Below are 115343 nucleotides of genomic sequence, written 5' to 3'. Positions count from 1 at the left end.
GCGCTATCTAGGGCCGATGCTACTGGCCCGCCTCAAGCTACTCATCGTCGACGAGGCGCACCAAGTGGTGCTCGAAGACAATGATCGAGAGCGCAACTCGCTCGCCGATCACATGAACCGCGCAATCCGCATCGAAAGTTTCATCTCGCGCCTCCTGTTGCGCAAGCCAAATATTGTTCGCATCGCGCTAACAGCCGTTGCTGGAGGAGCAGCCCCGCCCGTCGCCCGGTGGATAGAATCCAATCCTAATGCACAGCCAGTTGGATCAAACTATCGTAGTACAAGACAGGCGATCGGCGTGCTCGAAGTCGGTAAAGGTTCGCCACGTATCGAACTACACCGCGTGAATGATCATTCGCTCGGCGTGCGGGGAAGAGGTGACGTCTACATCCCGCTTAGGATCGATCCTATGCCTGAACCGCTTTCGGGGATCCGCAATAGCCTCAATCATTTCACACAAAACAGCATCCTTTGGGCCGCATTGCATTTGGTGGGCGACGACCGCCGCATCTTGATCTCAATCTCCCAGCGTCCTGAGCAAACGATGGCATGGTTTGCTGAGGCGTTTGACCTCGCGGGATGGGAGGACATCCCGGCCTTCGAGCCACCAACTGACGGCGATGACGCTGCATTGTTTGCCGAAGCGCGGACGGTCTGCATAGACTATTGCGGCGAAAATTCTTATGAGCTTCGCCTTCTCGATCGTGGGATCGCGACGAACCATGGTCAGATGCCGCAGCGCCTTCGACGTCTGATGGTGGCGCTGATCGATCGATCGATCTGCCCCATCACTGTAGCCACAGCGACCCTCACCGAAGGGGTCAATCTTCCCTTCGACATGATCTTCCTGCCGTTGCTGAAGCGCACAATGTTCAATGTCGCAACGCAAACCCCTGAAGAATACCCGATGACTGCCGCCGAGTTCCGCAATCTTGCGGGTCGCGCCGGCAGGCCGGGGGCTGCAAAAGGCATGGAGGGACTCACGTTGGTCGCTTTGCCGGTGGCGCCGTCGACGACGGCCAATGGGCAGCTTCCGACGCAGCGAAGGCAGGTTAGGGATCGGCGTCAAGAGTATGACGACCTTAATCGACGGTTAGAAGCGGACGCCGGCGGTGATGCCAATACATCGAGCCCGCTCTCCGTTTTGCTTCGTGCCATCAGGGAGCATGCGATGCGCCTGCCGGGCATCGATGATAATGACGACTTCTTGGAGTGGCTCGAGGTGACCGCGCCGGAGGAAGTTTCCCCCGACGCGGGACAGGCTCAGGCCACCACCGCAGCCCGTTTAGCTGACCGGCTCGACGAGCTCGACACCATGCTCCTGGCGGCTGTCGAGGAGACGGCCGCCATTACCGAAATGGCGACAACGCCCGCCAATGCCGAGGCGATGCTGAAAGAACTTTGGCAGCAAACGTTCACGCAGGTTGCACAAGCGACAGAGGCTTGGATGGAGCAGGCCTTTGTCAAGCGGGGACAGGGGTTGGTCGAGACTATCTATCCCGATGCAGACGAGCGCAAGAGGCTCTACGATTACGGCTATTCTCCTTATGTGGGCCGACGGTTCGAGCCGGTCGCGAGGACAATCCTTGAACTCATTCAGGATACTGAAGGTTACGGAACAATGGAGCCCGCTGAGCGCCTCGCAGTTTTCGATTCGCTTGGAGAGGCGGTGGCCGACGACGGCGGCTATGGATTTTCCATACGTGACACCGAGATGGGCCGTACCCTATACGCCAACTGGCATGAGGTCCTTGGCTGGTGGATGGGCATGCCGGGCGCAGCGTCGCCGGCGCCCCGAGACCTTCGCGCGTGGCAAATATTCACCTCGGACAATTTTGAGTTTCGGCTTGGCGTTGCCATAGGCGCTGTCGTCGCGCGAGCATGGTCGCAGGGCACCGACGATCCGCTCGACACCCCGACAATTGAAACCTGGAAAGAAATAACCGGGCTTCCGTGGTTCGCCTTCTGGGCAAAAGAGCTGCTGCGCTGGGGAACGCTCGATCCGTTTGTGGCTTTTGCTCTTTCTCTCGGTATTGCGAGATCCCGCCCCAAGGCCGAAGAAATGCGCGGGCAGTATCTTGCTTGGCTTGACGAAGAGTTGTTGGTTTGGAACAGCGAGGACCAGATCGACCCGAGCAACCTTCTGGCGTGGTCGAGAACGCTAAGAAACCGCGAAGCAGGTGCGGCCAGACGCGCTCCGATCGCTGCGGAGCTCGCTGGTACGGACGGTAGGGCAGGCCGGTATGCTGTCATTCCCGTGCGTTCTGAGAGGCGCATTCGATGGCTTGACGCATCAGGATTTCGCCTTGCGATCTCGGCTATTCCCGAAGGATTTCCAACTGGATTCCGACAGTCCAACGACTATGATCTTTTGATCCAGAACGGTGAGGTCACGGTGCTGCGGATCTCTTAAAGGTGACGGCGCTTTGGTCAGTGGCCCGACACGAACGGCCCGCGGCGCTCGCCGCCAGCGGACCAAAGTGATTGCCATCGTGAGCCAGTATTGTCGATCACGGGAAAAGATCGCGCACGCGCACAAAGGGGTTTCCCGTTTCAACGGCCCGACGTGCTTTCAAAGACAGGACTTCGCCGAGATTCAAACGTTTCGACAACGTATCATGCAGATCGAGGCCATCCATGCAAATGATCGACGTCGATGCTTTGCCAAAAGCGGTCAAGCCGTCGGGGGTAAAACCCGTGTTGCTGATCAGGAGGCCCCTTGCCCACTTGGCCTGGCGACTCACCTTGTTCGCGAACCGATCGAGGTCACCTATGGCGCTGGCAGCGTTTTGCCATTTCGCCTCGAGCAAATACGTTTCACCTTCTAGCACAAAACTACCATCGATCTGCTCGCCAGGATTTCGGAACGATGCACGTGGTGCGAGACCGTAGATATGAAAAAAATCCCGCAAGAATGTCTCGAATGCATAACCTCGCGGCTGGGGAGCTAATCTGCTCACCTCGAGCAATTGAAGCGCCAGAGATGCCAATGCTTCCTGCGAGGGCCCATTTTGTGCGGCCGCTGCTTCTACCACCGGCTCACGACGGGGCAGGGTATCAAGGAACTCAAGATCGGAAAGCTCCGGGATCCGAAACGACACCCTGAGAAGTAAAGCGTTTAGCTGATCGACTTCCTCACGAGTCAGAGGTTCGTTTCGCCCTCGGCGCCACGTCATCGATTGGCGGATGATGGCGAGGATCAGCGGGCAGAAACGGTTTCTCCGATGCTCAAGCGTCTGGCTCAAGAGATTGGTGAGCGACGGAAGTTTGCTTCCAGGTTGCCAGAACTCGCCCACCCCGGCCTGACCGGCGGCAAGCGGGAACGCCGTTTTTGAATTTCCGCTGCCCGGCAGGAAGCTGTACATAATATCGGCGATCTCGCTGATCGCGCTCGCTTCTTTCATGTTCAGTGGCACCGCGCACCTCATCTTAGATTAATTGACGTCGGAATCGTGTTCGAAGCTCGGAGCGCTATCCGGTCTTCACCGGACCGAACATTCCGCTCTCAACCATTGCCAAATAGACTTTCTTCATCGCGAGCGCCGTCTCCTGGCTGACGAATAGCGAAGATCTGCTCCCATGCGGCGCGCCGAGCAGATATGGGCGCATGGTTTCCCAGCTTTCTGCTCTTGATGACCATCTCCAGACCGGGAGTTCCTGCTCAAGCATAAGCGGGACGGCAAGCGACTTCGGCACCATCTTGCTCGGCTCAAGGATCGCGTCCCATTCGCAACGAACGAGAACCGGCTGGGTCCCCGTGTTGTAGAACGGGACGTCGAGGATTTCGGCCGAAATCGTCGCGCGGGGATGATGGGGTATGGTGTGGGCGGATGCGACGACCTTCTCGGCATCGACATACGGACATGTCAGAAACCCGTGGGCAAAATAGACTGTATGGTCGAGCCCCTGGTATCCGCAGCGATCACTCGGGTAGGTCCCCGGATTGTGCTCGTCCTGATGGGAAACCAGCGGATGCCAAGTGGGGTAGCCGTCAACAACAGGGCCGCAATCGTCGATGATATCCTGAAGCGCTCTTTCGCTTCGCGCCCGATCATCGGGCACGAAGTTTCTCGAGACAAGATAGCTTTTCGCCCGTTCATAGCCGTTCATCATAGCTTCATCCGCTCGGAATGCCATTAACTCGCTCCAGCTTGCCCTATGCATGAAAGATAGTAAATTTGCATGAAAAGTCGATTCTATGCGCAATAGTTCGTTTGAGTGCGAAATCATCACATGTGTCTTTGCTGCTTTGCGCGGCAGAGATGCGACGGTCGGGCAGTTTGCAATGGCGAGAAGATCGATGACTACCGCTGCCTGCCCATTGGGAATGCAATCAGCAAGAGATGACGGTAGATTCGGCACGAACGCACATATCATCGTGCCTTCCTCACTGATTCGTGGGCAATTCACATACTGTTTCAAAAGGGCCCGCGGGTTAGGACGATTGTAGAATGATGGACTTATTTGAGCCCAGGCTGCCCGAGAGAAAACTCCATAAGAGCTTCTGTGAAATTCGGACAAATCCAAGCTATGCGCCGGTGATGTCTGTAATTCAAAGCTGGGCAGCCGGCCTGCTTGACCGCAAGGGCGAGGCGGAAAAATTCGTCAAGGAATTTCAATCGACGTTTAATTCATCCATGTGGGAGCTCTATCTCAATAAGGCTTTGACCGATTTGGGCTGTAGCGTGGACTATTCTAAGCCGTCACCGGATTTCTTCGTGACGGCGCCCGGGAATTATGAATTTAACATCGAAGCGGTGATATCGGACCAGCCTGCGAGCGATAAGGAACCGAAGCCTTGCAGCGATCAGGATTTCAAAGATCGCGGTGCGCTCAAGCTGGTCGGAAAAATCAGAGACAAGGTAAAGATATTTCGAGGCAGTGACGGCAAGAAGTATCCATACTCTTCGCTGAGCCACGTCCCGGGTCGGCCGTTTGTCATCGCGATTGCCCCTTTTGACAGCAACCAATCCCTTTTGCAAAACAACGAGCTGATCAACCTCGTCCTATTCGGCATCGGTGCGCCGATGCTAGAAGGGTCCGAGCTCAGACAGGACAAAATAGCGTCGATTGCGACGGCGTCCGGTGCGCCGGTCCAAATGGGAATCTTCACGAACGATTCCTTCAAGGAAATCAGTGCGGTCATCTTCTCTACAGTCGGAACTTTTGGGAAGGCAGTTGTTGAAAGCAAGATCGAGCGACTTGTCAGAGCAACTCGCTTTAGATCGATAGAGAAGGAAAGGATTCCGCTCGGCTCACCAATGTGGGACCTCGGGACCCATCGTTTTCAAGTCGACAAGCTGAACTACCTTTTGACGCAGAGGTGGGATTTCGGTCGCGATGTTATAGGCGCCGACGTGCACATCCAGCATTCCTCATTCCTTCGGGAAAGCCATCTAGATGGACTGCATATCTATTTTAATCCGTATGCTGAAGTGCCATTCGACCCGAGCTTTTCGTGGCCGGGCGAAGTTTCCCTGAACTACTATGACGTGGCTATCGGCCAACCGATCCAAATACACCCCGACCGCGCGTTAGTCTCCCGGCAGGTTTTTGAAATTAGCCCGTTCTGGATCCACCAACTACTTACAAGCTACGGCTTCGTCTGATGTCCCCATCCTCCATGCGGCCATGGCGGCTGCTTCGAATGCTCTCAAGGCGTTCACTCCGGTTAAATCCATAGCGCTCGCCTTGTCTGACGCTTCACCGATGCGCGGCTATGGCACGAAGCGTTCTGCTCCACGTAGCGGTTTCAGCATCGTCCGAAGGCTGGAAGGATCGATGGACGCTATGGCATAGGCAGACATGGCGTCTTCGCGCCAGAACATATCGCCTGGACCGGGGAAGGTCGTCCGCAATCTGCGCACGACCGCCAGTGCATTCAATGCCCAGTTGCGAAACTGATCTACCGGCCAGAATGCCACCTCCTGCAGGTGGATTGCGGCATCTCTGTCGGCACCATTAATCCCACTTACTAGCACGGGTATGATGTGCGTACTGTTGGCTAGTCCAAGGTGGCTTCGTAGCCAAATCGGATGAGAGGCGACTTGCCGGGCCTTATTGACAGACAAAAGTGACGTTTTGAGTGCCTCCGTATAATCTTCAAAAACGATGGCGAAATCGTCGTCGGCCAGCCACCAGGGATCTGGAGAGCCTGCGGTTTCGATTTTTCCCGCCGCGAACCCTAGGAGATCGCCAAGTTCCTTTTGCGCGTTTTCGAATGCCGACGCCTCATCCTTGCCAAGCCCTTCTATTATGGCGCGCTCTACCTTCGCGAATTTTTCATCATGCCGTGTTCCAAGCTCGTCGAGCCGTTGTTCGAGCCGCTCTATGAGTGCAGCCGCAGTCGCCCCCGGCTTTGCCTCGGAAACCTCATCGGGCCGTAGCCCCGCGATTTGTCGAAGCCAATGAATGCCGGTCGTGGCCTTCGATGACGCTGAGTAGTAGTCTCGAGCTATCCCGTCCTGGCCCGAAACGCCCTCACTTGCCAATCGACTGGCGGAGTCGCCTGCGAGATAGTTCCAAAACGCGCGGTATCCCTTCAACCCTGCGTCTTGCAAAACAGTAAGCACTTGGCGTGCTTTCGCCAGCGCGCCTTGGTGATCTCCATCCCAAAGCGCGTATTGATAGCCCACTTCATGAAATGAGGCCTCGCGGAGCTGGTCAAGCATGGGCAGCTCAACTTGGATTGACTCACCGCGGAGCCGACGGATCTCGTTGTCCGCAGCTCTCCATTCTGGCCCTCGAGCATAGAACAGCTTGAGGTTCTCGATCATGTCTTGGGTAGTCCCCGATTGTTCCAGCCCGAATGTGATTTCTGCCTGCAGCTCAGGATGTAGCGCCACCCTCGTCTCGCGCTTGCTCACATAGGTCTGTAAATCCTCCCCAAGAAGAATCACTGCTGAGTAATCTGTCGCCGATCTCGTACAGCGTCCAACCGCTTGGACGAACCGTGTTCTAATTCGATCTGCCAGCAGGGCGCGTGCGCCCATGCGCGTTACCAGGAATTTTTCCTGTAGGTTTGCCGCACTTGGAAGTCCGCGCATGATGAGCAGGCGGCATTGATCATCGGGAAAATCCATCCCGTCGTATCTGTTAGCGAGCAGTGCTACAGCTCGCTCTGAATGCAAGAACGGCGTCTTTGTCTCCTCGATTTGTGTCGCTGAGAATATCGGAATCTGAACAGTCTGAGCGATATCACTCTCGACGGTTCTGGCTGTCCTGAGGTCAGGGACCAAGACAACCGCTCGTTTTGCCTCGTCGATCGCGGCACACTGAAGCATGTGCTGCTCGTCAGCACCTAGCGACCGGCCAGGCATGATAAAAAAGCGACGACCAACGCCCAGAGCGTTGTAGTCATCCGATACACTAAGGCGATGGATGCGAGGAACGCCCGTTACGCGTTCGAGATCTCCGCCGGATCCCAACGTGGCAGACATATAGATCCGTTGGGTAGCGGCTGCAAAGGGCTTGTAGCGGAGCGTCGGCGGCACCAACGGCCTAATGCTGATCTCGTTTGCGCTGATGTATAGTCTGCACGCATTAAGATGATTTCGGATTTCGCCCCAGCGCCATCGTAAATCATTGTGGGCGACGTGTTCGTCAATAACCGCAATAAACTGCTGCTCGATCGATGAAAACAAAACGAAAGGGAGCATGTCGACCCAGGTCGCGTCCCAAAGGTTTTGGGTGGCATCGCGCATTCGCTTGGCGTCGAAGGGCGAAAGGATCTGGGCTAAGACATTGGCGCACGCGCTAAACAAGGCAGGATGCGTGTTCCGGTCAATGTCCAAGGTCCAATGTTGGGCCATATAGTTTTCGGCGGAATGCGCATCGTCGAAAATCAGGCAGTTCGGCTCGTCGAAAAATGTGCTGGCATTGAAGAATCCGCCGTATGTCGTAACCGCGATGACCTCTCCAGATTGATATCTGCCTTTGTCTGAGGGATCAAAATCCGCCTTCTTCCCGACAAACCCGGCAATCGAATCTCGCATGCCATATTTGGAACGGGCTTCCTCGACCACTTGGTGTACGAGTTGCTTTGTCGGGCAAATATAGACCACCCGTTCTGCGCGACTCCGCCGCCGCCACTCGGCAATAAGCGTTCCGACAAGGGTCTTGCCACTTCCGGTTGGAAGTTTAATGGCGACGTCCGCTTGGGACATTGCGGTCGTCTGATATTGAGCAAGGACATGACCCTGATGCGTTAGCAACCCTTTGAAGGCACGGTCGCTGAAATCAAGGAACATGCGTTCGGGCGTTTCGAGCGATACGCTTGATGTCCCTCCAAGTTTAAAGGCCAAGTTATACTCCCCAGACAAGTCGCTATTGCGAATCAACTCCGCGCCAAAGGTGTATCAATGGAATGGAGACAGCAATTGTTATGCGATCGGGATATGCCTATTGGTGGGTTCTAGTTTGAAGTGCGACTTGCGAATGATAACAATGAGTTATCCAATGCAAGGAACCTGTCATGGACCGTACCTATTCGCATATTGATTTGGATGAACGTCGCAGAATAGCACGCTGGCGCGCTGCAAAGCTTTCCGTTGACGTTATTGCTGAGAAGCTTGGAAGGCATCGCTAGACGATTTTTCGTGAACTGAAACGCAATCAGTTTAACGATGATGAGATTAAGGATTTAAACGGCTATTACTGTACGATTGCTGACCAGAAATGCCGCGAGCGGCGTTCGAAGCAACGCAAGCTCATTCGGTATGATGAGCTACGGCAGTCCGTGATCGATCACATCAGCGATGGATGGTCGCCGCAACAGATTGCTGGGAGAATGCGGTTGGAGCAACATCCCATCTCTGTCAGTCACGAAACAATCTATCAGTTTGTGTATTCCACCGACGGTCGAAAAGAAGAGCTTTGGAAATATCTGCCGGAACGTCGTGCCCGACGCCGCCCACGTCATGCCCGGCGTCATCATGGACGCCGCTTTCCACCCGAACTGAGCATCCTTTATCGTCCAGACATGGTTGCCAGGCGCAAGCAGTTCGGTCATTGGGAGTGCGACCTCATCCAGTTTCGCAAGAGGTTCGGCAAAGCCAATGTGACGTCTCTGGTCGAGCGGGTGAGCCGCTTTACGGTTTTGTTGCGCAACAATGATCGGCAGTCACGGCCGGTGATGGATGGGGTGATTAGGGTACTCCAACCCCTGCCCCAAATGGCCCGCCGATCAATCACGTTTGATCGTGGTACTGAGTTTACAGAATGGTCGTATCTGCAGAATGGGATAGGGTCTCAAACATGGTTCTGTGATCCGCAGTCACCTTGGCAGAAAGGCACTGTTGAGAACACCAATAGGCGCACAAGACGCTGGCTTCCCCGAGACCTTGATCCGCTCACCCTCAGTGATCGAGACCTCGCATTCATCTGTCATCGGCTCAACAATACGCCGCGCAAATGTTTGGGGTACAAAACGCCTGCAGAAGTCTTTCGGCAAAAATTAATCGCAAACAGACATCGTTATGCGTAAGCACAAACGGCAAAAGTCGCGCTTCAGCATGACCTCACAATTCGAGAGTCATTTCTGACAAGAAACGCCTTGGGGTCTATGTTTCTGCCCAGTTTTCGTTTCATCGGCATAGATGAACATTCGCTTTCGGTTCCTCCCAGCATAAGCTTGAACCGCGCTTAGAAGGCCCACCGGATTGCATCGACAAAGTCTGAAAGATTGGGGCGTTCGCTGTTGCGCTCCGGAATTTTCAGCCTGTCTCTAAGTGCAATTGTCATTTCGAACTGAACCCCCATCCCGGATTGGCCGCGATTGCAGATGTTGGCAATGTTGATGCCTTGCAGATCTAGATCGTTGTGACGGGCTACCGCAAAGCCGATGTCCAAAAGATTCTTAGCCATCTTCTCGATCAGCTGCTGATGTCGTCCGCCCAAAAAGATGGTTTCTCCTTCTCCGGAACAGCCATGGAATGCAATCGCAACCTCACTTTTACGGACGAGGGCATCACCTCTCGGCTCGTCAAAGTTTGTAGACGTAATGTGCAGATCCCGGTTTCCCGAATTTTTGCGGCCTTCGAACAGGTAGAGGCTCCAGGTGTCAGAAGCCACAGCTCGGGCAAGTTCGGACGTGCCGGGTTCGATTTTGCCGCCATGCGGAGCAATGACGCACGCGGTGCTGCCTCGATCCAGAGCCGTAATCGAAAAGGCACCGGGTTCCGCATCTGCCAGGGCGGCGAAGTTGGTGTATTTGTCTTTCATGGAACTCGCTCTTTGGTCGGTTGATCCGGCGTCGACGACTCGCCGATAAGATGAATGTTGACATGTCAGATAAAAAATATCAACCTATCTGACATTAGGAGATTCGAATGAGCGACGGTCCCCATAAAAGTTTGCCCTTGCGACCGAAGTACAAGAGACTTGCAGAGTGGGCCTACAAGCCTGCCTTTCCGGTCGAGCAGGTCTGCGAAGCGGCAGAGGCGGCAATTCTTCGCGACGCGCGCACCGAACTCGCGCCTGTCGTTGCGCGCATCATCAGGATTGCCGACGGTGAAGACTTGCTGACGCGACTTCCTGGTTTTGTTCAGGAGCAGCTTCGAGCGTTGCGCGACGAACCAAGCCTTTCGCCTTTAGCGGCCAGCGCCATCGAATGCACGGTAATGGCTTGTCAACAGGGGCTGCAGGGGAGAGCGGCCGTCCAGGAAGGCGTCGATACCGCTCTACGAGAGCGTCTTGCAGCAAACGCGCGGACGACCGAGGAACACTACCTTGTCGAAGCGGGCCGGCGTGCGTCGCTCAATATCCGCGAGCGAATGAACGAGACCATGAATGCCATGGATGCAAACGGCTCGTTTTCTCGCATCGCTCGCTCGGTGAGCGGAGACAAGACGGCTGCTGTCTCCCACGCTCCTGTTGTGCGCGACAGCCTTGAGGAAGGAGTGCCGTTTTGAAAGTTCTTCAGGGAGAGTGCCCGCGGATCCGTGTCGCTGTGGTTGAGCAAGGTGCAGGTTCGATGCCATCGTGGCAGACGATCGAAATCGACAGCACGATCGTTTTTACGATGGAAGATCTTGATGACTATCGGACCAAGAACTGGGACAACCGCATCTATGACGTCATGGTCCTGATCGCGGCTGTCGAGTTTTGCGACAAAAGCTGCAAACGCCCGGCTTGGGGCTGGATGCGTGAAATTGAACTTCACTTGCCGGTTCATGACGTCGACCACTGGGAAACGCCGCAGGTAGGATCCGCGCTCATGTCAGCGCTTAAATTCCTGACGGGAGATGAGTGGCGGATTTCCTTTTATAAGCGCCGATCGCCCATTGAAGATATCGGCCGGCAAAGCAGGCTTGAATTCGGTGACCTGTCCAAGGTCGTGACGCCATTCAGTGATGGTTTGGACTCGCGCGCCGTCACCGCGATGATGACGGCAGGCGGGCGCTCCGATCGGCTGATCCGTGTCCGTGTCGGTGCAAAAACAGATGATCGCCCCCTCACTGAACATCGAAAGGCGCCGTTCCTTACGATTCCTTTCAAGGTCAAATCAGGAGACTGCCCTTTTGCCGAATCCACTGTCCGCAGCCGCGGTTTCAAATTCACGCTTCTCAGCGGGATTGCTGCCTATCTCCTCGGTACGCACGACATTGTCATGCCGGAGAGCGGGCAAGGCGCGCTTGGCCCGTCGCTTGTGCAAACCAGTCACGGTTATGAGGACTACCGCAATCATCCACTCTTCTTCGGCAGAATGGAGCGTCTTGTAGCGGCAATTTTCAATTATCAGGTCAGCTATCGCCTCCCTCGACTTTGGAAGACGAAGGGGCAGACGCTGGGTGAATTTGCCGCCCTGCCGGTCAATCCCGATGAATGGGTAAGAACGCGGTCGTGTTGGCAGCAGAACCGAAACTCATCTGTTGATGGCAAGCGAAGGCAGTGCGGGATCTGTGCCGCATGCATGTTGCGTCGGCTCAGTTTTCATGCCGCCGGTTTGGAAGAGCCAAAGGAGAACTATATCTGGGAAGATCTGCGTGCCGGTGAGTTTGCGCAAGGTGCTGCTCCTGGCTTCAACAAGATTACCGGAGCCATGGAACATTATGCGATCGCTGGCACTTTGCATCTTGATCATCTGGCAGATTTGCGCTCTTCACCTGTACACCGGAAACGCGTGGCCCGGCACGCTTGGTTTTTGTCTCAAGAACTTGGAATGACGCCGGCGGAAGCCGAGGACGACCTCCACGGGTTGCTCCAACAGCATGAATTGGAATGGAAGGCTTTTATGAAGGATCTTGGACCCATGTCGTTTGTAGCGCAGTGGCTGGCCTGACCGCAATGAGTGAGGTCATTGACCAACTGACGCAGGACGAGCTCGGCGAGCGGCTTCGGCGCGCCCGCGAGAGCGCCGCTAAAACGCAGGCGGATGCAGCCGAAGCAATCGGCGTTGCCAGAACCACGCTGGTTGCAATGGAAAAAGGCCAACGCCGCGTCAAGATCGGTGAAATGCAGCAGCTCGCGCGGCTCTACGGGACGACCGCAAACGCAATTATGCGGAAAGAATCGGTTCACATTGAACTTGTCCCAAAATTCCGCAAGCTCGCCGAAAATGAGGAAAAACCGGTTGCAGAAGCTGCCGAGCTGATGGCGCAGCTTGTCCGTGCCGAGGTCGAACTCGAGAATTTGCTCGGCGTCGAACATACTCGCAATCTTCCGCCCGAGCGCCGCATCCTGTCCGGTGACGTGCGGGAGCAGGCTGAGCAGCACGCATTGGAACTTCGTCACTGGCTAGGTCTGGGACTGGCGCCGGTGGCCGATATTGTTTCGCTGCTCGAAATGCAGATGGGTGTCCGAGTCTATGCTCGCAAGCTTGCGGCAAAGATCTCGGGTCTGTTCGCCTTTGATGAAAAGGTCGGGGCATGCATCCTATTGAATGCAAATCACCCTCTTGATCGAAGGACGCAGACGGCCGCTCACGAGCTAGGGCATTTGGTGGCGACGCGAACGGACGCGGAAGTGTCTGAACTCGACGAGTTGGAAAATTCCCGCGAAGAAAAATATGCCAATGCATTCGCGCGGGGCTTTCTGACCCCGGCTCAGGCGGTGCGACTAAAGTTCGCCGAAGTTACTGCTGGCTCGACGAGCCTTACTCGCAGGCACGTCATCGTGCTCGCGCACATATTCCATGTATCCCGGGAGGCGATCGTTCGCCGGCTTGAGGAGCTGAAGCTCACGAAGAAAGGGACATGGGACTGGTTCCTGGCTAATGGCAATATTACCGATGACCAAGCTCGCCAGGTATTGGGTGACGCCGGAAAAAGCGATCGCCTTAAGGACGAGGCCGCTTTGCCCGTCTCACTCAAAACGAGTCTGATGGCGTACCAAGCCGCCAAGCGCGGCATTCTCAGTGAAGGGCAGATCTCACGCCTCCTGCATCTCGACCGCATCCAGGTTCGCGATATTTTGAGTGACATCGACGCCGAGGAAAGCGGGGCCAATGCGGCAACCTCAATCCTCCGCTAGGTCGCATGCTGCGATTGTCGTTGACACCAGTGTCATCATCAATCTCAACGCCACGGCCAATGCCACTGAGATTATCCGTGCATATGGCGTCACCTTATGCGCCAGTGATGTCGTACGCGATGAACTCATACTTGATCGCATCAATGGAAGGAACGATGGCGAGTTGGCCCAGCGCCTCGTTCAGGAAGGGTTGCTGGAGTTCCTGGCGTTTGATGAAGAGGCTGAGCAGTTGTTCGAAAGCCTCGTGAGTGGACCGGCAGAAATGACGCTTGACGACGGTGAGGCCGCCACGCTTGCGGTCGCTGTTTCGTTGAACCGAACTGCCGTATTCGACGAACGCAAGGCAATCAAGATCTCCGGCGAGCGCTTCCCGGGCCTTGAACTCATGGCAACTGCCGACATCCTGCGTTCCGATGAGGTGTTCGCCGCCCTCGGTTCCGAGGGTATCGCCGATGCTCTCTTCAGGGGACTGAAGGGTGCTCGCATGGCTGTTCCTGAGCGTCTCCATGATTGGGTGGTAGAGCTCTTGGGTGAGCGCATTGTTGAGTGCCGGAGCCTGCCGGCTGCCTTGCGCTAGGTCCGGAAGTAGCTCGATCTTACGCGGACATTCCCTAGGTGAGCGCGCCCTACAGTTCCAGCAGCAGCTGACCCTTCGCCACTCTGTCAAGTGGTGTGAGAGAAGAAAGCGTTACCCCGAGAAGCCGCACAGGCTTTCTGAACGGGGCGACGGACGTCAACAGCTGATTGGCAATTTCGAGGATGTCTTCGCCGGACGAGACCGGTGCGTTCACGGTACGGCTGCGAGTTACTTGCTCAAAATCAGAATATTTGACCTTCAGTGTCACCGTCTTGCCGCTCAGTCTGTGCGCCCTGCAATGGCGCCACACTTTCTCGATCAGTGGGGGGAGCTCACCACGCGCGAAGTCTATCCGATCTATGTCTTCCATGAACGTATCTTCGGCACCAACCGACTTTCGCTCTCGGTCAGCCCGAACCTCGCGACCATCGATCCCGCGGGCAATCCCGTAGAAATAGGGACCGCCTTTGCCAAAATGTTGCTGCAGGAAAGCACGTGATTTTGATCTTAGGTCAAGGCCAGTCGCAATCCCAAGTTGCCTCATTCGTTCGGCCGTGGCAGGCCCGACGCCGTGAAATTTATTCACTGGCAGCACTTCGACAAACCCCGGACCGTTTTTTGGCGTAATCACGAACAGGCCATCGGGTTTTCGTTGATCGCTTGCCATCTTTGCCAGGAACTTATTGTAGCTGACGCCGGCAGAGGCTGTCAGACGGGTCACCTCCTTGATCTTGGCACGGATTTCCTCGGCGATTGTTGTCGCGATGTCGATACCCTTGTGGTTTTCGGTTACATCGAGGTAAGCCTCGTCGAGCGAAAGCGGCTCGATGAGCGACGTGTATTCGGCAAAGATCTCCCGAATTTGGTTTGAGACCGTTTTGTACATATCGAAACGAGGCTTCACAAAGATAAGGTCTGGGCATTTGCGTATTGCAGTCACAGACGGCATCGCCGAATGAACACCGAATTTGCGCGCCTCGTAGCTCGCGGCAGCCACCACACCACGTGCTTCTCCATGGCCGACCGCTACGGGCTTGCCACGCAGGTTGGGATTGTCCCGCTGTTCAACGGACGCATAGAAGGCGTCCATATCGATGTGAATGATTTTCCGCTGGGGCGGCTGCACAGCCACTATGTGTCGACTATCGTCCGACCCCTGGCTAGGGGCATCGGTAGGAGTTGTGAAATTGTCAAACACGATAGTCACTCTCGCAAGGTGAGTTAACGAGACAGAGCTCAGCGGGAGCGCCGAGAGGGGTTTTCGATCGCAGCCTTTCCCTGACATCAACCTGATTCTCCTCAATGAATCGTAAACTGATGGTCCGGACTAGATCATCAAACCAAATGGAACAAAAAGAGAACATATTGCATTTTTCGAGCAATGGAAATAGGAGAGTTTGCGGGAGCTCGGGCGAGCGGAGTGTCAGGGTCCGCCGAAAGAGTTAGGCTAAGTCACAGGCAGCTACATTTTCCGCCGACACTGTGCGGCAAGATTCTAGTCGGAGATCAATGCGTTCGGTCCGTTGAATTGCGCGTCGCCAGTTCGAATTGGTTCAAGTTATATCAACCTCTTCGCCGACGGCGAAGGACAGCCATGGAGAATCTTGACTGCAATCTGAAACTGAAGCCACATGTAGCTGTCGAGATTGAAGAAGGTCTGTTCTTGACTCCAACTCTAAATCAGAAACATCCTACCGGATTTGCCCCACGTACCGCGCCAGCGAAGCTTTGGCGCGTCTGGATGAGCGGCTTGCCCATTCGCCAGTCGGTCAAGCTCTGATCGAACGGTTTCATTCTGCCGATGCCGGCGCGTCGCGGTGGAACGACGGCGACCTGGTTGAAATAGAAGATCTAATCCTGCATGACGCAGCGCGCGACATCCGCTCTCCCGGTCACGTGCTGACCATTGCCCGGGATGTGCCGCAGACGCGACGGCGCATTGTCGCGCAGGCCCGGACCGGGCGTTAAGCCCAAACGGTTTGCGCAATCTTCGGCAGGCGTGGCCTGCTACATCGCTTGGTAGTGGCATCCTCGCGGGCAGCGAAAGTATGGCGGTGTCCGATGCGGCGGTCGACTGGCAGGACCGGGGCGGGGAGGGGAAGCAAAATCGTCTGGATGACGGGCTTGATCTGCCCGGCATCGATCTCGACGCCATTGACGCGGTGCTAACACGCTCCGAAGACGTTCTGGCCAAAGCGAAACAGCCACAGCGGTTGCCGAAGCCGGAGACAGACCCGCTGATCCGCGATCTCGATTGGGATGAGGAGGAACGCCTCAACGAATGGCGAACCGTGTTGCGTTCGATTAGCAATTTGCCGCCGGTCTTGCAAGCAATCCTGGCGCTCGATACCTGGAATGAGTTCGCAGTGTTGCAGCGTGAGCCGTGGTTAGGTCGTTTACTGGCGGCGTCCCTGTTGCGGCGCGAAGGGCTGACAAGCCAAGCGCATGTGCTGGTCTTCAACACCGGCGTGAAAGCTGTCCGTGTCGAACGACGGCGGCATCGCAATTTTGAAACCCGGCTACTTGCCTGTCTCGAAGGTCTTATTGCCGAGATAGAGCTCGGTTTCTAAGAACATGACCGGCTGTTGCAGGCGCGGCAGATACTTGTGCGGCGCCTGACGAGACGCCGCGCGTCCTCAAATCTGCCGGATCTGCTGAGCTGGTGCTGGCGAGGCCATTGGTTTCGACGGCCTCATCGCCGCGGAACTCGACATCACACCCCGCGCCGCCCTTTGCCTTGTCGAAGAAATCAGCTTGCGGGAGATGACGGGGAGGGGGAGATTTCGGGCGTGGGGGGATATGATTATGAGTAATTTTCTGGCTGAAGAGGCTTACATCGTGCTTCGTGCTTCGTCAGCCAAATAAACTGGTCGCCCTAGTCTGTGACTGTAAGCTGCCAAATGACCCTTTTATCAAGGCCCGTGCCAATCACGATCTGCCAGCGTAAACGCCGCGCTGAATGCTCCAGCCGAAACACAGCCAGACTGCAGGCGCTACGATTGAGATGGGAAAGCGATGGTTTTTGTACGTCGGGGTTTGCTCATTCATGAACAGAAAATACCGCAATCATATTGATGAATAATCAATGTTACAGCACCGTTTTTCCAGTTATACAGTGTCGGCCTGCATACGCCGAGCTTTTCAGTCAACGCGCGCGCGCTTTCTTGCCGGTTATAAAGTCCGACGACGCCAGCCTTCTTCAACGCGTCTGGATATCGCGGACGTCAGTTCTTCCGGTAACAGCTTTGCTAGTTTCGGGAACCGCCTCACGAACCCATGCTGTCAACGTCGCACGCCCGGGATAGCCCCAACGCGTGCATCGTTTCAGAAACATAACTACCATGCAGTGCTCAAGAGCCGATTCAGGCCAGTATAAATTTTAAGGCTCGGGGCACAAATCCAAAACGCAGATCAAGATGGTGCTCATATTCCAGGTATCATCCCTTCAAAGCATTCTTGCTTGGATAACCCAGCTGGCGAATAGTCGCTTTCGGGCGCTTGCCCAGCTTGATGTAAAGCGCAACGGCTTGCATCCGATCTTCGTAGGAATACATGAACCACCCCCATGATAGTCCAAGTTTTTATCCGCACGCCCTGCGGTTCAAATCCACCGGAACGTTTCACACTCAAACCGATCCATCAAATGTCGGGACCGAACATCTAATAACCTTAATAACGTAACATTCATGTTACCGTATGTAACTAGCTTACACATTCTTCAATGTATCACTCTTCCAGAGCTCAATTTTGGGAGAACTATATGCGTTTACTGACAGAAGAAGAAATGATGGCCGTATCAGGCGGTAAGGGCCTGGACTCTCCGGGACGAAGTGATGCTAATTATGGTGGTGGTCGTGGCGGCGCCAGTGGTTCTAACAGCTCTTCGGGCGGTAGCGGTAATAGTAATCGTCCTTCAAATTCTGGTTGGGGTGCTAAAATAGGTGGAGCAATAGGTGGAGCAATAGGCGGATTCCTTGGTGGAAGGGTGGCTGGACCATTTGGCGCTGCAGGAGGAAAAACCCTGGGCTCAGCACAAGGAGCTGTGACCGGGCACTTAGTCGAAAACGCGTTTGTAAGGGGCACGAACAAAGCGATTGATAGAACGCTGCACGATGCTCAGAACGCAGCAGGACGAGCTGCAGCCAGCGGTTCTAGATGGGGTAGCAGATAACTGAGGACAAACTCGATGAGAGGTCAGATGATCGGACCTCTCATCCAATTTACTTTATAAATTTAAATTATGAAAAAGGTTAGGGAGTTTTGGATATGAGAGAATATATTAATTATATTATGATATATTTTTTTAGGCCGCATGGAAAGATTTACAGTATTCTAAGCACTTTGTTGTTCTTGGCTATATTTTCTACATTCACTATCTTTGCAGATTTATACAGCATAAAGACATGGGTTATAATGTCTTTATCTTTTTTTGGTACTGAGATTGCCCTGTTAACAATACGGTTTTTGTTGAGAAGCAAGATATAGATTCGTTATTAGATTTTCTCTAAAGCAGAATACACTATATCAATATGATGTTTAGTTTGAAATATTTTTTCGATGAAAATTAGAAAAGGCAGTCAAAGTTTTCTTTTCCGTACTGAATCTATTGCTGCGCAGCGTAGTGCGTGGCTGGGCAGCCCACGGCTGATCCAACCCATTTCAGTTCAGCTTGCGACTGTGATAGGAATCGTTGTCATATCGCTCATTTTGGCTGTTTTAATACTCGGAGAATATACCCGCCGTGTTAGGGTATATGGAGCGGTCGTGCCAAGTGCGGGCGTGCTGCATGTCTTTACGCCGCAAACCGGACGTTTGGTGCAAGTTCATGCGACTGAGGCCGGCGTTGTAAAGACTGGCGACCCATTATTTCTCATTGTTACTGATGCAACCACGGGCCTAGGTGAGACCGAGAGTGTCGTCAAGGAGCAGCTTCAAAGCCGTATAGATGAACTTCGTGAAGCTATGAGGCAGCGCGTTCTACTCGATGAGGTTGAGAAGCGTGCTCTGGGTGAACGTTTGCGTTCCGTTACACGTGAGATTGAGCGTGTTGATGCACAGATAAAACAAAACGAAACATATATCGCCGTGTTAAAACCCCGCGCTGTCAAATACCGAGAATTGGCAGATAAAGGCATTACGCTTGAACGCACTTTTGAAGCCACTGAACAAAGCTATATGCAAAACCGGCAGGAGCTCGAAAACCTCCGCAGGCAGCGTGTCCAGCTTGAAGGTGTAACCGCAGACGTTCACTTTAAGCTGGATGGGTTTGATGCTTCAGCTGCAATCGTTCTTGGCGAAATGCGCCAGCGAATTGCCACGCTCAAAGAACAACTGGCTCAGTCAGAAGCGCGCCGGGCCATCGTGATTACAGCACCAGCCGACGGCACGATTGCAGCAATTCTTGCGCATTCTGGACAGTTAGTGGCTGCCGGTGCGCCGCTCGTTTCGATTTTGCCTATCGGCGAGGAGATGGAAGTTCATCTGCTTGCCGACAGTAAGGCAATTGGCTTTATCCGGGAAAATGCACGTGTATTGTTGCGCTATACTGCCTTCCCCTTTCAGAAGTTCGGTCAATATGGTGGCAGGGTTACAAAGGTTTCGCGCGTTACCTTGCGGCAGGGAGAAGCCAACGCCGATGCGCTGGCAGCTCAGCTCAGGCCGTCACAGGCGCAATATCGCATTACGGTTCAGCCAGATAGTCCAAACGTTATGGCCTACGGACAGGCTGAACAACTTAGAGCAGGGATGAGCGTTGAAGCTGATCTGCTACTCGATACGCGAATTCTCTACGAATGGATACTTGAACCGCTATACAGTTTGAGTGGTCGTGCTCCTGATCAGGCGGTAAATAATCCATGACGAGCAGACTAAACTTTTCCCTCTCATTCAAACGTCAGTTACCTGTTGTCTTGCAGACAGAAGTCGCAGAATGCGGGTTGGCATGTCTGGCCATGGTGGCAGGCTTCTACGGCCATGAGACGGATCTGAGCAGGTTAAGACGCCGGTTTGCCGTTTCGGCCAAAGGTCTGTCGCTTCTCGATATATCCCGTATCGCAAGTGGTCTGTTCTTGGCCACACGTCCGGTGCGGATTGAACTGGATGATCTTTCGAAGCTTCAGACACCCTGTATTTTGCATTGGGAACTGCGTCATTATGTGGTGCTTGAACAGGTTACCGGAAAAGGCGCCTATGTTCATGATCCGGCAAGAGGTCGCCGTTTCATTCCAATGAAGGAATTGTCCGAGTGCTTTACCGGAATCGCCCTCGAACTTTGGCCATTGAAAGGTTTTGAACGAAAGGTCGAGAAGGAACGCATAGGCCTTATCGATCTGTTCCGTCGTGTTACCGGGCTGAAACGCGGACTAATCCAGATATTCGTGCTCTCACTCTGCCTGGAAGCGATAGCACTGCTTACACCTGTTGCATCGCAAATCATTTTCGATGAAGTGATCGTGGCGTCAGATCGCAATCTTCTAACATTGATCGCGATCGGCATGGCCGTCCTCACCTTTCTTCAGCTTGTTTTTGGCCTAGCTCGGACATGGGCCGTGCTTATAATGGGCACCAATCTTAGTGTACAATGGACGACAGCTTTGTTCGACCATCTGTTGCGCTTGCCACTTTCTTATTTTGAAAAGCGTCATGTGGGAGATGTAGTATCCCGCTTTGGATCGCTCGGCAGTATCCAGTCAGCCTTAACGACTGACCTTGTGAGTGCGGTACTCGATGGCATCATGACGATAGGAGCACTCATTATGATGGTGCTCTATGGCGGCTGGCTAGCAGCGATCGCATTCATTACCCTGTTCTTACATTTAGCTATACGTGTCGTCGCTTATCGTCCGTACCGCGAAGCCAGTGAAGCTGCAATTATTCAAAGCGCGAAAGAGGATTCCCACTTCATAGAAACCATTAGAGGTGTTGCCAGTATTAAAACAATGGATCTGCATGATCGCCGCAGAGGAGCATGGCTCACGCATCTCGTTAATGCGATCAATGCTGACCTGCGTATCAAGAAACTCGACATGCTGTTCGGTATTCTTGGCACTTTCCTTGTAGCGGCCGATGGCATCGTTATGCTGATACTCGGATCCTCCGCAGTTATGGACGGAGCTATGACGATTGGCATGCTGATCGCTTTCCTGGCGTACAAGGATCAGTTTGTTGGCCGCGTCGGAGCATTGATTGATCTGGCAATCAATCTGAAAATGTTAACGCTTCATACTGAGCGAATTGCCGATATTGCGCTGACGCCACCAGAGACCACGGCAACTCAAACTTTAACAATCGGACAAAAGCCTTCTGACCATTCTCAACATCTGCGAGCTGAGAATATTCATTACACTTATGGTGAAGGCATGCCGAAGATTCTCACCGGGATCAACCTTGTCATTGAGCCTGGCGAGTGCGTCGCTATCACGGGCGCATCTGGTTGTGGTAAAACCACGTTGCTCAAAATTATGGCTGGCCTGATTGAACCAAGCGAAGGGCGTATTATTCTGGGCGTTTCAGATATCAGGCAAACGGGCCTTGTGAACTACAGAAGGCAGATCGCTACGGTATTACAGGATGATCAGCTGTTTGCAGGTACCATAGCGGAAAATATTTCCTGTTTTGATCCTGACGCCGATCAGGCATGGATCGAGGAATGCGCCCAAATAGTTGCGATGCGTGATGAAATCATGTCCATGCCCATGCGCTACGATTCACTTATTGGCGATATGGGGAGTTCGCTTTCCGGTGGCCAGAAACAGCGGTTATTCCTGGCACGCGCTCTCTACAGACGACCTTCAATCTTATTCCTTGACGAAGCCACAAGTGCTCTTGATGAAACGAACGAAAACCGAATTAATGCCGCTGTTTCAGCTTTAAGGATCAGCCGTATCCTGGTCGCTCACCGACCATCGACAATCGCACAGGCATCAAGATGCATTGAGTTATGAACGCTTGAAGATGGACCAGAAGGATTTGGGCCGTAGATCAGAAATGATCTTAACGACAGCTGCTTGACCTTGCCAGTCATCACGTTCTGTACGCAAATTATCTATGCATTCTGTGAGCAGTTTAACTTCCCGTTTGAGTGCTAATTTCCATCTCAAGGCGTATAAATTCCAATGCGTTATAGGGGGTGGAAAAGCTACTCCAAGTGCATCATGCCGTTGGTAAAGCTATCTGATTATGCTGGTTCCTGCAAAAGGGTAGTAAAGACCTCGGCTGGCGTCTTAAATCCAAGACACTTGCGCAGCGTTGCATTGAGATTGTGGGCGAGGGCAGTCAACTGAGCCTGGCTGACCTGCGCCAGATCCGTATTGCTAGGTAAATACCGTCGGATGCGCTTGTTGATGTTCTCAATAGTGCCTTTTTGCCAGGGTGAATTTGGATCACAAAACCAGCTTCTTGCCCCCATTCCATCCTCCAAAGCCCTATAACCCATAAACTCGGAACCACGATCAAAGGTAAAACTGCGGCGTGCATGATAAGGCAGCGCTGCAAAGGCCTGAATGATTTTGTTGATGATAGGCTTTGAGTGCCGACTGCTGTTTTTAATGATGACGCAGTAACGACTTTTGCGTTCAACAAGTGTCATGACATTGGCTTCTCCGAGGTCACGATCAAAGATGATCAAATCACCCTCCCAATTGCCGAATTGCAGACGATTGCCAATAAAATCAGGACGTTGATGAATGCGAAACGCTTCTGGAATGCGGGAGCTGCGCGATCTTCTGGTGCCGCGTGGGCAGCGCTTTGTGCGCATCTCGGCCAGATGCTCATACAGCTTTAACCCATATTCTTCCTTTGAGTAAATGAAGCGATAGATCGTTTCTGCGCATAGACGTATCGCGCTCAGACCATGGCTAATCAGTCGGCCGCAGATCTGTTCTGGTGACCAGTGTGCTTCCAATTGTTCAATGACAAACTTGCGCAGCTCTGGGTAACGTCTGAGCTTGCGCAACCGCGTTCTGCGGTCTTTGCTGATGGTGTCGGCTGAGGTGCTTTTGCTGGATGAGCCGACCAGTGCACTTGATCTTAAGTATCAGGTATTTGTGATGCAATCCGCCGCGCGGCTGGCGCGTCTGAGAGGCGCGATTGTGGTGGCGGTTCTGCATGATGTTCCGCCCGCTTTACGCTATGCAGATGTGATTGCCGTTCTGAAAGAAGGTACACTTCATGCCTATGGAATGCCGCAAGTCGTTGTAACTCCTGCGATGCTGGCAAATGTTTACGGCACTGACGCTCGCATTGAGTCCTGTAGTCAGTGGCAAAATGCAGATCATTGTCGATGGTATTTCATAGTGCATTTCCATAGCACCCCTGCAATTTTGCGTCGGTGTTATCACGTCAAACCGGATTTGCCGTCCGTCAAGCTTGGTAACCACATCCCCTCATTTAGTATAAGGATGGGCGATGATCTGCGATGGGAAACGGTGCTTCTTCTAGTTGATGGCCATTGTCTTAACTCCAATGCGGATGTCTTCAACAAGGTAAATGCTGTCAAGACAACGAAGCTCATTCGGCTTGACGACTGGCATTGTTAATGGCCAAAAGAAACTGACCTGAGGAAAAGGCCGGCGGGGTAGCGTCAGACCAGTGTTGCTGCTGCTGGGTGTCGACAGCAACGATCCTATGGATACTCTTCTTAGAGCTAAAATTTGACCCGAAAATCGGCTTTGACGCTGTTGCTTGCGGTTACCTCATGAATTGCCCAGTCTCGGAGGCAGCAAAACAGGCGAATTAATTTGTCGATCACAGATGGGCTTTTGGCCCATCTGTGATCGACGCGGACCGGTTTAGAAACGTACGTTCAAGTTAGCCTTCATTCCATGATCTTGAAGGCCCGAAGCTGTAACCGATTGATATGCCAAACCGAACTTGGCGTTGTCCGTTAGACTAAGGTCAAACCCAGTCTCAATGACGAGGCTGTCACGTGCGATTGGCACGCCGGCGATCGTGAATGCATCTCCAGCTGAAAACGCTTGCGTGGTCATTGGTGTCGTATCACCGAAAGCGTGACGCCAACCGAGCATACCGTTGAATGTGGTATCGAGGGCGCCAAGCGACACATTATGTTCCGCACGAACACCGATCGTCGTGAAGGTGACTTCTTGGGAGCCGCTAGTGCCTGTGAGCGATGCTGCCCCGCCGTGTTCGGTAAATCCGCCGGAACGAAGGTTCACATAGGCGAGGTTTGCGAAAGGCTCGAAGCGCATTTCGGTTTCGAAGTTCAAGCTGTAGGCCAGTTCACTGAATGCCTGGAACGTCCGTGCATTGTAATCTGCGGTCAGGCTGTCAGAGAAACCGGGAATGGCAACGGCACGACCAGCCTCAATGTTGTGCCAAGTGTAAGCCGCCCCGGTGCGTAGCGCCAGGCTGTTCCATTTTTGACCACCATAGAGACCAAGATGATAGCTGTCGCTCGCCGCTGAAGCCGCTCGGTCGCTGACTTTGTAGCTTGAGTGGCTGTAGCCCGCCAGCAAACCAACACGCCAATCAGCTACGGTGGAATCTGCTCCGACGAGCATGCCACCGATGCTGCGATCCAGGGTGGCAGCATTACCGTTGCCATCATTCGACGCCCATGAACCAAAGCCGTGGCTCCAGAACACCGGGCCAGCGTGATTGGCCACGACAGAATGGGCTGTTCCATCAGGCCCATAAGCCAGAACAGGAGCACCGGATGCACCTGTATCGCCAAAGGCTGCACGGATACGGTCGTTGGCAGCCTCACGGATAAATCGGCTGTCCTCAATCATAGCGGTTTTGACTGATGCATGGACTTCACCGGAATGTGCGTCGAAGCTTGCCCGGATGAGTGTTGCATCGTCTGGAAGCGTGACAACAGTCTCATAGACTGGATTACCAGCATCAGGACCAATACTGTCAATCGCCTCCGCGGTGGCTTCCTGGTTTCCAGTCTCGGCGACAGAGGACAGATCCCTGTCGTTTCGCTGAAGGACCAGATCGACCCCGCTGTCGGCATAGTCATAAATCAGCTCTGGCGACAGAAACGCAAAGACCGAGGTCACACCATCGAAAGCGCCAGACAGTGTGCCGTCGGCTGAAAGAATGGTGTAGGTCGCACGCGGCTTATACTGGCCGGTTGCGCCGATATGAGAAACGGTTCCGCCATTGAGTGTGACGTTACCGGTGACGGTGACCAGATCGCTTTCAGTGCCCTCGGGGTTAACCTCGACGTCAAAGCGTGAGCCGGCATCAAATACAAGGTCGCCATCGATGGTGAGCGTGCCGATAGAGTTCCCTGGCGCGAGAACTCCATCTGATGCTACAGTTACCAGCGAACCGGTGCCCGATCCGACCGTGCCCGAACCCCCAAGCATCGAGCCGCCCAACACGTCGAGCGAACCGCCGAGCGAACCGATGCCATTTGCATCGCCCACAAACAATGTTCCGTGGCGCAGCGACGTGTGCCCTGCAAAGGTTGAGCTGCTTCCGGTCAGAAGCACTGTCCCGGCGCCGTCGAGCACGAACTGGCCGTTGCCCGAAACTTCGTGTTCGAAAGTGCCATCGGCATCGTTGGTCAGCGTGAAACCGGTCGCCTCGCCGCTGAGTACGACATTGCCCGGAATCGTTCCGATCGACCCAAAGACAGTGCCTGCTTCAATCCGGGTATTGGCGTACGCGTTATCGCCAGACAGCCGGAGATCGCCCTCGCCTTGCTTGATGAGATCGCCTTCGCCACTGATCTGGTTGTTTGCGTGCAAAGTGTTGCCGGCCTCAACAACATCGAACACACCGCCGCCAGTTCCGATGGTGATGGCGCGGGCAGTCGATAGGCCTTCGGAGCCAGTCACACGCAGCGTTCCGCCGTCAAAGAACAGTTCCTGGCCTGGAGCACCGAGGCTCTCGTCCTGCGACACGGACAAAACTCCGCCGAGCATCCTGGTGCCGCCGGTGTAGTTCTTCACACCTGTCAGAACCAAAGTACCGGCATGCACCGCGACCCCACCGCTATGCGTCGTCGTGCCCGCCAGCGTCTGGTGGCCGCCATTCATAACGATGCTGAGCGCACCTTCGCCACCGTCCTGGATAACACCGGAATATCGACCCGGACCAACATCCAACGTGTTGATCGTCAGAGTACTGGCGCTCGTACCGCCGTTCTCAATTCGGCCGCCATAAACGCCATCTCCGGGCGCATCGGGATGAAAGTTAAAATCAATATCAGAAAACCGGCCAATCGTCGTGCTGAAGCCGTTCAGCTTCAGTGTGCCACCATGGCCATTACTGGTGTTTTTCCAGTCATCGGAAAACAGGATGTCTGAGCTAGGTCCTAGCGCATTGTCGGCGAGTACGTTCAACACACCAGACTGATCAAGGATCTGCTCACCACCATTCACTGCGTTTGCTGTTCTCGCATTAAGCACACCATTCTCATTGATCCGCTGCAATCCGCCTGTGATCGCGTTCTCCGCTGTTGCTTCAAGGACGGCATCTTCATAGAAAATCTGCTCTCCGCCTACGATCGCGTTGCTGACCGACGCCTTCAGTGTGCCGCCAATTTCCGATCCGAATATCTGTGTTCCACCGCTGATGGCACTTTCCGCTGAGGCGTTTAGAACACTTTGCCGTTCAAAATTCTGAAGTCCGCCACTCACCGCCCGTGGGGCCATTGCATTCAGCGTGCCAGCTACCGTGAAACGCTGGTAACCTCCGCTGATCGCATTCTCTAACGAGGCATTCAGGCTGCTCTGTTCAAGGAAGTACTGATCACCTCCGCTTAGTGCGCGAGCGGCTGATGCGTTGAAAGTACTGCGTGCGTGGAAATCCTGATTGCCACCGATAACAGCATCCGAAGCATAGGCATTGAGCGCACTATCGTCGTGAAACATCTGAAAGCCGCTACTCACCGCGTTCGGAGCAGTAGCGTTGAGGATGCTTGAATGGGCAAACTGTTGCGTACCTCCGCTAACTGCGAGCGACGCGGATGCGTTCAAGGTGCTTGTCCCGGCAAAAGTCTGAGTACCACCGACGATCGCTGCCTCAGCTGTGGCGTTCAAAATGCTTGAGTCGGTAAATCGTTGGAAGCCTCTACTGATCGCGCCTTCCGCCGAGGCGTTCAGCGAGGAATTCTCTCTAAGATCTTGCGTGCCGCCGTTGATAGCGTTCCCTGCAGTAGCGTTCAGAACACTATTGTCGCGAAGCGTGGCAGTGCCGCCAGAAATAGCACTAGCTGCCGATGCATTCAGAACGCTTCTGTTCAAGAGCGCAACGGTCCCCGTACTGAGAGCGTCCGCGGCCATTGCGTTGAACGTGCTGGTGTTACGCCAGAGATTGGCGCCAGACAAACGCCCAGTCTGCGCCGCGGTCACGTTGAGCACGCTGTTCCCGCTAAAGCCAACAGTGGCTCCGCTGAGTGCGTCAACCGCTGACACATTCATTGTGGCATTGTCAAAGAAACTGAGTACTCGGGACTTCTTACCTGAAGATATTACATCGGTAGCAGATGCATTCAGGACGCTATCGCCGCGAAATTGCAGTGTCCCGTCACTGATGGCGTTTGCGACGGATGCGTTGAGAACGCTGTTATCGTTGAACGTGAGAACGCCCCCGCTGACGGCCTCGGCTGTCAAAGCATTTAAGGTGCTATTCTCTAGAAACCTGTGTTCGCCTTCATTAAAGGGACCGCTAGTGGTTTCGGTTCCCTGAAATGTTTGGCTGAATGCCGGATGCGCGCAGAGCGAGATGAGAGTAGTAGCGCTTAGTGCAAAGCGGCGCGAGTATTGAGCTTTTGAGTCAGTCACAAGAAATTCCTTATTCGGTACTTCCTGCTAGGGCAATAGTACCGCCTTTTAAATCACCCAGTGGGATATCCAGAACACAAAATAAAAACCGCACGGCAATACAAGAATCGTAGCGGTCACATACCGTTACACCGGCGTTGGTGCATAGACGTGACAGGGCTGCCCTACTGATCCGGTGGGTCATGATGCGTGCCCTGGGATTTCCGCAATCGCGATAGTACGATAATACTGACGCTACGACTATGACGTCGAACAGCTTCGTACGTCTCGTCGCTGTCATAGGCTCCATCGCTGGTGAAACTGGCGATTGGCATGACAATCTGACCGAGCAATGCTGCAAGCTGGCTGGAGTCACTTGTGTTCTGATCGTTCAGGATCTCGGCTATGACTTCCTTCTTAGCATCCATAGCAAGATGCAGTTATGCCAAAGTCTGTGGGATTTGCAGCCAGACTTGTCCTCACACCACTGGCCCGCGCCATAGATCTTCAGTCCCGTGCTGTCGATGAAAACATGGAACGGCTGTGTCGTAAATTTTTTAGCAGGATAGATGTGCGTTTATTTCTGGACAAATTTATGCTGCGAGTTCCGCAACGACCTGAAATGGCGATTGATTGTCGTTGACGAATTGGTTCTTGCGGATCATATGAGCCACCTCGATCCCTGCAATAGTTGCTGAGGCGGAATGGAATGCTTTGAAGCCCATCGTCGGCCGGGTGATCCGCTTAATGAATCTTTGGTCTTGTTCAAGGATATTGTTGAGATATTTGATCTGGCGGATTTCAATGATCTTGCCGGTACCGGTGAATTTCAGGACCGTGTTCACTGAATGAAGCCCGGCCAGACTGGTTCCGCTCTTGTCAATGACAACCTTCTCCGGAACGCCATTAGTTACGATCGCCTTCTTGAAAAACCGGCCGGCCGCAGCCATATCCCGTCGCTCTGACAGCACGAAATCAAGTGTTTGGCCATTGCGTTCAACTGCTCGATACAGATAGGTCCATTTGCCCAGAACCTTGAGATAGGTCTCGTCGACACGCCAGGAACGGGATGTGGAGCGCTTGCACATCTGAGCCTGAGCGGCGATCTGCGGTGCGTAGCGAACAACCCATCGGTTCAGCGTTGCATGATCAACCGAGATGCCTCGTTCATCGAGGACCACTTGCAGTTCGCGATAGAAACGGGGTAGCGAACGTGAAAGAACGCCGCATGCAGAATGACGTTTTCTTGCGAAGATGCGCACCTTTGAAATCGACCGCCTTCCGCTTCTGCCTCACTCAATTCCTACATGGGGTCATGAGATAACTCATCAGATGTGAACAATTTGCGAGACAGCCTGTGATCTCTCTTCGTCAAAAGGTCGGTGCTTACAAGTATAGTATTGATCGAAAGCCGCTCTGATCTCTATCGTTGCGAAACTGCAGTTTCGAGATTTCAGACCGATCTTCCATCCTCGGGAGCTAGAGCGATGCGCATTGTGCCTCTGGTCCTATACTTTCGCAGCTTGTTGGTGATGCGCCCGGCGCTGCCTTGCGGTTTTAATCTCCTAACCAAAAACGCCTTGCCACCTCAAGATTCCGGCTTGACTGAAAACGCTCCGTGAGAAAAGCGAGTCCCGAAACAAGAGCTCTTCCCGCCCATGTCATCTTCCCCGCACTTCCACTGACGGCTTCACGTCTTCAGAACCGGCTTCATTTCATGCGATTTTTTACGTTCGACAAACCCTATTGACTTCTGCTAAAATATACTTAGAGGAGCTAAGTAACAAGACAATGGGTGACATAGTTTCAAGGGCCTTCACGAATGTGAGCATTGGCGTCGACGGGAAGATATTCGTCGATTGTGAATTCCGTTTCTGTATCTTCACCTATACAGGAGGAGTTCCACCGCTGTTCAATGGATCCTTTCTTGATCACTGCGAGTGGCGGTTCGAAGGAGCTGCGTTGAATACAGTCAGATTATTGCGAAACCTCCACAAAAATGGAGGTGAAGATATTATTCAACACTTGCTGGTATTAGGGAACATTTAGAAATTCCCTGCTAGCCTCGAGCGTCTTTTTTAGTAACTAGCGTTGGAAGTGTTCTCTACCAAGATTTAGATATAGCGGCATGTAATTCTGCATTCATTTGAATCATAAGGGGAAGATTCTATGGCAGTCTGTGGCTCATATTTGTGCAAATATTCGGCAATATTGCTGCTTGCGATTCTCAATAGCGTGGTAGCTGGCCCTGGGTTAACACAGACTTCAACAGAAAACGTCGAAAGGCGCTCACCAGGCGTACCTTTACAGCTTGAGCGGTCGTCGCTCATCAGTCTCGTCCGGTACACACTAGTCGCGCTGGATCAAGCCAACAGGACCGGAAACTACAGCGTTTTACGAGAGTTAGGTGCACCTGGGTTTATGCAGAGCAATAATCCAGCCCATTTGGCCGAGATTTTTGCCAACCAGCGCAAAGACTTATTGGACATGTCCGCCGTCACCATTTTGGAACCTCAGTTTACGTTTGGCCCTCAGATTGAGCAGAATGGGATGCTGCACGTAGCCGGTTTTTTCCCCGCTGGTACCATGCGACTGAGTTTCGAGTTCCTGTTCCAGCCAGTTGAACGTCAGTTTCGCGTGTTCACCTTAGCCGTGGCGTTGCATGAACCGGCAAAGGAAACGGCATCGACTGAAAAGAACGAGAACTCTGGAAAATCAAAGACAAGTGCCAAAACGGAATCGGTTAATCAAAAGCCAGTTAATGCGCCTGAGCGGGTTCAAAAAGAAAGTGCTGCCAAAGTGGCGGTACCGAGTCAAAAGCCTTCGCCCAAATCCGACGGTTTATACTGACTGCTTAAATTTGCTCTTTTCCCGTTTTCCCGAGCGTCGCACATTTTCAGCTAGATCAAGAAATTTGCGTACCAAATTCGCATGAACTACAACTTTCGATGTAGTTGCTAAACCACTTGCTGGTTATTACTTTGAAAACCTTGCGTACCTGTCGTTAAAGATTACACATTCGATGCAATTGGCGTGACATACAATCATTCACTCTCTGATCATGAGGTGCCAACTTATGCAGTCCATATGCAATCAACAGCAACATCTCCATTCCAGAGCATTTCTACTAAATTGCACATCGGCTTTATCACGCGGTATATTGGGGATCGGATGCGGAGTTACCGCATGGTTCTTCTTCGCTTCACCAAGTGACGCTGGAACGTGCATCCAGCTTGATGCACTTGGTGTTAACTCGGTCATGGGTAATGGTGGGACAGTCGCCGCGACTTGCGGAGCTTTCTCGATAGCTGTAGGAGCAGGAAGTGGCGCGCAAGCCACTAATTTCGGGGTCGCAATTGGCGATGCTGCCATATCAACCGGCTTGAATTCGGTTGCAATTGCCAGGCAAGCTGAAGCGACGGCTGCGCAAACATCGGCTTTCGGACGCAACGCTGTGGCAAACCAAACAAATGCCACCGCAGTCGGTGAAACGTCGCGCGCGACCGGTGCCAACTCCACCGCGTTGGGCCAGAATGCGAGAGCAACGAATACTTCTACTCTTGCGCTAGGTCATTCGAGCAGCGCGTCCGGTGTAAATGCGACCGCTTTGGGCGACAGTTCTGTTGCCTCGGGTGCGAATGCTATTGCGCTGGGTAACGCCGCTGCAGCCTCGGGTGTTTCATCTTTTGCGGCCCTGCAAAATGCACGTGCGTACGGCCAAGGAAGCATAGCTTTGGGGGCTGATAGTTTCGCCGGTGTAAATGGGCAAGCCGGCCTCATTCACGACATCGCAATCGGTAGCGGGGCGTGGGCTGAAGGTGGACAATCAATCGCCATGGGGTACCAGTCTCACGCTATGTCTCAGGATTCCGTCGCATTAGGTCATGGAGCGTTGGCAAATGAGCCAAATTCCGTCGCACTTGGGGCATCTTCCAACACCGATGTGGGGAACGTGGTCGGCACGCCCTCTGCAATAATCAATGGCGCAACATATAATTTCGCGGGCGCTGCGCCCGTCGGCACTGTTAGTATCGGTTGGACGAATACTGAGCGTACAATAACCAATTTGAGCGCGGGTCGACTATCAGCGAGTTCTACAGATGCTGTAAATGGCTCTCAGCTTTTTGCTTCAAACCAAGCAATAAACGCTATCGGTGCGATTGCGAGCAGTTCGGTGGGTTACGATGACGCCTCTAAATCCAGCATCACACTAGGCGGTGTCGGTGCAACATCGCCAGTTAGCCTGAAGAATGTTGGCGCTGGCGACGTAAATGCTACGTCGGGTGATGCTGTAAATGGCTCACAGCTCTTTGCAACAAATGAAAGCATAACCGACTTATCAGACGGCGTTAGTAACGGGACAATCGGCATAATTCAGCAAACGGGTATTGGCAACCGCGTTGCTCTTGTCGCTGCGGGCGGGACCGGGGCAACGCCCGGCCAAGAACAAACGCTTTCAAATTTGGCAGCGGGTGCTATCAATGCGACTTCGACAGAAGCCGTGAACGGTTCGCAACTTTTTGCCACAAACGCGGCTGTGGCAAGTCTTGCAGACAATTTAGGAAACGGAACGATCGGCGCTGTCCAACAAACGGGCGTGTCCAATCAGCTTGCGGTGGTCGCTCCAGGAGGGTCCGGTACTAATCCCGGTCAATCGCAAACTCTGACAAATCTTGCAGCCGGCGCCCTGAATTCCACTTCGACTGATGCAGTAAATGGATCTCAACTTAATGCCACCAATCAAGTGGTAGCAACGCTGGGCACCAACACCGCGAGTTACCTCGGCGGAGGCGCTGTGTACGATCCTGTGACCGGGAGTTTTTCTGCACCCAACTACACGATCCAGGGAGGCAATTACGATAACGTCGGCGCGGCGTTCACCGCTGTTGACCAAAGTCTGTCAAACATAGCTAACGGTGGCGGTATAAAATTCTTCCATTCGAATTCTACACTGGCCGACAGCATTGCGTCCGGCACGGACAGTGTTGCGATCGGACCGGCTGCCGTATCTTCGGGAACAGCTTCTATCGCCATGGGCAGCGGAGCGAATGCAGCAAGCGACAATTCGATTGCAATAGGCCAAAATTCCAGCGCAAGTGGTGGTCAGGCCGTTGCAATCGGTAGTGGCCAAACCGCCATAGGAAATGGGGCCGTTGCAATCGGGGATCCAAATATCGCGAATGGAACCGGCGCGGTTGCTCTGGGCGCAGACAATATTTCAGCCGGCGACACCGGGGGAACGATTGCAGCCGATGGTGCCGTAGCTATCGGTAACGGTAACCAAGCAATAGGACGAGGTTCCGTGGCATTGGGAAATGCTTCAATCGCAAGCGTTGCTGGGTCAGTCGCATTAGGTGACGGCGCTCAGGCCTCTACACTCAATGGCCTTGCACTGGGTTCCGGAGCGAGCGTTAACACAGCCAATTCCGTGGCGCTCGGTGCGGGTTCTGCTACCTCTTCCGCAACGGCAGTTTCATCGATGACGATCCGAGGCACGAATTATCAAGTTGCTGGAGGTGCTCCGGCAGGCGTGGTCTCGGTCGGAGCAGCCGGCCAAGAACGTCAGTTACAGAACGTTGCGGCCGGACAAATCACCGCATCTTCAACAGATGCTGTAAACGGCAGCCAGCTATTTGCCACGCACCAAGCATTGGAAACCTTGACGTCGGGCGGCGCAGGCCTTGTTCAGTATTCTAATGCAGCCACACCTGATATCCCCAACGGAGGGATCGCATCAAACAGCTTAACCTTGGTCGCGGTTGGCGGCCCAGCGACGCTGAGCAACATTGCGGCCGGTGCTGTCAATGCTACTTCGACGCAAGCGGTGAATGGAGCCCAAGCCTACCAGTCTGCGCAGTCAGTTGCACGTGCAATCGGGGGCGGTTCCTCGGTCACCAGCACCGGTGAAATCACGAGTCCATCTTATACGGTAAATGACAGAGGCTACAGCGACGTTGGTAGCGCGATCGGCGCCATCGACAGTCAATTGGGCGGAATCGGTGATCGAATGGCGAGCGTTGAATCTTCTATTGAGGACAACCGAAAAGATTCCAACGGAGGTACAGCCGCAGCAATGGCAGTAGCAAATTTAGTTCAGGCAACCACTCCTGGCAAAAGCTTGCTTACGATAGGATTTGGGCATTGGCGGGATCAGAGCGCATTTGCACTAGGAGCGTCCCATCGCTTTGATAACAGCTGGACTGTCCGTAGCGCAGCCAGTATCGCACAACGGGGAGGCTCTGGCTTTGCTTTGTCCGCGGGGTACGAATTTTAGTAAGTTGCGATCTGCAAAGCAACTAACGACCGGGAAACGGCTCTATGAAAGTTATCCTGAACGGTGACCGGAGGAGGACTAAGAGGCTGCTTAAGCGGGCCATACGTCTCGACAAAGGATCGATAAAAGAATGGAGGAAGCTATTAAGATTAAGGGGGAAAATGTTTCCTCTTATCTATAATCTCTTCCAGTGAGCTACGGTTCAGCTCCACCTTTTTTGACGAATGCAATTCAGTCTCAACCGATTTGGGGCGGACTCGGACATTTCCGAAAACGGAAGCACCGTTGGCTAACAGCACGCGCCGGTCGTTGTCGCGAAGGACGGAAAGGAAAAAGACCTGTTCATCACGGTGATGCAACACAGGAACTCACGAGGGCTCGTATCACTTCCGAACCAGTATCGCCTGGAGGCATTCGGTAGCGTTATTTTGCCCTTAGCAAAGACTGTATTTGTTTGATGGCGTAATTAACGTTGTACGGCTTCGGAAGAAACTGAGCCCCAGGTGGCAGACAGTCAGGCTCCACCAAATCTCTACCCGATGTCACGATAATTTTCGTTGAAGACCACTGTCGGTGGACATGAGCCGCGAGTATCAAGCCGTTCATTGTTCCAGGCATGTCTATATCGGTAAAGACTAGCTGTATTTCAGGCTGAGTTTCTAAGATCGAGATGGCTTCGTCGGCTGATGCCGTCCCGACAACGGCAAAACCGGCGAATTCAAGTTCGTCAATTATTTCGATGCGAATTATGGCCTCATCTTCGACTACAAGGATTTTGACGCTCTGTAAGTGCAATAGCTTTCTTTCTGACCGTTGCTTGACGGTTTCCTGCGGCGACAGTTCATTACCCCCGCAACCGTTGGATACGTCGACCATCTCGCGGCACTGGCGTGGAATAGAAAGTCTCGCGTTTCGAGAAGAAAGAACTCATTATGCCGGTCGTCCGAAGCGGTGCCAAAGAGCACCAATTACGCGTTTGCTTGGCGTCCCTTATGTGCTGGTATGTGATAGACGAAAATTTGTCTCATCATAATCGTCTCTCATTTGGCATGGCAGCCTACAGTTGTACAACGTTTGACACCGCTAAATACGGTTACGAAGTGCTGAAGATTTTGTTTGCTCGATTTGAGTGCACAGGCTGATCAGCTTGAAAATTGAGTATACTGCCGGCTCCGATCGTTCAGGGGATAGCTTTGGGAGCGACGAAGGTCTTGCCAAGTTGTTTGTCATTGGTTGCAAGGGGGCGTGGTTGCTGCTTTTTCAAGCAGTCATTTCTGCAGTGTAGTCGGACCACAGGCAAAAGGCATCTGCACTGGCGTGGCGCCAGGAGCGGGCTGAGAGTTTATCGGCGGGGACGAAAGATGGTGTTTATCTGATCGTGGGTTGGCAGTAAGCGTCGCGCTTGATGCGGCGATTTGAACCGCCCAAATATCTTCTTCCGTTTTCGCGTTGGCCTATGCGACCCTTCGAGGGCGTTATTCAGGCCTTTATGGGCTCGATGATCCGCATCTGGTGAAAGGTTTTGTATTGGCTTGATGTGCGCAACTTATCCGTCACGACGACGCGTGGCTGACCGAATTGCCTCACCAATCTGGAGAAAAAGCGCTTGGCAGCCTTGGTGTTGCGGCGAGCTTGAACCAGAATGTCGAGTACGTCACCATCGGCATCAATGGCTCGCCATAGCCAGAATCTCTTTCCCCTGATCGTGATGACGGCTTCATCGATTTGCCACTTGTCTTTTGGCTTTGGTCGGTCCCTACGGACACAGTCGGCAAAATGGCGGCCAAATCGATTAGAGCGTTTCCCTTTCAAGTTGGATCGTCTCCGCACGAGTTGAAGTAATTCTGAGCCTCTTGCGGTTCGACCAGATCAATCAACTTGCCGATGCGATCCCAAAGCCCAGTGACTGTTCTCTCGGCAGCCTTTCGTAAAAGCGCCTTCAGCTTAGAGAAGGCCTTTTCGATGGGGTTGAAGTCTGGGCTGTAGGGCGGAAGGAACATCATTGTCGCGCCGACCGCCTCGATCAACTCCCTTGCTGCGGGCCGTTTGTGGCTGGACAGATTATCAAGGATAACAACGTCACCTGGTTTCAATGTAGGAACCAAAACCTGAGCGACATACGCCTCGAACCAGTCACCGTTGATGGGGCCGTCGATGACAAGTGGCGCGACCATTCCCGTGTTGCGCAGCCCCGCAATCAATGTGGTCGTCTTGCGATGACCGTGAGGAAAACCCATCCGCAACCGCTCACCTTTGCGGCATCGCCCATGACTACGGGCCATATTGCTCGCCGTCCAGGTCTCATCGATGAACACGAGCCGCTCTGGATCGAGATCGAGTTGCTCCTCAAACCAGCATTGCCGCTTTTCCAGAACGTCCGGACCGCTTTGCTCTACCGCATGCCCAGTCTTTTTTTGCGCGTTTGTTCGTGCCGGACAAGAAAGCGATGCAATGCCGACTTGCTGATTACGATGCCTTGGGCAGCCAAGTCATTGCGGAGTTCGAAAAGGGTGCCATCCCGGTGCGTGCCGAGCCAGGTCATGATCAAATCGGCATGGGCTTCTGTTTTGTAGGAATTGCGGTCACCGCCCAGTGGACCGGGTCGAACATTTCCCTGCTGGAGTTGCAGGTTACGCCAACGGCTAACGCTGGCTGCGCTCACACCGAAACGCTCAGCAGCCTCTCGATGCGATGCGCCGCCGTCAACGGCGGCAAGGACACGTATGCGAAGATCAATGGAAAGGGCTCGCGACATATCTGCCGACCTCCATCGGCAGATAGCTTGAAACAGAAAGTCACCGATTTGCAAAGCCATCCGATTCAATCAGTCAGGGAAACGCTCTGATCCAGACGCGAACTGTTTCCCAGCTGACAAGCACGCCACGCTCAGCAAGAACATCTTCCACATCCGCTGTGCTCAACGCTAATCGGTGATAGGTCCAGACAGCATACGCAACAATCTCACGCGGAAAACGAAACCCCTTCAACCGGGGAAAGGAGCTGGGTAATTTCATCGCGTATTGATAGCCCAAACGCACAGCTCAAACAACTTGCCAATACCCTGTTGAACCGGTCATAGACCGAATAGATAACTGCTGCTACCGTGTCGCTTTCAAGCTTTACCACTTTTGCAACCGCTGATGTGCGCGTGTAATCGGCATTGCCCATCCGGAAGCTGAAACTCAAATCTTGACTTGGTTCCGACAACTCTTGTTCCATATCCCCTAAACACGGTAAAAATGGCTCAGTGCACAATTCACTTGCTGTCGGCCGTTTGTGGCTGGATAGATTATCGAGCATGAAGCGTCGCATCTTGAACTTGCTAAAACAAGAGTCGTAGCCGCCCGCAATTCCAACGTGTCCCATGAAACAGAGAATGGGTTGAACTACCTGACCGTAATTTGATACCTGCAACGACGCCATGTGTAACAGTATCTTCTTAGATTGTATCGGTACTAACTCTTATGTCTGAGTAAGCATTGTTGCTAACCGTGGATTGGACACCCAACAGTGTTGTGAATCCGACTTCGTACGCTAGCGACACTATTACGTCAATTGACCTTAGAACCGCTCTGCTTTTTGGACAAATAAATAGTATTCTGCTGGACTAAGCAGGGTACCACAGGAGCCATATCTTGAAACGTTCTAAACTTTGTACAATGTCCATGTTGCAGAGATGCTCTTTACCAGCCGCAATGATCGTCTGCGGGGCGGTATTGGCATGGGTGGTTCGTATAACTGGAATGATGACAAGTATTCGATCTATGGAGAAGGTCTCGTCAATACCAGCGTCAACAATTTTGGGGACATTTATACACTTAAGGGCAATCGTGGCCTCCGTGTAAAGTAGTAAGCTGACGCTTCTAGACAAGCGACGCACCCCTTCCGTTGCTGCCGCGCTGCCCGTTCGAACTCAACATAACCCGGCTAGACGGACCTGGCCTTGTAGCGTTAGAGCGGATTTCGACCGTTATGAATCTATGAGGGTTCCCAAAAGAGCATGATTTTTGATTCAGAAACCATACTGGTAAAGGAGGCCAGTATGGATGAGTTAGCCTTTGTCGTACCGCTTATTGGCTGGTTAGTTTTGGTCACTGGTATTTATCTGGCATCCGCAATAGGCGACGCATCAGGGGTGAAAGACAATCGAAGCATTGTCATTGATGAAGTCGCAGCCTTTTTGCGTGGGCGTCACTGGTTTGCGCTTGCCACTTTCGCGGCGCTTTTCCTGCTGATTGATCGCATCAAGCCATGGCCTTTTTACTATCTGGAAAATCTGCCATCCGGCTATGGCGTTATGGTCGATGATCTGGGCCCGGCTCTCTTGTTTGGCGTGGTTTTCTATCTTGCACTTTCATTGTGGGATAAAGCCCGCGATGCCCGACCCAATTTCCTGTCCCAGCAAAATTTCAGACAGACATGTTTCCGAAAATCGCCTTGTGGCTTTCGGAGTGCATTCTTATTCGTTGCTGCGCTGTTCCACAGCGTGGCTTTTCCGTTTACCCCATAATAGAAGGATTGGCCAAACCCTTTTGGGTGGCCTTTACATTCCATGATTTTCGAATGGATGTCCGATCCAGCCGCCTGGGCAGGCCTTGCCACGCTGATCGTGCTTGAGATCGTTCTTGGTATTGATAATCTGGTCTTTATCGCCATTCTGGCCGATAAATTGCCTGAGCATCAGCGTGAGCGCGCCCGACTGATCGGTCTGAGCCTCGCGTTGATTATGCGTCTTGGCTTGCTCGCTTCTATCGCCTGGATTGTCACGCTGACAGCGCCATTGTTCTCAGTTGCTGGCTTGGAAATATCAGGGCGCGATCTGATCTTGCTTTTTGGTGGTGCCTTCCTTCTGTTTAAAGGGACGATGGAACTGCATGAGCGGCTGGAAGGGCATACCGGTCATAAAAGCGGTAAGATTGAACATGCTATGTTCTGGCAGGTGCTTGTTCAGATCGTGGTACTTGATGCCGTTTTCTCGCTTGATAGTGTCATCACAGCTGTTGGCATGGTTGATGATCTTTCGGTGATGATGATCGCGGTTATTGTCGCTGTTGGCGTGATGCTGATTGCATCCAAGCCATTGATGGCTTTTGTTTCCAAGCATCCCACGGTTGTTATTCTCTGCCTCGGCTTCCTGATGATGATCGGCTTTTCGCTGATCGTTGAAGGTCTTGGTTTCCACATTCCGAAGGGCTATCTTTATGCGGCTATTGGTTTCTCGGTGCTGATTGAGGCCTTCAATCAGTTAGGCCGACGCAACCGTGAGCGCTTTATGAGCACAGTTGATATGCGGGAGCGCACAGCCAATGCGGTGCTTTCGCTGCTTGGTCGCCGCCACGGCGATGCTTCCCTTGGTGAAGCAGCAGATGTGATTGCGGAACGCGCTACCGAAGGCGAATTGTTTACGTCCGTTGAGCATGAGATGATTGAAAGCGTACTGGCGCTGGCAGATCGTCCTGCAAAATCGGTTATGACGCCCGCACCTGACATTGACTGGCTGGATATGGAAGACAATCAGGATGAACTACGCCGCCAAGTGCTGTCGTCCAGTCATTCCCGTTTTCCGGTTGCCAAAGGGGGTCTCGACAACTTTGTCGGCGTAGCGATCGCAGGCGACATCCTCCGCGATCTTGTTGAAACTGGAACGATCGACTTCAGCCGGTTAATGCGCCAGCCTCTGGTGGTTCACGAAAGCATTAGCGCATTGCGGCTTCTCGAACATTTACGCCAGTCGCCTTTGCAAGTTGCTATCGTGCTTGATGAGCATGGGTCGGTGGAAGGCATGGTCACGCCAACCGATCTTCTTGAAGCCATTGCCGGTGAGTTTGCTGACGATGACGAAGATCAGTTGACCGTTATTCATGAAGAAGATGGCGCACTCCTAGTCGATGGATGGATCGACATCCGCCATGTTTCTCGCCTCCTTGAGATAGATCTCGTTGACGACACAGATCGCTATTCTACGCTTGCAGGCTTGATGCTCTGGCAGTTGGGGCATTTGCCTCAACCACGAGAAACTGTGCATCTTGGAGAATTGATCTATGAAGTCGTGAGCTTAGATGGTCGCAGCATCGAAAAAGTTCGCATCCGAAAACTAAGTCTGGAGTGAAGAAACGGAATGGCTGGTTGAGGGGTATTAAGCCTCTGACAGCTGGAATGGTTAGCGGTGGTTGCAGGAATGTAACCATCACCACGTGACATAGATTTTTAGAGAAAGAGGCTGCGCTGGATTTAACGGAGATCGTTTGGGTTAAGTTACGCGGCCATGGCTGGTTCGTCCAGCACGGCATATATCGTTCGTCGGCCTCGGCGGGCGGAATGTTTCCGATAGCCTCGAAAAGGCGGCAGTTGTTGAACCAGTCGACCTATTCGAGCGTGGCGAACTCACCGCTTCGACGTTGCGCCATGGTCCTCGTCGATGGATGACTTCTGCTTTGTAAAAGGCCGTTGATCGTTTCAGCGAGAGCGTTGTCGTGACCGTCACCGACGCTTCTGATAGACGGCTCTATGCCTGCCTCCGCCAGTCGCTCGGAATACTTGATTGACACGAATTGCACGCCTCTATCGGAATGGTGGATGAGCTCGCCGCGATAGATTGGCCGCCGATCATGAAGTGCCTGGTCCAGAGCGTCCAAGACGAAACCTATATGGGCTGTCCGGCTCGCTCGCCAACCGCCGATGCGGCGAGCGAAGGCATCAATGACGAATGCGACATAAACGAAGCCCTGCCAGCTCGCCATGTATGTGAGGTCCGAAAGTGAGAGCATATTCGGTGCTGGAGCCTTGAAGTCGCAACTGACGTGGTCGAGGGGATAGGAGCAGAGGTGTTCGCCGTCGTGGTTTTGACAGGCTTGCCGGGAATGATGCCCTGAAGCCCCATCATTCTCATGAGCCTTGAACAGTGCAGCGAGCGATATCCAAGCCTTCGCGCTGCAACTGTCGCAAGACTTTTCGTTCGCGGGCCCATAGGCGGCCCACGTCCGTGCGCTTGACGATAACCGCATAATAGGTTGACGGGGCAATCGGGAGCCTGCAGATCGGCTCGTCTCCGAGCACCGAGCGATGTTCGTCGATGAAGGAGACCATCGCGTCAGTGGGCGGTCGAGCTCCGCCTAGGTGAAATACGCCGCGTCACTTGGCAAACCTGCACGTTAGCCGCTATCGATGATATTGCCGCCCAGCGCGATGAATGCTCGGTTTCATGTTCCGTTACCATCAATACGGCACGAGCACGGACTGCAGGATAGAATTTGTTCGTCGTCTGGCTTGTCATAGACCCCACATCTCACCGGTTGGGGTCTCCGGTAAATCCGGGGCGGTTCAAAAGTCAGATCTACGCCTGCCAGGGAATCGGTGCCGGTTGCAACTCATTTGCGTTGTTTTTGATGCGGGTGGAGCTGATGAGGCCGCCAATCAAACGGATTCTCGTAATATCCGTGGCCAACGCCGCGGTGATAAGTATTTGCCTTGCGTAGCAACAATGCAGCCGCACCACATCAGCCGCTGTGCTCAATCTTTATATAGTTGGGTTCCTTGACTATGGAGTGGCGCGGACTGTGGAGCCAAGCAATGTGTGACTGTGAGCGTTCGTATCGATACGAGCCCCAATTTTCCAGCGCGCATGAAAGTGCCGGATTGTTATAAGGGAGTCAGTGCCACAGGCGATTGAACTGTATACAACTTGAAAGGACTGGTTACGGCCGAAAGCTTCCAACAATTGAACGCGCAGAAGCGGAACGGCATTTAATGGCATTTTTACGTGGTGCCCGACTGTAAACCACACGATGAATACAAAACGTTTGCAGTTTTTCTTGCTCAGTGTCTTTCACGTGGTGATCGGTTCAGGCACCGCGCTTCGGCGAACATTGCCATAGATGAGGTCATTGCGCATCTGGTCTTAGGACTTGTCATCACCGTCATCGTAGCATTTGGGGCCCTGATCCGAAAGGTTGAAAGCACCCAAATCCATTCACAAGATTGCCCTGTAACGGTACGACACTTATGTCGGATTTCCTGAAGTGTGTAAATCGACAGCCTAAGTCTACCGAAAGCATACCTGACATGATCAAGCGCGGTTATTTGAACCACAAACGAAAAAGCATCCTAAAATCCGGCATTTGCCTGAATTCGGTTTTGTGGGCCGTTTTGTTCAGTCATGCTGCTTTGGCCCAGGAGCGTAGAGAGGGCACCCCTTCCGGATCCTATGTGACAGCCCGCGAGCCCGTGAATACGACGATTTGGCTGAACGACGCCGAATATCTCGCAAACTGGGGGCTTAAACTCACCGGCTTTCATGCAGCTTATACTGCTGGCGCGTATGGTCAGGGCATTAAAGTCGGCGTGCTCGATGATGGAACCTGGGCAGGACACGCCGAATTTAGCATGCGCAATAACCTGGAGAGGTTCGACGACCCATTTGAGGCAAACGGGGTTCCCACGATCGGACCCTCAGGAACCTTGAATAATCACGGTCTACACGTTGCTGGAATAATTGCAGCAAACCGTGATGGTCACGGAATGCATGGTGGAGCATTTCAGTCGACCCTGTATGCTGGTGTGGGCGCTCATGTGGGCTCGAGGCTGACGCAACCTGGCGCCGCCCAGGCTATCATTTCGAGTGGTGTTGCTTTCGTGAACAACAGCTGGGGGAATGATTACGAGAGAGACTTAAGCCACCTATTTCCCGGCTTGCCAACTGAACCAATATCTAAGTACGAGATCCCGTTTACTATTGATGCCGACGGAAGCGCTCAAATATCGCAACACGGTCCAGATATCTTCACATCAAATAAGGTCTCCACGCATTTACTTTCCGGAAGTAGGGTGATGCTGGAGACTATGCTGGATGTTGCCCGTTCTGGCATCGTAAATGTGTTTTCGACCGGCAATGATCCGCATGCCAACAATCTATTCAGAGGCGTGTCACCTGGACCACTGACCGTCACTTTACCGAATGTGCTGGCGAATGGGGCATCGTTACTGGAGCAGAGTGTCTCTCCCGTTGGTGAGCGCTATATGAGGTTACAGGCCCGCTTCAGTTTGATCAGCAACTTATCTCTCGATACGACGGCAAAGCTTGCTGCTTTCAGAAGTCTCGCGGACGAGGTCGATGGACTGGACACTGTGGCCAAAAGCGACGCGCGAATAATCCGGTTCGCTGATCACTTGCGGCTTCTTGTCGAACCTGCTGAAGGTGCGAATACCGGTTTTGAAAGACTCCAGCAGCTTCAGCTGGACGCGGGTTGGAAAGATGCTGATTCTGCAGCACTTCGGCCGTTGAAAGCACTACAGGCCAGTTTCACGAGCAGAGTTTCGATTACGGAGAGCGATGTCGAAGACTACCTCACTGACGCAAAAGATCGCCTCGACAACATGGATTCCCAGTCTAGGCTCCATCCGTCGGTTGTCGCGTTTCAAACGGAATTGGCAAACCTTGAGGCAGCAGGTGACCTTTACCGAGCAGGAAAGTTCGAGCCCGGACCCGAAGACCGGGAGTTCCTGACGAGTGTACGCACACAAGACGATTTTCGGGAGATAGAGAAACGCTGGTTGGCGGTGACAAATCTCAGCAATGATGAGCGTATCACCTCGAACTCACTGATATGCGGTCCGGCGAAGTACTACTGCATCTCTGCGCCTGGTGGTTCGTATTCGCAATCGGCACAGGCCGAAGACATTGGTACCCCAGCAGTTCCTTCAGGCTTTGTCACCTTTGATCAGCATGGTGCCGTACTAGGAGATAAGGTTCGACCAGTCGACTACCAGATATTCAGCCTAGGTATCACCAGCAATGCGCCTTCTGGAAGTTCAAATCACCAGATCAAGGAAGCCGCGGTTTCTGCCTACCAGATGTTGGGCGGCACATCGATGGCAGCGCCACACGCTACTGCAGGATTGGCAGTCGTACAATCACGCTTCCCCTACCTCGATAATTCCCAGGTCAGGGATACAGTACTCTCAACGGCCAAGGACCTTGGCGCTCCTGGTATTGACCGGGTCTATGGCTGGGGCCTGTTAGATGTTGAGAAAGCTATGGGTGGCCCCGCGCAGTTATGGCAGTTGAAAAAAGATTATGATCTAACATTCGCAGAAGAGCGTGCTGCGGAAAAATATAATTCCATTGTTGCGAAGGCCGATTTTCTGTCACGGGATTTGCCGCGGATCATCAGCCAGGTCAACAGTGAAACAGCACCACTTATTGCGGCCCATACGGAACTGGCGTCAAGGATTAACGACACGATTGCCGAGGCCAGAGCGGCTGAAGCCCGCGCACTGTCGGCGCGTGATCAGTCGCAGCTCGATGACGCTCGGACTCAGGCTACGCTTGCCCAGACGAAATTTTCAGAAGCTCAAACATTGATAGATGAGGCAGGGAAAATTGCAGCGGAAGTTCAGCGAAAAGCAGCCGCCGGACAAGAGGCACAAAACCGCGCACGGACGGCTGAACTGACTCGCGATCATCCCAACGAGCCCGAAGATACGACTGCTTCGGCGTTCGACTATTATGACTTTCGTGTTGATCTTCCGGGGGCACGAACCGAACATTGCGATTCGGAAGCCTGTGTCGCGGACTATTGGACCAACGACATTTCCGGTCCAGGCGGACTGACGAAGCTGGGCAAGGGCGCGTTGGCCCTCGTCGGAGACAATACCTATGAAGGTGGAACCCGCATTGATGGCGGCGTTCTGCAGCTTGGTATGGGTGGGACGAGTGGCAGTGTGCAGGGCAACATCCTCAATAACTCGGTCATGGCATTTCATCGATCAGATGAGTGGGTGTTTCACGATGTTATCAGCGGGACGGGTTCAGTTGGTGTTTATGGCGGCACGCTACGTTTGACCGGTGCCAACATCTACAGCGGTGACACGACTGTGTCCGGCGGAGCCTTGGCGATTGACGGCAGCATTGCATCCACGGTGAATGTCAGGAAAGGTGGTAGACTGGGCGGAACAGGACGTCTCGGTGCTCTAAATGTGAATGAAGGCGGCGTGGTCGCACCAGGGAATTCTGTTGGGACATTAAAGGTCGTTGGCGATGCCCGTTTTGAACGGGGCAGCATTTTTGAAGTTGAGATTGCACCTGATAAAAGTAGCGCCGACCGACTGGAAGTGAACGGTACAGCCACACTGCTTGGTGGAACAGTTGCTGTCCGTATGGAAGGTGATACATACCTGCTGGACCAGATTACAACAGAAGGGTTATTTTCTCACCGGTTTGACATCCTCACTGCGGGAAATGGCGTAACGGGTCGCTTCGAAGGCGTGACGCCCCAATACAATTACATCACCGCTCAGCTCGACTATGCTGACCAACACAAGGTAATGCTTCATTTCGATTTGACTGAGGAGGCCAAATCGGAAGACGCAAGGAGACTGCAGGCAGAGCTGGATGAACGGCAGCGCGAACTGGGCGCTCTGGTCGATGAAGGGGGTGGGGCGGTTGAAGAGGCTCCCGTCTCGCCGCTCCCCGGGAGTGATTCAACCGACCAAACAGCGGCCGCTTCGCAGACGCAGGCGGTGCTGACCGAGCCGCTGGCGGATCTCGCCACTTCTCATCAGGGTTCTGAGGCCGAGCCTTCTGTTTCTCAGCCGGTTGGTGAAACTGACGTTATCCAATCCACAGCGGAACTGCCAGCCATTCCAGTTGAGGCAATTGACGAACTTTCCGACCGACCCACGGCCACACCGATCACAGAAGACAAGATGCAGCCGCTGGTGGAAGCGGCTTCCCAGGCCGACACAATCTCGGAGCTGGAAGCTGATATAGAGCGCAGAAAGCTGGAACTGTTCGAACTGCGCTTTCGCGAACTCGACCTCTTCGACGTAACCACACCAAATCAAGAGGCAGTGGGTGAAGGTGTGAAGTCTCTGGGGCTGAACGACGACAATCCGCTTGTTGGCAGGTTGCTAAGATCCAAGCTGGGGGAACGAGCCAATTTCGATAGCTTGAGCGGTGAAGTGCATGCGACCCTGGCAGGCGTTCTGGCGGCAGGCGGCAATCATGCCTCCCGGGCGGTCCTCAACCGTCTGCATTCTGCTTTTAACGAAGTTGATACGTCGGCGAGAATTCCGACAATAGCTTTGCCGTTCGGCGAGATAACGGAAGTTGAGCAATCAGGTCGCAGCCCGTTCAGCGCGATTGAAACTACGCGCGCGCGCCCGTCAGCCTGGGGCCAAGCTTATGGCGGACAGCTCAACACTGACAGCAACGGTAACGCGACGGGTTATACCAGCAACACCGGAGGATTGGTTGCCGGTATCGACGGTCTTAATGAGGATTGGAGATTGGGATTGCTGCTGGGATATGGCAGTACCTCGTTGGAGACCGGGCAGGGCTGGGCGTCAGCTGACAGTCACCGTTTCGGCATTTATGGTGGCACCCAAATGGGGGTACTTTCTGTGCGGCTTGGTGCGAATGTCGCTTGGCACCAGATTGAGACTGTTCGTCAGGCGTATTGGTTCGGTCTCACAGAGACGAACGACGCCGCTTACGCAGCCCGATCAATTGAACTGTACGGCGAACTCGGATATCGCCTTGACACCTCTTATACTACTTTCGAGCCGTTCCTCGGGATTGCACATGTTCATCTGGAAACGGAAGCCTTCAAGGAGTCGGGCGCTATCACAGGACTTTCAAGCAGTTCGGATAGTAATGGTCTCACAGCTACAACAGCCGGGCTTCGTGCGTCGCATGAATTCCTGTCCAGCGATGCGGCGACATTGACCGCACGCGGAATGATCGGCTGGACACATTATTTCGGTAAAACCACGCCTCAAACTACCGTTGGCTTTGGAGGTGGCGAAAAATTCGCCATCCACGGACTGCCGGTTGCGCGAGACGCGATCGACGTTGAACTGGGCCTCGATATAGGTCTTTCCAAAGCAACTAGCATTGGGATCAGCTACACAGGCCAATTCTCGGGACGAGCTGTAAGCAGTGGAGGGATGGCAGACCTTCGGATCAAATTCTGAAAATGCCACGCGCGAGCAGCGGGACAGCAGAGCTCCTAGGACGTGCACTCATAAATAGGCTAGTTATTTGAATGGATTGGTGATTCAAATAACCTCAAAACTGGGGGTGTTTGATGTCACGTCGTCGTTATGAATTGACAGAACGCGAATGGTCGATTATTGCGCCGCTGTTACCGTGCAAACCTCGTGGCGTGCCACGCGTTGATGATCACATGGTACTCAATGGCGTGCTGTGGCGCTTTCGCACCGGATCGTCATGGTCCGAAATCCCTGAACGCTATGGTATAGCAACGACCTGCTATAACCGATTTGTTCGATGGTGTCGTGCCGGTGTCTGGGATAGGCTGCTGGAAGCTGTTCAGAGGCCTATGACGGCGATATCGTGATGATCGACAGCACCTGTGTTCGTGTTCACCACCATGGAACAACAAGGAAAAAAGGGGATGCCGACGATGTTTGCATGGGACGTTCCCGTGGCGGCCTCACAAGCAAAATCCACGCAATTGTTGATGCAGAAAGCCGTCCGATCAATCTTGGCCTGACGGGCGGTCAGGTTGCTGACTGTTGACAGGCAGAGGCTCATAGAACGCATCAAATAGGCGGCGCACTGCTCGCTGACAAAGCTTACGATACCGATAGCATCAGGAAGAAAGCCGCAGAACGAAATGCATGGGCAAACATTCCACCCAAATCCAACCGCCGAGATATCTTCGCGTGCTCGCCATGGGTTTATCGTCAGAGAAATCTGGTCGAGCGCTTCTTTAACCGCATCAAACACTATCGTGGCATCGCAACGCATTACGACAAAAACCCGGCCAACTTCCTCGCAGCTGTCAAACTGATCGCCGTGCGCATCTGGTGCACCAGTTTATGAGCCTACGACGTAAGCTACAGGGTGTTGATTGCCGCTAAGAAGTGACCCAAGGGGGGTGCGGACGAAAACTTGGACTATCATGGAGGGAGTTCATGTATTCCTACGAAGATCGGGTGCGAGCCGTTGCGCTTTACATCAAGCTTGGCAAACGCCCGAAAGCGACTATTCGGCAGTTGGGCTATCCAAGCAAGAATGCTTTGAAGGGCTGGTACCTGGAATATGAGCACCACTTGATCTGCGTTTAGGATTTGCGCCCCGAGCCCCGCCTCACAGTCCCGATTTCAATCCAATAGAGATGGCATTCTCAAAACTAAAAGCAAATCTGCGTGCAAAAGCCGAACGCACGGTCGAAGCTCTATGGATGCCGTTGGCCAAGTCATGCGACAGCATCGTTCTCGCGATCTAAAGTCATTGCGGTCCCCGCCACCGGAAGGGAACTACCGAATACGGACGCCGCCAAAATTTGAGGGAAGTTTATGGACTCAGATCAATCAAGTACCATGTGTCCTTGAAATAATCATTCAGGCTTCTCAACGGTTGCGCCCGCCGCCCTCAGACCCACCGCAATGCTGTCAATGACATCTTCAGAGACGTTGTTGTGACGGAAATCGAAATAAAGGTGGCTCTCGTAATTAGGGCGAAGCTCGTGGAGTTTTAAAAGCCATGCGCGCGCTTCTTCCAAACGGCCGCACCTCGAATAGGTAATGGTGCGGATCAACGGAACAAGATAGTAGTCGGATACGCCTACACGTTCGATGAACTTGATGGCACTATCGCAGTCACCCATAAAGTAGGCCCTGTAGGCAAGCGACAGGAAAGCCAGACCCACTTCTTCTTTTGTCTGCTCAATTCCGCTTTCGACAAGTCTCAATCCTTCCTCGACCCGACCGATATTCATGAACGCATTTCCGATACGGATTTTCAAATGAGGATCCCTGTACTGATCAAGAATCCGATGCGCAATTGCGGTGAAAGCCGGCAAGTTCTTACTGTTATACATTTGATACATCGCCGCCTGTTCGGCGAGCAGCGACTGTGGCGCAAGCATTTTGGATTGGGTGGCTGCGTGATCGAGTTTTGCAGCAAAGCTTGATGTATCTTCCCCAAATGACGCAGTCCGGCGCCCCATGCGATAATAGATCTGCGCCAAAACCGCCCATGCTTCGGCATTATTTGGTTGCTGTTCTACGGTTTGCTCAAGACAGTCCATGACATCTTTCTGAAAGACCGAATGATAGATGAGAGCCAGCCGCTGGGGTTTCGTCAAACATCCGCGCTGATCGGTCGTTCCATCATACAAAATACCGATGATAGTGGGTATTGCGCCCTCCATGCCAAGTACCTTTCCCGCAAGATAGTCTACCGTACTGTCAATTGTCGCGTTAGCCGCCAAAAACTCCTCGGACGCCCAGGCAACTTCCCTGGACCTAAAATCATCCAATTGCCACACAATCGAAAGTTGCTGGTTAGCCTCTCTGACATGGGCATTGAGAACAAACACGTCGCTGTTCGTTTCTGCACCCACTATTTTATCGTCATTTCCGTCGCGTCCGTCAACAATCCTGGCATTACCGTAGCCCTTAAGGTGAGAGACCAGGAGTTCGGTCAGACCCTGCGCCATATGGGCCGCAGCTGGCAATTCTGAATAGGACGTCACAGGCGCCACCACCAACACCGGTTGCCCGCCAGCATTGATGACGGCTTTGTTTTCTAAAACGGCATAATAAATTACCAGCGCTGAGACGGTGATTAAAAGAAGAATGGCAAGTAAGGCTGATAAGAGCCGTACGCTCACAGGAATACGGCTCTTTGCCGGAGGCGCGTAGACACTAACATCCGCCCTTGGCGCTGAGATCACCTCAGAAACATGAACCGTCTTGGTCGGCAATTGCGTGAAGACCGGGACATAACGCCCCTTTGGCAAGGTGATCCGAACACCAGTTTCGTTGGCACTTACATTGTTGTAGCGATCAAGAGCGGAACGAAGCCGGTTGGCACTTGTGCGCACAATAGGATCCAGCGAGGCGTCGAAATCGTTCTTGCGACCGAACACCTCAACAGCAATCGAGTAAGATTTTATTCGATCTGCGCGTCCTTCCAGTGTTTCACTGACAATGTAAGATAGAAAAGCCCGCATACGTTCGGCATTGGCGAATGGCTCAGAGGCAAAAATGTTTGATAACTCACGATTGATTGACGCAATATCGATCTCAGGACGATCACGACTACTCATTATTAGCGAACTCCAGGGCGAAGCGGAACTACAAATTATCACTTCTATTATTGTTGGGAAAGTATTCGTCCTCGCAAAAGATTCTATAAAGGCTTATATGGAACCGAGCAAAACTGACCTGCCTGGCTCAGGAAAGAACAAGATGAACTACCGATTGTGAAGTGCTTCGAGCATAATTTCCCTTGAGTTCGACGTATTTAGCAGCCTTTACTCCAGCCAAAACGATCGGAGACAACCGGTGTCTCCATAAGTTTTGTGTGCCCACGAACGCGGTCTGATAAGCACAAAGTATTTAACTGCGGCTAATGGAAAGTTTCAGATAGAGACAACCTATTCGATAACGTAACATACGCTATGACAGGCCTATTTTGAAACTCGGGGAAGGGTGATCTTGCGGATCAATCAATTGCCGCGAGTGCGTCTGCCAGCCCGGCCAGCGGAGCGTTAAGCTGGACCCTCCCTTTTGAAGCGGAGGAATAGCTGATTTTAACTACGGATTCCTTCTTGATTTGCTCACGCATTACTCGCCCCACAGGAAGAAACGCCATACATAGCATCTGGTCGCAGCCAGTGATCTTTACGTCGACAGGAGCTCTTGCTTCAGCGACATTGAACGTGACTGGCTCATCAGCGACTGTGTCATGTCGAAGCCGCATGATCATTGTCGGATCTCCATCCTTTGTCGCAGACAGCGACCAGCTGAAAATCATATCGCCGCTTTCATCGACAATTGATTGACTCACATTGCAGATCCTTTGCATCGAAACGAGATCTTCATCGCAGATCAGCGTCCAGTTTTCGAAGGGTCGGATAACCCGCTGGTAGTTGCCCAGTGTCGACTGTGGCGGAATGACTACCTCTGAAGGCTTGACCGTATAGGACTGCGCTGCTGCCGTGCCGTCTGCGAGAAGCGAAATCGCCAAGGTTGCCGGAATGAGGTAACTCAATGTCTGCGAGCGAACACGCATGGAGGTTTCCTTAATTGAGTGTGATGCTAACACCGGCACCTACCCCGAACTGTCCAGCGCTCGTGACCCCGGTCACATTTGCGCGGAGATTTCCTGTTTCACTCGTATATCCCACCCCGAAAGCAGCAGCACCTGCTCCACGCCAGGCCCCTGCACCCATCGCCACGCTCAGTTTGCCTGGGTTATCGTCAAATCGCAGGGATGATGCCGCCAGTCCAATGGCCGCGGCTCTACGCGCTTCCCCTCGAACCTCACTAATGCTCGAATTCAGGCGATTGAAGCCCTCATCAACCGCACCGGCGAGAGAGCCGACCGCTTCATTCACGTTGCGTTCGAGTGTCACGATGTCGCCCGAAATACCGGAAGCAACCTTGTCCGTATAATCCATAGAAGTTGAGAGCGTCTTGCCGCCAACTTGATCGGCGTAGCTCCGGCTCTCATTTATAACCGCAACCTTTGTCTGATCAGTGTGGGCACGAGCCTGTCGGGCGTATTCTGCGTCCTGAGCGTCGATTTCCTGTCGAGCTTCACTCAATTGCCGGAGGTTTACTGCATCCGTGGCATTCTTCGCATCAGCCACGTTTCCAATCACTACCGGAGCATTGGGATCACCCCCAAAAAGTGTGACCTTGTTTGCCCGGGTTCCATCAGCCTTCTTATCGTAGGTCAGGCTACCGGCCTGTAATTCGGCGAGGTCATCGACCCGATTGTTGACCGTGCCTATATTTCCGTCGAGCGCCGTCAAGGCCTCGCCCGTGTTGCCATAGCTTATTGGTGCCTGCTTCACTCCGTCGGCGCTTATTGCCGCCACCTGGTAAGAAGGTGCGTTAACGGTTCCATCGGGATTCACCGACGCCCCGCCGCCGAGAGCAGCGGCGGCAGACTGTGACGCCGCCGCAATGCGACCTGCTACTGTCTCGTTGGCACCAATCCCGACAAGTTGTGCTTCGGCCTTCTGCGCCAGCGTCAGCGCATCATCCGCCGTCTCCTGCGCATTACCGGCAGCTCCAAGTGCTGCATTCGCCGTGTTCTGTGCCGCATGCGCCTCATCGTTGACCGCTTCCAACTGACTGAGATTGACTGCATCCGTTTCGTTGACACCCGCCGACACATTAGCGATGCGGTTCGTATCAGAGGCGAGCCGTTTAGCATTGAACGCGCCCTCCTGCTCATCCCACAGCAGGCTGTCCTCCGCCAAATCGTTGACACGATTATTGACGACACCAAGACTACCTTCCAACCCCTTAAGAGCATCACCCGCATTGTTGTAGATGGTCGGATTACCCGCAACCGTCCCGTCCGGTTCAATGGCGGCAATTGCGTAAGCAGGCGCGTTAACGGTACCATCGGGGTTGAGTGTCGCCCCACCGCCAAGTGCCGCAGCCACCGAGCTTCCCAACTCATCGAGCTGGCCGCGGTTCACCGCGTCGCTCGCGTTCACACCATCCGCAACCCCGGTTAAAGTCCGGTCGCGTGCGACGCTGGCAGGCGTTCCATCCTCATTAAACACCGGCGCTCCGTCAGGTCCCGTCACCGGCGTTCTGCCAGCAAAATTCACCTCTGTGGCATCCGATCCCGAGCCAATCTGGATCTGACCATCAGGATTCACATTCAACAGGGTAAAGGCTTCGTCAATCCGCTGATCAACCGTTTTCAACTGGCTTAGATTTACAGCATCCGTATCAGCAACACCGGCCGCAACATTAGCAATCCGTTGAGGCGCATCCCCCCGCTCCGCAGTAAACGAATTGTCTTCGTCACTCCACAGCAATGCGTTTTTATTCAGCTTTTCAATTGCTTCGCCTTGCTCGACGGCGATACCCGCCAAGTTGATTACATTCTCGCCGATGGCATCAAGCGCATCCCCGACATTGTTGTGCGTGGCGGAAGTGCCCACCGATGCATCATCCCCAATCGTCTGAACTGAATAACTCGGAAGAATTGCCGTGCCGTCTGCTCCAACAGCCGCGCCGCCGCCGAGTCCAGCCAAAGCGGTGACTCCCTTACGGTCAGCGTCGTTCGCTGCGGCCTGGGCTGCCTCCGCTGCGCCTTGCGCCGTCGCGGCCGCAGTCTGTGCGCCTTCTGCCGTAGTTTGTGCGGTGTTGGCGGCAGTCTGCGCTGCTTCCGCCGTACCCTGCGCCGTATTGGCTGCAGTCTGCGCAGCGTTGGCCGTACCTTGTGCTGCCGCAGCCGCAGTCTGTGCGCCTTCTGCCGTAGTTTGTGCGGTGTTGGCGGCGGTTTGGGCTGCTTGTGCAGCTCTCATGGCGCCCTCTGCCTCTTCGCCGAGCGCCTCGAGTTGGCTGACATTCACCGCATCGGTTGCAGCAACACCGGCGGCAACATTGGCGATCTGCTGTGGTGCCCCATCGCGTTCTGCTGTAAAGGCTCCTGCACCGTCGTCCCAGAGCAAAGCGTTCTGCTGAAGCGCCGCAATGTCTGTGCCTTGCTCGCCCACAGCGCCTGCCAGATTCACAATATTGTCGCCGATAGCGTCGAGCGCCCCGCCAACGTTGTTGTGGGTCGAGCCTGCTGGCGCAATTGTGCCATCCGCGTTGATAGTGGCGACCTCGTAGCTTGGGGCCGTTACCGTGCCGTCCGCTGCCACGCTGGCCCCGCCGCCAAGGCCCGCCAAACCGGCGGCGGCCTGCTGACCTGCGTCACCGATCCGTTCGCCAAGGGCGTGGAGCTGTCCGCCGTTTATAGCGTCGGTCGAACCTTCGGCAATGGCGCCATCAGCAACATTGGTGATCTTCTCACCCTTGGCGTCGAAAGCATGGACGCCTTCTGCGGGATTGTAGAGAATTGCACCCTCCCAAACTATGCCGAGCGCCTCATCCAGACCCTTCACCGCCATGTCCAGCGCGTCGACCGCGCCTAACAATGTCGTGGGTTGGGGCATAGAGGTTCCGACGCTAGAGAGGTCGAAAGGCGGCAGAACGAGATTGCCATTGCCATCGACCGAAGCGCCGGGGCCGACCGCGGCAAGCACGGATTCTGCCCCACCACCCCTTGGCAGATTGTCCAGTTGCGCTTGAAGTTTAGCGTCCTCGCTCGCGACGCGACCGGCGAGATTGTTGATTTCCGTATAAGCGGCAAACAGCTGCGAACCATTCACCGCGTCATAACTCGTCGCGTCAATCACGCCGGGCGCAACATTGATGATCTGTCGTGACTGGGCTGCGGTACCGACACTCACAACGCCGATTGCGTTTGATGCGGTCAAACCCTCCGGCAGAAAACGATAGGTCGTTCCATTCAACGTGAAAGGAGCCACTGTCCGGTGGCCACTCGTGGCAGCGTTGGCGCCTAGGGCGACACTGAAATCGTGGTTCGATGTGGCGGAGAGACCAATTGCAACGGAGTCGAGCGATTCTGCGCTTGATTTGGCACCGATCGCAAGCGTGTTGGCACCGCGGGTCGTTGCGCCAAAACCCAACGCTGTGGAATCAGCGCCTCGCGCAATGGTCGATCGTCCCACACCGACGGAATTGGGTCCAATGGACTGAGCAAAGCGGCCTATGGCGACTGAACTATCACCACGGGCAACTGAGCTCGCGCCAAAAGCCATAGAGCGATCTCCCCAGGACTGGGCGGCGGCACCGAAAGCCAATGCGTAGGGTGCAGTCGCATTTGTACTATTGCCGATGGCAGTAGCGAATTCCCCGCTGGACGTCGCCTGAAATCCCAATGCCACGCTGGCGTTGCCACTGGCATTCGTCGCATTTCCCAACGAGAGGCTTGAGCTCGAAGTCGCGCCGTCCGCGCCAATGCGGATCCCATTGCCGGTTGGGGCGGTAATGACGATACCGCCCAGCATAGTGATGGCACCCCCATTTACATGGAGTTCACCACCGAGACTCAGCGATTTCGCGCCCGAGGCCGCCTGACCAGCCCCTGTGCCATAAAAGAGAACGCGATTGGTCTGGGTGGCGGCGGTGCCTGGAGCGCAATTATTGTTCCGCTGGACCCTGAGAAGATTAGCAGCACTTCCTGCGGCGTCGCTGACGCCAAAGCCTGCGAGATCAGCACGAAGGTGGGTACAGCTGTCCGAACTGCCGCCATTAATATAGATGCCCTGCTGCTGCGCCATTGCGGGCGCGACGCCAGCAAGCCCGACCACCGCCACGGCACTGGCAACACCCAAGAGGCCCAGCCCCCGCGGAGACTTCATGCCCAGCACGCGACAGGACAGGCGCAACACCGCCATTAAGCGCCGGCGAGCTGACCGACAGTTGCACGGACCGCCCAGCCAGTTGATGACAAAATTCATTCGGGTATTTACCGTAGCGCTATTCGCTCGTCCTGACATGACTCTTTACCAATTGTCCCGCCCCCTACACCCTGCGGGTCGAAGAGCTCAAATAGCGTTCGAGGCCAATGAGAAACGAACGCAGCAGTCCGCCCGGCCTAACTTGAGTGCCGATCGTAAGCGAGAAACACTATCGCCACATGTATCATACTGTTATGTAGCGGTTACGCGCACCAGAACCTCGACCCATGAGGCTGTTGACTGACCCGCTCGTTTCTCAATCAGCTTGCACAACGCTGCGCGCACCCATCGGATCGGAAGCACGACTTACAGATGAACTTCGCTCGTCGCAAAGCTCTCTCCGGGCGATAACGGGAGACTACGGACGGCTTCGAAAACACCCATCGCCGAGCCTTTTAATTCCGGAACGGCGATATGATACCCCTGCACATGTGTCGCACCGGCATCTTTCGCGATCTCAAAGTGTTCCACGCTCTCCACCCCCTCGATAACGACTACGGGCGCCACGCAGGATGCAAATCCAACGATGTGCCGTAACGTGTTCGGGCCTGTCCGAAAACCGCGAACACGCCACAATAGGGATGCGTCGATCTTAATAATATCGGGTTCGAGATGCAGCAATTGTGTCGGGGAGAGGTAACCCGTACCAAAATCATCAATTGCAACCTTGCAATGGAGCTTTCTTGCCTCAGCAATAAGCTGATTGAGATGATGAGGGTCGAACACTGGCTGGGTCTCGGTCAATTCCAGAACGAGTCGCGATGCAAGTTCGCCCCGCCCTCCGATCAGAGACTTCATTTTTCGCCAGCCATCCGAACACTGCATCGTCTCGGCGGACAAATTACACCCAAGAACGGCACTCGGCATTATCTGCAAATCATCCAGAACAACCCCTAACATATGATGGTCAAAGCGAATGATGTTGCCACTGGCTTCGACTTGGGGGACAAAGGCACCAGCACTCAGGACTTTTCCACTGGCGGTCAAGAGGCGTGCCAGGCCTTCCTGGTATAGTTCCTCGTGTGATCCATCCACCGATCGGACCGGCTGATAGGCGCAACGAATCCAGTTGCAAGTAATCGCCGCGATCACATCTTTGGCGCCAGTTTTCCGAATGTTGTTACAGAGCATCTCGCGCCTCATGTAAGGTCGATGTAAACCAAGTCAGGTTCAAATTTCGTGGAATTTTTCGTGCGGGACCATTGCAATAAAAGAGCAGTGCCGGGGAGTATCATACCGATACGTAACGCAGGCGTTTAAGCCAAAACCATGGGCTTGGCCGACCCGAAACCGCGAATTCGGCCAACTCAGCGAGCATTGTTGGCGCATGATCTGCATGATCGTTCTGAGACAGGCTGTCTCGGGACATTGCGTTAAACAAGTTGCAATGATCACACGAGGTCTTCAAGCCGGAAGGTTACATCCCCCTCTGTAACCGTATCTTTCTTCTCTAAAATGCGTCTTTCCGCATTATGCATTTGAGCAGAAGGAACGAAAGAGTATGCGAAGCAGACACACTACCGGTCTTATTACTTCGGTATCGTTACGCGTGAGCGCCCTAAGCCTGATTTTTCTCAATGGACCGGCGTTTTTACCAGCATCGATGTCCGGCTTTGTAGGGTCTGCATGGGCCTCCTGCATTCTGGCTGAGGATGTATACACTTGTTCGGGAAGAAATAACGCCCGTACGAGTGTCAACCTGCAGAGCACGGCAGCAGTCCCAAACATTCGCGTAATCCTTGATCCAACCTACATTCGCAGCAACTCAAATGCCGTTTCTCCAAATGGTTACGGCCTATATGTCAAATCAGATTCCGGGCGCGGTGGGATTGATCTTACGCAGGGGGCTGGAAGTACCGTTATGGGCGGTAATCTGGGCCTGTTTGTCTCCAATGCAGCGGCGGCCGCGACCGCCGTTACGCTTTCCGGCGACGTGACCAGCACCGCAGGCACGGCGGTGGACGTTCGCGGTGGCGAGGGTGATCTCACGTTTGAGCAACGACAAGGCTTGATTTCTGGCAATCGAAGTGGCGCGTCGCTTTCTGGAAAGTCCGGATCTGTAAATGTTCGCATTGGAGGTGAGATTAGGGCGGAGCGCGATTTCGGCCTTTTCGTGAACTCTGGCGCGTCCGGCGACAAGATGTCCGTCGAACTAACTCCAGAGACCAGTATCAGGAGCGCCAGCACCGGCAGCAGTCCGGTCGTCAGGCTCTATCACAGCGGTAGCGGCCAGCAGTCGATACGAGCCGACGGAGCAATAACTGCCGGTGGGCCGAACAACTATGGAATTGAGGTATTGAACGCTGCTAGCGCTGAAACGCTGCTTTTCAGTCAGGCGAACACCGGTTCCGTTAAGGCCGCATCCACCGGGATACTTGTGTTGAATTCGGGTGGCGGGGCAACCGAAATGGACGCTCACGGGACGGTCGAGTCCACTAAAGGATACGGAATTTTCGTCGATAACGGCGTACGCACCACAGACCTCATCGTCAGAGCCTCTGGAAAAGTCGACTCTGCGCTCGCGGGCGTGGTTGGTCGACAAAGAGGATCCGGTGCCACAGACATTGCAGTTTCCGGTGACGTTACAAGCACAACATCCGTCGGCCTGCAGGTTGAACATGCAGGACAACAAGGCCTCTCAGTCAAACAGACAGCGGGAACAATCACCGGACATGTCTTGGGGATCAATGTTAACAACAGGGGCCCTGCCGACACCTCCGTCAGCCTCGGTGGCGATGTTGTCGGAAGTGTTCAGGTGTTCAACAGAGGCAATGGAAACATCAGATTCACGCAGGAATCCGGATCGATCAACAGGACACTTGCGGCGGGCAACGTCGCCATCAACGACGCAGGCGGGACTGTCGATTTTCTTGATGGCGCTGGATTGCATGTCGTCAATTTTTCACATGGGTCCACGACCATCGAGCTTGCCGGCGACGTAACGGCATCCCTTGCGGGCGTTGCGGCCAGGAACACAGTCGCTGCATCCTCTCTCATCGTCGTGCAGAAATCAGGCGTCATTGAAAGCGCGGGGACTGCGATCAATCTCGGCCTGGCAGGAGACATCGCACTGGACATCAACGGAATCGTGAAAGGTGGATCCGGGTCTGCAATCGATATACTGGCCCCGATCAATGCCGCCGTTGACATTCGCGCGAACGCCATTGTCAGCGCTACCTCGGGCACAGCAATACATAATCCAGACGTCATTATTGGTGGTAGGCCGTTCGGCGGCGATCTTGTCGTTCGGTCATCCGGAACCGTGACCGGTGATAGCAACCTTCTAGGTGGAAACGACCGGTTCGAACTTCTGGGTGGCCGCTATAATGGCAATATCTACGGTGATTATGGCGATCATCGTGATACGACTGATAGGGTCGACACAGATATTCCGGCCGGGGACGATACATTTATATGGTCGGACGGCACACTGGTGGGCGGCTTTTATGGCGGCCAGGGCTCTGATCGTGCTGAGATAAGTGCTGCTGGCTATGACGGAACCCAGACGCTCGACGGTGGCGACGATACGTCCATTGCAGACGGTATGATTGATACACTGCGCTTCAGTGGCATCGCAGCCACATCTACAGGCGACAAGATCATCAACTGGGAAGATGTCCGGTTGGATGCGTCGAACCTCAACATCAGTAATGGCGCATGGGCTGTCGGCACGGTCGATCAACCGGAAACCGGTATTGCCCTATCCAACAATTCTACATTAAACGGCATGACTGGACTTCGCCTGACTTCGAATCTGGTGATCGACAACACGTCATCCTTCGTCGGACAGGGTGGTGGACAGGGCCATTTTGCCATTGCCGGCACTGTCAGCAATGCGGGCACAATTACAACGCAGGACGGCAGAACTGGCGATCGTGTCGAGATTGTCGGCAATTATGTTGGAGACGGGGGTCGGCTTGCACTCGATACCGTACTGGCAGACGACAGCTCATCGACCGATCAGCTGAAAATCTCCGGTGATGTTACAGGCAACACACTGGTGAGCGTTCGGAATACTGGCGGCGGTGGTGCGCAGACACAAAATGGCATTCGGATCATCGAGGTTGGCGGAAACTCTGCCAGCGATGCTTTCGAACTCGACGGTAGTTTCCAGTTCAATGGCAGACCGGCCGTTGTGAGTGGCGCTTACGCCTATCAACTCCGCCAAGGCACGGTTGATGGGAGCAGTATGCAGGACTGGTATTTGCGCTCGGAAGTAAAGGACTCACCCACTTCTGTTCCAAACCAAGAACCGCAGCGTCTTTTCCAACCCGGTGTTTCGGTCTACGAGGCTTATCCAAAAGTTCTGCTTGGAATGAATGGACTGCAAACGCTACAACAGCGCGTCGGCGCCTCCGAGCAAGACCTTGTAGAAAAGGCGGATCGCTTAGTAGGATTTTGGACGAGGATAGAGGGATCTCACACTCGCATGAATCCTTTTTCGTCGGCGACCGAAGTGAGCTACAGACAGAGTTACGAGAAGCTTCAGACAGGCGTCGCTGGACAGGCTCTTGACACAGATCGCGGTCAATTGCTTGCCGGTGCAGCCGTTCACTATGTGCAAGGCGATGCTAGTACCACCTCGCTTCATGATGGCGATTTAGGAGGCGGCCGAATTCTCACGGATGGTTACGGCTTCAGCGGCTCGTTAACCTGGTACGATGATCATGGGTTCTATGTCGACGCACAAGGGCAAGCCACATGGTATCGGAGTGATTTGAGTTATAATGGCGATACCAGCAAACTGGCCGATAGTGTTGATGCATTTGGTTATGCGTTCTCGGTCGAAGCTGGCCATGAGATTCCACTGAGCAGGGCTTGGACGCTTGTTCCGCAAGCACAGCTTATCTATTCGAGTGCGAGTATCGATGGCTTCACCGACGTGTTCGAAACGCCGGTGGGATTTGGTAAAAGCGAAAGTATCCAGAGCCGACTTGGTCTTGGGATCAACCATGATCTGACTTGGCAGGGTGTCGATGGGCTTACGAGTAGGCTTCGGCTGCACGGAACGGCTGATGTTCATTATGCCGTTGCCGACCGCGCGCGCGTGTCTGTAGCGGATATCCCCGTGGCTCAGCGCAACGATCGACTCCTTGCGGGCCTAACCGCTGACGGCTCTTACAGCTGGGACAATGACAGGTTTTCCCTTTATGGAGGCGCGGAGATAAAAGGCAGCGTCGAGAATGTCGCCGACAGCCACTCGCTTAAAGGGTACACAGGATTTCGTCTGACTTGGTGACCGGCGTAGTTTGGCTGTGGAGGTATGAAAGGACAGATCGTATATGCTTAATGCCTAGTCTTGACTCATCAAAGCATGTAGCGCAAGTTCTAACCGAACCTGCTTTAATGAAGCATTAGTTGCTTTAATTGAGCGGTTGTGACCCGCACCCAACGTGCCTAATTTCCGGCATTGGTAGCAAAGACCACTAAAGCGTCTCACGGTTCTGAACGGGAACAGAAAAATCACTTCGATATGCCGCTGTCGCTTACTTGTCCGTGATAGATTGCGAACTTAGCTGTCGTTGGGCCCGTTGCGCACCACGCCTGTGATGACGGCACTTTCCATGTAAGCGCGACTAGAAAGCATCAGGTATCGATTAAATGGCGGTTTTCATGGCCACAGGCTCCAGAGGCGTATATTCGATCTCTTGACGGAGATGCTGGCTCAGGAAGTCGGCGACCTCTGTTCCCTTGAGCACCTCAACGCTGAGGAAGTAGTTAGCGCCGCCGTGCTTCACTGGCTCGCTGAATATCTCAACGCGCCAAGCTGGTGGCGTCACCGGTTCAGTTGCAGGCTTCGCTACTATGGTTGCTGCAAATTCCGTATCATCTTCCGGCGAAGGCAAAACAAGTCTACTCTGACGTGCTAACGGGCGCCATGAAAACAGATAGTTTGCACGCACGCCGTAGCGACGGCAACTTCCTGCACCGTCACGCCAGGGCGCAAGCTTTCCGGAACGCTCCGGGCTTTCAGGTCAGCTGGCTACTGATGATGGATGTCACGCTTACTCTGATTCGTTGAGTGAAACTCCATTCGAGCTCCATGGAGAAACTCCGTTCTGTCCATTCGCTGACTCTCAGTGACAGAGTGCAAAATCAAACAGAATGTGAGCCAGAACACCGGTTACCATCTAGGATCCGATGGCCGATCTGTTTTACATCCCACGCACGACATAACTTCCTGCCACCATCGCAATTGCGCGCGGAGGCGAAAAGCCTTTTGGCGCAGAGCGGCCGAGCATTAGAAGTGTCTGCGGACAGCATTATTTGCTGACCCTTCGTTCATTAAGTTTACGATGCCGGTAGAAGTCATCAGGGGCGAAGGTGTAGAGCCGAGTTAGGTGGTCCGGTTGTCAGGACGAGATAAGAGCTGTCGTACTTCATGCTTGATCAAAATTTTATGATTGCGCATCTTTACCGCTCTTCGCTTCTACAAAAGAGCCTGATAATGTATGGACATCCGGAAATACATAGACGTATTCTATGGATGGCCTTTAGTGGTCGAGATTGGGTCGGTTATCGCCGTTCACAGAACGGTAGTCTCGGAGGCGCCATCATTGGAGCAATTCGTGGCTATGCGCCTGTCTCCACCGGCGATCAGGATGTCGCCCTACAAACTATGCGGCTTGAACAGGTCGGTGCGATCAAGGTGTTCACGGACGGCAAGTCAAGAAAGTTCATGGATCGGCACGGTCTCGCGACCGGTTGCTTACGCTCGTGCTGGCGACAGACTGGCGATCGGCCTGCTCGACCGCCTTGGCCGGTCGTTGACTGAACTCCTCGAAACTGTGAAGATGCTTCAAGAACGACAGCTCGATTTGTTAAGCATTGAAGATAAGCTCGATACGTCGTCAGCCGCCGGCGAGCTAATTTTTCATGCCTTTGGCGCCCTTGCCCGGTTTGAGAGCCAGCTATTTCCAAGCGGACCAAAAATGGTTGTGTTGCAAACTTTTCGCCAGTGGACGCCTTGATAGTATCTTGGCTTTTAATCGGCTGAGTATTTTAGATGCTTAAAGGTCGCCATTTTGATAAATCCGTCATTCTTCTGTGTGTTCGATGGTACCTGGCTTACAATGTGAGTCTGCACAATCTGAAGGAATTGATGGCGGAACGTCGCATTGATCTCGATCATTCAACCATCCTTCGCAACCGGTGGAAAAAATTGGTCCTCGTCAGACAAAAGCATCGATTCAGTACGATTAAAACGATCGAAAGTTTCAATAATAATGCTCATTACATCCTACCTGCGCCAACTAAAGTAAAGAATTGAGACTGGTACAGGATCGTGCTGCCAGCTTCCTGCATCGTGGGGCACTAACGACACGAGTGAGAGAATACAATAAGTGTCATACCGTTACGCGACCTCTTCGAAGGCCATGTCGAGCGTGTAGCGAAGTAAATTTCCCCTATAGAAACCGCGCTTTTTCAGCGTGCGTAGCGTGTCCAGCGCAGCCTATCGCTAGCGTTGTACGAAACCGCTAAAGATAGAATAAGCGATCTGGTCAGGCGTTTTCAATGATAACGCACGTACGCTTGTAACTCCCCTGTATCCGTTGGATGCTTTTGGGAAAGTATTTTTTAGGGTATTGCTTAGCAGGATAAGGTGCGAGGAATTTGACACTAAAAAGTAACCATTGTCCGATCCGCGCAATAGTCTCTAATAATCGATTTAGTACATAAAGCATTCTGCAGCATGGTACAAGCCGCAAATAGAAAGCTTAAATAATGCGCGTGCTATTCTTTGAGTGAACCACTGAATCGTCTTTAATCAGCCAATGAGAATGTCATATGGTATACCGCCCACATTCCCAGAAATCAGTATTCGAACTCGAAGCAATTTTTGACGGTTCGTCATCTGATCCGCGAGTGGTCCATGAGCTTTTCAGGGAGCTTATGTATCGAAAAACTGCTAGGGCGCGCGCCTTGGAGAGAAAGCTGGAGAGGGTGAGTTCTGCGAATAGCAATATGATATCAAAGGCTAGGCAGAAGTCTTTGAAATCGAGGCCCCGCCGTGCAAAAGGCGTCGAAGAGACAATGCAGATCGATGCCCCGATGAGTAGTAATGCATCTTACAAAATTGGCGACGCACGTGGTAAACCAAAGGCGGGGATTACCCCACGTTTGCCGCCAGAACCACCGGGAGTATCCACATACGCTGTTAAGCGATGGCTAGACAAGGTTCGAAGCTTGCTTCGTAAATTGTAAGTGAATTTATAAGGGAAGACTGAAGCACCGTCGCAGGCTACCTTCAGGGCGGCGCCGAACCTGAGGTGGAAAACTTGTGAAGATTGGAGAAGCTACCCGAAGTGCATCATGCCATTTGTGAGGTTATCTGATTGGAAAAGTTACCCCAACTGCATCATGCCGGCGGTGAGGGTATCTGATTAAGCTGCTTCCTGCAAAAGTTTAGCAAACACCTCTGCGGGCGTCTTAAATCCAAGACACTTGCGCAGCGTTGCATTGAGATTGTGGGCGAGGGCAGTCAACTGAGCCTGGCTGACCTGCGCCAGATCCGTATTGCTAGGTAAATACCGTCGGATGCGCTTGTTGATGTTCTCAATAGTGCCTTTTTGCCAGGGTGAATTTGGATCACAAAACCAGCTTCTTGCCCCCATTCCATCCTCCAAAGCCCTATAACCCATAAACTCGGAACCACGATCAAAGGTAAAACTGCGGCGTGCATGATAAGGCAGCGCTGCAAAGGCCTGAATGATTTTGTTGATGATAGGCTTTGAGTGCCGACTGCTGTTTTTAATGATGACGCAGTAACGACTTTTGCGTTCAACAAGTGTCATGACATTGGCTTCTCCGAGGTCACGATCAAAGATGATCAAATCACCCTCCCAATTGCCGAATTGCAGACGATTGCCAATAAAATCAGGACGTTGATGAATGCGAAACGCTTCTGGAATGCGGGAGCTGCGCGATCTTCTGGTGCCGCGTGGGCAGCGCTTTGTGCGCATCTCGGCCAGATGCTCATACAGCTTTAACCCATATTCTTCCTTTGAGTAAATGAAGCGATAGATCGTTTCTGCACACAGTCGTATCGCGCTCAGACCATGGCTAACCAGTCGACCGCAGATCTGCTCTGGCGACCAATGGGCTTCCAATTGTTCAATGACGAGCTTGCGCAGTTCTGGATAACGTCTGAGCTTGCGCAACCGTGTTCTGCGGTCTTTGCTGATATTGTCGGCAACAACGCTGTGATAGCCATTATAGTCTGGTATCTCAGTGTCCCGAAAGCTGTTGCGCTTGATCTCGCGATAGATCGTCGAGCGATGACGACCCATCAGCCGCGCAATGTCGCCGAGAGGGACTTTGAGCTATTAAAGTTCGAAAAGACGGCGGCGTTCACGCAAAGTGATCTGTGAATAGCAATTCGACATCCAATTTCCTCCATGGCTAACCTCATGAATTCATTGGCATGTTGCAGTTTAAAATAGAATGTACCCCTCTTACACGTCTTGTCAAAGCTGATTAGAGATGCGACGCCACTGGCCCGTTAGAAATGCGACACCGACTCGTCGGATCAGCCCCCGACCGGACCGGCTGGGTCGGGTTGCAAGGGTAGGGAGGGGGCGGGTGATGGAACACTCCTTCGGCTTTAGCTTCCTTAGCCGTCAACGCAGCTTTGCGCCAAAAGCGGCCTTTATTTGGCCGCCTCCATTCGAGCAAGTGCTTTTTGTCGTTTCGCAATCACTTCCGGATCGTTCATGAAATCCGTCCGCCGACTCGGTTTGCGCTCGCGCTTCTGATACCCGTTGCTCTGGCTGCCGTCAGGGATCTCGAACATACTGTTGACCTGTCCGGTTCGGCGCGGACCGTGTTTGCTGCGCTGTAGATCGCGGCCTGCCTGTATCTGGGCAACCAGTGACAGCATGTCGTCCAGCCGCTTGTTCTCAACCACAGGCGACCCATGAACCGAGCGCAAAGTATCGAACGTTTTGTAGGGCAGGGTGAAACTCTCGTGCATGGTCTCTAGGCGGCCATCGGGATAGTCGCAGACTATGACTTTCTGACCGGCGAGCGCCGTTGCACGTTCGGTCGGATCGAGGATGAAGATCACCTTGTCATAGCGAAGCGTCAGTGACTGAGACAGCGTGCGGACTTCCTTACGGCACATTGCGCCGTCAAGGTTCTCATGCGCGGCGAGGGGACGATGCATATCCTTCGGATTACGTGGTAGCTTGCCGAAACAAGCGTTGAAATCGGCAATGAATTCCGGAGCGTAGTGGTTGGCAGCTTCCATGGCGTCAATACCGCGAATCCGTAATTCCTTGACCAACCGATCCTGCAGCGTCTGGTTCGCACGTTCAACCCGGCCCTTTGCCTGCGGGGTGTTGGCGCAAAAGATATCGATGTTGAGTTCATAAAGAGCACGTCCGAACTGCGTCAGACCACTGGTTCGATCTTTCTGCGAAGCGTGGGTAGAACGAAACACGCCGTGCTTGTCGCTGTAAAAAGCCAGCGGCTTACCCCATTGTTGCAAATAAGCTTTTGTCGCATGCAGATAATCAAATGTGTTCTCAGATCCGGCAAAACGCAGATGCAGCAGCTTTCCGGTGGCGTCATCGATGTAAACGAGGAGAGCGCATTTGGGGCCGCGGTTCTCGAACCACCAGTGATGCGATCCGTCGATCTGCACCAGTTCGCCAAAGCAGTCGCGTCGGCCGCGTGGCTGAAAGACGCGCTTCTTGCGTTCTTTCCGTGAGACCCAGATACCGGCCTCTGTCATCCATTGTCGTAGCGTTTCTTTGCCGATCGCCAGCTGGTGCAGCTCAATCAGCTTCTCGCGTGCCAGCGTCGGACCGAAATCAGCATATCGTTCTCTGACCAGATCGAGAACGGCGGTGCGAATATCCTCGCTATGACGCCGGTTGCTTGGTTGTTGGCGTTTCTTCGAGACGAGCCCGGATGTGCCATCGGTCTCCTATGCCTTCAACAACCGGTGCATCTGGCTTCGGCTGAGGCTGAGCACACTGGCGGCCTGGACTACACTCAGGCGACGATCATGAATCTTCTGAATAATTTCAAGGCGATGCAATTCTTTCTGCGACATGGTGATCAAAAAGGACATGGCAACTCCGAGCGCTCCTAACCGAAGTCAGGCTGAACATAGTTGCATCCTTGCTCCCAACGTTGACATTGACCAGTGCGTAGAGAAGCGAGACTGTCGCATTTCTAACCGGCCCAACTGTCGCATTGCTAAATAGCTCTTACATGTCTCGATCACATAATAGACATTTTGTGCTGGATCGTAATCGAGGCCGGAAATGCCGCCAAATTCCAGGCCATTGAGTTTCAGACCAGTCGGCAGAACAAATTCGCCAATCAGAGCAGGGGCCTTATCTTGTGCAAAGCCGGGCATAGCTGTGCTGAGCAGAAGTGCAGCCAAAGGAATGATCGAGAGTGTAATGCGCATCATTTGTCACCTGTCTGATTGATCCGCAGACAATTAGTTCATGTTTTTTACAAACGGATGAAACAGGGGCATGAAGCGCCTATTCAAAACCGCCCGTCATTCATAATAGCCGGCAAACTAAGTTTTATGAATAAATCGGCTGGCTGTTATACCAGTGTCATCTAGCTTTCTTATTTGAACCCCCACACGCATTAAACAGTGGGGATTTCTGATATGCGCAAACTGCTTCTTGCTCTCGCTTCGGCAACCATGCTGACGACTGCGGCTGGTGCTGCAACCGTCTATCCGATTGACCGGGCGACAATTCTTGTCAATTCGCCATTCGATTTCAAGGTTGAGTTCGATAAGGTCGTCAAGCCGGAAGACGTGAAGGTCACGGTCAATGGTCAGGACTATGAGGCTGTATTTGGCAGCAAGGCCGAGTTTACCGCTGAAGAAAAAGGCGCTGAAGACAAGGTTCTGGGCTCCGCTCTGATTTTGCGCGGCCTGAAAATCGGCAAGGCTGGCGATTATAAGGTTGAAGTCTCTGCTGGTGATGAAACCAAGTCAGTCAACTGGGATGTTTATTCGACCGGCAATGAAGCCAAGGCCAAGAATATCATCTTCCTGATTGCCGATGGTCTTTCGGTCGCTCACCGCACGGGTGCCCGCATCATGTCGAAGGGCATGACTGAGGGTAAGGCCAATGGCCGTCTGAACATGGACGATATTCCGCCAGTCGCTTTCATCGGCACTTCGTCGACCCATTCGATAGCAACCGACAGTGCCAACACCATGTCGGCTTACATGACGGGGCATAAGTCGCGCGTGAATGCACTTGGCGTCTATGCCGACCGCACGCCGGATAGCCAGGACGATCCAAAGGTCGAAACCATTGCAGAAGCAATGCGTCGCGAAACCGGCAAATCGATTGGTATCGTTTCGACCTCGGAGCTTCAGGACGCAACTCCCGCTGCGCTGGTCGCACACACACGCAAGCGTTCCGACAAGGCCGATATCGTCAGCATGATGTATGACGTGAAGCCAGACGTGCTTTTGGGTGGTGGTTCGGCTTACTTCCTTGCCAAGGACGTTCCGGGTTCCAAGCGCAAGGACGACAAGGATTACATTCAGCTGTTCAAGGATGCAGGTTACGCGCTGGTCACAAGCAAGGACGAGCTTGCTTCATCAGCTACGTCCAATCAGGACAAGCTGCTTGGTCTTTTCCACACCGGCAATATGGACGTGACGCTTGATCGCGAGTTCCTCAAAAAAGGCACCGTCGACAAGTTCCCGAACCAGCCGGGTCTGGTCGAAATGACCAAGACGGCTTTGGAAAAGCTCTCTAAGAATCCAGAAGGCTTCTTCCTGATGGTTGAAGGCGCATCGGTCGACAAGATGAGCCATCCGCTTGATTGGGACCGTGCGCTGGTCGAAACAATCGAGTTCGACAAGGCGGTGGGCGTTGCTCGTGAATTCGCTGAAAAGAACCCGGATACGCTGATCATTGTCACCGGCGATCATACCCATGGTGTTGCGATCATTGGCACGGTCGATGATGAAAAGCCGGGCGATGAAATGCGCGAAAAAGTCGGCACTTATGACAATGCCGGTTTCCCGAACTACGAAGACACCAATGGTGACGGATATCCGGATCGTGTGGATGTATCGCGTCGTCTGTTCCTTTCGGCCAATAACGGCCCGGATCATTACGAAACCTTCCGCCCGAAAATGGATGGCGCTTTCGTACCGGCCGTGAAGAATGAAAAGGGCGAATATGTAGCCAACGAGGCCTACAAGGACGTTCCGGGTGCGGTTTTCGTTCAGGGCAATATCCCGAAAGAAGATGACACCGGCGTTCACGCTGTCGATGACGTTGTTTTGCAGGCAACGGGTCCCGGTTCCGAAGGTCTGCGCGGCTACATGGAACAGAGCGACGTTTACCGTGTGCTGGCCGACACCTTCGCGCTCGGCAAGGCAAAGTCCGAGTAATCATCGTTTGAACGAGGGCAGGCGGGCAATCCGCCTGTCCACTTCTCTTCAGGAGGACAAGATGCGCACAGGACCGCATTTCAATCGCAGGCAACTGATGCTTGGTGCATTGGCAACCGCGCCCTTGATGTGCATCGCAAACAGGGCACATGCCGCAGAGCAGCTTGGTTTCGATAATCTCTATAAGAGCTTTGGCGTGCTGGGTCTTGAGTTTTCCGATCAGGTCAAAAGCGCTTCCGGCAAGGAAGTGGCGATCAGCGGATTTATGGCGCCGCCACTCAAAGCCGAAGCGAATTTCTTCGTTCTGACCGAAATTCCGATGTCGATCTGCCCGTTCTGCTCGTCGGATTCCGATTGGCCGGATAATATCATGGTGGTTTATCTGGCATCCAAACAGACATTTGTGCAGTTCAATGCGCCTATCCTGACGCGCGGTACGCTTGAATATGGCTCGTGGACTGATCCTGAAACCGGCTTTGTCAGTCAGCTTCGCCTGCGTAACGCTTCTTTCAAAACGGTCTGATGATGATGCTCGCCAAGCCTTCCGGGCTTTCGCTCGATATTGCCAATCTGGAAGTGCGATTTCCGGGGCTGGCTTTGCCTGTCCTTTCCATTGAAAAATTCAACCTGATTGCTGGCGGTCATCTGGCGATCACTGGAGCATCCGGCTCGGGCAAAAGCACGCTGGTCAATGCCATAACCGGCCTTGAGCCTGTGAAGACCGGGAAAGTCGTGTGGGGCGAAACGGAAATCAGCAGCTTGTCTTCTTTCAGGCGCGATGCGTTTCGTGCGCGCAACATCGGGCTGGTGATGCAGGACTTTCATCTGTTTCCCGGCCTGTCAGCACTCGCCAATGTGCTTTTGCCGCTCAAACTAAGCCGCGGCGTGAAAACTGCTGATCGCGAGCGGGCGCTCAACTTGCTTGTAACAGTTGGCATTGCGCGTCCCGCACAACATATCGAAACCCTGTCGCGTGGCGAGATGCAGCGTGTGGCCATTGCGCGTGCGCTTCTTTCAAAGCCCGGTGTTATCGTGGCCGATGAGCCGACTGCAAGTCTGGATCAGAAAACCGGTGCCGATGTTGCCGAGCTTCTGGTGCGGCTTGCGACCGAAGAAAAGGCGACATTGGTTGTCGTCACGCATGATCCGCAGCTGATGCAATATTTGCAGCGCCGCATTCGCCTTGAAGGCGGAAAGATTGCAAGTGACAGCACGGAGATGGAATTGTCATGATCGCATTCATTCTTGCCGATCTGCGCCGTTTCTGGAGTGGTGCCGTCGCCATCATCGTTCTGCTGGCTTTGTCGGTTGCTTTAAGTTCGGTCGTAACCTTGCAGGAACGGGCTGTGCGGCTTGGCACGGCGCGTGCGTCGGATAAATTCGATTTGGTGATCGGTGCGGCAGGAAGCGACACGCAGCTTACACTTTCGTCGGTCTTTCTGCAGCCGTCGCCCTTGCCTCTGATGTCTGGCGCGATGCTGGGCAAACTCGCCAATGACAACCGCGTGGCTTTCGCGGCACCTCTCGGCTTTGGCGACAGCGCTATGGGCTTTCCGATTGTCGGGACAACAACCGCGCTCATTTCTGTCTTGTCTCCGCAGCTTGCCGAAGGCGCGCAGTTCGCGCGTTTGGGCGAGGCGGTGATCGGTTCCGCAGTTGATTTGCCTGTTGGTGCCAGGGTCAACCCAATGCACGGCACAGTCGAAACCGGCGGACACGCGCATAGTGAAGTCAGCTATCAAGTAGCTGGAAAAATGGCGCTGACTGGAACGGCGTGGGATCGTGCCATTCTTGTGCCAATTCGCACGGTCTGGCAGCTGCATGGCATGGAAGCGCATGAAGAGCACGACCATGCTGATCATACTGAAAAGTCAGGCAACGGATTTGGCGTTCTGGTCAATGAAAAGCCACACGATCATGATCACGAGATCGACATCAATGCACCGCTTGACGAGGTTTTCGATGCCGATAGCCCCGGCGTTCCAGCTATTCTTGTCAAGCCGAAGACAATTGCTGATGCTTATCGGCTGCGGCAGGAATATCGCTCTGACCGTACATTGGCGATCTTTCCGGCAGAGGTTCTCACAAGGCTTTATTCAACGCTGGGCGATGCCCGCAGTCTGCTGCTGGGGATAGCGGTCGGCACGCAAGGCATTGTGGTATTCGCCTTGTTGCTGGTTGCGGTCATGCATATCGGCGCGCGCAAACGCCAGATTGGCGCGTTGCGGGCACTGGGCGCGCCGGTTCGCTCTATCATGGCGATCGTCTGGGGCGAGCTGTTCTTCCTGCTACTGCTTGGAATCGGCCTGGGACTGGCACTCGGCTATGCCGTCGCAAATGCCATCACATCATGGCTCACGGCAACCACGGCGGTTAAAATGCCAGTGGAATTCGCGATGAGCGATGTCTGGCTTGCGGTGGGCTTTATCATAGTTGCGGCGCTGGTTTCGCTGGTCCCCGCACTGATGACGCTCCGCATGAGTGCGGCATCAGCTTTGCGTTCGTGATTTAGAAAAGCGGTTGGCGAGGTTCGCTGCGGTGCAATTAGTTATTGTGCACCCGGTAGCCCATTCGAATAGGCTTCCATTTCAGTTGCAAAAACCCATCCCTGTGGACAACCGCGATAGTTATTCTGGCTATCCATCTGGCAGTTACCCATCGTCTTTTGATAGTTTTCAGGAAGTGACCGGGGCTTCTTGCACAGCTCTTCGCCTTTACACTCTGGACCATGGTCCATTGGGAGCGCCATGACGTAATACTCTTTATCTGTGGCGTTCACTTGTGCCGCCGCCTTGATGCAAACCAATTGTTCGGGAGCCAACGCCCCCTCTGTTTTACCTTCCGTACCTGTTGTCGCGACATCTTTCCGCAGAGACACAGGCTTCTCGTTTATCCGACCAAAGTAAGCTGCAATTGCGCAGTCGCTATAGATCCGCACGTTGTAATAATCGCCGCTTTCAATATTGCCGGCAGTGCAATCATCATTATTTTTTGCATCGCAACTGATACCGGCGGACTGCTGCAGTTCAGTACGCTCTTTGGCAGACAGATCTCCCGAGTTCGATGACGCGGCCAGAGCTTGAGAAAAAAGCAGGGATACCAAGCTTAGACCAAACGCAATTCCGCAAGACCATTTCTTAATGTTGATCACTTTCGAACTCCAGGGATGTTAGTTGGCGTTAGCGATACATAAATGAATTGCTCCCACAGCGCCACATCGTGGCTCTTGAAAAAATCCAGCTAGGGCACATCCCGAAAAGTGGCACCGGTTTTCGGAACAAGATGTGCGTAAAAACAGAAAAGATCGCGCATCTCACCTCAGACAAGGGACAGGTTTGATCTGGTTTGCGCAATTGCCTTTCGGACGCCTGTAACCAGCCGTTTGCCTGTATTCGCGCAAAAGAAATGCAATTTATCGGCAGCCGCGGTTAATTGCATATGATCGCTAATCGCGAGGTGAGGCGGGAAGGCTGCAGTTATGCGCTGCTCTCCAACCATGCCATGCACAAGCCGCTGGGCGCCAAGTTCTTCGATATGATCAAGGTTGAAGCTGATGGCATTCGCGCCGTCCTGCGCAGGAACAAGATCTTCCGCCCGGATACCGACCGTCACCGGACCAGATGCCGGCAGAGTTCCTGAAAGCTGCAAGACCGCCTCACCGATCATCAGTCGGTCGCCTTCACGATGGGCATTGAGCAAGTTCATGGCAGGCGAGCCGATAAAGCTTGCGACAAATGTGGAGGCCGGATTGTGATAGACCTCAAGCGGGGTTCCAATCTGCTCGATGCTTCCTTTGTTCAACACGACCAGCCGATGCGCGAGTGTCATGGCTTCAAGCTGATCATGCGTCACGTAAAGCGAGGTTGTGCCGAGCCGTCTTTGCAGACGCTTGATTTCTCCGCGCATTGTTACGCGCAGTTTGGCATCGAGATTGGATAGTGGTTCGTCAAAAAGGAAGACGGAAGGCTTGCGCACGATTGCGCGCCCCATGGCAACGCGCTGGCGCTGACCACCGGACAGAGCTTTTGGCTTGCGATCAAGATAGGGTTCAATTTCAAGCATACGCGCTGCTTCTGCAACCCGCGTCTCGATTTCGGCCTTTGGCGTTTTGCGGTTACGCAAGCCATAGGCCATATTGTTATAGACGCTCATATGCGGATAAAGCGCATAGTTCTGGAACACCATCGCGATGTCGCGATCTGCAGGTTCAACCTCATTGACCACGCGACCGCCAATGCTGACTTCTCCGCCTGAAATGGTTTCAAGACCAGCGACCATCCGCAGAAGCGTGGATTTTCCGCAGCCCGACGGCCCGACCAGAACGATGAATTCGCCTGCACGGATATCGATGGAAACGCCTTTTACGGCCTCCACGCCACCCGCATAGACCTTCTTAATGTCTTTCAGAATAATCCCGGCCATTTTTCTCCATTCCTGGCAAGCTGCGGGATATTGTTCGCGCTTGCCATATCTGCTCAATCACAATTGCTAATCAGATAGCTTCCAGCGTCAGCTGGTCACGCTGTTCAAGCCATTCGGTGGTCGCTTCACTTGCTGCACGGGCCGCATTTTCCACCGTCATTCCCTCCAACATTGCGGAGATAAGACTGGCTGAAAAATGATCGCCTGCGCCGATTGTGCTTTTCACCCGCGCATGTCGCATGGGTTGAACGGTTTGGGCTTCCTTGCCGTCATAGATAGTGATGGAGCGCGCACCGTCCGTCATGACGAGATGTTTCAATCTTGCGCAGCATAAGACGGACGCTTTTTGCCAGAGTGCATTGTCGTCGAGACCGGGAAAGTCGCCGCGCGAACCAATCATGAGATCAGCGGGGCGAGGCGCGGATGTTTCCGAAAGGGGAAATTGCGACGCAACCAATGCAATGGAATTCAAAGCGCTGATGATCTTCGCATCAGGGTTGAAACAGTTGATATAAGCGGTGTCCGCGTCCGCTTCCCCGTCGAGCATGAACTGTCGCATAGGACCGTCATGCGCCGTTAGGATCGTGCGTTCGCCCGATGGCTCCAGAAAAATCTCGGTGAGGTGGGTCGCGGCGTCGCGCGACATGACATGCCGCATGTCGAAACCAATGGTCGCAAGAAACTGCCGCGCTTCGCTTCCCAGTGCGTCATTGCCAAGCGAACTGACCAGCGCCACGTCATGCTTCAATTTGAGAAAAGGTAAGCCGGTGAAGTATCCGCCGCCACCAAGTGTAACCTCGCGGTTGCGCCACGAAATGCGCGCGCCCGATTGAAGAGGTCCCGTCAGTTCCCAGATGCGGTCATGGTTGAGATGAGCGATAACCAGAATACGCGCCATTATTTCTCTCCTGCTCCGGCAGAGAATGCTTCAACGATGTAGCGTTGCGCCAGAAGAAACATGCCGAGCACCGGTAACACAGATAGAAGGCTGGTCGCCATCAACGGTCCCCATGGCGTTTCTGCGCCATCGACATCGGCAAACATCGCAATACCGGTGGTAAGGGTCTTTCGTCCCGTATCTTCAAGAACAAGTTGGCCCCAAAGATAGATGTTCCAGGCGCCCATAAAGGAAATTACGGAAAGGGCGGCAATCGCCGGAAGCACATTGGGAATGGCCACATCCTTGAATTGCTTCCAGATTCCGCACCCGTCGATGCGCGCTGCTTCGAACATTTCGTCGGGTAGCGAACGGAACGACTGCCGGAAATAGAAGACATAGAAGCCAATATAGGGGATCGAAGGGATGATCATGGCCGAATAGGTATCGAAGGCCTGTATCTTAACGACTGCGATATAGGTGGGAATGATTGCGAGAACGGTCGGAAAGGACATGGTGGCAATCACCACCCAAAACAGGAAATGTTTGCCGCGAAACTCCATTCGGGCAAAGGCATAGCCTGCTGGCAGACTGATGATGAGCTTGCCCAGCGTGATAGCCCCCGAGGTGATGACCGAATTAAACAGCCACCACCAGATCGGATAGCGATCCGCCGCAAGCTGGAAATTCGACAAAGTCATCTGCTCAGGCCAGAACCGCAAAGCTTTCTGGGCAATCAGTGCATTGGGTGTGAACGCAGATGTCACCATCCATAGCAATGGAAACAGCGTGATGAGCGACAGCACAATGAGTAGAATGTGAAGTGTGCCACGCTGCAGCGTGGCGCTGAAAGAATTGGCGGTCATTGGTAATGCACCCGCTTTTCGCCGAAGCGGAACTGCGCCCATGTGATGAGAAGAACCGCAACAATGATGACCATGGCGACGGCACTTGCTCTGCCAAACTGGAAGAACTGCAAACCCTGTTGCCAGAGGAAGTAGAGAAGATTTGAGCTACGGCCCGCTGGCCCGCCACTTGTCAGCACGTCAACGACGCCGACAATATCGTCGAGCACCGAAAATACGGTCGTGACGGAAATGAAGAACGCAGTCGGCGTGATCAGCGGCAGCTCGATGGTGAAGAAGCGTCGCCATGCGCCAGCACCATCCAGCCGCGATGCCTCGCGCAAGGATTGGGGGACGTTGGCAAGTGCTGCAATCCACAGCAGCATGTTGAGACCAAAGCTCTTCCAGAAGGTGACGACTGATACAGATAAAAGCGCCAGACTGGGGTCCATGTGCCACATCGACGTGGGCAGTCCGAACCAGACCAGCACTTCATTGAAGAGGCCATTGACCGGATTGAGCAACCACGACCATGTTACGCCAGCGACCGAATAGGCCAATATGGTTGGCAGAAAGAACGCCCCGCGATAGACGCGTTCGAGTTTCGAGCCCTGCACAGCATGGATCATCACCGCGATGATGAGCGGCAGAATGATCTGGGCCGGAACAAGAATGACGCAATAAAGCACCGTGTTCCACGCCGCGAGCTGGAAATCGGCATCAGCAAAGATGCTTTTATAATTATCGAACCCAACGAAGCTGACATCGGTTGAAAGCAGGTTCCAGTCGACAACCGACAGAACAGCCGAGGCTACAATCGGGCCATACAGGAAAATGATGACTGAAAGGACGGCTGGCCCCGCGAATATCCACGGGGCCAGTTTTGTAAACAGACGTTTCGACATTTCGCGTCAGGCATCCACCAGCACAGTTGCAAGTTCGTCGTGAGCCGATTTGAGACCGGTTTTGATGTCGGTCTCTTTCGTCAACATGCGCGAAACCCACTTGCGCCAGATGTTCTGGCCTTCGAGACCACGCTTGCCCGGCCAGATGGTTTCGGCAGTCAAACCGTCTTGCAACTGTCCTGCTGCTGGTTTCATGAAGTCGTTGATCAGCGGAATATCGTGAACGGATGTGTTGAGATAGCCGACTTCCGACCAGATTTTCTGACCTTCCGGCGAGGCGCAGAATTCGAGGAACGCAAGTGAAGCCTTGGCCTGTTCGTCGTTCTTTGCATAGACGGCGAGGAAATTTCCGCCACTGTTCATATTGCGGGCATGGCCCGGAACGCCCGGGAAGCGCGCGGTGATCGCCTTGGCATTACCAAACGGGAAGCTGGCAGCGCGTGTCGAGCTTGTGGTGCAGATCGCAAGCGCGCCAGCTTCAAAAGCGGCATCCTGCTCCTTGCCGCTGACGGGTGTCCAGAGACCCTGATGGGCTGGCTGGCAGAATAGCTCCATGCCTTTTGCGGCCTCATCGCTGTTCAGAGCGAGCTTGCCTGAAGGATCGATGATGTATCCACCAGCATTCTGTATGAAGGACTGGCTTGTCCATTCATTGTTGGAAAGAGCGAGTGCTGAACGATAGGTCGCGTGTTTGCCCTTGAGCTTTTCATCGAGCGTGCGCGCGGCATTATAAAGCCAGTCGGTATCCGGATATTCCGGCAGGTTCGGATCCAGCCCGGCTTCAGCCCAAAGTGCGCTATTGATGAAAGTGATTGGTGTGGACATGGCCCATGGCAGGCCGATCACCGCATCATCGATTGTGACCAACGGCATCAGCGAAGGAACGAAATTCGCAATGATGGCCTTTGCCTTGGTTGCATCGATTTCGGTGAGATCGCGTGCGCCAAGGGTGCGGCGTGCGAAATATCCGAACTTCCAGCCCGTCACCATGATTGCTGGTGGCTTGCCCGCAGCAATACCGGCGAGTGCCTTGGCGGTCGCTGTTTCGTAATCGCCATCGAAACGGTTGGTGACTGTAACGCCGGTCTTCAGCGCATTGAAAGCATCAACGACTTTCTGGAACGGCTTGTCTGGTCCCCAGATGCTGGAGATTTCAATCTTGGCGTCGGCAGAAAAAGCCGAAGAGATGCCGAAGGTGCTTGTGGCTGCCAGTGCCGCTGAGGCTGTCAGAAAACTACGTCTTGAAAGTTCGACCATGTCCGTCACTCCTGTGTCCGATTTGGGCACAAACTATCGGGCATGAATGACACGCGAATTGTCGGTTTCGACCAGTCTTTGCGATAATTGCCCGTTTAATGACTGTTTGCGTGAAACTTTGTCGTATTCCTGTGAGATAAGCCCTGTAGGCCAGTCGCAGCTTAATAATTACAGGGCCGCACAATGGCACAAAGACCGATCCGCCCCTCCGACCGGCAGGACCGCATTCGCGATCGTCTCATCAGACTTGGTGATGCAACATGTGCAGAACTGGCCGGTATGTTTTCAGTTTCAGAAGAAACGATAAGGCGCGATCTCGCCTCACTGGAGGAGAAGGGTCAGGCGATGCGCGTCCATGGCGGAGCACGAGCGGTAACGGCGAAGGGGCTGCCACATATCGACTTGCGCATCGGGGCGGATAGGGAAGCCAAAGAGCGCATCGCGCGTCTTGCTCATGGCCTGCTTAGACCGGGAATGTCAGTGTTCTTCAGCGGCGGTTCCACCGCATTGGCGACCGCTTGGGAAGCGCGCCATGAACCGCCAATCATCGCGACCTCTTTGATGGTCGATATCATGATCGTGCTTGCGATGGGCGGACAGACGGACCTCACACTTTGTGGCGGTCAGTTCGACAAGCATTCCCGTGCTTCGTTTGGCTTTGAAGCGATGGAGATTATTTCACGGCGCGTTTTCGATATAGCCTTCATGGGCGCAAGCGGCTTCGATGTGGAACGTGGTTTGTTGGGGCCGTCAGATCGCCATTTGCAATTGGCGCAGGTTGTACGGCGTCAAACGAGAAAATTCGTCGTGCTTGCCAGCCATACCGCGCTGCAACGCTCGGACAAGTTTTCAATCCTGCCAACCTCAAGCATTGATCTTGTTATTACAGACCAGCCGCCGCCGAGTGCAGTTTATGCAGCCTTAGAGCGGGCAGGGGTGGAGATAATCTATTGATTTTATTCGGTAGGTATCAAACACCGTACTGCTTGCCGTGTGCTTACAAAGCGAAGCGGAATCTTAGGGCGCACCGCATTTCAAAACAATCTAAGCCCTTTCGTGCGTGAAAGGGCTTAGTTGAAAGGTCATGCGTCGGAGGGCTTGAGTTTCGAATTTACAGTCCGGCGCTGGTCAAGCGTGCGTTAATAGCATTGATGGCTTCGATGACAGCGCTCAATTGACTTCCATTGATCGCGTCTGTTGAACTACCATCTACTCTGCCGGCGGCAAGATTAGTAAGCGTTCGATAGAAAGTGCCGCTGATATCTCCTCCCGTGCCGCTTGATCCAATACTGAATGCTGCTCTAGGACGTTCCCCCGCAACCCTATATGCATGACCGGAAATTGTTATAGTCGGTGTGGAAACGACCGGATCAGTTACGCTGAGCGAACCTATTGCGACACTAAATTGATCGAAAGCGTAGCTTTCGGTGCCTATAGCGACCCCGGCCTCCCCCGATACCTGAGCTAGATAACCTATCGCGATGCTTGACTCTCCCTGATATTTGGAGTTGCTGCCTATCGAAATACTGCCGTCCGACCCAGATGCTTCGCTCGAAAGGCCTATAGATATGCTTTGTTGAGCAACTGCCATACTGCCATAACCAATCGCAATAGTGCTCTCATAGACAGCATTACTTTCTGCTCCGATTGCAGTGCTTTTGTCACCAATTGCATGGCTTTCAGCACCGATCCCTGTGCTGTCAATACCATGTGCTTTGCTGTTCGCGCCGCCAGCTATACTCCCATTACCGAATGCTTCACTGAAGATGCCTATCGCCGTACTAGACGAAGCTTTGGCTATGGTGAAATTGCCACAAACAGTGCTGAAGTCCCCTGAAGCCTCACTGTAGGCACCTATCACTATACTCCAGTCACCCGTAGCTCTGCTAAAGACGCCTGTCGCCAAGCTGTTTTTTATTGCAACGCTATTGGAACCTATCGCGGTACCACCATCTGATGCCGTGCTGCTGGAGCCATATGCGGCGCTGAAATCGCCATTTGCTACGCTGCCGTTTCCGTAAGCGGTACTGTCAGCTGCTGCGTTACTAGTGCGAGCCGCTGCAATGAAATCATTTTTCAATTTTTCAATATGTTCGCTCATTTTAATAACTCCAAATCATAATTTCTAAATATAAATTGTAAAACAAATAATTTTCGTCATTTTAAAACAGTAAAAACCAATGAAAAATAAGTCTTACGGAATTTATATCAAAGATTGCCGCATAATATTGGTGTACTTATAATTTAAACGGACAAAGTACGTGTGTTTTTCAGAATTTTTGTAAATTAAATTGCGCACAAAATCATAGTGACATTCGAAATGTATCGTTTCGGGGAAGAGCATCTCTTTCCATCCCTTCGCGTTAAGGAGCCTCTATTTCGCGACGAACATCACCCTTAAAAAGCACCTTTAGAGAAATTTGTGCGGATCGGCATCCTGACAGTTCTACCCAAAATATTGGGTGAGGTGGAGTGCCCGGACCCATGAAGGTCCGGGCAGATCTAACTCTTTATTTTTAAGCAATTACGAACGGAAATCCGGTTCCCGCTTTTCCTGCCTTGGCTTTAATGATGGCCCACCGGCTTTCCTGCATCTTTGGTCTTCACAAGCGAGACGATGACGCCCGTGCCAAGAATGACGAAGGTGATACCCAGCGACCAGGCAGGCGGGAATTTTTCCCACCCCATGAGATCGGCAATGAACATTTTCGAGCCGATGAAGATCAGCAGGATCGACAGCGCATATTTAAGATAGGCGAAGCGGTGCAGGATGGCAGAGAGCGCAAAGAACAGAGCTCTGAGACCAAGAATTGCAAAAATGTTCGACGTGTAAACGATGAAGGGGTCGGTGGTGATGGTGAACACTGCCGGGACAGAATCGACAGCAAAGATCAGATCCGCCACTTCGATCATGATGAGCGCCAGGAATAGTGGCGTTGCGAAGCGTACCATCTTGCCGGTCGCACTGTCTTTCAACCGTACGAAGAAGGCATTGCCATGCAGTTCATCCGTGACACGCATGTGTTTGCGGGCAAAGCGCAGCAGCGGATTGCGGCTCATATCCGGCTCATCATCTTCACCCGAAAACAGCATCTTGATGCCGGTGATGATGAGGAACACCGCGAAGAGATAGAGAACCCAGTGATAGTTCGCGACGATTGTGGCGCCAAGACCGATCATGATGCCACGCAGCACGATAACACCAAGAATGCCCCAGAAAAGGACCCGATGCTGGTATTTTCGAGGAATAGCGAAGAAGCTGAAAATCAGCGCGATGACAAAGATATTGTCGAGGGCCAGCGTCTTTTCGACCACGAAGGCGGTAAGATACTGCGCCGTTGCCTCGCTGCTTAACTGCCACCAGACGAAGCCGGAAAAAGCCAGTCCGAGTGTGATGTAGAAAGCCGACATTTTCAGGCTTTCACCGATTTCGATCTCATGGTCTTCCTTGTTGAAGACGCCAAGATCGAGCACCAGCAAAGCCAGAACAATGCCGATAAACACCAGCCACATCCAGACAGGTGTTCCCATAAAAAGTGATGTAAAAAGTTCCATATCCGACCTCTGTTCAAAATATCACAAGGTCGGCTGGGGATTTCCGGGCTGACCTCGAGCGCGCTCGAAGTGGTCCGACATCACGGTTTGAAAAAACCGCCAGAGGGGCCCGGTCCACTCTCCAACAGTTAGTAAGCGAGATCTGAGTTTCAAGCCGGGCTTGGAATTTTTCTTTTAGCGGGTCAAAACCGTAGTCTGTGTTGGCTGCTGAATAGCTTGGAGCAACTCACTCGGATCAATCGGTTTGTGAAGCAGCATATAACCGCTTGCGGAAGCTTCGCGCAGCCGTTCGGGCGAGGTGTCGCCGGTGAGGATAATCACCGGCAGTTTGCGCCCAAGATGTTTGAACAATCTGCTGGCTGCTTCCGTTCCGATCATCCCGCCTTCAAGGCGGTAGTCGACGATGATGAGATCTGCAGCAGACTGTGCTGCGGTTTCATCAGTCTGCCAAGCGACAAATGTTTCGTCCGCATTGCGCCCCGCATAGGCGCGATATCCCCAAACATCCACGAGACCGGACAGCGCATCCAATACGGTGCTTTCGTCATCGACGATGAATATGTTTCCACCAGTTTGAGGGATGTTCTGTATTGTCTTTTCAGATTGGCGCTGGTCGTTGACGAGCGGAACCATGATCGAAAACATCGACCCCTTGTCCGGCTGAGACACCAGACGAACTGGATGACCGAGCAGTTCTGCTGTTCGCTTCACGATGGACAAGCCAAGACCCAAACCCTTGTCGCGATCACGTTCAGGATTATGAAGCTGCACGAACTCTTCGAAAACTGTGACGTGTTGGCTTACCGGAATTCCCAGGCCGGTATCGAATACCTGTATCTCGACGTTATCGCCTCTGCGGCGGCAGCCAAAAACGATCCGCCCGCTTTCGGTATAGCGAATGGCGTTCGTGATCAGATTGGCCAATATTTGCCGCAGCATCATCGGATCGCTGTCGGTATGATAGGAGCATTTCACCATCCGCCATTCCAAGCCTTTGCTTTCAGCAAGGCCTGCGAACTCGTTCTTGAGGTTGTCGAACAGATCGTTGATTGAAACGATTTCCCGGTTGGGCGTTACAATCTGTGCGTCGAGACGTGAAACATCGAGCAGCGCATTCAGCAGATAGCTGAGATTACCAACGACCTTTCTGATCTTTCCGGCGATGTTGCCAGCGTCTGTCGCATTGACATTTCCTCTGCTTGCCAGTGCGGCCAGTGTCGAATTGAAAAGGCCAAGCGCATGGACAGGCTGGCGTAAATCATGGCTGGCGGCTGCGAGAAAGCGTGTTTTGGCACGGTCCGCTGCCGCCACCCTGTCTCGTTCGCTCTTGAGCTGATCGACAAGCGTTTCGTTTTCAAACCGCAGCCGTATTGTTTCAGCCAGGTCCCGGTGGGTTACACGACCGTGATGGAAGTTGATGATGACGAGGCAGGCAACGAGGAAGAGATAGGCATTGTAGACTTCGCCCTGCGCCAGAATGCAATAGATCGTGCTCGGCAGCACTGTGGTAAACAGCGAACCGACAAGGACCGGCAGAAATGCAGATGAGGTGGGCACGGAACCGCATGTCAACCCTGTCATGACGATCATCGCAAAGGTCAGCAGATGCGGCTCGTTAGATACGAAACCGATCAACCCGAGTAGGCCCCAGTTCAAGCCCGATAACCACGAAAATCCGGCAGCAGTCCACGCCCATTTTGAATAGGAGTCCGGCGTTTTGGATCGGCGAAAAAAGCTGCGTGTGACGATGACACGGGTGATTGTGAGCAGGTAAACCGAAAGGCACCAGGCAATGAGCCATGCATTGGGAACTTTACCCCAGAAGAGCAGAAGCGAGGGTATTGGTACGAAGATATTGGTCAGCAACACCCCGGCCGAATGATTGTAAAGGATATTGACCAGCGCTTGCCTGATGCGCGCTTCATCGACAGGATTAACGCTCGTAGATTTTTCGTCTTTTTCAGAGAGCGCTAATGCGACCATAATGCTATCCTGTATTCGCTTGTGGTTTTGAGGGGCATCTTTTCGATGAGGGTAAATTACCGGATTATCTTGGCCGACGATCACAGTATCGTCCGCGAAGGACTTAAACTGCTTCTTTCGACTATAAGCGAAACAGTTGTGGTTGGAGAAGTCGGAGATTGTTCTTCTTTACTGGCCGTTCTGGCGCAAACACCTTGCGATATGGTCTTGCTTGATCTTGGAATGCCGGGATTTCATAGTTTCCAGTTTATAGAGCAATTGCGGACAACCTATCCAAAACTGAAGATCGTCATTCTGTCGGCTAACAGCGAGTCTCGATCCATCAGAGCAGCGCTTGCCTCGGGTGCGGATGCTTATCTCACCAAAGACGGCGATCCGGGCGAATTGCTGACGACTGTTACCAATCTTCAAAACGGAAACGATAATGGTGCCGCACACCAGGCTATCGCGCTCAGTCGACAAAACGGTCACGAGCCGGAACCCAATATCGGCATCCAGTCTCCGGTTCCTCTCACCAGACGAGAACTGCAATTTCTGGCTCTGATTCCGCAAGGCGCTAAAACAAGAGAAATCGCAGAGCGGCTCGGAATAAGTGTTTTTACTGCGCGCAAGCACCGCGAAAACCTTATGCGCAAACTCAATCTTCATAGCAGCGCCGAGTTGACAGCCTATGCAGTGCGCCTCGGATTGCCCTCCGCATAATCACTGATAATTGCGGCTCTGGCAGTAGCCACCCTAACTGCCAGAGCCGCTATTCAAGCGCCTTGTTTGGACGCGCATCTTATCCGAAAACCGTTTCACACTTTTCGGGATGCACGATAGCTCGCTCGAATGGAAGTGTTTTCGCTCCTGATCGAAAGCTATCAAGTGGCCTGATAGGATGAAATACGGCACATGTCGTATTTTAGCAGTTGCATCAGGGGATTATGGTCTCGCTCAATCCGCTGACGGGTCGTCGGCGATGGTGATTGGGGCGGCAACCATGTTTCGCAAACACGCAAATTTTGGTGATTTTAGTCGGTCAGTTCTGATCTCAGTTGCTGCAATGCTGCTTGGATCGTTGTCATTTGGGAGCGGACGGGCTGCGGCAGAGAAGATGGAGCGTTCGGATCGTGTCGATGTTGCTATTGTCTTTGCGGTCGATCGGTCATCCCTCCTGGATTCTGACACTGTGCAGATGGTCCGTGCTGGACACGTCGCAGCATTACGGTCTTTGCACGATGTCATGACCAGCGGTCCGAACCAGTGTGTTGCAGTCACCTATCGCGAATGGTCCAGGACGCAAAAGGAAGATGTCGTTCTGCCATGGTCGCAAATTTGCAGCGAAACGGATGCCGATGCAGCCGCCAGAGCAATTGCGCTGAATGATTATGGTCGTTCTGATAGTGATCTCTCTCATGAGAGGAGATCGTTTTCGCTTTTGATAGATGCGGCTTTAGCCGAATTGAAAGCTGCTCCCTGGGGTTCTAACAGAAGAATAGTGAACATATCTGCTGGCGATATCGTTGATATTATCCGACCGTCCGCAGCGACCACCAACATCATTGCCGTACAAAATGACTTTGTCGGGAGAGGTGGGAACGTTATCGCGACGGCCTCATCTTCGTCGGATTATATCGCGGCCATTGAACGGACCTTGATGTTTGATGTTGGCGGCGACAGGGCGTTTTTCATGAAGCCTGAAGAACAAAGCATACGGACGGCCAAGACGGATATCGTGCCTTAAAGCATTTCCGCAAAAGTGCGAAGCGGGCTAAGAATCGCCGTCGGCAAGCCGTTTGATGCCGGACATATTGATGACCGTGAGCTTTTGACGTCCGCCGCGAACGAAGCCTTTTGTCTCCCAGCTGCTCAGAATGCGGGAGACCGTGTGAAGGGTTGTTCCGGTCATTTCGGCAATATCCTGACGGGTGATCGGAAAATCGATGCGGATGCCGTCTTCTTCCTTCTTACCCGCTTGACGGGCAAGGCGGAGAACAGCATGTGCAACGCGGCGCTCCACTTCCTCGGTCGACATTTCGCGAATGCGGGTGTGCGCTTCTTCAAGTCGCTTGCCGATCGTCTGGATCGCATTCATGGCGAGACCGGGGTTCTGCTCGACAAAATAGTCCCAAAGCTCGGTCGGCCAGGCCAGAACGATGCTTTCAGCAACAGCCATTGCGGTTCCGGGATAGTCGCTGCGTTGGAGAGCTTTGGCGAAGCCAAACAGATCACCGGGATGCACCATGCGAACAATGATCTGCTGTCCGTCTGGCGTCACCTGATTGACCTTGAGGCGACCGTGAAGCAGCAAAAAGAACAGGACGGCTTCGTCGCCCTGTTCAAAAATGGTTTCACCCGGAACAACACGCCGCGTTGAGGCGTAAGACACAAGCTTGTCCAGCTCGTCATCGCTCATCTTTGCGAACAACGATAGTTTTCTGACAAGCCCGCGATCTATCGTGGCCATCACGCATCCCCTACTAAAAATCCCCATCGTCGCTTTAGCACAGCTAGAGGAATAAGGGATAGTCTCGGGGGTATAAAATAGGGCATTCAAGCAAAAACCGTCATATGGAAAATTCCTTCAGCCGCTTCAGTACAACCGCATACCAACGATCATCGCGAACCAGACGAAAGCCCAGATTGTCGGGTGGCACACCGACACTGCAGCCACCCGTCTTTGGGTTTCGAATGAATGAACTCATGGCGGCGCGATGCTTGCCATTGACCACATAGACCCCGCAGACGGGCGTCTCCGCAACGACCTTGCCATAGGCATCGATATTCACCCGACGATGGCAGGTCTGTGTCCATTCCCACACATTGCCCGCAACGTCCGCGATGCCCAGTTCGTTCTCGCCAAATGCACCGGCAGAACGGACTTCGGGGCTGCGCTCAAGCTTGCGTGCGCTTTGCTGCTCATAGTCCTTGAGCCAGCGTAAAGCCGGATTGGCTGCATTTTCCTCAATGCCGAGTGCGGTATCGGTGAAGCGAGAGCCGGCAGCAAAAGCCCATTGCTCGTCCGTGGGCAGATGCCAGACTTCGCCGGTCTTTTGCGAGAGCCATTTCGCATAGTTTTCGGCATCATCGTAGCTCACACCGACAATCGGTGCGTCTGTGCCTAAACCGTTTCGATTATGCGGTAACGCTTCTGCCGGTTGGCAGTCGCCATCGGCAATGCAACGCTCATAATCGGATGCGCTGACCTGATATTTCATGATCTCAAAAGACCGCGCGAGTTTGCGTGTCGTCAGCGGCGCATCCACCGGATAATTGTTTTTTTGAAAGTCGCCATCAGCGCGATAGGTCATGCTACGCCGAGTGACAACAATGGTTTGCGGGCGCTCAAATTGCGTGTCTTGAGACGGGCGACCCACCCGCCCTGCAGCATCGACTACGAACAGGCCAGCAATCACTGCCAGCAAAACAGCAGGCACAGCCACGGCCAATTCGCGCAGGGGTTTTCTTTTGCAACCTTTGGTCATTTGGTATCGAGAGGCCGTTTCCTTTTGCAGATACGGCCCCAAGCCTTTCTTCATTCGACAATCACCAAAGAAGTTTCAGTCTTTTCGTTACATGCCGGACGGCGCCAGAATCGACGTCATCAGATCATCATTCCATTCGCCGGTGACTTTGAAGTGCGCAGCCGCACCCAGTTCAAAGGCTTCGATTAGATTGTGGTTCACATAGGCGTAGATGCCCGGCTGCTGGAATGTGTAGAAGGCTGCTGCCGCGGCCCCGCCCGGAATGAACCAGGTTTCCTGATCGAGATCTGGCGGCGTGTTGAACTTGCCTGTTGACCAGACATAGTCGCCATGTCCGCCAATAAGATGTGGTCTGGTATCGCGATTGGCCTGCGAGTGAACGATCAGCACCTTCTCACCAACTTTGGCGGTCATTGCCTTGTCGCCCGTCAATGCGCCCACAGCACCGTTAAAGACAACGTGTGTCGGGGTCAGGGTACGCATCACCTTCACGGTGTCTTCGTAGGCATCGCCCGGTGCATCGTATTTCTTGTACTGACCAGCCTCATCGCGCGGCACATAGAAGTCCTGCTCACCGACATAATAGACTTTGTCGTAAGAGAGCTTGTTGCCCTTGCCGTCGTGCAGTCCATCGCGTGGCAATACCATGATCGCCCCATTCATGCCCGAGACAACGTGCCAGGGAACCATTCCGGGAGGTGCGCAGTGATAGACGAAGACGCCGGGCTTGGTAGCCTTGAAGCGCAGTATCGTCTTTTCACCGGGGTTGATCTCGGTGAGCCCACCGCCACCCAATGCACCAGTTGCTGCATGGAAATCGATATTGTGCATGAGCGTGTTGGTTTCAGGATTGATGAGCGTCAGCTCAACATAGTCGTCCTGATGCACCACCATCAGCGGACCGGGAACGGTGCCATTGAAAGCCATTGCGTGAACTTCGGTCCCCGCATCGTCGATAACGATCTTCTTTTCCTCGATCACCATCGTAAATTCGATGACCTTCGGCCCACCTTCTGCGACCTGGCTGTGAGCGTGGACGAATGGTGGGTCCACCAGCTCCACTTTCTGCCGGGGAAGCGCTGCAGTTTCCGCTGCACTGGCCTTCCGTATTGCGCCATTGCCCCAGGCGGATGTTGTCGCAAACACCGGCGCAAGCGCACCAGCGAGTGCTGCTCCTGCAAGTATCGTGCGGCGGTTGATCTGCATCTGGTCTACCATCGGTTCTCTCCTATACGATAGGACCGAGCGCTCTTTGCTCTGTCGTTTTATGTATAGGAGATCGGCTGGGTTGCTTCCTTGACCGCAATCAACATAGATCATAAATTGTGGAATTAATTATCGTTTAATTACAATAAGTTGGATCGTGTCCGCTAAGTTTCCAAGCGCTTATTTGCGATAGCACAAAGGACGATTGCAGCTGACGCGTGTTGTCAAAAGTAAAACCAACGATTGATTACAGCGGTTCCAGTTAATATTGAACTGTTGGAACCGCTGTAACTATTTGTTCTTACGCATTTCCGAACGCAAACCGGTTCCCACTTTTGCTGGAAATGCTTTAATTTCAATCGCTGGTTTTCGTGAGACGGTTGGGGGTCATGTCTCTTATGGTGCCTGTTATAAAGAGAGGCCTGTGAAACGGGATTGAACTTCCGGCAGTGCCATCTCCGGCATCCATGCCGGTTCATATGTTAGTTCGACATTGGCGCGTGAAACGCCGTCGACAGCTTCCACGCATGTTTGCACGGCTTGCGTGAGAAATCCTGCGGCGGGGCAACCGGGTGTGGTCGTTGTCATCTCCACATTGACCGTTCCGTCGCCTGCGACCTCAATGTGGTAGATCATGCCCAGATCAACCAGATTAACGCCCAGCTCCGGATCAAGTATCAGCCGCAGTGCCTTGAGGATGGCATATTCGAGTTGGACATCATTTTCGCTTTGCATGGCTTTGTCCTCACTCTTGTCGCTCTTGGCCAACGCGGATCATGATACGGTAGGCACTGCCGGTTTCATCGAAGTTGCCGACCCATTCATGGCCGCGTCTTTCAAGCTCTGGAAACAAGAAGAGTGGTTCGCGGTGAAGCAGAGCGAACAAGACCTCGCCGTCTGTCATGCGTTCGAGTTCTGCCAGTATATGAACCATCGGTTCGGGTGGTTGCATGTCTGAACAATCGAGATATTGCGAAGGCTCAGGCCAGATATCGGGCGATCCCACATTGTTGGAAATCTGTATTTCCGGCACCGCGTCTTGCGATGGAGAAAAAAGCGTTTGCCAGTCGCCCTCGTCAATTGGCTGCGGCTCCGCACGAAACCCTTTGCGTTCCATCACGGCAAAGAGCGGTACTGGCTTGAAGGGTGTTATAAGCAAAAGGCTCTGGCCGGGCAGCAGAGTTTCCGTGGCATCCATGATTGCCTGAAAGGGTTCCACACCCCTTTTGAGCAAGGGGCGCACATCCAACTCACGATGAGCGATTTCCTGAATGGATAATGTCATTTCGACCTCCTAAAGCATGTCGCGGAAAAGTGGGAACCGGATTTCCGATATCGACATGCGTAAAAACAAAGACTTAAAGCGTGTGGTCACGCTGCGATAAAACGCGACGCGCTTTAAGCACGGGCGTACCGGCATGGATAAGGTTGGGTAGGGCCACGCCATTGGGCAGGCGCAAACTGGTCGGTACGTCCAGAAGCCGCCGGGCGCGGAAAAAGTGAATGCTCAAAGCCAGAATGGTAATAAGGGTAAGTGAAGATGACAGCCTGAAGATGATTGGATAGTCGGCGATCAGGGCCAAGGTGCTGAACCCAACGCTCCCATAATAAAGGATGAACCAGTGGCGGGCATGTCGCTCACGCACCATGTCCTGCACACGTGGCGTCTGCACGCGGCCCATGACGGGTCCATAGCATTCGAGCCAGGTGAGAAACGGAACGATTTTGTAAAGCTGTGCGAGGCTGAGGCCTGAAAGCCAACCGAAGACAAACAGATAAACGAGTGCGGCAACCATCTTATCGGTCATGCCGGTAAAGAGCATTGTCAGCGCAAGCACCATCGAAATCAGCAAAGCTGCAAATGCAGAAATGCTGGCGGCACTGTTCAATTCAATCGTCCTGCGTTTGCGCCCCTGATAAATTGCGCGCACGTCGAGAATATAAAGAGAAATGCAGACGATACCCGGAACGAGCGCGATCGATTGTGTGATTTCAGGTTGACTGGCACCGAAAGCAACAAGTGCGATGCCGAGGCCAAGGATTATCAATGCAGCAAGACCCAACCACCATAAAAGCCTGGTGCGCTTCGTGTTGTTGTCCGGCGAAAGCATGAACATGGTGAGCAATCGATAGCTCACGCCCATGGCTGTAAAAGTCATCCAGCCGCCAAGTGCCAGCGCCGCATGAATGGATATGGTCGATCCGGCGATATCAAGAGCGATAACCTGCTCGGTCATCCCTGAAAGAACGAAGGTATAAAGCCCTCCAAGACAGGCGACGATCAGCAGGCAGCCGATGCCAATGGCGACGAAGCGTGTGGGCAACGTAATGGGTCGCGCTTTCCAGATTGTCATCCCAAGCATTAGAACGATCAGCGAAAAGCCTGCGATTAAAAGCAGACCTGACATGGGAAGCAGCCAAACCGAATTGTCGAGCAATCCAGACATGCCTGCAAAACTGAAAAGCAGTCCGGTCAGTCCTGTGAGCAACAGCAAAAGTGCTGGCAGCTGTGCGGAACTTCCCCAAAGGGGCTTTGCAACCAGGACCGGCACGAACTGCAACAATGCGCCACTCATCAGCAATGCCAGCCAGCCGATAGCGATGATATGGACGAGGATGAGAGTTTCCGGTGCCCGAATTCCATGAAACGGATAGCCAAAGCCGCCTGCCATCAATCCGACCCCAGCTATGAGGAAGACGAGAGAGGCTGCAAAATAGGACAGAGTCCAGCGGGAAAGAGCGGCACCGATCATCTCAACCCTTCATGAATAGGTTAGTGATTGCCGCAAGTGCACTCATGGTCTGAACCATGAAGCTTGCGCCGTGCAATTTCGACACGCCAGACAGGACCGGTCTCCTTATAGACCCAGGAAAAATCGCCAGGATTGCGGGCCTCGAGCTGGCGGCGCAATGGCACTGGGTCATGATCGTTGACGATCTCCAGCGCATCGCCCGGTTCAAGCGCATCAATCATGGAAAAAATGGTCGCATGTCGTGTGATGGGCGGAATGGTGCGCACGTCGATGACAGGATTTACCGAAACAGGTTCGATTGACATTATAGTTTTCCAAGGCCGTCACTGCCGAAAGATGATGACGACAGCCAGCGTCACCATGACAGCTTTTGTAAACTGATCGATGCGATGCTGCTTTGATGCATCTCAAACAAGACAAAGAATTACAGCATTTCCAGTTACAGCGGTTCCAACGATTCAATAATAACTAGAACCGCTGTAACTGGAGCCACTGTAATGGCTTTCTGACAGAGCTGCCTTGTTCTGGATCAATTTCGGCCCCGCTACTAAAGCGCATCCCGAAAAGTGTGAAACGGTTTTCGGATAAAGATGCGCGTTAAAATAGATAATTGGAGCGCCGATCTGATCCAATCAGATCGAAACGCGCTCTAAAGCATGCCTTCAAAAAGTGCGAAGCATTTTTGGGATAAAGACATACGTAGAAACAAACAGTGAGATGCATTTCCTATGATTCATCATAAACTGGAAGTGCTTTATTGACCAAAGAACAGGACGACAGCAATCACGATAGATGCTGCAACCGCTGAAAGTGTGCCCGCGCCCTGCAAGGCCCCCATTCGATAGAGAACCAGCGAAAAGGCGATGATTGCAGGCGTGGCAACCATGAGTCCGATCTGTGCATCCGTCATTGAAAGATTCCTTGCTTTGAAAAGGAACGATGCCTCCACGCACATGATTTTTCTTTGTCAAAACGCAAAGAAGATGGGGGATGAGCGGGCTAGGCATGCCCCATGCTTGAAACGGAAGACACAGCCTTCGCGGCAACGATTTCAAACGATGAACCGGAGGACAATCTTCTGCTCTGGATTCTCGTCTGGAGCGAACTTGTCACTTTTGCAATTTTGCTGATCGCCTTCATGGTGATGTCGATCATCAATTCAGACGGTGTGGCGCAATTGCGGGCGCATCTCAGCCCCGGCCTTGCTGCAATCAACACGATCGTGCTGCTGATAAGCGGCTGGCAGGCTGCAATCGCTGTGCGGCAACGACATAATGCAAAGAAAGCAAGACGCCCGCTGTTGGGGGCAGCGTTTTTTGGTCTTGTATTCGTGGCCTTCAAATTGGTCGAATACTCGCACGAAATCCAGTTTGTGGGCGACGAAGCTGTGGGGGCGTTTTTCGAGCTCTACTTTCTCCTCACCGGCTTTCATCTCATGCATGTGCTGTTTGGCTCAATCATTTTGGCGCTGGTCGCGTGGCGTCCATCCGCTTCCAATGTTCTGCTTATCAGCACGCTTTGGCACGCGATTGACCTTGTCTGGCTGGTTATGTTCCCGGTTCTTTATCTTGCGTGAGGTGACGAAATGAGAAACGGAGAGTACAGGGCCCTCAACCGCACACTGCTCATTTTGCTGGCGCTTGCAATGAGTGGTGCGCTGATTGCCAGTTTGAGTGCCAGCATGCTTGTCGCGATCATAGCTGTTCTGATTCTTGCCTTTGCAAAAGGCTGGTTCGTCGTTCTCGATTTCATGGAAATGCGCGCCACCAGAGGCGCGTTGAAGCCTGCCTTGCTGGCTTGGCCGGCTGCGCTGCTTATACTCGCCCTCATGCGCTCTGTAGCAGTCCGCTTCCTTCTTTGAACAACCATACAATCTCATTGTTTTGCGCAGTTTTTGCTTAGAGTGCGTTTCGATCTGATTGGATCAGATCGGCACTCTAATTATCTGTTTTAACGCGCATCTTTGTCCGAAAACCGTTTCACACTTTTCGGGATGCGCTCTAAAGCATTTCCAGAAAAAGTGGGAACCGGTTTGCGTTCGGAAATGCTTAAAAGCAAATAGTTACAGTGAGCCCAACGATTCAATATTAGCTGGAACCGCTGTAAACGCTCCAGTCTTTGCCAAAACGCAAAGATGTCTTTTCACCGCTCGATAGAAGGGTGCAGTCCCGTGATGCTGGCGAGGGGATTGACCAGCCGCACCATCGACGGGGGATGAGATGCCGGGGCTCCGCCTTCGGCCAGTGAAAGGACGAAGGGGATGGCAGAACGCCTAACCAAGACCGGCGCCCGAAACGTCTTCTACGGCGGTTCTATTTTCTTTTTCGCGATCTTCGTGGGACTGACGGCGCACAGCCATTACTACATGAAAACCACGTCCACAGATGAATCGACGCTGACCGAAGCGGTCGCACGTGGAAAGCACATCTGGGAGAAAAACTCCTGCATCAATTGCCACACGCTTTTGGGCGAGGGGGCCTATTTCGCACCTGAGCTCGGCAATGTCTGGAAGCGTTACGGCGGCGAGGATGACCCCGAAGGTGCACGCGAGACGATGAAGGCCTGGATGCAAGCGCAGCCCACGGGAATTGAGGGGCGTCGTCAGATGCCACAGTTCAACCTGAGCGAACAGGAACTCAACGATCTGGCGGATTTCCTTGAATGGACAAGCCGCATCAAGACGCAGAACTGGCCGCCCAATGAGGCTGGCTGAGGCGCGGGATGAACGGAGTTTTATGATATGAAATATGAAAGCCAAAAGGTTGCGATGCTCTATTTCTATGGAGCGCTCGTCCTGTTCGTAGCCCAGGTTGCGTTCGGTGTTCTTGCCGGGACGATCTATGTCTTGCCCAACACGCTCTCCGAGCTGCTGCCCTTCAACATCGTTCGCATGATCCACACCAATGCACTGGTCGTCTGGCTGCTGATGGGTTTCATGGGGTCGACCTATTATCTGCTGCCTGAAGAGACAGAGACCGAACTCTACAGTACCAAGCTTGCCGTCATCCAGTTCTGGCTATTCTTTGTTGCGGCTGGCATTGCCGTGGTGGGCTATCTCTTCAAGATCCATGAAGGCCGCGAGTTTCTCGAGCAGCCATTCATCATCAAGGTCGGTATACTCGTCGTCTGCCTGATATTCCTATTCAACATCACGCTGACAGCATTGAAGGGCCGCAAGACGACAGTTACCAACATTTTGCTGTTTGGTCTCTGGGGGCTGGCGCTGTTCTTCCTCTTTGCCTTCTATAACCCGGTCAACCTCGCCATCGATAAGCTCTACTGGTGGTATGTGATCCATCTGTGGGTTGAAGGTGTGTGGGAACTGATCATGGCGTCGATCCTCGCTTTCCTGATGATCAAGCTCAATGGTATTGACCGCGAAGTCGTTGAAAAGTGGCTCTACGTCATTGTCGGGTTGGCTCTGTTCTCGGGTATTTTGGGAACAGGTCACCACTATTACTGGATTGGCGCACCGGGGTACTGGCAGTGGATCGGTTCGCTGTTCTCAACGCTGGAAGTAGCTCCATTTTTTACCATGGTCATCTTTACATTTGTGATGACATGGAAGGCCGGTCGCAAACATCCAAACCGCGCTGCCCTTCTCTGGTCAATCGGTTGCTCGGTGATGGCTTTCTTTGGCGCAGGTGTATGGGGCTTTCTGCACACGCTGTCCTCGGTCAACTATTACACCCACGGCACGCAGCTGACAGCGGCCCATGGCCATCTCGCCTTCTTTGGCGCCTATGTCATGCTCAACCTTGCGGTTATGGCCTACGCGATTCCTGAACTGCGCGGACGTGCGCCTTATAATCAGATGCTCTCCATGGTGAGCTTCTGGGCGATGTGCACGGCAATGTCCGTCATGACCTTTGCGCTCACTTTTGCAGGCGTGGTGCAGACCCATCTGCAGCGTGTTCTGGGTGAAAGCTTCATGGTCGTGCAGGACCAGCTGGCGCTGTTTTACTGGATGCGTCTTGGCTCTGGCATCGTGGTTGTAATTTCGGCTTTCATGTTCATCTGGGCCGTTCTGGTTCCGGGCAAGGAGCGCCGCGAAAACACCTCTGGTTTCGTGCAGCCTGCTGAATAATCGACGCAAAAGCCCTGCCGGAAGGTGGGGCTTTTTTCGTAAAAAAATAGGAAAACTGCCATGAACAGCGTTCTCAAGAATATTGAAACAATCGATGCATCCATCCCTGCTTACAGCCCATCCGGCAACGAATGCGCCTTGTTTGAACTGGCATGGAAGCGCAAGCTGCCATTGCTTCTCAAAGGTCCGACGGGGTGCGGAAAGACACGTTTCGTCAGTCACATGGCAGCAAGGCTCGGCCTGTCTCTCTCGACTGTTTCCTGTCATGACGATCTTGCGGCTGCCGATCTGACCGGACGCTATCTGCTTAAAGGCGGAGACACTCATTGGGTGGACGGACCTTTAACCCGTGCGGTGCGCGAGGGCGGCATCTGCTATCTCGACGAGATTGTCGAGGCACGCAAGGACGTGGCCGTGGTGCTGCATCCACTGACTGACGACCGCCGCATTCTGCCGCTGGAACGCACCGGCGAATTGCTTGACGCGCCGGATCGCTTCATGATCGTTGTGTCATATAATCCCGGCTATCAGAACCTGCTCAAGTCATTGAAACCGAGCACACGTCAGCGTTTTGTGGCTATCGAATTCGATTTCCTGCCCAAAGAACAGGAAATTGCAGTTGTGAGTGCCGAAAGCGGCCTTGACGCGCATAAGGTCGCGCCGCTTGTGGCGCTTGCTCATCGTTTGCGTGGGCTAAAAGGGCACGATCTGGAAGAAGGCGTTTCAACGCGTTTGCTGGTTTACTGCGCATCGTTGATTGATGCTGGCATGTCGCAGCGCGAGGCCGCGCGTGCGGCGATGATTGAGCCGTTGACCGATGAGCCGGATGTGAAGGCAGCGCTGCTTGAAGTCGCCGATGCGATGTTGAAATAGGCGGGTACACCATGCTGGATTTTCTGGAGCTCGAAGAAACAGTTGGCCGCGCCTGGCACCGGCTTATCGGCAAGACCGGATCATGGCCGCAATATCCCGATCAGGCCGTGAAGCTTGCCGATATTCGCCAGAGGCTTGCAATCTGTTTCCGTGGTTTTGGTGGTGACGTCACTGTGCAGATTGCACCCGCTCGTGCCCGAACCTCCGGCCATCGGCTGGGCTTGCGGCAGCGTATGGCTCTGGGTGAGGAAAAAATCGCCCAGCCCCTGCGCGATGAAGCAACGCTGATGTTGCCGCCGGAGATTGCGCTCTTTCCGGATCGCGTGCTGAATTACGATCTCTATGTCTGGCTTGCAGGCTTTATGGCGATCATGCCAACCGAACTGGAAGCCATGCCTGATGATCCGTTACGCCGCGATCTTGCGGCTCTCGATATGGCGGCAGAAATCGTAGCCAAAGCCTGTGAATTGTTTCCCGGGCTGGAAGATCGCTATGCCCGGCTTTGCGACGCCGTGCTGGAGGCGCGACCAAATCGGCGGCTCAACCGACTCGAGCAGCTTGTTGAAGAACGTGTTCTTTCGCTATTGAAGGACGGCGCTGGTCTGCCGGATTTCAGTCTTCCAGCCATTTTCCCGCATCGTGCTCCGGCGGGCTATCTGCCGATCCTTCCCGTTCCGCTCTGGCCGGGGCTTATCCGGCGCGATGAAACAGCAATCCGCGCGGCGGAAGACGAGCCCGTGCGCAACTCTCAGGCTGAAGCTGCCGAAACCTGCCGCCAGATAGCGCAGCGCGAGAAGCAGGACCCGCGGCTTACTGACAGGAGCCCGTTCATTCTCAACCGTTTCGAGAAAATCCTCGCCATGGCCGAGATGGTCAGCGTTGACCGACCGTCGGATGACAGTGACGAACAGAATGCAAAATCCGCTGATGAACTCGATGATCTGACATTGGGCGAGCGTAAGGGCAGGCCTGCTGCTCGCTTCCGCTTCGATCTTGATCTGCCGCCGGAAGCGGTTGATCGCAGCCTGCTGACTGCCAAGCTCACCTATCCGGAATGGGATTATCGCAAAGCGACCTATTTGCAAGATCATTGTAGCGTTCTGGCAGCGCCGGTGCAGGAGCGTGAAGAGGCGCTGCAACTTGATGATGAAGCGCGAAGTCTTGTACGGCGAGTGCGACGCCAGTTTGAAATCCTGCGGCCCGGTCGCGAAATGATGCGCGCACAGCTTGATGGTAATGATCTTGATCTCGACGCTGTGGTACGGTCACGTTGCGATTTTGCGGCTGGCGGGCAAGGTAGTGAGCGGGTGCATCTGATGAGCCGTCCGCAGGCCAATGATCTGGCGGTAACGATTCTGGTCGATGTTTCGCTTTCAACCGATGCATGGGTGGATAACCGTCGGGTGCTTGATGTGGAGAAAGAGGCGTTGCTGGTTCTCGCCAATGGCATTGCTGCCTGTGGCGATCGCTGTTCTATTCTGACCTTCACGTCGCGGCGACGCTCCTGGGTGCGGGTTGAAACTGTGAAGGATTTCGATGAGGCTTTCAGCCCAACGGTTGAGCATCGCATTGCAGCGCTGAAGCCGGGCTTTTATACCCGCATGGGTGCTGCCATGCGCCATGCAACGGCAAAACTCAGCGAACAGCACAACCGAAAAAAGCTTCTGCTGCTTTTAACCGATGGCAAACCGAATGATGTCGATCATTATGAGGGGCGCTTTGCACTGGAAGATACACGCCGGGCTGTGAGTGAAGCGCGCGCCAAGGGCGTTAACGTCTTTGCAGTGACGGTTGACCGCGAGGCCAATGCTTATCTGCCTGCACTTTTCGGACATGGTGGCTTTGCAATGGTTGCAAAACTTGCGAAATTGCCAGTTGCTTTGCCCGCGATCTATCGAATGCTTGCGGGATAGTTTTCAGCAAAATCACTATGCCGGAAGCTTTCGGCATCAACTTCTGTTTAATGAGGAAAAAGCAAATGACTACACAGCCGATCCTCGCAGCAGTTCTTGCCGACAAAGACGTATCCGTTGATCTGCTTTTGGCAGAAGTTGTTGCGCAGAGTGAGGCTTGCGGATTGAAGGTCGCAGGCTTCTTGCAGCACGGCAGCTCTGATGCAGACGATTGCTGCCGTGAAATTGTTATTGAACGGATCGGCGACGGAGTCCGACAGGTTATCTCGCAGCCGCTCGGTTCAGGATCGCGCGGCTGCCGCCTTGATCCCGCAGCACTTGCAGATGTCGCTGGTCCCTTGCTTGCCGAGATCGATGCAGGCGTCGATTTACTGATCCTCAATCGCTTCGGCAAAAGTGAAGCCGAAGGTCATGGCTTTCGCGCGATCATTGAATCAGCTTATTCAAAGCAGATTCCTGTGCTGACCGTTGTGCGTGATGCTTATGTGGGCGACTGGCGCGACTTTGCGAGCGATTGCGGTATGTTGCTGTCGCCCGACGAGGCGGCTCTTGCCGCATGGCTTGAAAGCGTTGTCTCGCTCAAAGTGCTATCAGCTGCCAGCTAACTTTCCTTAGCTATGCATGACAGATGCGGTTTTATGTCGGCTCACCCAGGCTGCGCCAATGCCGCCGTGCAAAAAGCCGTTGGAAAGCGGGACGGCTGGATAGATTGCCTGCAATCGGGCAAGGCCTTCTTCGGTATCGATACGTTCCTGCAGCACTTCGCCATGCACTTTTGCGATAGCAACCATGTCGCAATCCTGCGGCGACAGCCTGAACCGGGCAACGCCTGCGGCTTTCAGGTCGGGCATGTCTTCAATCAGTGCCTGACACGTGTGCGACAGTGTCTGCACCCCATTCAGGGCAAGGAACGACTGGCTATCGAGTGTTTTGACTGGCAGACCGTCCGGCTCCTCGGCACAAACAAACTGACAATTGTCTTTGATGTGTCCTTTAGAGCGTGCATGGGCGCAACGGGCTGAAATGGCGAGTGGTACCCTACCAAAAGTGAAGATTTCGAAGGCAACATCTGGCGCTCCCCTGATGATTTCACGAATTGAAGCCAACGGAAGTTCCGGCGGCAGGCAGATGGATTGTGCGCCGCGCTGAGCCAAAACCTTGGCGGTGGCGGCGTTGTAAACATTGACCAGTGGGCCAACCATATGCGGCTTGCCAGCCAGCAGGCCCAGTGCGGAGAGATCATTGGCTTCGACCGGAAAAAGCGATTGTTCGGCGGTCTGCCGCACATGCTTTGCTTCGCGTTCAAGCATCACGAGGGCAAGCGAACCAAGGCTGATGGTCTTGCCTGCCTGTTCCAGCCGCTCGATCACATCAGCCATGTAGGGATCAATGAAATGGAACCGCTTCGAGCAGACTATTTCACCGAGTGTGACGTGATCGACCGGAGCTTCATCGGCAATGCGGAAATAGAAATCGCGCCATTTCGGGCCATCCCAGAGAAAGAGAACAGGCCCGAGGCTAAGGCTGGGATTAAAGCGTGAATCCGACATGGCTATCTCCAGCGTTTTTCATAGGCGCCCGATGTGGTCTGCTGACCTTCACTCAAAGCACGCAGTCGTGAAAGCAGAGCGGCCCGCTTTTCGGGTCCGGCGGCAAGTGTTTGACGAAGTGTTGATACTACTTCCGCGACATAGGCTTTGCCGCGCTGTCGCCCTTCGATTTTCAAGGCCGAAACACCGGCTGTACGGAGTTCGTCTATGTGGTTCATCACATCAAGAGAAACCGGGTCTTCAAAGGCATAGCCTTCTTCATCGCCGATATTGAAACGCCCTTTGCAAAGGGTCGGATAGCCTGCGGCTTCGCCAGCCGGAAAACGGTTGATGGTGTAATCTCCGAGTTCCGAAACGAGCTCGGAACCTTCGTTCCGATAACGCACATGGCTTGCAGGCGAGCAGACACCGTTCATATTCGGTGAGCGGCCGGTGGCGTAGGACGAGAGCGAGCAGCGTCCTTCGGCCATGACGCACAAGCCGCCAAAGACGAAGACTTCCATTTCGCAAGCAATCTTGCGTCCGAGCTTTGCGATATCGGGGATGGTCAGCACGCGCGGCAACACCACGCGCTTTGCTTTGAAGGCATCGATCAGAAAGCTGATCGCATCGGCATTGGAGGCAGACGCCTGCACCGAAACATGCAGCCGCTGTTGCGGATGGCGCTCTGCAGTGTAGGCCATCAAGCCGAAATCTGCGAGGATCACTGCATCGGCACCAAGCGCCGAGGCGTCATCAACGGCCTTGTACCAGAGTTGCTCATCGCCCGCGCGCATGAAGGTGTTGATGGCGACGAAGACCTGTGTGCGCCGCGCATGGGCGAAATTGATCGCTTCCCGCAACTCCTCGCGACTGAAATTGAGACCGGGAAAATTGCGTGCGTTGGTTTCATCGCGGAAGCCGCAATAGACCGCATCAGCTCCGGCTTGCACGGCTTCGCGAAATGCGGAGGGTGTTCCGGCAGGACAGATCAGTTCCATGAACGGGCGTCCTCCTTTGTGTCGGCGGCGAGCGCTTTGTCGCGCACAAAACCTGCGATGGCTTCCACGACCGGCGCGAATGGCCCTGCGCCTTTTCCAAGGTCTGCCGGCAGATCAACATTGCAATCATCCAGCGCATTGCGCAGGGCAAGCATGGCTTCCATATCGCCAGTCACTGTGATGTCGCGTGAAAAGAACAAGGCATCGCCATCGAGCTTTCCTTCGAGAAGGGCAAGCAGCATGACGAGGGGGCCTTCGATAGCGGCATCGGTCACAAATTCAGTGCTGCTGCGCAGCACTGAAATGCGTGGGGCGCCGGGTTCAACCAGAAAAGCGAAAGGCAAATCGGATGGCCTGAACCCAAACCGCTTGTTGACGTGCTCGCCCAGCCTTTCAAACAGTCCCGGATGTGCGCGGATAACCTGATAGAACACATGAGAAATGAACGGGTTGAGCAAAAATGGCGGAACAAACCGAACTGGGGCAACCACGGCGGGCGGAATTTTCATCATGATTTTGCTCCAGGCATTTCTATGCACACCAGCTTTGCGAGGTCTGCACAAGGACTAGGCGATTCAAGCCTGTAAGAGTTTGATCTGGATCAAAGACGGCAGAAGAATTGCGTATTCAAAGTGAGACATGAAAAATGCCTCCTCACTGCCTTCCTCTTTTGACGATCTACAGAGTTTCGTGTCGGAGCTTGAAAGACGCGGCGATCTTGTCCGTATACAGCGCCCGGTTTCGCTCGTGCATGAGATCACCGAAATTCATAAGCGTGTTCTGGCAGCCGACGGCCCGGCCTTGCTATTTGAAAAGCCGGTTGATGCCGAGGGCAAAGTGCAGTCCATTCCGCTTCTTGCCAATCTTTTTGGCGCTGAGCGGCGGATTGCCTGGGGGCTTGGCCGCACACCTGAAGAGTTTCCTGCTTTAGCCAATTTTTTGGCCGAGCTACGAGCACCAACGCCGCCGCGTTCAGCAGGTGAAATATGGAGCAAGCTGCCTCTGGCAAAAGCAGCCCTGGCAATGCGACCACGTCGTGTCAGCCGTGCGCCGGTGCATGAAATCGTGCGTGAGGAAGGGGCGATTGATCTGGGCGCGTTGCCGATACAATGGTGCTGGCCGGGAGAGCCGGCGCCGCTCGTGACTTGGCCTTTGGTGATCACCTGTGCGCCAGATGATCCTTACGACATCAATGTCGGCATTTACCGAATGCAAAAGCTTGGGCCAGACAGGCTGATCATGCGTTGGCTGGCGCATCGCGGGGGTGCGCGACATCATCGTATGTGGCAGAAGGCAGGGATGGATATGCCGGTTGCAGTTGCAATCGGAGCAGACCCCGCAACAATTCTGGCAGCCGTCATGCCTTTGCCGGAAGGCATGAGTGAACTAGCTTTTTCGGGCCTTTTGTCGGGGCGAAGGCCTGCAATCGTAGAGGCGCACACCGTCCCTCTCACTGTCCCGGCCAACGCGGAAATTGTGCTTGAAGGCTTCGTATCCGTGAGCGAAACCGCGCGGGAAGGGCCTTATGGTGATCACACCGGCTATTATAACAGCGTCGAAGAATTTCCTGTTATCCGTCTTAGCGCAATCACCATGCGCAAGAACCCGCTCTATCTTTCCACTTACACCGGGCGTCCGCCTGATGAACCTTCAAAGCTCGGCGAGGTGATGAACCAGCTGTTTGTGCCGGTCGTGCGCAAGCAGTTTCCCGAGATCACAGATCTCTGGCTGCCACCGGCCGCATGTTCTTATCGCGCAATGGTGGTGGCAATCGACAAGCGATATCCGGGGCAAGCCCGCAGGGTCATGATGGGGCTTTGGTCGATGTTGCCGCAATTCAGCTACACCAAGCTTATCATCGCCGTCGATCCTGACATCGATGTGCGCAATTGGGATGATGTGCTCTGGGCACTTTCCACACGCTTTGATGCAAGCCGTGATCTGGTGACGCTCGATCATACGCCGGTTGATTATCTCGATTTCGCTTCTACGCGTTCGGGGCTTGGCGGCAAGCTCGGGCTTGACGCGACCAATAAGATCGGCGCAGAAACTGATCGCGAATGGGGCGCTGTCCTTTCCATGAATGCAGAGACCATTGCGCGGGTGGACGCAATGTGGGGCGAATTGGGAATCGACCGGGAGAGCAGACAGTGAAGCGGATTGTCGTGGGAGTTTCAGGCGCGTCCGGGTCGCTGATTTCACTGAAAATACTTGAGTGCCTGAACAGGATGCAGTCCGTTGAAACGCATCTTGTCATATCGCAAGCCGCTGAGCGGACGTTGCGCTACGAGCTTGGTCCAAATGGCTATTCAATGCTGCACCGGCTGGCAGAAAAGACCTATTCGATTGAGGATGTTGGAGCCGCGATTGCGAGTGGATCGGTGCCGACAGCCGGTATGATTGTTGCGCCTTGTTCCATGCGTACCCTTGCGTCGATCGCTCACGGTTTCGGCGACAGTCTGCTAACGCGCGCTGCCGATGTGCAGCTCAAAGAGCGGCGCAAGCTGCTGCTGATCGCCCGCGAAACACCGCTGCATCTGGTCCATTTGCGCAATATGTGTACGGTCACCGAGATGGGCGCAATCGTGATGCCGCCTGTACCCGCCTTTTATCTGCATCCGCAGACGGTGGATGAAATTGCCCATCAGATCGCAGCGCGAGCCATTGATCTGATGGGGATTGGTGAGCAGCAGGCCGAAAGCTGGAGCGGCTCAATTTAGTTTCGGATGCCGGTCAACGAGCGCCTGGCGGCGTTGCTGCAGCTCTTCGATCTGCTGTTCCAGCGAGAGGATTTCGTCATCAAGCTTATCGACGCGTTCCTCGATGTGGGAATAAGCTTCTTTGAGCAGCAGTTTGGCTTCCGTCTTGTTGGAGGCGCTTGGTGTGTCGCCACGCAACGGTTTGTTGGCCGTTTCGGGCAGGAAGAACGCTGTGATGAGACCCACGACGGCTGCACACATGAGATAGTAGGCAGGCAAATAGATATTATCCGTTGACTCGACGAGCCACGCGGCAACTGTTGGTGTCAGGCCCGCAATAATGATCGAAATATTGAAGGCCGCCGCAAGCGCGCTGTAGCGAATGCGTGCCGGAAACAATGCAGGCAGTGTTGATGCCATGATGCCGGTCAGGCAGTTGAGCAATATCGCCAATATCAGCAAGCCGGCAAAAATCGTCGCAATGTGGCCGCTGGCCACAAGATGGAAAGCTGGCAGGGCAAACAATAGCAAGCCGAGGCTGCCGATGATCAGAAATGGCCTGCGGCCAAAACGGTCACTGAGAAATCCGACAACGGGCTGCACGAACAGCATCCCGATCATCACCACGATGATGATGAGAACCCCGTGATCCTCAGAATAGCCGAGGCTCTGGGAGAGATAGGTCGGCATATAGGTGAGCAGCATATAATAGGTGACGTTTGTCACCAGAACCAAGCCGATACAGACGCTCAGTGCACGCCAATATTTGTTGATTATCTCTTTAAAGGACACCATCGGACGATCTTCGATGGCATCGCGGTCTTCTTTTTCCAGCGCTTCAAGCTGCTGTGTAAACGCGGGTGTTTCCTCTGCGGCATGGCGAAGATAAAGCCCGATCAAGCCGAGCGGGGCGGCAAGATAGAACGGAATGCGCCAGCCCCAATCGAGAAAGTCTTGTTCTCCAACCATTGTGCTGAGGAACACAACGAGGCCAGCACCGAGCACAAATCCGGCAATGGAGCCGAAATCCAGCCAGCTACCGAGAAAACCACGACGGCGGTCTGGCGCATATTCTGCAACAAAGATCGCAGCGCCCGTATATTCGCCGCCTACAGAAAAACCCTGCGCCAGCTTGCAAAGCAGCAGAAGGATTGGTGCCCAGATGCCGATGGTGGCATAGGAGGGGATAAGGCCGATACAGAAAGTGCTGGCAGCCATGATGATGATTGTGAGCGACAAAACCTTTTGTCGCCCGAAGCGGTCGCCCATGACGCCAAAGAACAGACCGCCGAGAGGGCGCACCAGAAATGGCACAGAGAATGTCGCAAGAGCTGCAATGGTTTGAATGCCGGGTGCTGCATTGGGAAAGAATACTTGCCCCAAAGCATAGGCTACGAAGCCGTAGACGCCGAAATCGAACCATTCCATCGCATTGCCGAGGGCAGCTGCGGTAATAGCTTTTTTGAGTTTGGTGTTGTCGATGACCTTAATGTCGTGAATTTGTAATGGTGTAGCCTGAGATGAGCTGCTTGCAGCATCGCTTTGCGCCATTCGCCACCGCCTTTATGCGTTTTGTTATCGTATCTCACGCAACAGAACAGCGGCCCTGCATTATAGAACATGCATTGGCCGCTTCTTCGTTCAGTCGATTTGAGCGGGTAACGAGTTGGCGTCTGTTTTGGTTCCGATAAGGCTTATAAATAGTCGGCAAAGAAGGCGGCAGATTGTGTTATGCCGGGCCGAGCATGATGAAAGTTTCGCTTTTGCTGACGCCCTGAAGCGAGCGGATTGTCGAAATCACCTCATTGAGTTCGGAAATGGTCGAAACCTCCAGCTCTGCGATCACATCCCAGATGCCATTGGTGTTGAAGACACCGGTCAGGCCCGGGACACGCTTGATTGCGCTGATTGTTGCTTTTAGCGATGAGCCTGACATTTCGATTAGCATGAAGGCACGTATCTGATCCTTGCCAATGTCATCGCGAACGCGGACCGTGAAGCCTTTAATGTCGCCATTGGCAATCAGTCGGTCGAGACGCTTTTGCGCTGTGGCTCGTGCAACGCCTAAGAGTTCCGCGAGCTGTGGAACAGAAGCGCGACCGTTGATGCGAAGCTCAGTGACCAGTCTCTTGTCCAGCTCATCCATGGCAGTGACTTCCTTTAAAGTAAGTATGACTGACGATATCGTCACTATTTTATAAAAATAATCACTTTATATTCTTTTTTGTCAATCTGATTGCAGATAATGATTTTGCCAAGGGGAATGCAACAGCAGCTTCTAATACGAACGAAGTGATAGGAGCGTTACGCAAATCCCTGTTCAGGCCGGATACAAGGTCGCGAAGATAGCGTTAAAATGTAGCTCCAGAATGGGGCTCTCGTAGGGGAACCTTCAACATGAAATTTGCCAAACTTTTTTCTACCGCCCTTGTGGCGCTAGGCATCTGTGTTTCCTTGAACACAGCAAAAGCCGACGATCTGGAAAAGATTCAGAACAAAGGCAAGATGACGATTGCCCTTTCGGGTGTGTTCCCACCATTCAGCTTTGTCGATGAGAGCAACAAGGTTGTCGGCTTTGACGTCGATATCGGCTCGGAAATCGCACGTCGCCTGAAGGCAGAACCTGAAATCGTTACCACGGCCTGGGACGGCATCATTGCAGGTCTCGTGACCGGTCGTTACGACACGATCGTTGGTTCGATGGGCATCACTGAAGAACGCAAGAAGGCAATCAACTTCGTCGGACCTTACTATCGTTCGGGCTTGGCCCTGTTCATTCGCAAGGGTGATACGGTCAAGTCGCTCAACGAACTGGAAGGCAAGACAATCGGTGTGACGCTGGGCGAAACCTCCGAAAAATGGGTTCGTGAGCAGGGCAAATATGAAGTCCGCACCTATAAGGGCTTGCCTGAAATGCTTCTCGACCTTGGCTCGGGTCGTATCGATGCAGTTGTCGCCGATGACGTTCCTGTGCTTGTCGCCATAGGCAAGAGCAATGCGCCGATTGAACAGGTGAAGGACGATCAGCTGCCGCGTTACGATATCGGTATTGCGGTTCGTAAGAACAATCCGGAGCTTCAGGCTGCAATGCAGAAGGCGCTCGACGATATGATGGCTGATGGCACCTATAAGGCCATTTCCGAAAAATGGATTGGTGCGGATATCCGCTAATTCGAACTGTTTCGGGTGTGGGCAGCAAAGTGAGCTGCCCCACTTCCGATTAATAGTCCCTAAACTCAGCTTTACAGCTTCTCGCCAGCCCTGTGGCTGAGAGACATGTGCACCATAGGAGATATTTTCCTGATGGAGCAGAAAGGTTGAAGGATGGATATCGCACTTATCGGGCGGATTTTTCCCTTCATTGTTGAGTCGGCCTGGGTCACAGTCCAACTGACTATCGTATCGCTGCTGATTGGTCTCGTTGTTGCCAGCCTTCTCGTCATGGCGCGCTTTTCGCGCTATGCGCCTATTCGCTGGATCGCCATCGGCTATATCAGCATCATGCGCGGTACACCGCTTCTGGTGCAGCTGTTCCTTGTGTTCTTTGGTGGCCCGCAATTCGGTTTTGAGTTTACCCCGTTTGTTGCGGGTGTCATCACGATGGGCTTCAACATCGGCGCCTATATGTCTGAAGGGATGCGCGGAGCAATTCTGGCGGTCGATAAAGGCCAGAACGAAGCGGCGCGTTCTCTGGGCTTTGGCAGGGCCGGAACCATGCGGCTTTTCATCCTGCCTCAGGCGGCTCCACTCATGATCCGTTCGCTTGGTGTCAATACGGTCATCCTGACCAAGAGTACCGCGCTCGTTTCAACAATTGGCGTGGTGGAGCTGACCTATACCGCCCAGCGCTTTGTCACTTCGACATACAAGCCATTTGAGGTTTTTGCGATTGCCGGTGCAGCTTACATCGTCATCATTGCTATCATTTCACTGATCATCCGCGGCTTTGAGATCTTTTTCAATGCTGACAGGAGGGCGGAAGCATGAGCCTGGATTTCACCGTTGTTCCGTCTTATCTGGAATTGATGCTGATAGGTCTGCTCTGGACCGTTATGATCACTGTTCTTGCGGGTGTGATCAGCATTGTGCTCGGTATTCTGATCGCAATCATCACGCTTCATGCGCCTAAAATAATCAGCCTGCCTGTGCGCGGTATTGTTTTCCTTTTCATGGGAACGCCTCTGCTGTTGCAACTCTATCTGCTCTATTATGGCCTTTCGCAGATCGGCATCATGGTGCCAGCGTTCTGGACCGGCGTGTTTGGGCTTGGCATGCATTATGCGGCCTATAATGCCGATATTTTCCGCGCATCGCTTGAGACCGTCGATGAAGGACAGATGGAAGCCGCCCGGTCGCTTGGTTTTAGCCACGGATCGTCGCTTCGCTATTTCATCATCCCACAGGCGATCCTCACGGCTCTGCCGCAGGTTGGCAATAACAGCATCATTCTGCTCAAGGACACAGCCGTTCTCTCCGTGCTCGGCATCACAGAACTGGTACTGAATGCGCAACGCGCCATCAGCGAAACCTATCGCCCCTTTGAGTTCTACTTCGTTGCAGCCGTGCTCTATTACCTCGTCAATCTCTTGATGGAATGGGGTTTGAGCAAAGCTGCCAAGAAAGCGGAAGCTATCCGATGAACACACAGACTCCCATGATCGAATTGCGTCAGATCAGGAAATCCTATGGCGAACATGAGGTGCTGAAAGGCATCGACCTGACTGTCGCACGAGGCAAGATCGTTTCCATCATTGGCCCCAGCGGATCGGGAAAAAGCACACTGCTGCGCTCGATCAATATGCTGGAAGAAACGTCAAGCGGTGAAATCTGGCTTGATGGCAATCAGGTCAATCGCCCGCTCAAAGGTCGCGCTTTTGAAAAGCACATCAACCATATCCGTCAGGAAATGGGGATGGTTTTCCAGCAGTTTAACCTGTTTCCGCATCTGACCGTGCTACAGAACATCATGATTGGCCCTATGCGCCTCAAAGGGCTTTCGCGCAGCGATGCACTGGAACGTGCGAACAACCTGCTGGCCAAGGTCGGTCTTGTCGACAAAGGCAATGCCTATCCGGCACGTCTTTCGGGTGGTCAGAAACAGCGTGTTGCGATTGCCCGTGCTCTGGCGATGCAGCCGAAAGTCATGCTTTTCGATGAAGCAACCTCCGCGCTCGATCCGGAGCTGGTTGAAGAAGTCAATCAGGTCATGAAGCAGCTCGCAAATGAGCACATGACCATGTTGATCGTGACACACGAAATGCGCTTTGCGGCGGAAGTTTCTGACCATGTGATGTTCATGGACGGCGGTGTGGTGGTCGAACAAGGTCTGCCGCAGCAAGTTCTGTCTGATCCCACGGAAGAGCGGACGCGGGCATTCCTGCGTAAGCATCTTTCGCACTAGTGCATCGGCCCAAAAATTGGAATCAATTTTTGGGGTAAAGACATGCGTAAAAACAAATAGTTACAGCCGGTCTACAGCGATCAGCGTCTTAAAACTTATATTCTGCAGCGTATTTCTATCGTCTCGGAATACGCTCTAATCGACGGAGACTAGAGTCCATGACTGCGAATGTTTCAAACGGCGCGCAAAACGCCGTAACGACGGCGCACAACCATATTAATGCGCAGCACGTCGAAGAGCTGGCCCTGCGCATGGTCGGTTGGAGCAGCGAAACCGGCACCCCCGGTGAAGCCGAATTTTCCGAACGTCTCGTTGGATTGTTGAAGGAAATCCCCTATTTCCAGCAAAATCCGGACAATATTCGTACTGTTGCAAGCCATGGCGATCCGCTGACGCATAATGTGGTTGCGCTGGTCCGCGGTAACGGCAAACGCACGCTTGCACTTGCAGGTCATTTCGATACGGTTGCAACTGATAATTATCACGAGCTGAAGTCGCTTGCTTGCGACAGCCGCAACCTCAAAGACGCGCTTATCAAGGATTTGTCGAAGCGCGCCCGTTCCGCTCAGGAAGAACGCGCGCTTGAAGATTTGCTGAGCGGCGATTTTCTCCCGGGACGTGGCCTGCTCGATATGAAAAGCGGCCTTGCCGTGGGTATTGCGTGTGCTGAAAAATTTGCGGCTGACCCGGATCACAGTGGAAATCTGCTGCTGGTTTTTACGCCGGACGAAGAACGTGAAAGTCGTGGCATGCGCTCAATGCGCAATGCGATGCCGACTATTGCCCGGGATTTTGACATTGAAATCTCGGCTGCGATCAATCTCGATGTGACATCTGATCAGGGCGACGGAAAAGAAGGCCGTGCGGTCTATGCTGGGACGATTGGAAAGCTGCTGCCTTTTGCGCTGGTTATCGGATTGAGCTCACATGCGAGCTATCCATATGAAGGCGTGAGCGCACAGGCGATGGCCGCCAGCATTTTGGCGCGCTTTGAAGGCAATGCAGTACTCGCCGATCGCGATGACAATGATATTTCGCCGCCACCTATCTGCCTTGAGGCAAAAGACCTCCGCGACGGCTATGAAGTGACGACGCCTGAACGCTTCTGGATCGCGCTTAACTGGCTTTATCATGCCATGACGGCGGAGGAGCTGTTCAGTCGTTTTAAGGACGAAGTGCTGGCAGGCGCGACGGAGGCTGTCGAACGTTTTGCCGCACAATCCGAAGCTTTTGGCCAGTTGATTGGCAAACGTGCAGGCGCAATTCCGGCTGCTCCTAAGCTCATCACATTCGAGCAGCTGCGGGCGATGGCTGCCGATGTTGCCGGTGAGAAATTCGAAGCGCTTTACAGCGCGCAGGAAAAGCGCCTTGCCGATATCGACAATCCGCTATCGGTCAGTCGTCAGTTGACCGAGTGGCTTGTCGGCGTTGCACATCTATCAGGTCCCGCCGTTGTGGTTGGTTTTGCAGGGCTGCATTATCCAGCAAGCCATCTCGACGATGCTCAGGCCAATGATAGGGCTTTCAAACAGGCCATCGACACAACGATGCAGACATTTGCGGCCTTCCCGGATCAATCGCTTGTGTGGAAGCCGCATTTCCAGGGCATCTCGGATATGAGCTTCTTGGGGCAGGCTACGCTTGGTCAGGACATCGTTTCGAACAATACGCCGGTTGCGCGCCTTGTTGATCATCCAGCCGGTGACGCGTTGCGTTTTCCGGTCGTCAATATCGGCCCTTGGGGTCGTGAGTTTCATCAGAAGCTGGAGCGCGTACACGCGCCTTACGCCTTTGAAGTGCTGCCGCAGATTGTTTCGATGATTGCAGAAGAGTTTTTGTCGAAGCGTGCCTGAAGTTCAGCGCGAGTCCATCCGATAAAGGATTACAATCATGACCAATGAAAAGCTGAACATCGTTCCCTTCGTCAGCGTCGATCACATGATGAAGCTTGTGCTTACGGTGGGTGTCGAAACCTTCCTCAAGGAACTGGCTGACGTGATCGAGGAAGATTTCCGCCGCTGGGAGCAGTTCGACAAGACGCCACGCGTCGCCTCGCATTCTGACGAAGGCGTCATCGAGTTGATGCCAACGAGTGACGGTACGCTTTATGGCTTCAAATACGTGAACGGCCATCCGAAGAACACCAAGGAAGGTCGCCAGACCGTTACTGCTTTTGGCGTTCTGGCTGATGTCGGCAATGGCTACCCGATGTTGCTGACCGAAATGACGATCCTGACGGCATTGCGCACGGCAGCCATGTCGGCAGTTGCCGCAAAACATCTTGCCCGACCAGATTCAAAGACCATGACGATCATCGGTAATGGCGCGCAGAGCGAGTTTCAGGCTTTGGCTTTCAAAGCCATTCTGGGCATCGAAAATTTGCGTCTGTTCGACATTGATCGCTCTGCGAGCGAGCGTTGCGCACGCAATCTGAGCGATAACGGTCTTTCGATTACGATCCACGCCACCTCGCAGGAAGCCGTTGAAGGTGCCGACATCATCACGACGGTCACAGCTGATAAGCAATACGCGACCATTCTAAGCGACAACATGGTTGGCCCTGGCGTGCATATCAACGCCGTTGGCGGCGATTGCCCCGGCAAGACCGAGCTTAACAAGGATATCCTGCTGCGCTCCGACATTTTTGTCGAATACCCGCCGCAGACCCGTATTGAAGGCGAAATCCAGCAGCTTGACGCCGATTACCCGGTCAAGGAACTCTGGGAAGTCATCACGGGAGCAATTGCTGGCCGCTCGTCAGATCGCGCGATCACTTTGTTTGACAGTGTCGGTTTCGCGATCGAAGATTTCTCTGCGCTGCGTTATGTTCGCAGCAAGCTGAAAGAAACGGGGCTTTATGTCGAACTGGACATGCTGGCTGATCCCGATGAGCCGCGCGATCTTTACGGAATGCTGCTCCGCTGCGAAAAATCGCTCAAAAAAGCAGCATAGAGCATAATCCGACCGCAGTGAAACGAGGATCGATAAGATTATGCTTTAGATATAATAAGTTAGGACGCCGATCTGATACAATCAGATCGAAACGCGCTCTGATGGAAATAGGAAGGCCGGTGGTGAGAACCACCGGCTTTTTTATTATACACTACTGAGCAGGATGCTGGTTTCGCTGTTCAACACGCCTTCGATTGTTCGCACTTCGCGCAGAACGCGGTCGAATTCGTGCAGGCTTTCCGCATGGATTTCCGCCACCAGATCCCACGACCCATTGGTCGTATGCAGAGTGCGTATCTGCGGCAATCCCCGCAACAGCTTGATGACTTTTGTCGTTGATCGGCCTTGCACTTCGATCAGCATGATCGCGTGTACAACCCCATCATCGTAATCTTGCCGAACTCGGATCGTGAAGCCAAGAGCTGCACCTGTTTCGAGCAGGCGGTCGAGACGCGCCTGAACGGTGCCGCGTGAAACGCCAAGGATTGTTGCCAGTTTCGAGAGTGGCGCACGTCCGTCCTCCCGCAAAATGGCAATCAGCTTATGATCCAGTTCGTCGAAAATATGCATAGCAGTTTTTACAGTTTGATTGTGCAAATTGCTAGAATTTTTACAGTTCACCCAGCAGTTTTACAATTTTAACTGACTTTATGCCCTCCTACTCTGTTTCTCGGAGTGCTGCTGGAGGAGCGTGTGAGAATGTTTGAGAGCTGTCAAAGCGACCTGATCGCGCAACCGAAGTTCATTGCGCAGTTCATGGCGCAGTTCGCGTTGAATTCGGTTCCCTTGGTAACGCGATAAGCGCTTTAAACCTTTGTTTTTACGCATGTCTTTCGCGACATGTTTTAGCAGTGAGAATAGTCTGAGAATGAGCAGGCCGTCTGTCCAGAGCCCAAAATCGGTCGTTATGATCCGACCACACCATTTCACCCCCAATGCGCAGACCGCAAAGGACAATGCGTTTCAATCGGTCGATGAGCGCCGTTCCGCTGAGATGGTTGCAAAAGCAGCCTTCGACGAAGTGACGAGAATGGCCGAGGGACTGGCCGATGCGGGCGTAATGGTTCATCTCTTTGAAGATGAAACCCATGCCCTGCCCGATTCCGTTTTTCCCAATAACTGGTTTTCCACCCATTCGGGCGGACATGTCGCCATTTATCCGATGTTCTCGGAAAGCCGTCAGAAGGAACGCCGTCCCGACGTTATCGAAATGCTGAAGTGCGATTATCGCGTTCAGGATGTCATCGATTATTCAGGTCTGGAGCGCGATCACTTCTATCTCGAAGGCACAGGGGCCATGGTGCTCGACCATATTGGACGCGTCGCTTATGCAGCTCGCTCCAACCGCACCAATGAGGTAGCGCTTGAACGCTTCTGCACGCATTTCAATTTCGAACCGATGGTGTTTGATGCGCTCGATTCGTCAGGCAAGCCGATTTATCACACCAATGTTCTGATGTGCATTGGCACCGATTACGCGCTGGTCGGCACCGATATGATTACCGATCCGGCCCGTCGTCAGGAGATCGTTGACCGCCTGCAGGAAACTGGCCGCACAGTCATTCATCTCACCGCGGAACAGATCGGTGAATTTGCCGGTAATGCCATTGAGCTTGAAGGCCGAGACGGTCGCGTTCTGGCCCTTTCTGCCCGCGCTTTCGCTGCTTTAAGCAAAGCTCAGATCGAGACAATCGAGCAGACTGCAAAGCTTTTGCCTTTCGCCGTGCCAACGATTGAGCTGGCAGGTGGATCGGTACGCTGCATGCTCGCAGGCATTCATCTCTCACGCCGCACAACAAACGGTACACATTTGCTTTACGCAACAACAAGAGCCGGGTAGATAGGCTCCAGCTAAATTGAGGGTAACCTTCCATGTCTTCTAACAGACCCGTTTATGAGTTCAATTCGATCATCGTCCGTGAGCCTTCGCGCTCGGTGGTAAATGGTCTTCGCGCGCTGGATACCGGCAACCCGACCTATGAAGGCGTAAAGGCTGAGCACGATGCTTATATCGCTGCCATGCGCGCTGCAGGTGTTGAGGTTACGATCCTTCCAGCACTTGAAGATTTCCCAGATTCCATTTTCGTCGAAGATCCAGCGCTCGTCTTTACCGAAGGTGCAATTTTGCTGCGTCCAGGCGCGCTTTCGCGCGTTGGCGAAACAGCTGTCATCGAACCGACGCTGCGTCAGATGTTTGATACGGTTGTTGAACTGCCGGAACCAGGTTTTGCTGATGGCGGCGACGTTCTGACCACGCAGAAGAGCGTGATGATCGGCCTTTCCGCCCGTACCGACAAAGCGGGTGCAGCGGCCCTGATCGCCAGCCTCGATAAGATCGGTCGCAAGGGTGAAGTTGTCTCGACCCCTGAAGGCGTCCTTCATTTCAAAACCGATTGCTCGCTGGTCGATGAAGAAACCGTTCTTTCGACGAGCCGTCTCGCAAAGTCGGGCGTATTCTCTGGTCTTCGCCAGCTGATCGTTCCAGAAGGCGAAGAAGCTGCTGCCAATGCGCTGCGCGTCAATGACGTCGTGATGGTCGGCTCGGATTTCCCGCGCACCATCGAGTTGCTGGAGAAGAGCGGCTATAACGTGGTTCCGCTCAAGACCACGGAGATCGGCAAGATCGACGCTGGCCTTTCCTGCATGTCGCTTCGCTGGTATCGCAAGTAATTCTGACGGCTCAGGGGCATCCGCTCCTGAGCTGTTTTTGTATGCGCATTCCCCGTGCTTGCTATCATCACAGGCAAGCCAACAAAAATATAAGGAGAACGGGAACATGGTGGGTTTTAAAGGGAAAATTGCTGGTGCGATTGCGCTTGCTGTCTTGGCCAGTGGTGCTGCTCAAGCTGACGGAAAACTTCGTCTTGGCATGACGCCAGAGCCATATATGCCTTTCACGCAGGTCAACGCGGCGGGTGAATGGGAAGGGCTGGAAGCAGACCTTTCACGCGCCCTTTGCGAGAAGCTTGCGGACAAGTGCGAGTTCAAGTCGATGGCGTGGGATGGCCTCATTCCATCGCTCACCGAAAACAAGGTCGATTTCATTATCGGTGCATTCTCCGTGACGGATGAACGCCGCAAGGTCGTCGATTTCAGCACGCCGTACTACACCGAAGGTACGGTCGTCGCTGGCGCCAAGTCTGATGAAGACAAAATCGGCACAGTCGCAGCAAGCGACGGTTCCGGTGAAGTCGTTGATCAGGCGGCCCTCTCGGGCAAGATCGTCGGTGTCCAGACATCGAGCGTCCAGTCGGCCTATATGACGAAATATCTTCCTGACGTTTCGATCAAGAGCTACGACACTGCTGACAATTCGGTGGCCGATCTTGTAGCAGGTCGCGTCGATTATGTTCTGGCACCAGATCTTTTCGTTCAGAACTTCCTGAAGACGTCGCAGGGCGAAGACTACGAGGTCAAGCTTGTGACGCCTAAGAGCGTCGTACTGGGCGAAGGCGTCGCCTATGCAGTTCGTAAGGGCGACACAGCAACGCTTGAAAAAGTCGATGCAGCACTTGCTGAACTCGACAAGGACGGCACTCTCAAGTCGCTGGTCGACAAGTGGATTTTTGAGAAGAAGTAACTCGATCCAATGCGAACGCCGCCAGCGGCGTTCGCTCATCGAGGTGCTGTGACCTCCACATTTCACAAAATGCTTTGCGCTTTTCATAAAGTGGAACGGTAGCAGACCGCAGCTCATAAGAGTTGTACCGAGCAGTCGTTCTATAAAGCGCTGGGCTTTTATGATCGGATTAATCTGCATGGATTCTTATTGGCAACTGTTGGCCTGGGGAAGTGAGGGCTGGGGAGACGAGTTCGCGCATGGGCTTATGATGACCTTGCAGGTCTCGGCCGTAGCATTCGCAGTCTCGTTTCTTTTCGGGCTCACTGGCGCCTCCGGTAAGCTTTCGCGTAATCGCTACATAAAAGCGATCGCAGATTTTTATACGACGGTGGTTCGCGCTCTGCCTGAACTGCTCGTTATTCTGCTGTTGTATTTTTCCGTTGCGACGGGTGCCGAACGCCTTCTGAAAGCAACAGGCCTTGTCGGAAACGATTTCCAGTTTAGCGCCTTCTGGGCTGCGATCATCGCGCTGGCTTTCGTCAATGGTGCGTTCATGACGGAAGTGCTGCGAGCTTCCTATCTTGCCATTCCACGCGGTCAGATCGAAGCTGCTCTTTCCATCGGAATGCGCAGACGTCAGATATTCACCCGCGTCACCTTCCCGCAAATGATGCGTCATGCAGTGCCCGGCATCGGCAATCTGTGGTTATCGATCACCAAGGAAAGCGCGATCATATCGGTGTTGGGTTCGTTCCATGAACTGCTTTACACCGGCTATCGTGCAGCTGCCTCCACCAAGCAGTACATCTTCTTTTATGGCCTCACGGCATTCCTGTTTCTGGCCATCACGCTGGTCTCGGTAATTGTGATTGCGCAGCTTGAAAAGCGCCTGAGCCGGGGGCATGGATAATGGAATCGATCACAAAAATCGTTGAGTTCCTACCGCCTCTCATCAAGGCAATGCCGCTCACACTGCTATTGACGGCTACGGCGGGTGTTATTGGCCTGATTTTCGGTACACTTAGCGCGCTGGCGCGGCTTTCAAACAGCCGCATTCTGAAATGGCCGGCTTTTATCTACACCTTCATTTTCCGAGGCACGCCGCTTCTGGTGCAGCTTTATCTGATCTATTACGGGCTCGGGCAGATCCTGCCAGGCACATGGGTCAGACACAGCTTCCTGTGGCCATATATGCGTGATGGTCTGTGGTATGCGGTGTTTGCGCTGAGCCTCAATCAGGGTGCTTACAATGCCGAGGTTATTCGCGGCGCTATCAAATCGATCCC

The 115343-nt window shown here is 53.5% G+C and carries 84 protein-coding genes, 14 pseudogenes and 1 other annotated feature (2 of these 99 running past the window's edge); of the genes and pseudogenes, 51 read left to right on the top strand and 47 right to left on the bottom strand.

The window, feature by feature from the left end; all coding sequences use genetic code 11:
- Positions 1–2413 carry the 3' portion of a DEAD/DEAH box helicase gene (locus tag QBD00_RS12515; RefSeq protein WP_318579656.1) on the top strand. 1202 nt of this gene lie to the left of the window's left edge, so the window shows 2413 of its 3615 coding nt (coding positions 1203–3615); the start codon falls outside the window, past its left edge; it ends in the stop codon at positions 2411–2413.
- 97 nt (positions 2414–2510) lie between these two features.
- On the opposite strand, the gene QBD00_RS12510 is transcribed toward QBD00_RS12515, so the two are convergent.
- Both QBD00_RS12510 and QBD00_RS12505 read right to left on the bottom strand, forming a co-directional pair.
- Positions 2511–3404: a restriction endonuclease gene (locus tag QBD00_RS12510; protein WP_318579655.1), complete on the bottom strand. Its 894-nt coding sequence runs from the start codon at positions 3402–3404 to the stop codon at positions 2511–2513.
- Between the two features lie 67 nt (positions 3405–3471).
- Positions 3472–4137, bottom strand: coding sequence for a hypothetical protein (locus tag QBD00_RS12505; protein WP_318579654.1), 666 nt, complete (start codon positions 4135–4137; stop codon positions 3472–3474).
- A gap of 314 nt (positions 4138–4451) precedes the next feature.
- On the opposite strand from QBD00_RS12505, the gene QBD00_RS12500 reads away from it, so the two are divergent.
- On the top strand, positions 4452–5609 hold the full coding sequence (locus tag QBD00_RS12500; protein ID WP_318579653.1) for a hypothetical protein: 1158 nt from the start codon (positions 4452–4454) through the stop codon (positions 5607–5609).
- A gap of 108 nt (positions 5610–5717) precedes the next feature.
- Here the strand turns inward: QBD00_RS12500 and QBD00_RS12495 are convergent, their stop codons facing one another.
- Positions 5718–8303 carry a DEAD/DEAH box helicase gene (locus tag QBD00_RS12495; protein WP_318579652.1) on the bottom strand — a complete coding sequence of 862 codons (2586 nt, stop codon included), beginning with the start codon at positions 8301–8303 and terminating at the stop codon, positions 5718–5720.
- A gap of 170 nt (positions 8304–8473) precedes the next feature.
- On the opposite strand from QBD00_RS12495, the pseudogene QBD00_RS12490 reads away from it, so the two are divergent.
- Positions 8474–9484: pseudogene (locus QBD00_RS12490) on the top strand (IS30 family transposase).
- 158 nt (positions 9485–9642) lie between these two features.
- Here QBD00_RS12490 and QBD00_RS12485 read toward each other — a convergent pair.
- Positions 9643–10221, bottom strand: a complete 579-nt coding sequence (locus QBD00_RS12485) for a poly-gamma-glutamate hydrolase family protein (RefSeq protein ID WP_318579651.1) — start codon at positions 10219–10221, stop codon at positions 9643–9645.
- 107 nt (positions 10222–10328) lie between these two features.
- Between QBD00_RS12485 and QBD00_RS12480 the strand changes: the two genes are divergently transcribed.
- From QBD00_RS12480 to QBD00_RS12465, 4 genes are read left to right on the top strand one after another with little or no spacing between them, the layout of a single operon-like run.
- Positions 10329–10910, top strand: coding sequence for a hypothetical protein (locus QBD00_RS12480; protein WP_318579650.1), 582 nt, complete (start codon positions 10329–10331; stop codon positions 10908–10910).
- Positions 10907–12280, top strand: a complete 1374-nt coding sequence (locus QBD00_RS12475) for a 7-cyano-7-deazaguanine synthase (RefSeq protein WP_318579649.1) — start codon at positions 10907–10909, stop codon at positions 12278–12280. Before QBD00_RS12480 ends, QBD00_RS12475 begins: the two co-directional genes overlap by 4 nt.
- A gap of 5 nt (positions 12281–12285) precedes the next feature.
- Positions 12286–13470 carry an XRE family transcriptional regulator gene (locus QBD00_RS12470; protein WP_318579648.1) on the top strand — a complete coding sequence of 395 codons (1185 nt, stop codon included), beginning with the start codon at positions 12286–12288 and terminating at the stop codon, positions 13468–13470.
- Positions 13445–14047, top strand: a complete 603-nt coding sequence (locus tag QBD00_RS12465) for a hypothetical protein (protein WP_318579647.1) — start codon at positions 13445–13447, stop codon at positions 14045–14047. Before QBD00_RS12470 ends, QBD00_RS12465 begins: the two co-directional genes overlap by 26 nt.
- 49 nt (positions 14048–14096) lie before the next feature.
- Here the strand turns inward: QBD00_RS12465 and dinB are convergent, their stop codons facing one another.
- Complete coding sequence (gene dinB, locus QBD00_RS12460; protein ID WP_412535021.1) at positions 14097–15173, bottom strand: DNA polymerase IV; 1077 nt, start codon at positions 15171–15173, stop codon at positions 14097–14099.
- 572 nt (positions 15174–15745) lie between these two features.
- Here dinB and QBD00_RS23625 point away from each other — a divergent pair.
- A pseudogene (locus QBD00_RS23625) lies at positions 15746–16843 on the top strand (RHE_PE00001 family protein); the annotation flags it as partial.
- A gap of 302 nt (positions 16844–17145) precedes the next feature.
- Here the strand turns inward: QBD00_RS23625 and QBD00_RS12440 are convergent.
- Positions 17146–17601 (bottom strand): annotated as a pseudogene (locus QBD00_RS12440) (IS3 family transposase); the annotation flags it as partial.
- A 1210-nt stretch (positions 17602–18811) separates the two neighbouring features.
- Here QBD00_RS12440 and QBD00_RS12435 point away from each other — a divergent pair.
- Positions 18812–19906 (top strand): HlyD family secretion protein, encoded by a 1095-nt coding sequence (locus QBD00_RS12435; RefSeq protein WP_318579644.1) that lies wholly within the window; start codon positions 18812–18814, stop codon positions 19904–19906.
- Positions 19903–21990: a peptidase domain-containing ABC transporter gene (locus QBD00_RS12430; RefSeq protein ID WP_318579643.1), complete on the top strand. Its 2088-nt coding sequence runs from the start codon at positions 19903–19905 to the stop codon at positions 21988–21990. The genes QBD00_RS12435 and QBD00_RS12430 overlap by 4 nt, the downstream gene beginning before the upstream one ends.
- Before the next feature lie 233 nt (positions 21991–22223).
- On the opposite strand, the pseudogene QBD00_RS12425 reads toward QBD00_RS12430, so the two are convergent.
- A pseudogene (locus QBD00_RS12425) lies at positions 22224–23042 on the bottom strand (IS30 family transposase); the annotation flags it as partial.
- Here QBD00_RS12425 and QBD00_RS12420 point away from each other — a divergent pair.
- A complete protein-coding gene (locus QBD00_RS12420) occupies positions 23023–23583 on the top strand; it encodes an ABC transporter ATP-binding protein (RefSeq protein ID WP_318579642.1) in 561 nt (186 codons plus the stop codon). The pseudogene QBD00_RS12425 and the gene QBD00_RS12420 overlap by 20 nt on opposite strands.
- A gap of 252 nt (positions 23584–23835) precedes the next feature.
- Here QBD00_RS12420 and QBD00_RS12415 read toward each other — a convergent pair whose 3' ends face one another.
- From QBD00_RS12415 to QBD00_RS12405, 3 genes and pseudogenes are all read right to left on the bottom strand, one after another.
- Positions 23836–27807 (bottom strand): autotransporter domain-containing protein, encoded by a 3972-nt coding sequence (locus tag QBD00_RS12415; RefSeq protein ID WP_318579641.1) that lies wholly within the window; start codon positions 27805–27807, stop codon positions 23836–23838.
- A 164-nt stretch (positions 27808–27971) separates the two neighbouring features.
- Entirely contained in the window at positions 27972–28214 is a 243-nt protein-coding gene (locus QBD00_RS12410; RefSeq protein ID WP_318579640.1) for a hypothetical protein, read from the bottom strand.
- 165 nt (positions 28215–28379) lie between these two features.
- A pseudogene (locus QBD00_RS12405) lies at positions 28380–29082 on the bottom strand (IS6 family transposase).
- A gap of 873 nt (positions 29083–29955) precedes the next feature.
- On the opposite strand from QBD00_RS12405, the gene QBD00_RS12400 reads away from it, so the two are divergent.
- Together QBD00_RS12400 and QBD00_RS12395 are read left to right on the top strand one after the other, a co-directional pair.
- Positions 29956–30636 carry a hypothetical protein gene (locus QBD00_RS12400; RefSeq protein ID WP_318579639.1) on the top strand — a complete coding sequence of 227 codons (681 nt, stop codon included), beginning with the start codon at positions 29956–29958 and terminating at the stop codon, positions 30634–30636.
- A 310-nt stretch (positions 30637–30946) separates the two neighbouring features.
- Positions 30947–34060 (top strand): beta strand repeat-containing protein, encoded by a 3114-nt coding sequence (locus QBD00_RS12395; RefSeq protein ID WP_318579638.1) that lies wholly within the window; start codon positions 30947–30949, stop codon positions 34058–34060.
- Between the two features lie 423 nt (positions 34061–34483).
- Here the strand turns inward: QBD00_RS12395 and QBD00_RS12390 are convergent, their stop codons facing one another.
- The 5 genes and pseudogenes from QBD00_RS12390 to QBD00_RS12370 form a co-directional block, all read right to left on the bottom strand.
- Positions 34484–34936, bottom strand: a complete 453-nt coding sequence (locus QBD00_RS12390) for a response regulator (protein ID WP_318579637.1) — start codon at positions 34934–34936, stop codon at positions 34484–34486.
- A 384-nt stretch (positions 34937–35320) separates the two neighbouring features.
- Positions 35321–35854 (bottom strand): annotated as a pseudogene (locus QBD00_RS12385) (IS6 family transposase); the annotation flags it as partial.
- A gap of 14 nt (positions 35855–35868) precedes the next feature.
- A protein-coding gene (locus tag QBD00_RS12380; protein WP_318579636.1) for an IS630 family transposase occupies positions 35869–36815 on the bottom strand; the annotation gives its coding sequence in 2 pieces (ribosomal slippage) (positions 35869–36476 and positions 36476–36815; 948 coding nt in all).
- Between the two features lie 79 nt (positions 36816–36894).
- Positions 36895–37074: pseudogene (locus QBD00_RS12375) on the bottom strand (IS6 family transposase); the annotation flags it as partial.
- Positions 37022–37483 (bottom strand): hypothetical protein, encoded by a 462-nt coding sequence (locus QBD00_RS12370; protein ID WP_318579671.1) that lies wholly within the window; start codon positions 37481–37483, stop codon positions 37022–37024. The gene QBD00_RS12370 and the pseudogene QBD00_RS12375, both read right to left, overlap by 53 nt.
- A 253-nt stretch (positions 37484–37736) precedes the next feature.
- Between QBD00_RS12370 and QBD00_RS12365 the strand changes: the two genes are divergently transcribed.
- From QBD00_RS12365 to QBD00_RS12355, 3 genes are all read left to right on the top strand, one after another.
- Entirely contained in the window at positions 37737–37910 is a 174-nt protein-coding gene (locus tag QBD00_RS12365) for a hypothetical protein (RefSeq protein ID WP_318579635.1), read from the top strand.
- Between the two features lie 192 nt (positions 37911–38102).
- Complete coding sequence (locus tag QBD00_RS12360; protein WP_318579634.1) at positions 38103–38570, top strand: phosphatidylglycerophosphatase A; 468 nt, start codon at positions 38103–38105, stop codon at positions 38568–38570.
- 42 nt (positions 38571–38612) lie between these two features.
- Positions 38613–40169: a TerC family protein gene (locus QBD00_RS12355; RefSeq protein WP_318579633.1), complete on the top strand. Its 1557-nt coding sequence runs from the start codon at positions 38613–38615 to the stop codon at positions 40167–40169.
- 181 nt (positions 40170–40350) lie between these two features.
- Here the strand turns inward: QBD00_RS12355 and QBD00_RS12350 are convergent.
- Positions 40351–41333, bottom strand: a pseudogene (locus QBD00_RS12350) (IS3 family transposase); the annotation flags it as partial.
- Positions 41075–41188: a sequence feature (AL1L pseudoknot), on the bottom strand. (Overlaps the previous pseudogene by 114 nt.)
- A gap of 788 nt (positions 41334–42121) precedes the next feature.
- Between QBD00_RS12350 and QBD00_RS12345 the strand changes: the two are divergent.
- The 4 genes and pseudogenes from QBD00_RS12345 to QBD00_RS12330 form a co-directional block, all read left to right on the top strand.
- A complete protein-coding gene (locus QBD00_RS12345) occupies positions 42122–47032 on the top strand; it encodes an autotransporter domain-containing protein (RefSeq protein ID WP_318579632.1) in 4911 nt (1636 codons plus the stop codon).
- Positions 47033–47145: 113 nt separating this feature from the next.
- A pseudogene (locus QBD00_RS12340) lies at positions 47146–47906 on the top strand (IS5 family transposase).
- Between the two features lie 92 nt (positions 47907–47998).
- A pseudogene (locus QBD00_RS12335) lies at positions 47999–48130 on the top strand (integrase); the annotation flags it as partial.
- 38 nt (positions 48131–48168) lie between these two features.
- A pseudogene (locus QBD00_RS12330) lies at positions 48169–48312 on the top strand (IS630 family transposase); the annotation flags it as partial.
- 111 nt (positions 48313–48423) lie between these two features.
- Here the strand turns inward: QBD00_RS12330 and QBD00_RS12325 are convergent.
- The 4 genes from QBD00_RS12325 to QBD00_RS12310 all read right to left on the bottom strand — a co-directional run bounded on the left by QBD00_RS12325 (position 48424) and on the right by QBD00_RS12310 (position 56508).
- Positions 48424–50043, bottom strand: a complete 1620-nt coding sequence (locus QBD00_RS12325) for a tetratricopeptide repeat protein (protein ID WP_318579631.1) — start codon at positions 50041–50043, stop codon at positions 48424–48426.
- A 494-nt stretch (positions 50044–50537) separates the two neighbouring features.
- Positions 50538–51107: an invasion associated locus B family protein gene (locus QBD00_RS12320; protein ID WP_318579630.1), complete on the bottom strand. Its 570-nt coding sequence runs from the start codon at positions 51105–51107 to the stop codon at positions 50538–50540.
- Between the two features lie 10 nt (positions 51108–51117).
- The gene (locus QBD00_RS12315) at positions 51118–55278 is read right to left on the bottom strand and encodes a YadA-like family protein (RefSeq protein WP_318579629.1); all 4161 of its coding nucleotides are present in this window, start codon (positions 55276–55278) and stop codon (positions 51118–51120) included.
- A gap of 405 nt (positions 55279–55683) precedes the next feature.
- Complete coding sequence (locus QBD00_RS12310; protein ID WP_318579628.1) at positions 55684–56508, bottom strand: EAL domain-containing protein; 825 nt, start codon at positions 56506–56508, stop codon at positions 55684–55686.
- 730 nt (positions 56509–57238) lie between these two features.
- On the opposite strand from QBD00_RS12310, the gene QBD00_RS12305 reads away from it, so the two are divergent.
- A complete protein-coding gene (locus QBD00_RS12305; protein WP_318579627.1) occupies positions 57239–60616 on the top strand; it encodes an autotransporter outer membrane beta-barrel domain-containing protein in 3378 nt (1125 codons plus the stop codon).
- Positions 60617–60974: 358 nt separating this feature from the next.
- On the opposite strand, the gene QBD00_RS12300 is transcribed toward QBD00_RS12305, so the two are convergent.
- A complete protein-coding gene (locus QBD00_RS12300) occupies positions 60975–61223 on the bottom strand; it encodes a hypothetical protein (RefSeq protein ID WP_318579626.1) in 249 nt (82 codons plus the stop codon).
- Positions 61224–61825: 602 nt separating this feature from the next.
- On the opposite strand from QBD00_RS12300, the gene QBD00_RS12295 reads away from it, so the two are divergent.
- The 3 genes and pseudogenes from QBD00_RS12295 to QBD00_RS12285 all read left to right on the top strand — a co-directional run.
- Positions 61826–62152, top strand: a complete 327-nt coding sequence (locus QBD00_RS12295) for a hypothetical protein (RefSeq protein ID WP_318579670.1) — start codon at positions 61826–61828, stop codon at positions 62150–62152.
- Positions 62061–62348: a recombinase family protein gene (locus QBD00_RS12290; protein WP_318579666.1), complete on the top strand. Its 288-nt coding sequence runs from the start codon at positions 62061–62063 to the stop codon at positions 62346–62348. The genes QBD00_RS12295 and QBD00_RS12290 overlap by 92 nt, the downstream gene beginning before the upstream one ends.
- Before the next feature lie 35 nt (positions 62349–62383).
- A pseudogene (locus QBD00_RS12285) lies at positions 62384–62533 on the top strand (IS6 family transposase); the annotation flags it as partial.
- Positions 62534–63761: 1228 nt separating this feature from the next.
- On the opposite strand, the pseudogene QBD00_RS12280 reads toward QBD00_RS12285, so the two are convergent.
- The 3 genes and pseudogenes from QBD00_RS12280 to QBD00_RS23620 form a co-directional block, all read right to left on the bottom strand.
- Positions 63762–64763 (bottom strand): annotated as a pseudogene (locus tag QBD00_RS12280) (IS30 family transposase).
- Between the two features lie 263 nt (positions 64764–65026).
- Positions 65027–66454: pseudogene (locus tag QBD00_RS12275) on the bottom strand (ISNCY family transposase).
- Positions 66455–66481: 27 nt separating this feature from the next.
- Complete coding sequence (locus QBD00_RS23620; RefSeq protein WP_412535015.1) at positions 66482–66799, bottom strand: hypothetical protein; 318 nt, start codon at positions 66797–66799, stop codon at positions 66482–66484.
- A 213-nt stretch (positions 66800–67012) separates the two neighbouring features.
- On the opposite strand from QBD00_RS23620, the gene QBD00_RS12265 reads away from it, so the two are divergent.
- The 4 genes from QBD00_RS12265 (at position 67013) to QBD00_RS12250 (ending at position 71277) form a co-directional block, all read left to right on the top strand.
- Positions 67013–68770: an alkaline phosphatase gene (locus QBD00_RS12265; protein WP_151091197.1), complete on the top strand. Its 1758-nt coding sequence runs from the start codon at positions 67013–67015 to the stop codon at positions 68768–68770.
- A 61-nt stretch (positions 68771–68831) separates the two neighbouring features.
- Entirely contained in the window at positions 68832–69293 is a 462-nt protein-coding gene (locus QBD00_RS12260) for a hypothetical protein (protein WP_264231547.1), read from the top strand.
- Positions 69293–70003, top strand: coding sequence for an ABC transporter ATP-binding protein (locus tag QBD00_RS12255; RefSeq protein WP_318579625.1), 711 nt, complete (start codon positions 69293–69295; stop codon positions 70001–70003). The genes QBD00_RS12260 and QBD00_RS12255 overlap by 1 nt, the downstream gene beginning before the upstream one ends.
- Entirely contained in the window at positions 70000–71277 is a 1278-nt protein-coding gene (locus QBD00_RS12250) for an ABC transporter permease (RefSeq protein ID WP_318579624.1), read from the top strand. Before QBD00_RS12255 ends, QBD00_RS12250 begins: the two co-directional genes overlap by 4 nt.
- Before the next feature lie 41 nt (positions 71278–71318).
- Here the strand turns inward: QBD00_RS12250 and QBD00_RS12245 are convergent, their stop codons facing one another.
- From QBD00_RS12245 to QBD00_RS12220, 6 genes are all read right to left on the bottom strand, one after another.
- On the bottom strand, positions 71319–71921 hold the full coding sequence (locus tag QBD00_RS12245; RefSeq protein WP_264231550.1) for a hypothetical protein: 603 nt from the start codon (positions 71919–71921) through the stop codon (positions 71319–71321).
- Between the two features lie 167 nt (positions 71922–72088).
- Positions 72089–73192: a sn-glycerol-3-phosphate import ATP-binding protein UgpC gene (locus QBD00_RS12240; RefSeq protein WP_318579623.1), complete on the bottom strand. Its 1104-nt coding sequence runs from the start codon at positions 73190–73192 to the stop codon at positions 72089–72091.
- A gap of 70 nt (positions 73193–73262) precedes the next feature.
- Positions 73263–74090 (bottom strand): PfkB family carbohydrate kinase, encoded by an 828-nt coding sequence (locus QBD00_RS12235; protein WP_318579622.1) that lies wholly within the window; start codon positions 74088–74090, stop codon positions 73263–73265.
- Positions 74090–74935 carry a carbohydrate ABC transporter permease gene (locus QBD00_RS12230; RefSeq protein WP_318579621.1) on the bottom strand — a complete coding sequence of 282 codons (846 nt, stop codon included), beginning with the start codon at positions 74933–74935 and terminating at the stop codon, positions 74090–74092. The genes QBD00_RS12235 and QBD00_RS12230 overlap by 1 nt, the downstream gene beginning before the upstream one ends.
- Complete coding sequence (locus tag QBD00_RS12225; protein WP_318579620.1) at positions 74932–75819, bottom strand: sugar ABC transporter permease; 888 nt, start codon at positions 75817–75819, stop codon at positions 74932–74934. Before QBD00_RS12225 ends, QBD00_RS12230 begins: the two co-directional genes overlap by 4 nt.
- A gap of 6 nt (positions 75820–75825) precedes the next feature.
- Positions 75826–77076, bottom strand: coding sequence for an extracellular solute-binding protein (locus QBD00_RS12220; RefSeq protein WP_151091188.1), 1251 nt, complete (start codon positions 77074–77076; stop codon positions 75826–75828).
- Between the two features lie 183 nt (positions 77077–77259).
- Here QBD00_RS12220 and QBD00_RS12215 point away from each other — a divergent pair, with 183 nt between their 5' ends.
- Positions 77260–78030 (top strand): DeoR/GlpR family DNA-binding transcription regulator, encoded by a 771-nt coding sequence (locus QBD00_RS12215; RefSeq protein WP_318579619.1) that lies wholly within the window; start codon positions 77260–77262, stop codon positions 78028–78030.
- A 157-nt stretch (positions 78031–78187) separates the two neighbouring features.
- On the opposite strand, the gene QBD00_RS12210 is transcribed toward QBD00_RS12215, so the two are convergent.
- The 3 genes from QBD00_RS12210 to QBD00_RS12200 form a co-directional block, all read right to left on the bottom strand.
- The gene (locus QBD00_RS12210; RefSeq protein ID WP_318579618.1) at positions 78188–79177 is read right to left on the bottom strand and encodes a hypothetical protein; all 990 of its coding nucleotides are present in this window, start codon (positions 79175–79177) and stop codon (positions 78188–78190) included.
- A 464-nt stretch (positions 79178–79641) separates the two neighbouring features.
- On the bottom strand, positions 79642–80631 hold the full coding sequence (locus tag QBD00_RS12205) for a TerC family protein (RefSeq protein WP_318579617.1): 990 nt from the start codon (positions 80629–80631) through the stop codon (positions 79642–79644).
- A 174-nt stretch (positions 80632–80805) separates the two neighbouring features.
- Positions 80806–82614, bottom strand: coding sequence for a hybrid sensor histidine kinase/response regulator (locus QBD00_RS12200; RefSeq protein ID WP_318579616.1), 1809 nt, complete (start codon positions 82612–82614; stop codon positions 80806–80808).
- 45 nt (positions 82615–82659) lie between these two features.
- On the opposite strand from QBD00_RS12200, the gene QBD00_RS12195 reads away from it, so the two are divergent.
- Together QBD00_RS12195 and QBD00_RS12190 are read left to right on the top strand one after the other, a co-directional pair.
- Positions 82660–83316, top strand: a complete 657-nt coding sequence (locus tag QBD00_RS12195) for a response regulator transcription factor (protein ID WP_318579615.1) — start codon at positions 82660–82662, stop codon at positions 83314–83316.
- A 280-nt stretch (positions 83317–83596) separates the two neighbouring features.
- Complete coding sequence (locus tag QBD00_RS12190; protein ID WP_191793989.1) at positions 83597–84340, top strand: DUF1194 domain-containing protein; 744 nt, start codon at positions 83597–83599, stop codon at positions 84338–84340.
- A gap of 27 nt (positions 84341–84367) precedes the next feature.
- Here the strand turns inward: QBD00_RS12190 and QBD00_RS12185 are convergent, their stop codons facing one another.
- The 8 genes from QBD00_RS12185 to QBD00_RS12150 form a co-directional block, all read right to left on the bottom strand.
- Complete coding sequence (locus tag QBD00_RS12185; protein WP_095445123.1) at positions 84368–85063, bottom strand: Crp/Fnr family transcriptional regulator; 696 nt, start codon at positions 85061–85063, stop codon at positions 84368–84370.
- A 100-nt stretch (positions 85064–85163) separates the two neighbouring features.
- Positions 85164–86081, bottom strand: a complete 918-nt coding sequence (locus QBD00_RS12180) for a formylglycine-generating enzyme family protein (protein WP_318579614.1) — start codon at positions 86079–86081, stop codon at positions 85164–85166.
- Between the two features lie 87 nt (positions 86082–86168).
- Complete coding sequence (nirK, locus tag QBD00_RS12175; RefSeq protein WP_318579613.1) at positions 86169–87299, bottom strand: copper-containing nitrite reductase; 1131 nt, start codon at positions 87297–87299, stop codon at positions 86169–86171.
- Positions 87300–87695: 396 nt separating this feature from the next.
- Positions 87696–88022: a metal-sulfur cluster assembly factor gene (locus QBD00_RS12170; protein WP_151091181.1), complete on the bottom strand. Its 327-nt coding sequence runs from the start codon at positions 88020–88022 to the stop codon at positions 87696–87698.
- A gap of 10 nt (positions 88023–88032) precedes the next feature.
- Positions 88033–88572: a DUF2249 domain-containing protein gene (locus tag QBD00_RS12165; protein WP_318579612.1), complete on the bottom strand. Its 540-nt coding sequence runs from the start codon at positions 88570–88572 to the stop codon at positions 88033–88035.
- A 73-nt stretch (positions 88573–88645) separates the two neighbouring features.
- Positions 88646–90040, bottom strand: a complete 1395-nt coding sequence (locus QBD00_RS12160; RefSeq protein WP_318579611.1) for a hypothetical protein — start codon at positions 90038–90040, stop codon at positions 88646–88648.
- A 20-nt stretch (positions 90041–90060) separates the two neighbouring features.
- Positions 90061–90345, bottom strand: coding sequence for a DUF2249 domain-containing protein (locus QBD00_RS12155; protein ID WP_264231564.1), 285 nt, complete (start codon positions 90343–90345; stop codon positions 90061–90063).
- A 449-nt stretch (positions 90346–90794) separates the two neighbouring features.
- Positions 90795–90950 (bottom strand): hypothetical protein, encoded by a 156-nt coding sequence (locus tag QBD00_RS12150; RefSeq protein ID WP_095445113.1) that lies wholly within the window; start codon positions 90948–90950, stop codon positions 90795–90797.
- Between the two features lie 102 nt (positions 90951–91052).
- On the opposite strand from QBD00_RS12150, the gene QBD00_RS12145 reads away from it, so the two are divergent.
- From QBD00_RS12145 to QBD00_RS12115, 7 genes are all read left to right on the top strand, one after another.
- On the top strand, positions 91053–91616 hold the full coding sequence (locus QBD00_RS12145) for a cytochrome c oxidase subunit 3 (RefSeq protein WP_318579610.1): 564 nt from the start codon (positions 91053–91055) through the stop codon (positions 91614–91616).
- Between the two features lie 9 nt (positions 91617–91625).
- Complete coding sequence (locus tag QBD00_RS12140) at positions 91626–91901, top strand: cytochrome C oxidase subunit IV family protein (RefSeq protein ID WP_318579609.1); 276 nt, start codon at positions 91626–91628, stop codon at positions 91899–91901.
- A gap of 399 nt (positions 91902–92300) precedes the next feature.
- Positions 92301–92753 carry a c-type cytochrome gene (locus QBD00_RS12135; protein WP_095445110.1) on the top strand — a complete coding sequence of 151 codons (453 nt, stop codon included), beginning with the start codon at positions 92301–92303 and terminating at the stop codon, positions 92751–92753.
- A gap of 27 nt (positions 92754–92780) precedes the next feature.
- Positions 92781–94127, top strand: coding sequence for a nitric-oxide reductase large subunit (locus QBD00_RS12130; protein ID WP_151091175.1), 1347 nt, complete (start codon positions 92781–92783; stop codon positions 94125–94127).
- 60 nt (positions 94128–94187) lie between these two features.
- A complete protein-coding gene (locus QBD00_RS12125; protein ID WP_318579608.1) occupies positions 94188–95000 on the top strand; it encodes a CbbQ/NirQ/NorQ/GpvN family protein in 813 nt (270 codons plus the stop codon).
- Between the two features lie 11 nt (positions 95001–95011).
- Positions 95012–96913: a nitric oxide reductase activation protein NorD gene (locus tag QBD00_RS12120; RefSeq protein WP_318579607.1), complete on the top strand. Its 1902-nt coding sequence runs from the start codon at positions 95012–95014 to the stop codon at positions 96911–96913.
- A gap of 65 nt (positions 96914–96978) precedes the next feature.
- Positions 96979–97518 carry a DUF2478 domain-containing protein gene (locus QBD00_RS12115; protein WP_318579606.1) on the top strand — a complete coding sequence of 180 codons (540 nt, stop codon included), beginning with the start codon at positions 96979–96981 and terminating at the stop codon, positions 97516–97518.
- 6 nt (positions 97519–97524) lie between these two features.
- On the opposite strand, the gene QBD00_RS12110 is transcribed toward QBD00_RS12115, so the two are convergent.
- The 3 genes from QBD00_RS12110 to ubiT are packed head-to-tail and all read right to left on the bottom strand — an operon-like array spanning position 97525 to position 99955.
- Entirely contained in the window at positions 97525–98463 is a 939-nt protein-coding gene (locus tag QBD00_RS12110) for a U32 family peptidase (protein ID WP_318579605.1), read from the bottom strand.
- Between the two features lie 2 nt (positions 98464–98465).
- Positions 98466–99443, bottom strand: coding sequence for a ubiquinone anaerobic biosynthesis protein UbiU (locus QBD00_RS12105; RefSeq protein ID WP_318579604.1), 978 nt, complete (start codon positions 99441–99443; stop codon positions 98466–98468).
- Positions 99434–99955, bottom strand: a complete 522-nt coding sequence (gene ubiT / locus QBD00_RS12100; protein ID WP_151091169.1) for a ubiquinone anaerobic biosynthesis accessory factor UbiT — start codon at positions 99953–99955, stop codon at positions 99434–99436. The genes QBD00_RS12105 and ubiT overlap by 10 nt, the downstream gene beginning before the upstream one ends.
- Before the next feature lie 127 nt (positions 99956–100082).
- Between ubiT and QBD00_RS12095 the strand changes: the two genes are divergently transcribed.
- Entirely contained in the window at positions 100083–101597 is a 1515-nt protein-coding gene (locus tag QBD00_RS12095) for a UbiD family decarboxylase (RefSeq protein WP_318579603.1), read from the top strand.
- Positions 101594–102163, top strand: a complete 570-nt coding sequence (locus tag QBD00_RS12090; protein WP_151091167.1) for a UbiX family flavin prenyltransferase — start codon at positions 101594–101596, stop codon at positions 102161–102163. The genes QBD00_RS12095 and QBD00_RS12090 overlap by 4 nt, the downstream gene beginning before the upstream one ends.
- Here QBD00_RS12090 and proP read toward each other — a convergent pair.
- Positions 102155–103693, bottom strand: a complete 1539-nt coding sequence (gene proP, locus QBD00_RS12085) for a glycine betaine/L-proline transporter ProP (protein WP_318579602.1) — start codon at positions 103691–103693, stop codon at positions 102155–102157. The genes QBD00_RS12090 and proP overlap by 9 nt on opposite strands.
- Positions 103694–103871: 178 nt before the next feature.
- Entirely contained in the window at positions 103872–104288 is a 417-nt protein-coding gene (locus QBD00_RS12080) for an Lrp/AsnC family transcriptional regulator (RefSeq protein ID WP_100557622.1), read from the bottom strand.
- 251 nt (positions 104289–104539) lie between these two features.
- Here QBD00_RS12080 and QBD00_RS12075 point away from each other — a divergent pair, with 251 nt between their 5' ends.
- The 6 genes from QBD00_RS12075 to QBD00_RS12050 all read left to right on the top strand — a co-directional run bounded on the left by QBD00_RS12075 (position 104540) and on the right by QBD00_RS12050 (position 110495).
- Positions 104540–105313, top strand: coding sequence for an ABC transporter substrate-binding protein (locus QBD00_RS12075; RefSeq protein WP_151091165.1), 774 nt, complete (start codon positions 104540–104542; stop codon positions 105311–105313).
- Between the two features lie 153 nt (positions 105314–105466).
- Positions 105467–106129, top strand: a complete 663-nt coding sequence (locus QBD00_RS12070; protein ID WP_095445097.1) for an amino acid ABC transporter permease — start codon at positions 105467–105469, stop codon at positions 106127–106129.
- A complete protein-coding gene (locus QBD00_RS12065; RefSeq protein ID WP_151091164.1) occupies positions 106126–106782 on the top strand; it encodes an amino acid ABC transporter permease in 657 nt (218 codons plus the stop codon). Before QBD00_RS12070 ends, QBD00_RS12065 begins: the two co-directional genes overlap by 4 nt.
- Complete coding sequence (locus QBD00_RS12060; protein ID WP_318579601.1) at positions 106779–107543, top strand: amino acid ABC transporter ATP-binding protein; 765 nt, start codon at positions 106779–106781, stop codon at positions 107541–107543. Before QBD00_RS12065 ends, QBD00_RS12060 begins: the two co-directional genes overlap by 4 nt.
- A gap of 251 nt (positions 107544–107794) precedes the next feature.
- Positions 107795–109396 carry a M20/M25/M40 family metallo-hydrolase gene (locus QBD00_RS12055; protein WP_412535020.1) on the top strand — a complete coding sequence of 534 codons (1602 nt, stop codon included), beginning with the start codon at positions 107795–107797 and terminating at the stop codon, positions 109394–109396.
- Between the two features lie 37 nt (positions 109397–109433).
- Positions 109434–110495: an ornithine cyclodeaminase gene (locus tag QBD00_RS12050; protein WP_318579599.1), complete on the top strand. Its 1062-nt coding sequence runs from the start codon at positions 109434–109436 to the stop codon at positions 110493–110495.
- A gap of 144 nt (positions 110496–110639) precedes the next feature.
- Here QBD00_RS12050 and QBD00_RS12045 read toward each other — a convergent pair whose 3' ends face one another.
- The gene (locus QBD00_RS12045) at positions 110640–111065 is read right to left on the bottom strand and encodes an Lrp/AsnC family transcriptional regulator (RefSeq protein WP_095445092.1); all 426 of its coding nucleotides are present in this window, start codon (positions 111063–111065) and stop codon (positions 110640–110642) included.
- 298 nt (positions 111066–111363) lie between these two features.
- Between QBD00_RS12045 and ctlX the strand changes: the two genes are divergently transcribed.
- From ctlX to QBD00_RS12020, 5 genes are all read left to right on the top strand, one after another.
- On the top strand, positions 111364–112335 hold the full coding sequence (gene ctlX / locus QBD00_RS12040; protein ID WP_318579598.1) for a citrulline utilization hydrolase CtlX: 972 nt from the start codon (positions 111364–111366) through the stop codon (positions 112333–112335).
- A gap of 32 nt (positions 112336–112367) precedes the next feature.
- Complete coding sequence (locus QBD00_RS12035) at positions 112368–113165, top strand: dimethylarginine dimethylaminohydrolase family protein (protein WP_151091158.1); 798 nt, start codon at positions 112368–112370, stop codon at positions 113163–113165.
- 106 nt (positions 113166–113271) lie between these two features.
- The gene (locus QBD00_RS12030; RefSeq protein WP_191793342.1) at positions 113272–114075 is read left to right on the top strand and encodes a transporter substrate-binding domain-containing protein; all 804 of its coding nucleotides are present in this window, start codon (positions 113272–113274) and stop codon (positions 114073–114075) included.
- Between the two features lie 178 nt (positions 114076–114253).
- Complete coding sequence (locus tag QBD00_RS12025) at positions 114254–114967, top strand: ABC transporter permease (RefSeq protein ID WP_095445088.1); 714 nt, start codon at positions 114254–114256, stop codon at positions 114965–114967.
- Positions 114967–115343, top strand: partial view of an ABC transporter permease gene (locus QBD00_RS12020; RefSeq protein WP_151091155.1) — the 5' portion only. It continues 325 nt past the right edge of the window; 377 of the gene's 702 nt are visible here — the first part of the coding sequence; its start codon is at positions 114967–114969; the stop codon falls past the right edge of the window. Before QBD00_RS12025 ends, QBD00_RS12020 begins: the two co-directional genes overlap by 1 nt.

Origin of the sequence: Ochrobactrum sp. AN78, from assembly GCF_029909885.1 — a bacterium.
GTDB lineage: Bacteria > Pseudomonadota > Alphaproteobacteria > Rhizobiales > Rhizobiaceae > Brucella > Brucella quorumnocens.
The sequence above is the reverse complement of the archived record's forward strand: the minus strand, read 5'-3'. Positions and strand labels throughout refer to the sequence as shown.

Coding starts and splice junctions, on each gene's coding strand:
- QBD00_RS12065 (WP_151091164.1), top strand. CDS start 106,126: ATGAGCCTGGATTTCACCGTTGTTCCGTCTTATCTGGAATTGATGCTG.
- QBD00_RS12265 (WP_151091197.1), top strand. CDS start 67,013: ATGCGCAAACTGCTTCTTGCTCTCGCTTCGGCAACCATGCTGACGACT.
- QBD00_RS12135 (WP_095445110.1), top strand. CDS start 92,301: ATGGCAGAACGCCTAACCAAGACCGGCGCCCGAAACGTCTTCTACGGC.
- QBD00_RS12240 (WP_318579623.1), bottom strand. CDS start 73,192: ATGGCCGGGATTATTCTGAAAGACATTAAGAAGGTCTATGCGGGTGGC.
- QBD00_RS12430 (WP_318579643.1), top strand. CDS start 19,903: ATGACGAGCAGACTAAACTTTTCCCTCTCATTCAAACGTCAGTTACCT.
- nirK (WP_318579613.1), bottom strand. CDS start 87,299: ATGGTAGACCAGATGCAGATCAACCGCCGCACGATACTTGCAGGAGCA.
- QBD00_RS12505 (WP_318579654.1), bottom strand. CDS start 4,137: ATGGCATTCCGAGCGGATGAAGCTATGATGAACGGCTATGAACGGGCG.
- QBD00_RS12155 (WP_264231564.1), bottom strand. CDS start 90,345: ATGTCAATCGAACCTGTTTCGGTAAATCCTGTCATCGACGTGCGCACC.
- QBD00_RS12210 (WP_318579618.1), bottom strand. CDS start 79,177: ATGAGCGAACATATTGAAAAATTGAAAAATGATTTCATTGCAGCGGCT.
- QBD00_RS12420 (WP_318579642.1), top strand. CDS start 23,023: ATGGTGTCGGCTGAGGTGCTTTTGCTGGATGAGCCGACCAGTGCACTT.
- QBD00_RS12200 (WP_318579616.1), bottom strand. CDS start 82,614: ATGGTCGCATTAGCGCTCTCTGAAAAAGACGAAAAATCTACGAGCGTT.
- ctlX (WP_318579598.1), top strand. CDS start 111,364: ATGAGCAGGCCGTCTGTCCAGAGCCCAAAATCGGTCGTTATGATCCGA.
- QBD00_RS12510 (WP_318579655.1), bottom strand. CDS start 3,404: ATGAAAGAAGCGAGCGCGATCAGCGAGATCGCCGATATTATGTACAGC.
- QBD00_RS23620 (WP_412535015.1), bottom strand. CDS start 66,799: ATGCGCATTACACTCTCGATCATTCCTTTGGCTGCACTTCTGCTCAGC.
- QBD00_RS12400 (WP_318579639.1), top strand. CDS start 29,956: ATGGCAGTCTGTGGCTCATATTTGTGCAAATATTCGGCAATATTGCTG.
- QBD00_RS12165 (WP_318579612.1), bottom strand. CDS start 88,572: ATGACATTATCCATTCAGGAAATCGCTCATCGTGAGTTGGATGTGCGC.
- QBD00_RS12295 (WP_318579670.1), top strand. CDS start 61,826: ATGTATGGACATCCGGAAATACATAGACGTATTCTATGGATGGCCTTT.
- QBD00_RS12390 (WP_318579637.1), bottom strand. CDS start 34,936: ATGGTCGACGTATCCAACGGTTGCGGGGGTAATGAACTGTCGCCGCAG.
- QBD00_RS12150 (WP_095445113.1), bottom strand. CDS start 90,950: ATGACGGATGCACAGATCGGACTCATGGTTGCCACGCCTGCAATCATC.
- QBD00_RS12205 (WP_318579617.1), bottom strand. CDS start 80,631: ATGGAACTTTTTACATCACTTTTTATGGGAACACCTGTCTGGATGTGG.
- QBD00_RS12130 (WP_151091175.1), top strand. CDS start 92,781: ATGAAATATGAAAGCCAAAAGGTTGCGATGCTCTATTTCTATGGAGCG.
- QBD00_RS12500 (WP_318579653.1), top strand. CDS start 4,452: ATGATGGACTTATTTGAGCCCAGGCTGCCCGAGAGAAAACTCCATAAG.
- QBD00_RS12310 (WP_318579628.1), bottom strand. CDS start 56,508: ATGCTCTGTAACAACATTCGGAAAACTGGCGCCAAAGATGTGATCGCG.
- QBD00_RS12465 (WP_318579647.1), top strand. CDS start 13,445: ATGCGGCAACCTCAATCCTCCGCTAGGTCGCATGCTGCGATTGTCGTT.
- QBD00_RS12025 (WP_095445088.1), top strand. CDS start 114,254: ATGGATTCTTATTGGCAACTGTTGGCCTGGGGAAGTGAGGGCTGGGGA.
- QBD00_RS12355 (WP_318579633.1), top strand. CDS start 38,613: ATGATTTTCGAATGGATGTCCGATCCAGCCGCCTGGGCAGGCCTTGCC.
- QBD00_RS12115 (WP_318579606.1), top strand. CDS start 96,979: ATGACTACACAGCCGATCCTCGCAGCAGTTCTTGCCGACAAAGACGTA.
- QBD00_RS12055 (WP_412535020.1), top strand. CDS start 107,795: ATGGTCGGTTGGAGCAGCGAAACCGGCACCCCCGGTGAAGCCGAATTT.
- QBD00_RS12410 (WP_318579640.1), bottom strand. CDS start 28,214: ATGGATGCTAAGAAGGAAGTCATAGCCGAGATCCTGAACGATCAGAAC.
- QBD00_RS12170 (WP_151091181.1), bottom strand. CDS start 88,022: ATGCAAAGCGAAAATGATGTCCAACTCGAATATGCCATCCTCAAGGCA.
- QBD00_RS12060 (WP_318579601.1), top strand. CDS start 106,779: ATGAACACACAGACTCCCATGATCGAATTGCGTCAGATCAGGAAATCC.
- QBD00_RS12485 (WP_318579651.1), bottom strand. CDS start 10,221: ATGAAAGACAAATACACCAACTTCGCCGCCCTGGCAGATGCGGAACCC.
- QBD00_RS12145 (WP_318579610.1), top strand. CDS start 91,053: ATGCTTGAAACGGAAGACACAGCCTTCGCGGCAACGATTTCAAACGAT.
- QBD00_RS12140 (WP_318579609.1), top strand. CDS start 91,626: ATGAGAAACGGAGAGTACAGGGCCCTCAACCGCACACTGCTCATTTTG.
- QBD00_RS12190 (WP_191793989.1), top strand. CDS start 83,597: ATGTTTCGCAAACACGCAAATTTTGGTGATTTTAGTCGGTCAGTTCTG.
- QBD00_RS12075 (WP_151091165.1), top strand. CDS start 104,540: ATGAAATTTGCCAAACTTTTTTCTACCGCCCTTGTGGCGCTAGGCATC.
- QBD00_RS12045 (WP_095445092.1), bottom strand. CDS start 111,065: ATGCATATTTTCGACGAACTGGATCATAAGCTGATTGCCATTTTGCGG.
- QBD00_RS12195 (WP_318579615.1), top strand. CDS start 82,660: ATGAGGGTAAATTACCGGATTATCTTGGCCGACGATCACAGTATCGTC.
- QBD00_RS12110 (WP_318579605.1), bottom strand. CDS start 98,463: ATGTCGGATTCACGCTTTAATCCCAGCCTTAGCCTCGGGCCTGTTCTC.
- QBD00_RS12215 (WP_318579619.1), top strand. CDS start 77,260: ATGGCACAAAGACCGATCCGCCCCTCCGACCGGCAGGACCGCATTCGC.
- QBD00_RS12325 (WP_318579631.1), bottom strand. CDS start 50,043: ATGCGGGCTTTTCTATCTTACATTGTCAGTGAAACACTGGAAGGACGC.
- QBD00_RS12225 (WP_318579620.1), bottom strand. CDS start 75,819: ATGTCGAAACGTCTGTTTACAAAACTGGCCCCGTGGATATTCGCGGGG.
- QBD00_RS12125 (WP_318579608.1), top strand. CDS start 94,188: ATGAACAGCGTTCTCAAGAATATTGAAACAATCGATGCATCCATCCCT.
- QBD00_RS12160 (WP_318579611.1), bottom strand. CDS start 90,040: ATGATCGGTGCCGCTCTTTCCCGCTGGACTCTGTCCTATTTTGCAGCC.
- ubiT (WP_151091169.1), bottom strand. CDS start 99,955: ATGATGAAAATTCCGCCCGCCGTGGTTGCCCCAGTTCGGTTTGTTCCG.
- QBD00_RS12360 (WP_318579634.1), top strand. CDS start 38,103: ATGGATGAGTTAGCCTTTGTCGTACCGCTTATTGGCTGGTTAGTTTTG.
- QBD00_RS12105 (WP_318579604.1), bottom strand. CDS start 99,443: ATGGAACTGATCTGTCCTGCCGGAACACCCTCCGCATTTCGCGAAGCC.
- QBD00_RS12220 (WP_151091188.1), bottom strand. CDS start 77,076: ATGGTCGAACTTTCAAGACGTAGTTTTCTGACAGCCTCAGCGGCACTG.
- QBD00_RS12185 (WP_095445123.1), bottom strand. CDS start 85,063: ATGGCCACGATAGATCGCGGGCTTGTCAGAAAACTATCGTTGTTCGCA.
- QBD00_RS12035 (WP_151091158.1), top strand. CDS start 112,368: ATGTCTTCTAACAGACCCGTTTATGAGTTCAATTCGATCATCGTCCGT.
- QBD00_RS12305 (WP_318579627.1), top strand. CDS start 57,239: ATGGGCGGTAATCTGGGCCTGTTTGTCTCCAATGCAGCGGCGGCCGCG.
- proP (WP_318579602.1), bottom strand. CDS start 103,693: ATGGCGCAAAGCGATGCTGCAAGCAGCTCATCTCAGGCTACACCATTA.
- QBD00_RS12250 (WP_318579624.1), top strand. CDS start 70,000: ATGATCGCATTCATTCTTGCCGATCTGCGCCGTTTCTGGAGTGGTGCC.
- QBD00_RS12230 (WP_318579621.1), bottom strand. CDS start 74,935: ATGACCGCCAATTCTTTCAGCGCCACGCTGCAGCGTGGCACACTTCAC.
- QBD00_RS12255 (WP_318579625.1), top strand. CDS start 69,293: ATGATGATGCTCGCCAAGCCTTCCGGGCTTTCGCTCGATATTGCCAAT.
- QBD00_RS12345 (WP_318579632.1), top strand. CDS start 42,122: ATGATCAAGCGCGGTTATTTGAACCACAAACGAAAAAGCATCCTAAAA.
- QBD00_RS12080 (WP_100557622.1), bottom strand. CDS start 104,288: ATGGATGAGCTGGACAAGAGACTGGTCACTGAGCTTCGCATCAACGGT.
- QBD00_RS12370 (WP_318579671.1), bottom strand. CDS start 37,483: ATGGCGTCGTTGCAGGTATCAAATTACGGTCAGGTAGTTCAACCCATT.
- QBD00_RS12070 (WP_095445097.1), top strand. CDS start 105,467: ATGGATATCGCACTTATCGGGCGGATTTTTCCCTTCATTGTTGAGTCG.
- QBD00_RS12095 (WP_318579603.1), top strand. CDS start 100,083: ATGAAAAATGCCTCCTCACTGCCTTCCTCTTTTGACGATCTACAGAGT.
- QBD00_RS12470 (WP_318579648.1), top strand. CDS start 12,286: ATGAGTGAGGTCATTGACCAACTGACGCAGGACGAGCTCGGCGAGCGG.
- QBD00_RS12315 (WP_318579629.1), bottom strand. CDS start 55,278: ATGAAGTCTCCGCGGGGGCTGGGCCTCTTGGGTGTTGCCAGTGCCGTG.
- QBD00_RS12120 (WP_318579607.1), top strand. CDS start 95,012: ATGCTGGATTTTCTGGAGCTCGAAGAAACAGTTGGCCGCGCCTGGCAC.
- QBD00_RS12030 (WP_191793342.1), top strand. CDS start 113,272: ATGGTGGGTTTTAAAGGGAAAATTGCTGGTGCGATTGCGCTTGCTGTC.
- QBD00_RS12050 (WP_318579599.1), top strand. CDS start 109,434: ATGACCAATGAAAAGCTGAACATCGTTCCCTTCGTCAGCGTCGATCAC.
- QBD00_RS12260 (WP_264231547.1), top strand. CDS start 68,832: ATGCGCACAGGACCGCATTTCAATCGCAGGCAACTGATGCTTGGTGCA.
- QBD00_RS12365 (WP_318579635.1), top strand. CDS start 37,737: ATGCTCTTTACCAGCCGCAATGATCGTCTGCGGGGCGGTATTGGCATG.
- QBD00_RS12320 (WP_318579630.1), bottom strand. CDS start 51,107: ATGCGTGTTCGCTCGCAGACATTGAGTTACCTCATTCCGGCAACCTTG.
- QBD00_RS12480 (WP_318579650.1), top strand. CDS start 10,329: ATGAGCGACGGTCCCCATAAAAGTTTGCCCTTGCGACCGAAGTACAAG.
- QBD00_RS12235 (WP_318579622.1), bottom strand. CDS start 74,090: ATGGCGCGTATTCTGGTTATCGCTCATCTCAACCATGACCGCATCTGG.
- QBD00_RS12180 (WP_318579614.1), bottom strand. CDS start 86,081: ATGACCAAAGGTTGCAAAAGAAAACCCCTGCGCGAATTGGCCGTGGCT.